Source organism: Mucilaginibacter sp. P2_A5, from assembly GCF_056404995.1.
The window spans coordinates 115344-210793 of record NZ_JBFUCY010000007.1; the positions used below are offsets into that span (position 1 = coordinate 115344).

The following is a 95450-nucleotide window of genomic DNA, read 5'->3' on the forward strand; positions in this document are numbered from 1 at the left end:
TGCTCCGGTATCTATGCGCTGCTTTAAGCCTTCGGCCTTTAGCTTTGAGCTTCCTCCCCTACCAGCTTACCCGGAAAATTTCATGATCGTCGCCGTTATCCCTATCGGCTAAAAGCGAAACCTGCGCAGGCGTGCCATACATTTTGCCCAGGCCCAGTAACAAGCCTCTTACAAATGATTTAAGGCCAATCCGTTTTGAAAAATAATGCACCGAGATGCTGTTTTCTTCAATATCTGTAACCTGGAATTCCGGTGGGGTCAGTTTAGGGTATATCAGCATAATGCGGTTATGGAACATCGGCAAATTAATTAAAAAAGCTTTCAGATGTTCGCCGCCGGCTTCCATCAAATCCCCGTATTTTTCTTTCCCGGTTTTCAGTATCCACCACTCTCCAAAGGCCTCCAGCACATCGGCAACAGGCATATCCATTTCGTCGCTCACCGCGTTAGCCAGGCTATAGGTCAGGTCATCGTCATAGGGTTCGCTGCTGATGAAAAAATCTATATCAAGCTTCGTGCGCAGTTTTACCGCTTCCCACTTATCCTCGCCAAAGTTTGCTACTACTAAGTCTTCTATCGCCTTGTTAACTATTCCGTACATGGTTAAAAGTTTAAGTTTGGGCTAAAAAAATGCCAGGCCTCGCGATATTATCCGGCCTGGTAAGAGGATTTGCATTTGTGTTACCGTTTTTCTTTAGTATTAAATAAATTATGGGCTGCCAAATGATACTTTTAACGCAAGCAACCTGCGACAAGTTACTATAGATGAACACAATAAACAAGATTAATAACATTTATATCAAATTTACTATTTCATTAATTACAGCATCCAGTTTTTTTGCGCTCTGCAACAAACGTGATAATACAGCCGGATCAACCTTATCTTCATATTTATTCATCTCCAACAAGTTTATCAGTCCTAAAATATTGGCCAGTGGTGCCCTTATCAGGTGGGTTTGGTCAAACGCAACTTTTGCCAAAACCATGCTTTTGTGCCTGTTATCGTGCTTTACCTCTTCTTTTTCGGTAACATCCCTGCCATAAACATTAATATAGTTGTGGTCGGCAACGTAACGGCAAATAAAAGAGTATATCTTGTTATCATAAGCCGCCTCAAATGGCATATCAAAAGATGTTTGAATCCTGACAATATGCTTCCAAAATTCTTCGCGGGAGTACGTATTACCCTCGAAATTAAAATAAGTGATATGATCTGCTGCAGGGTTACTCATTAAAACATGACCATCTGTTGCAATCCTAAACAAGGGATCGGGGTTTTGTAAAGCAAAAAGCGCTATATCGCGAATTTCATCTGTTGCCTTTTTCAATTCGCTTTTTTTGCGGTGAAGGGTGATAAGTAATTGCCTTAAATCGTCATTTACAATATCCTTGGTTTTAAGCACATGCAAAAGGTCAATTAACGGGTCGTGAAAGGCAAAATCGTGCAGGGTAAGCTTGTGCTGTTTTACTTCTGTCATGTTATCAAACCAGGGCGAACCGATAAAAAGTAACTGGTTTGAGTTTTGCAGAAGTTCAAATTGCCCTCTCAATATATCATTAAATGCGTTATTAACCTCAACTATTACCAGTTGCTTGCAAACCCCTCGCAACGATACAAATGTTGGCGGCACATTGGCAGGACGTTTTAAGCTAAAGTGATCATAAAATAAGCGCTGGGGAGGCTGTTCAAAAATCTTTTTTAAACTGTTACCGCATGATTGTATGGTAAGGTCCTGGTTAATGAGAATATAAAACGGGAAAAGTTGGTTGAATTGATCTTCATTAAAAGAAAATACCGTATTGACATTCATTTTATACTTGTTAAAACAGGCTAAATCTGATCTTTTTGAAGCAAGGTTGGGGTAATTATCAATGCTGTACCTTAGTACGCAAAACAGCAGCAAGCTGTTGCATTATAACTCTTTAACTTTATTATTTGGGTAGTATTTCCGTTTTTTGAATATAAATACAGGCCGTTACAGATCAACTACCGTCAAAAACATAAACCCTACCTCATTGTTCCTTAAAAAACCTGTAGCAAATGAACAATCACTCCACCCCTAACTGGCCCGTTTTAGATTATCACGATCTGAAAGAAACTATTGCCACTGCACACATGTACACCCAGGTAGTTGGCAAAATAAGGCTGCAGCAAATGCCCTGGATCAATCATTCGTGGCAGGTTACTTTGTATGTGAGCCCTACGGGGTTAACTACCGGCGGCATGCCATATGCAGGCGGTGTTTTCCAGATTGATATGGATTTCATCAGTCACCAGGTACAGATAACTACCAGCGAAGGGGCAAAGCTTGATTTTGCCATAGGCGGTAAAACGGTAGCCGAATTTTATACTGGTTTGATAAGTACCCTGCAACAAGCCGGCGTGGATGTAACCATTTACGCGGTACCCAACGAGGTTGACCCGGCCATACCTTTTGCCCAAAACCATGCTCCCTGCGGCTATGATGCCGCTGTAATGCACAACTTTTGGCAGGCGTTGGTACGCATACACAATGTATTTACCGATTTCAGGGCCGGGTTCCAGGGCAAGAACAGCCCGGTACACTTTTTCTGGGGTGGTTTTGATTTGGCTGTTACCCGTTTTTCGGGCAGGCCAGCGCCCCTGCACCAGGGCGCTATGCCTAATATGCCCAAAGCCGTAATGCAGGAGGCTTATTCGCACGAAGTAAGTTCATGCGGTTTTTGGGCAGGTTCGGATGCATTTCCGCACCCTACATTCTATTCATATTGTTACCCTACCCCGGATGACTTTGGCACACAGCAGGTAGCACCACCCGAGGCATTTTACAGCACCGAAATGGGCGAATTCCTGCTCACCTACGAATCAGTGCAACGATCGGCAAATCCCGAAGCTACTTTGCTTGAATTTATGCAATCTACCTATGATGCCGCTGCCTCAACCGGCAACTGGGACAAAAACCTGCAATGCGACTTATCAGCGCTGAAAAACCGGCTTTAACAGTTCATAAACACCTTGTATCTATAAAATTAACCGGCCCTGCTCCGTTAGGAGACAGGGCCGGTTAAAGCATGCTACACAACTGTTTTAAGCTACCAGGTCAGCTTCGGCGCCAAAGGCCTGGTCGATGATTATTTTCCAGGTACCATCGGTTTGCTGCTGCATTACTTCGATACCTTTGGCAGCCACTTTCACTTCGTCGCCATCAGTAATGCTCCACTCCGAGCGGCCAAGGGCGATACTTCCTGTTTGAAGGCAATACACCGTTTTAATCCCCATTTTTCCTTTGATGGATAAAATGGCTTTTATCGAATCTTCAAACTGTTGCCTGCCCGATACCGGCTTGTTGGGTTCGGGTACAATAATGCCGGTTACATCGTACATACTCATTACGGTGGCTACATCGCCTGTGTTAAAAGCGGCGGCCAGTGTTGCGTGGGCATCTTCGGCCCTTTTTGGTAAGTTCATGGTTTATTAAATTTATGGGTGAATTGAAATTGTTAAAGAATCGACAAAAAGTTTTTATCGCTGATGACTGCGGCTGCAAGCCTGCCAACGTTATCATAGGCCTTATTAAAAAGAAACGGCCCCATGCTAACGCGTTTTACACCCAGCGAGGCCAACGCTTCAAAATCGGGCAGTGCAGGCATGCACATGACGTTAACGGGCAAACCTGTGGCATTCACAACCGCCTTAATATCGTCGCTATTGGTAATGCAGGGCACAAAAACGCCGCTGGCTCCCGCGTTTTCATAATTTTTAACGCGTATAAGTGTTTCGGATAGCGCCGATGGCAGGCCCAGCAGGAAACCATCTGTGCGGATGTTTAAAAACAACTTTAAGTTATTCCTGCTGATGTGGTTTGCCACTGCCGACAGCGTTTTTTGAAATTCATCAACAGGCAGCAGGTACCGGCTGGCACCGGCGATGGTATCCTCCAGGTTTATGCCAACCACGCCTGCATCGTGCAGTTTATCTATGTTGGCAATAATACCCTCAATAGTGCGGCTGTAACCGCCTTCCATATCTACCGAAAAGGGGATATTAACTACCTCGACAACCCGCTTGGCCAGTTGCAGCAGCACCTCAAAGGGCAGGTTCTCGCCATCCTGGTAACCCATTGCATTTGACAGTGCCTGGCTGGAAACACCAATGGCCTGGTAGCCATTGGCCTCAAAAATTTGTGCACTCTTTACATCCCAAATGTTTCCTAAAATAAGCGGGGTTGGGTTTTGGTGCAGTTGCGAAAATGTTTCGAAATTATTCATGTTATACCTTTGTTTTAATTGTTGAAACAAAGATATAGCGGCTGCAAATGCCGAAATTGTACAAACCGGAACGGTTTAAATTATTGTTGTAAAAGCTGGTTTACCGGGGTTATATTTTGCAGGTAGGCCGAGGGTGTAAAGCCTGTAAAAGATTTAAAATCGCGGATAAAATGCGACTGGTCAAAATAGCCGCTATCATAAGCGATAGCGGTAAAAGGCTGCTCGTTTTTGGTGATAAGCTTAAGGCTATATTGAAACCGGATGATTTTGTTGAATGACGATGGCGACAAACCGGTATGCCGGTAAATTAACTTGTGCAGATAACGCGGCGTAATACCATATTTTGAGGCAATATTGCCCAGGTTATTTTCGGCGGGTTCTTTTTTTATGCTTGATAAAATATGGGCCACCCTGTCAATCCCTGGTGCTCTTTTTTCGCCGTCCATGAGTCGTTTTACCAGGAAGTTTTCTATTAGTGTTATTCTTTTTAGCTGGTCAGTTGTTTCCAGCAACCGGGCATGCAGTACTTTTGCGGGATTGCCGATAACATCAGCAAAATCAGTTATCCTGTCGTTAAAGGCCCCCATTTCGTCATTAAAGAAATAGGCCGCCGAATGCGTAAAAAACTTAATGCCCAGCATGGTATGCCGGCCCTTCGAGCGGATGGCCAGGGGTTTGGTAATTTGTCCCCATAGCTCAATGGGTGGTGTTTTCAGAAATTTATGATCAACCGACGATTCCCAGGTACCACTACCCAGGTTAAAGATAACTTCCATATCGCCGCTCGGAAATACGGTATCCTCAAATTTCGAGTCCGAATCTGATTCAAAAATATAGTAATGCCTCACATAAGGCTTTAAAATATCCGATGGAAAAAAGTGTTTAAATTCCATAATGAGCCCCCTCTATATGTCCCCGGGTAGGGGAGACTTTAACTTCGAGATAGATAAATTCAGAATCGAACATTCACTCCAATTATTTTGAAAGTTTACTAATGTGAATTTACGGTTCTTCTGTTATATCAACCCTAATTTGTTGCATTATTTGTGACGGTTGCTGCTGAACGAATCGCGAAACATCTTCCAGCCTGCGGGTGTCTTTTTCCACAATACCAGGAATTTGCCTTCGTCAAACAATTTGTTATTGGCATCATACGATTTCCAAAGCCCTACTTCGGTTACATAATGCGCACCATCGCCAAATACATCAAGGGTAATAAATTTTCCGTTCCGCAGTCCTATTTTGTCATAAGCTATTTTAAAAAACTTAAGCGGTGCATCGGCCCCCTGCATGGCCGGGGCGTTTGGCGGCATTATCCAGCAATCTTTTGCATACCGGTTGATAAATATAGCCGGATCGTTTTTAACAAAAGCCTGGAAATAAACGCGGTTACTTTCGGCTATCGCTTTTTTTGCTTCGGCCAGGTCTGGGTTTTTACTTTTTTGCTGGGCATTGCCGGTATAAAACACCGATGACAACGCTGCGGTAATAATTAGAGTGATTTTAAACATAACAACAATATTTGACACAAATCTATTGTTACTGATGGTAGCAAAATTGTACAAACCGGAACTCTTTCTTTGGATTTACTATCCTATTGGATAGCCGGCCTTATAGTTTTGGTTTTTATAAAAATATTTGGTTAAATTTGGTTAATGAACGTATTGGTAAATACGAAAAACGAGCAGGAAGAGAAAGTACTATTGGCTTTTTTGGATAGCCTGCGTTATAACTACCAGACCAATGTTCACAAAAGTGCGGATGAGCTGAACAGCGCATTTATTGATGAATACAATACCGAGATTGAACAGGCCGACGCTGCAATTGAAGCCGGGAATTTTGTTAGCCATGATGATGTGGAGCATCTTTTTAAAAACAGGAGAAAAGCGCTTTGATATTAGTTTATTGGTTCATTAGTTCATCGGTTTATTGGGGAAATGTTAGATACCTGTCAGCTGCAAACTCACAAGCAAGTCACGAAACAATTGTAATCCCGAATCCCAATCTCTAAAATTTATAAGTAATCACGCGTTTGAAGTTGACAGTTACAGAATTTCATACCGGGTACTGCCAAAAGAAATACGAATATTAAGGATCAGGCATTCGAGCCGAAGGCCGTTTACACGGTAATAGCTGCCGGCCCACAATTACCAGCAGGTTCGCGTTAGTGATAGCCGCGGATACCGGCCTGCGCCTAAGGCCGGTTGTGGGCGTAGCACCGGGCGTGCAGTATGAGCAGATAGCACGGCCACCACTTCTACCGGTGGTGGAAACGCCCAAAAATGTAATTTATCTTAAAATAGTAACATTACCGGATAGCCTGGCCCTGCTGCTATCTTTGGTATCGATGATGTAATAATATACCCCGGCAGGTAATGTTTTGCCGCCGTACCTGCCATCCCAGGCTTTGGTATAACCGGTTGATTGCATCACCTTAAGCCCGTACCTGTTAAACACACTCACCACGCAATCAGGGAAAAAGGAAAGGTTGGGAATATTCCATGTATCGTTAACGCCATCGCCATTGGGACTAAATGCGTTGACAACAGTTATAACAACAGGCGGCAAAATATTAACAACCAATAAATTACTGGTAACAGGCGGCGAGCAGGCATTAGCTGTTGCAACGGTACAGGTAACCACATCGCCATTGTTAAAAGTGTTGCCGGTAAATGTGCCTTCATTAAAGCCAACATTGACGCCGTTCACCTGCCACTGGTAGGCGGTAATGGCGGTGCTGGGCTGCGCGTTTGCGGTAAATGTAATGGCGGTACCTGCACGTACCCCATCGGCAGATGCAGCAATGGTTACCGATAGTGTAATTGGCGTTATTACATTTACACTGATGGCATTTGATTGGGCCGACACCGGCCCGGCACAGGTACTGTTATTGGTGAGTGTACAGGTAACAACATCGCCGTCGGCCAGGGTGCTGCTTGAAAATGTGGGGCTATTGGTACCGGCAGCACTACCATTTACCTGCCAGGCGTAAACAGGGCTTGTACCTGCATTGGTGGGGCTTGCCGTAAATAAAATAGCCGTACCACTGCAATTAGGATTATGCAGATCTGAACTTATAGATATAGCGGGCTGCACCACGGTATTAACTGTTAAAACCCGGGTAAGTACCTCGCCGTTACTGCTGGCAGTTATGGTTGATGTGCCTGCGGCAACCAAATGAACCTGGCCATTTACAATGGTTGCCACAGCCGGGTTACTGCTGGTGTAGCTTATCGGTTTTAAGCTGGTGGCACCAGGATCAAAATCATTGTCGCAGGCTATTTTTGGAGATAAAACACCGAATGCCAGCATCGGGCTAACGGTTAACTCCTGCGTAACCGGCGTTGCGGCAAGGTTCAAAATATCGCCTGCCTGCGATGCTGTAATAGTGGTGGTGCCTATCCCGGTAACATGAATGAGCCCATTAATAATGGTTGCTACCTGCGGATTGCTGCTGCTATACGTTATGGGGAAGGCTGTAACATTGCTTTTGGCGCCGGGAGCAAAATCGGCATCGTTGAGGTGCTTAACCGGCAGGGCGGCGAAAGTTATAATCCCCTGCTGGTATACGATAAGTTGCCGCGATACAGGGGCGGCTGCACTGTAATTGGCATTACTGGCCTGGGTAGCCGTTATTGTTGTATAACCCACGCCGGTTAGCAGTATATTGCCATCAGCAGTAATTATAGCCACCGCGGGGTCGCTACTTGTTAAAACAATAGGCGTTTCGGGGTTGGTACTGCTGACATTAGGTTTTATAACGTTTTTAACCGCAGGCGGCAACGAATTAAAGGTAATAATTGATGGCTTAAGCGGCACGTCGCTTACCTGGATATTTATAGTTGTACTGCTGTTGCCACCCGCGTTATACGCCGTAATGGTATAATCGGTTGCCGGGGTTGCGGCCGTTGGCGTGCCGCTAATAATACCGGTTTTAGGGTCAAATGCCAATCCGGATGGCAGCGGCTTATCAATAGTATAGCCGGTTAAGTTTATTTTTCTTACCAGGTAATTGCCAAAATCGGTTATAAATAAATTACCGCTGCTGTCAAAAGCCAGCCCTATGGGGTAATTAAAAGTTGCAGCAGCGCCAATGCCGTTTGCACTACCGGCGCTGCCGTCGCCGGCAACGGTTGTTACCTGGCCATCGGGTGTAATTTTCCTGATAGCATGGTTTTTATAATCGGCTACAAACAAATTACCCAATGCGTCAATTGCCAGCCCGGTGGGATAGTTAAAGGAGGCCGCGGTTTTTAAGCCATCGCTTTTGCCATTTGCCCCACTGCCCGCAAAGGTTGTGACCGAGCCGTCAGTCGCAATTTTTCTGATCATATTGTTTTTGGTATCGGCAACGTAAATATTGCCCTGCTTATCAATTGCAAGCCCATCGGGGTTGTTAAACGTGGCAGCCAGGCCCGTAGTAGCATTATTGGCACCTGCTGCACCGGTACCGGCAATTGTTTTAACTACACCTGCAGAGCTAATCATGCGGATGCTGTTATTTTGCTGATCGGCCACGTAAATATTGCCCGAAACATCAATAGCTATGCCACCCGGCGCGTTAAATGAAGCTGCATTGCCTGTACCATCAGTACTGCCGATTGCGCCGCTACCCGCAAAAACCGACGACACCCCGGTAGGGGTGATTTTAAGGATTTTGTTGATGTAAAAATCGGTAACATAAATATTGCCCTGGTTATCAAGCGCCAGCCCCGATGGCGAATTGGTGTTGGCAATGGTGTTCACATTGGCCGCAGGCGAGATTTTCCGGATGGCGCCGCTGCCAAAATCCGAAACGTAAATGTTGCCCACAGCATCGGCACCAATACCCGAAGGCAGGTTAAAGCCCGCGTCTGTTCCCTGCGAATCGTAGGTAACCGGGGCCCGCCCGCCGGCAAATGTGCTTACCTCACCGTATATTGCCGCCGGTACCGCGCCGCCTGTGTTGACAGGTGCTAACGATGTAATGACTGTATTGGTAATGCAAACCTGCGGACTTTGGTATTTAATATTGGGTGGCAATACAGGCGACGTTGCATTTACTTTAAGCAGGCTGTTACCAACTGCCGCAACCTTGCTTAACGCTGTTGAGGGTACGGCCGGCAAGCTATCCGCATAAATTTGAAATACAGGACCGCTTTTTGCCGGCGCCTGCGCATGGGTATTAATGGAAAAAAGAGTATGAATTAAAAGCCATAAAAAACCGGTAAATCTTTTATTCATACTTTGTTGAAGGCCTGCTTATTGTTATAAAATTTGGATGGTACCAAAATATGGGTTTTTACTCAATAATGGTAACGAGATTATCCCTTGTACCAACAGTAAATTTGCTAAATGCCTGTGTTATGGAGACTGGTTTACTTTCACCTGTCAATAACCTACTGTGTACACATTTTTTAGATTTTACCATTAAATAAACTGAATATCATATCGAACGAATCCGAGGTTGGTTTGAGCATTGGGGTGAGGAGGAACTATCCCTCGAGCCTAGCGAAAAATCTTTTACGCTTTGCATCGCGACAAACCATCAGAATGCAGGGAGTAAAAGATTTCTCTTTCGCGCTCCCGCTCTTTGCCCTCCCTTGCTCTATCGAAATGACTTTTTATTTTATTGAAAAGATATGTACACACAGTAGGTCAATAGCAAGGAGCTCTATTTTGTTTAATTTTTATAAACATTCGCCAATCAGCAATGTTGTTTTTTTAACCGGCGGTTACATTTCGCGCCGGGGTGGCACCATGGAAAACAAAAAGCAAAAAACCAGGGAGGATGTCCCGGCAGCCGCCGACAGGCCCGAACGTATCCGCCGTAAAGCTGCAAATGAATCGGCCAATGAAAGCAGCGTGGCGGCCGAATTGAAGAACAGGGGGCATGGCAGCGAAAAGCCGGCCGGCTAATTTGTAACCTCAATTTTAAAGCTTATGCGAATAGAAGTGAAAGACCCGCTTACCGGCGCTTTGCTGATACTTGATGCAAAGCCCGAGCAATTGAACAACCAGCATGGTTTTCGCATCCGTCATCCCAACGGATCGGGATTCTTTATTGTACACAAATCGGGCGTGTGGCGCCCCGGCGATGACCATCACGTAGATCCGGGCCTGCTCATTAACATTGGCCTGGCGCTTGAAGGCCTCGGGCTTAACCAACAGGTATCCTATGACGGTGGCATTAACCCATGATGAGCTATGATTACCAATAACAGTTTTTATGTGCAGGTTTACTTTAACGGCGGTATGAACGGCCTTGAGGTAATCCCGCAAAACAACCAATTTACCATCGCTTATGATGGCCGGATAATTGCCCAAATTGAGCATGCCGGCAACTGGCGCCAGGTATCGGGCGATAAACTACCGGATGATGTACTGACCAGCATTTACCAGGAAATTGAAAGTAAAAAATCCTGAGTTGCAGCTAAGTCCCCATTGATTAGCGGCAGGGCTTTAAAAAAAGTGAAGTTAAAATCTCATCAACCTAAGCAGCCCGGGAGTACAGACTGGTCATGCGGGAAGTTAAAACCATGTTCCAGCTATTGCCCTTCCTACCCGCTACAAATTATGTATATAGGCAAACATCAGCCCAACCACAAAACTGGCTGCGGGGCTGTTTACTGTTTCGCCGTTTAAAAAATTACTTTCATGCGGGGTATTAAAGTTACACGCCTGCAGATATTGTGTAGCCTGATATGTGTCAAAAAAAATGCGAGGTTTTTGGGACTTCGCAAGCTTGGTACATATAGTAAAAAATATGTTATACCACTTCGGCCATTACCGCCAACGCTTCTTCGGCCGGTTGACCTATCAATCCGTTAATAGAAAAATGCATTTTTAAACATTCCAAGAAATTCTGGATGGCCGGAGTTTGTTTGATAGTAGCGGCGTACCAGGTGCGTTGGGCGATGGTATGATGCAAGGGTTTTGTCACAATGTTGCGACCATTGAGGTATGGTTTCACAATCCAGTCGGCCATAACGCTGATGCCAAGGCCTGCGTTTACCATCTCGATAGTGGCATCGGTATAGTGAATGCGGTGCAGCGTTTTGGGCTTTACCTGCTGCGCCTGGATGAGGGCTTCAATCACCGGCGTATCCTGGTATGATGGATCATACAACGGTAAAATGAGTTCCTCGTCCTGGAAGTCAGATACGCTGATAATGTCCTTTTTTGCCAGCGGATGATCGGTACAAATTACTGCCACAAGCTGGTCTTCAAAGATAGGCTCATACACAATTTTGGTGTTTATCATCTGCGTACGCACTATGCCAATATCCAGTTCGCCGCGCATTAAATACTCCAGCGGACGGCGTGTTGCATCCGATAAAATGTGGATATTGATATCAGGCCAGCGGTTTTTGTAATATTTGATGATGCCCGGCAACCAGTGGTATGCCGTGTAACATTGCATACTGATGGTGAGTTTTCCGGTCTTGCCGTTCTTGTAATTCTGGATGTCTTCCTCCAGCGAATTCAGCTCGGCCAGAATCTTTTCGGCACTCCGCAGGAAGCGGTATCCCTGCTCGCTAAGATGGAGTTTTTTACCCTGCCGGTGAAAAACTTCAATGTCCATTTCGCGCTCCAATTCTTTCAATTGATGGCTCAGCGCCGACTGTGTTAAGTGCAAAGTTGCGGCTGCTTTTGTAAGCGATCCTTCTTTAGAAATTGTATCAACCAAACGGAAATGATGGAGCGCAATATTCATATATTAGTTTTTCTAATGATTATGACAAAATTAATTCATTTTTCTAATATATATGATAAATCTACATTTGCCGTGTACAAATTACACTACAATGTTACAGATACCTTCAAAACAATTACTTCTGTTTTTAGGTGTTTTTTATGTCATCCAGGCTCAGGCTCAGCAAAAGGTCCTCAATATTAAAGATGCTGAACAAATGGCGCTCGCTAATTACGGTACCATCAAGTCGAAAGCTAACCAGTTAAACGCTGCCAGGGCATATTTAAAAGAAACACGTACAGAATATTTACCAGATGTAAGCATCTCGGCACAACAAGACTACGGAACCGCCAATGGCCAAAACGGCCCGCTATATGGCTATCATGGTCTTTCGGCGGCATCATCGGGCCCTGCACTACCTAAGCAAAACTGGAATTCGGCATTTGGGTCACTTTATTTAAGTAACGTAAGCTGGGATTTTTTCAGCTTTGGCAAAGCAAAAGAAAAAGTTAAGGTGCAAAGCCAGGTGGTCAACCGCGAACAAGCCGACCTTAGCCAGGAAACTTTTCAGCACCAGGTACGCGTTGCAAGTACCTATCTTAACTTATTGGCCGCACAGCAACTGCAAAAAGCGCAGCAGGATAATCTTAACCGCGCAATCGAACTGCAAAAAGTGGTTACCGCCCGTGTAAAAAACGGACTTAATGCCGGTGTTGATTCATCGTTGGCCAATGCAGAAGTGTCAAACGCCCGCATAGCTTTAACCAATACCCGGCAAACGGTACAGGACCAAAGCAACCAGCTATCCGTTTACCTGGGTATCCCACCACAGGAATTTGAACTGGATAGCGCCTTTATTACCAAAACGCCAACAACCCTGGCCACGCAAAGCGCCGTTGCCGTTACAGATCATCCTACTTTACGCTATTTCCAAAACCGGATAGGCGTGAGCGATGAGCAGGCCAAATACCTTAAAACGTTTGCCCTGCCCACTTTTAGCCTGTTTGGTGTTTACCAGGGCCGCGGCTCGGGCTTTAACTCCGATTATGGCACCAACCAAAGCAGCTACAGCAGCAGTTACGGCGCAGGTGCCGATCCTACCCGGTATAATTACCTGTTTGGCGTAGCTATGGTATGGAATTTCACCACCATTTTCAGGACTCATTACCAGGTGCAATCGCAAAAATTCACATCGGCACAATACAAAAACGATTATGACCTGGTAGCCCAGCAGCTACAGGCCCAGCAGTCATTGGCCGAAACCCGCATCAGTAACGCGCTTAAAAACTACAACGAAGTACCCGTTGAAGTAAAAGCAGCCAGCGATGCCTATACCCAAAAATATGCCCTGTATAAAAACGGACTATCTAACATTGTTGATTTTACACAGGCGCTTTACACGCTAAACCGTGCCGAAGTTGACAAGTACATAGCATCTAACAACGTTTGGCAGGCATTGCTTTACAAAGCAGCCGCTACCGGCGATTTTGGATTATTCATTAATAATTTTTAAAGATATATTATATAAATAATGGGAATGATAAAAGGGGCGCTCCAAAAACCAATTACCATATTGGTGATAGTAGCCGGGTTGTTTTTTTTCGGGATAAATGCGGTACGTACCATCAAGATCGACATTTTTCCGGATTTGAACCTGCCGGTTATCTATGTATCTCACCCATACGGTGGTTTTACCCCAAACCAAATGGAGGCTTACTTTGGTAAGCAATATGTTAACTTACTACTATTTGTATCGGGCGTAAAGAGTATCGAAACAAAAAACATACAGGGCTTAACACTAATAAAAGTTACTTTTTACGAGGGTACCAATATGGCACAGGCCGCAGCGGAGGTCACGAGTTATACCAACAGGGCCCAATCGGCGTTTCCCCAGGGATCACAGCCGCCGTTTATCCTCAGGTTCGATGCTTCTACCCTGCCGGTTGGCCAGCTGGTATTAAGCAGCGCCACCCGTACCAATAATGAGTTGCTTGATTATGCTTCGGTTTATATCCGCTCGTCGTTTACCTCAATTCCTGGTTTGGTTGCACCTGCCCCGTTTGGCGGTAACCAGCGTACCGTATTGATTAAGATAGATCCGAATGCGTTAAGGGCCCACAATTTAACACCCGACCAGATTGTTGCCGCCCTGCGCGAAAACAACCAGAATACCCCAGCGGGTAACGTGCGCATAGGCGATTATAATTACCTGGCGCCATCAAATACCACCATTAAAAACGTGAAGGATTTTGGGGATATCCCGCTGTATAAAAACGGCATTCAAACCGTATTTATGCGCGATGTGGCGACCATTGAGGACGGGGCTGATATTACCAACGGATACGCGCTTATCAACGGCAAGCGGTCAGTTTACCTGCCTATTACCAAATCGGCCACGGCATCAACCTGGGAGGTAGTGCAGAATTTGAAGAAGGCATTGCCAAGGTTCCAGGCTTTGGTACCACCGGATGTAAAGCTATCTTTTGTATTCGATCAATCGATATATGTTATAAACGCGGTTAAAAGTTTGGCCGAGGAAGGCGCTATTGGCGCGGTGCTTACCGGCTTAATGGTATTGCTGTTCCTGGGCGACAGGCGCGGGGCGTTAATTGTAATATTAACCATCCCAACCTGCATCATTTCGGCAATATTTTTTCTGTCGCTGTTCCATCAAACCATCAATATCATGACGCTGAGCGGGCTTTCGCTGGCTATCGGGATCCTGGTGGATGAATCAACGGTGACTATCGAGAATATTCACCAGCACTTTGATATGGGCAAGCCCAAGGCATTGGCCATCTGGGATGCCTGTAAAGAGATAGCCTTCCCCAAATTATTGATCCTGTTTTGTATCCTGGCGGTTTTTGCCCCAGCCTTTACCATGACGGGGATTCCCGGCGCATTGTTTCTACCCCTGGCATTAGCCATAGGTTTCTCCATGATCATTTCTTACTTTTTGGCCCAAACCTTTGTACCCATCATGGCCAACTGGATTATGGTGAACAAGCACGAAGACCATAGCCACCCCGACGGTTTCGCGTTAGAAGATGAAGGCGAACCATGGGAGCAAAAGGAAAAAGCGATGAAGCTTGCCCTGGAACACCATGGCGAAGAAGCTACCCGGTTTGACAAGTTCAGGGAAAGCTTTATGCGCCTGATGGATAGGATGCTGCCAGCCCGCAAGCTTATTGTAACGGTATATGTATTGGGTGCGTTTGCTTTGGCTTTTTTACTATTTAACATCATTGGGCGCGATGTATTGCCCAAAGTAAACTCCGGCACATTCCAGGTGCGTTTGCGTGCACCGGATGGTACCAGGCTTGAACGTACCGAGCTTATTGCGGTTAAAGCACAACATATATTGGGCGAAATTGTGGGCAAAAACCACATTGCCATCACCTCCACATTTGTTGGCTCGCACCCATCGTCGTTTTCAACCAACCCGATATACCTGTTTATGGCCGGCCCGCAGGAGGCAGTTATGCAGATAAGTTTAACCGAGGATTACAAAGTAAACCTTGATGATTTGAAAGAAAAAATAAGATACCAGGTTGCCAAACAAATACCGGGGGTAAGACTATCTTTCGAACCGATAGAACTTACTGATAAAATTTTGAGCCAGGGCTCGCCTACGCCTATTGAGATAGCCTTATCCGGTAAAAACAAAAAGCAAAACCAGGAGTATGCCTTTAAAATTTTAGATAAACTAAAGGATATCAAATACCTGCGCGATGCACAAATAGGGCAATCATTTAATTACCCCACTATCGATATCAATATAGACAGGCAACGGGCGGCTCAATTGGGTGTGGGACTAAACGACATCTCCCGTTCGTTAGTAGCCTCTACCTCATCATCAAGGTTTACCGAAAAAAACAACTGGATTGATGAAAAGGCAGGGCTAAGCTACCTTGTACAGGTGCAGGTACCTGAGTACCAGATGAGCAGCCTGAACGATGTACGCGAGATACCAATACTGGCCAACCAGGCCCGCCCCGTGCTGGGCGATGTTGCCGACATTAAAACGGGTATCACCAATGGCGAAAACGACAATATTGGCGCTATCCCTACCCTATCGGTAACGGCCAATTTATACAATAAAGACCTGGGTACTGCAACCACCGATGTACAAAAAGCAATTGACGCTTTGGGAAAACCGCCCCGCGGTTTAACTATCGAAATGCGCGGCATGAGCCAAACGCTAACAGCTACATTAGATAGCCTGCAATCGGGATTGATAGTGGCCATCCTGGTAATATTCCTGATGCTGGCTGCTAACTTTCAGTCGTTTAAAATGTCGTTAGTGGTATTATCTACCGTTCCCGCCGTATTATTTGGATCGTTGTTTTTGGTAAAAATAATGGGATCAACGCTCAACCTGCAATCGTACATGGGTATGATCATGTCGGTAGGTGTGTCCATCTCCAACGCGGTATTGCTGATAACCAATGCCGAAGAATTGCGCAGACATAATGGCGATGCGTTAAAATCGGCCCGCGAGGCGGTTGCACTTCGTTTACGCCCTATTTTAATGACCAGTTTGGCCATGATTGTAGGTATGGTGCCCATGGCATCGGGCCTGGGCGAAGGCGGCGACCAAACATCGCCATTAGGCCGTGCCGTTATTGGCGGGCTTATAGCCTCAACCTTTGCAGCTTTGCTGGTATTGCCGCTGGTTTTTGCGTGGGTACAAGCCGATGCCACAACCCAATCCGTTTCATTAGACCCAGAAGATAAAGAAAGTAAATTTTATGTCCCTTTACACCATCATGAATAAATTTAAAAATAAACCGATACTTATCCTTGCCGCTTTTGCCATCGCTTTAAGCTCATTAAGTGCATGCCACTCTGATGATAAGGAAAAACAGGATCAACAAGCTGAAGAGCAAACGCAGGCAGCGGCCGAAACACCAACTGTTGAGCTGGTGACGGTTGCAAAAGGCAAATTAAGCAGCAGCATTAATATTCCCGGCGAACTTATCCCTTACCAGCAGGTTGACCTTTATGCAAAAGTTAACAGCTACGTTAAAAAACTTTTAGTTGATATAGGATCTGAAGTACATGCAGGCCAGTTACTGGTAGTGTTAGAGGCACCCGAAATAAACTCGCAGCTGGCAGGTGCGCAATCGCGCATTAAACAATATGAGGCTGTTTATTATGCCAGCAAAGCAACTTATGACAGGTTGGTAAGCACCAGCAAAACGCCCGGAACTATTTCGCTTAACGACCTGGAACAGGCCGAAGCTAAAAAGAACGCGGATATGGCTAATGTGGAAGCTGCCAAATCTGCATTGAAAGAAGTATCGGCGAACCTGGCTTACCTCGAGATAAGGGCTCCGTTTGATGGTGTTATCACCAGTCGCAATGTAAACCTGGGCGCTTATGTAGGCCCCGGTGGTAAAGGATCTGAGCCGTTGTTTACTTTGCAGGATCAAAACAGGCTCCGTTTAGTGGTATCGGTACCCGAAAATTACACCGGATCATTAAGCAATAAAAGCGAAGTAAATTTTACCATAAAAGCTTTGCCCAATGAAAAATTCACAGCCCAGGTAAAACGTATGGCCGGCGCGCTTGACGAAAAACTAAGGGCCGAGCGTTTGGAAATGGATGTTTACAATAAAAGCAAAAAGCTACTACCGCATATGTTTGCAGAAGTTAACGTCCCCCTGCCCGACGGCGACAGCACTTTTGTGGTAGCCAAAACGGCGGTAGCAACATCAACCGAGAAGGTTTTTGTAATTAAAGTGGTAAACAATAAAGCCCAATGGGTTGATGTAAAAAAAGGCCTTACATCGGGTGATATGATGGAGATATTCGGGGATCTTAAACCCGGAGATAAACTGGTAAAAGTTGCCAGCGATGAAATAAGGAACGGAAGCAACGTTAAGGAAAAGCAGTAGTTGGTGAGTGGTGAGTGGTGAGTGGTGAGTGGTGAGTGGTGAGTGGTGAGTGGTGAGTGGTTTAGAAGATTGTCATTTCGAAACGAGGTACGAGTGAGAAATCTTAGACAATTTGCATCACGATAAGCCTCTCGAGTGCAGGGCGTATAAGGTTTCTACTCCCGCCAACACTCAAAGCCTACCCCAACTCGTTCGAAACGACATCAGTTTTTGTATGCAACGTTTTAGCCTGCCAGTGCGTCTTATAAACAAAAAGGATGATCATGAAAAAACTTATCTTCTCTGGGATGGCATTGCTGCTTACCGCTTTCATAGCTGTTAATGCATCAGCGCAAGTGGTTACACGAAATGTATCGGGCTATACAGGTATCGCCTGCGGCGGCCCGTTCAATGTATTTATAAAAATTGATGGCACAGAAAGCATTAAGCTTGATGTAGATGCCGATGTGGTAAACGATATTAAAACCGAAGTAGAAAACGGTGTGCTAAAGGTTGAATTTAAAGACCATTGGAACAAGCACAACAATATTAAACGCGCCAATATTTATATTACGGCCAAAACGTTAAAATATTTGGCCAACAGCGGGTCGGGCAATGCAACTGTAGATGGCGTATTAACCGGCGATAATGCCAGGGTAGCGCTGAGCGGTTCGGGCAATGTTAAAACTGCGGTTAAGTCATCAACCCTTGATTTGCGTTTAAGCGGATCTGGCTCTATCGATATTAAAGGAAGCACCGGCATGGCGGATGTAAACATAGCAGGATCTGGCGAGGTAAACGGTAAAGAACTGAAAACCGAAACTGTAGAAGCCAGGATTGCCGGCTCGGGTAGTGTTAATATCATCGCCAATAAAACTGTGTCGGCCCGCATAGCAGGTTCGGGCAGTGTTTTATACTCCGGTAATGCCACAACCGGCGAAACAAAATATATGGGATCGGGCAGGGTGAGTAAAGTAGACTAATGTTAAGTCCTTAGTCTTGAGTCAAAAGTCAAATTTATTCTTTTCGACTTAGGACTAAGGACTGTCCGTCATTACTCGATTAACATAGTACTAAAAAAAGTTGTTTTATAAAAGCCGTGTGCCGGTGTTTACTCAAACTTAAACACATCGCCCAAATTGGCGTTATCACTGGTGCTTACGTTCATGTCCTTAATTTTGCCGGTGCCTATGCTGTACACCCAGCCGTGTACTGCCAGCGGCTGCCCCTGTTTCCAGGCATTTTGCACTATTGATGTTTTGCAAAGGTTATAAACGTTCTCAATCACATTTAATTCAACCAGGCGATTAGTACGCTCCTGCTCATTTTCAATCGCGTCAAGTTCCACTGCGTGCAGGCGGTAAACATCTTTAATGTGGCGCAGCCAGTTATCTATCAAACCAAATTCATGATTGCTCATGGCGGCTATAACCCCACCACAGCCGTAGTGGCCTGTTACAATAACATGTTTTACTTTCAACACATTTACCGCGTAATCCAGTACCGATAACATGTTCATATCCGAGTGTACCACCATATTGGCAATGTTACGGTGTACAAATATTTCGCCCGGCGATGTGTTGGTTATCTGGTTTGCAGGTACCCGGCTGTCGGCGCAGCCTATCCAAAGTACCGGCGGTGTTTGGCCATTGGCCAGCTTTGTAAAATATTCAGGGTCTTCGGCCAAAGTATCTGCAATAAATTGCTCGTTACCCTCTAAAAGGCTCTCGTAAGTAATATGGCTTGTGTCGTGTAATAATTTTTTGGCACACATAGTTTTTCGTAGATTATTGTTTGGTAGTTTTTATATCGATCTGCTTTTATCGGCCCAAAACAATCGGGTTATTTTGTGCAGCGCTACGGGCGATAAATCATAATATAATATCGTAAGCAAAATTAATGGAATGAAGTAAAAAATCGCAAAGTCGTACAGATTAAATAAAAATCCCCCGGCTATCGCCCCGATAAAATAAAAACCAAGCACGGTTAGGCGAACGATAATTTTATTACGGATAACTTTTGTTTTCTCAACGTTGGGGTGTACCCATTCAGATACGTCGCCCCCCAAATCGGTAAATAAACCTGTTAAGTGGGTTGATTTGATGAGGCCGCCGGATATGGTGGACACCAGGCTATTTTGCAAACCCATGCAAAAGATGATAGTGCCTATAACTATTTCGCGCTCCAGGTCAGTTTCTTTATAAAAATTATGACCGTAAATAGCTACGAATAATAACAGGACGATCTCGATAATTATTGGTGTAGAATGCGCTTTGTACCTGCTCTTATACTCCAGCGACCGTACAATAAAATTAGATAAAAAGGCGCCGGCGAAAAATAGCAGCAACCAAATTACAAATACGATAATCTCCCTGAAGTTTTGCTCAACAATATGCTGGGCCAGGTTGGCCACATGGCCGGTAATGTTAGATGTAAAGGCCAAAAAAGCAACCATACCAGCCACGTTGGTAACGCCCGATACAAAAGCTGTTGACGACGCCAGCAATAAATTTTGTTTAAGTGTGCGTTCTTCTTTTGATTGCCTTAGCATAGGTAGCCGTTGTTTATAAGCAACGGTTAAAAATAGGATAAAAAAATCAAAAGCCTCACCTAAACAGCGAAGCTTTCATGAGCACAAAAAAAATTAAACTGCGAATAATCCTCTCCAAAGGGGAGGACTTTTGATTTGCGTGTTGGAAAGCAACTCCTTCTCACCTCGATTTTTAAAGTTTATCCCCAGGAGACAACTTTGTGGGATATCAATTGGAAGGTTATCTGATTTCAAAAGTCCTCTCCTTTGGAGAGGATTTAGGTGAGGCTAAAAAACCCCGGCCATTTACATGCGCCGGGGCTAATCAAACGTAATAAACCCCAGATGCCAATCAAACAACGGGAGGCTATTTCAATCAAACAAAAAATTTAGTGTGAAGCCACAGCTTCAATGCTATCCAGCTCATACACATAACCTAAATTATGCGGACTACTGCTGCTCACTTTTATATCTTTCACCAAACCTGTGCTCAGGTCTATCACCCAGCCGTGTACTTCCAGGTCGTGGCGCTCCATCCAGGCATTTTGGATAATGGATGTTTTGCACAGGTTATATACCTGCTCACTTACATTCAGTTCCACCAGGCGGTTTTGCCTTTGAGTTTCGTCGGTAATGCGGTCAAGCTCATAACTGTGCAGGCGGTACACATCTTTAATGTGGCGCAGCCAGTTATCAATTAAACCAAATTGTTTATTGCTCATGGCAGCCGCCACGCCGCCACAACCGTAGTGGCCGGCAACTATTATGTGTTTTACTTTAAGCACGTTAACAGCATAATCCAACACACTCAGCATGTTCATATCCGAGTGTACACATACGTTGGCAATATTACGGTGTACAAATACCTCGCCTGCCTTGGTACCGGTAACCTCGTTAGCGGGTACGCGGCTGTCTGAGCAGCCTATCCACAATACCTGTGGCGACTGGCCTTTAGCCAGGTTGGTGAAAAAGTTGCTGTCTTCACTAAGCTTCCTTTCTACCCATTCGGCGTTGCCACGAATAAGCGCTTTATAACTATCGGCCTGGGCCAGTTTTATATTAGTGGTATCAATTACCGGTTTTTCGTTCTTTTTATTTTCTATAAGTGCCATGATGTTTTTCTTTTTTAATTGTTAATTGCTGGTATTGCTAAATCTGTTTAACGGCGACGTGCCATAACTCAAAACTGATAACTCAATACTCAAAACTAATTAGGGTTATACATTAATTCTTTTAAAGGAGGTACATCGTACTTGTCCTTTATTTCAAGTAATTGCACTACGATGCCCTTGGTATAGGCATTGTGCTTGTAATTGTGGATGATCTCGAGCACATCCGGATCTATGTAACGCGAGTTGGAGCCGTCGATGATCACATCTGTTCCGCTTGGCAGGCTGGTAAGCGTAATTTGAATGGCCGCTTTATTTAAAAAGGATACCTCCTCGGCCAGTTTAATCCTGATCACCTTTTTATCGCCGTTTTTAGTGATCTGGTAAAAATATGGGTTACGTAAATTGGTGCGCAGTATGTAAAAGATACCTACAAGCATACCAATGCCCACGCCTATTAACAGGTCGGTTAAAACAACGGCCACAATGGTAACCACAAACGGGATAAACTGGCTTAGGCCCTGGTGCCACATGTGTTTAAACAGGGCAATACGCGCCAGCTTATAACCAGTCATAAGCAGGATAGCAGCCAAACAGGACAACGGGATTAAATTGATTAATACCGGGATAAACAGCAGTGATATTAATAAAAGCAAGCCGTGAACCACGGCGCTTGTTTTGGTACGCGCGCCCGAATTAACGTTGGCAGACGACCGAACGATAACAGCTGTCATAGGCAAACCGCCCAAAAGGCCGCTGGTAATGTTACCTATACCCTGGGCTACAAGCTCGCGATTAGTTGGCGAGATGCGTTTAATCGGATCTATCTTATCAACGGCTTCCAAACTAAGCAAAGTTTCAAGGCTGGCAACCACGGCAATTGTAAAGGCGGTTATCCAAACCTGTTTATTACCAATGCTGCCAAAATCTGCCGTTTTAAAAAGGGCAAAAAACTCAGTACTGCTGTTTACAATAGGTATGTGTACAAATTGCTTATCAAGCAGCGCCAAATCGGTATTTTTAAATGCCAGGCTTAAGCCAATACCCGCCAATACAACCAATAAAGGTGCAGGCACCATAGCCATTTTTTTAAATCTTGGCCAATATATCATCAAAGCCAAAGAAACTACGCTGATAATTACCGCGCCGTAGTTAATCTTACTCAACGCGCCCAGCACCCCCGAAAAACTATTGTGTTCATCGGCCTGGTTAAAGCCTTCATCGCCTTCAAAATCGGCATCGTAGCCTACCGCATGCGGAAACTGTTTCATGATCAGGATGATGCCAATAGCGGCCAGCATCCCCTCAATTACCGCCGACGGAAAGTAGTTGGCTATAGTTCCTGCCTTTAAAATCCCCAGCAAAATCTGGAAAAGGCCAGCCAGTACAAGCGCTAATAAAAAGGTTTCGTATGTACCAAGGCTGGTTATGGCGTTTAGCACAATAACGGTTAAACCAGCTGCCGGGCCAGCAACACTTAGTTGCGAACCACTTAACGAGCCCACTACTATACCACCGATAATACCTGTGAGCACGCCAGCAAATAAAGGTGCGCCCGATGCTAAAGCTATACCAAGACATAATGGTAAGGCTACCAGGAATACAACAAGGCTGGCCGGAAGATCGCGTTTTAAGTTTTTGGGCAAAAAGTATTTTTTTAGGTTAAGATTGCCCATGGCAAACCCACCTTGCTTAATTGACATAAGAAATGTATTTGAATGAAAATTTAAATGAATTGTAAAGCGTTACAGTCCGGATAAAAGAAATATCCGGTTAATCATTTAAACGTTGGGTGGTGGAGTTGGTACTACCGGGTGGTAGGTTTGTATATACAGTGCATGCTCCTGGTTGTGCAGCACCTTGGTTTCTGCAATAAACGTAATGAAATCAATACTATGCAAATCGTATTCGTCAAAAATCTTCTTTTCCTTAAAGGTATCCTTGTCTGACGTATCCTTTTCGGCTTTTGATTCCTGTTCCAGTTGCATAATTACGGCGCTTACTGCCTTGCTGTCGAGATATAAAAATACCGGGGCAAGCGATATGACCATCTTTAACATAAAGACGCCCATAAACATTGCAACCACCAGTATTTTAAATTTCCTGACCTTCATTTTTACAAATATAACGAAAAAACGTACTCAAAAAGCATGCAAAAGCAGTTTTAAACACATCTTACAATTAAATTACTATTTTTAGCATATTACAAACAACCTGAATTGTGGATAAAAAGCTTGGAGTATTAAGGCAAAAACGCCAGAAGGCGTTTGAAGGCGGCGGCACGGTACGTATTGAAAGTCAGCATAAAAAAGGAAAATTAACAGCGCGTGAACGGCTCCATTTTTTAATGGACGAGGGCTCTTTCCAGGAGATTGGGATGCTGGTTTCGCACCGCTCAACCGATTTTGGGATGGAGAAAGAAAAATATCCGGGGGATGGTGTTGTAACCGGTTATGGCACTATAAATGGCCGGTTGGTTTATGTTTTCTCGCAGGATTTTACCGTTTTTGGCGGCTCACTGTCCGAAACACATGCCGAGAAGATTGTGAAGATCATGGACCTGGCTATAAAAAATGGCGCACCGGTTGTTGGCTTAAATGATTCAGGCGGCGCCCGCATCCAGGAGGGCGTTGTTTCGTTGGGCGGCTACGCCGATATATTTTATAAAAACACGATGGCATCCGGCGTGGTGCCACAAATTTCGGCTATTATGGGCCCATGCGCCGGAGGTGCCGTTTACTCCCCTGCCATTACCGATTTTATATTGATGGTAGAAAACACATCCTATATGTTTGTAACAGGGCCAAACGTAGTAAAAACCGTTACCCATGAAATTGTTACGTCCGAAGAATTAGGCGGCGCAACAACCCATGCTACCAAATCGGGCGTTACGCATTTTGCCTGTGCCAACGAGATTGAGGCTATCCAAAACATCAAAAAGCTGTTGAGTTATATGCCGCAAAATTGCGAGGACAGAACCCCTGCCTTGCCCTACGAAATTGGGAACGAACTGCGCACCGAATTAAATACCCTGCTGCCCGAAGTGGCATCAATTCCTTATGATATCCGGGAGGTTATTGATCATGTGATTGATACAGGCTCATTTTTGGAGATCCATAAAGATTTTGCCGAAAATATTGTTGTTGGCTTTGCCCGCCTTGCCGGCCGCAGCATTGGTATTGTGGCCAACCAGCCTGCGTTTTTGGCCGGGGTGCTGGATATTAACAGTTCGACTAAAGCAGCGCGCTTTGTACGCTTTTGCGATAGCTTCAATATACCGTTGCTGGTGTTTGAAGATGTACCCGGCTTTTTACCCGGTACCGACCAGGAATGGAATGCCATTATCACCAACGGCGCCAAGCTGCTTTACGCCTTTTGCGAGGCAACCGTTCCGCGTGTTACCGTAATTACCCGTAAAGCTTATGGAGGCGCCTACGATGTAATGAACTCCAAACACATCGGCGCAGATATGAACTATGCCTGGCCATCGGCCGAGATCGCCGTGATGGGCGCCAAAGGCGCTGCCGAAATTATTTTTAAGCGGGAAATCAGCACAGCCGAGGACAAGGAAGCCAAATGGAAAGAAAAGGAGCAACTATACTCCGATACCTTTGCCAACCCTTACCGTGCCGCCGAACGTGGTTTCATTGACGAAGTGATAGAACCGGCCGAAACGCGCATCAAACTGATTCACGCCTTTAAAATGCTGGAAAATAAAGTAGTAAACAACCCGAGGAAAAAACACGGGAATATTCCGTTGTGATTTCGGAATTGGGATTTTCGATTTCGGATTTATTTTTGAATTTCGAATTGCAAGTTATACAGGCATCATCACGGAGCAAATATCCAAATGTTTGTGCACCATCTCAGATAAATTTATATTGCCAATCAAAAATGAATAATTCCGAAATCGAACATCCGAAATCCGAAATATCAATCGAACAAATCCGTCCCGAACTTACCTGGCGTTTGCGGCAGCGCGTTTTATACCCTGCCCAAAAACTTTATGAAATGGAAATGGACGAGGATAATAACGGTTTCCACTTTGCAGCTTTTAACAACAATGCAGTTGTTGGTGTGGTATCGCTATTTCAAAAAGCTGATGATTTCCAGTTCCGCAAGTTTGCGGTTGACGAATCAATGCAAGGGATGGGCGTAGGCAGGCTATTGTTAAATTACATTACCGATTTTTCGGTACTAAACGGCGGTAAACGCTTGTGGTGCAATGCACGGATATCCGCAATCGCCTTTTATCTGAAGTTTGATTTTAAACATACCGGGCAGCTGTTTTCTAAAAATGGCTTTGACTACGAGATACTGGAGAAGGATTTGTAAATGTGCAGATTTCAGATTTCAAATGTGCAGATGTTTCTGAACTGGGATTAAACAGATTTGTCAGATTTCTTGGATTTTGCGCCCCGGATTGATAAAGACATTTACTAATCCAAGAAGACCGCATGCAAATCAAATCCAAAAAATCTGCTTAATCCGAGTTCAGACAAAAACAAATTGCAATTCATCTGCACATTTGAAATTTGAAATCTGCACATCCACAGTTTATCTGCATATCTAACTACTCCTTCATCAAATCCACAATTATTGCTTTCGCATAATCGTTCGGGTGTTTTTCGTTGGATAATTTGGCGGTTTTAAGGGCCTCTTCAATATCGCCCTGGGCTTCATAAACTACCGACAGGTTATAGGCCGCTTTGCTGGCCAGTTTGGCGTCGGCACCATCAATTAAGGGGTTCAAAATTTTAAATGCCTGGTCAAATTTGCCCGCCTTAATTTGCGTTACCGACGATTCAAGGGGTCCGCCATCGGCATACAAGGGCCGCTCGTTTGATATTGAGAAAGGTAAATAATCTTTTAACGCGTCCAGCGTAGCTTCACGTGTGGCTGCTGTCATAGCAGGGATGCTGCTTCTGTAGGATGGCTTATTAAATAAAGATGTAAAACCGCCGGAGTATGTTTCATCCTGGGGCACTTCGGCCATACCTGCAAGCCTTTTTGAATAAATTCCGTTGCTTTCAAATAATGCAAGGCTGGTTTTTACTTTAGTAGTATAATAGTTAGATGGAACGCCATTGTAATAAACCGTTTCCGGATAAATACCTACGCCGATATCATTTAACACCAAAACATAGTGGGCCTTGTGCGCAACGGCCAAAAATTTAACCGAGTCGGTATTTACCGAATAATTTATCGAATCGACAAGGTTGATGATATGCACCCCTTTTAAATATTTTAACTGGTTGGAAGCAGTTTGGAGCGATACAACTGCCATCTTTTTCAAAATGTTTATCCTTCTATAATCCCTGATCTTAACAGAATCGGGCCGGTAACGGTTTACCACCACAATGGTAGTACTGTCGCGGCTAAAACCCATTTTGGGACCATAATTAACCGGTACAGTAACGTATTGAGGTACGCTGCAGGATGTCAAAAAAACGATAATCAGGGTAAAAAGGGGCGCAAATCGTTTCACGATGTGGTTTATTAAGGTAATAAAGTTCAAAAATATTGTAAATAACCCAAACTTACAGATTACTGTAGGGTATACAGTTAATGACAAAAAAATAATTAAAAGGTTTAATTGCCCCTTAAATTAAAAAAAACGTTAATTATCGATGTAGAAGTATTAAATTAACAATAAAAACGTTAATTTATTTCCATTATGGCAAGTTATTTTGAAGCAATATCAATGGCTTTATTATATTTGCTTTATTGCTTATACAGGTTACTCAAACAACATGGCTAAAAAGAAATCAGATCCCACTCCGCATATTTCAGTTGTAAACGAAACTTCACTGTCTTTTTTCGAAAAATATATTAACAACCCCTCGCCTACCGGCTTTGAATGGAAAGGCCAGGAATTATGGCTGGAATACCTGAAACCATATATCGACACACATTATGTAGATAATTATGGCACAGCGGTTGGCATCATCAACCCTAAGGCCGATTATAAGGTAGTAATTGAAGCGCATGCCGATGAAATTTCATGGTTTGTAAACTACATCACCAGTGATGGATTAATATACGTAATTCGTAACGGCGGCTCCGATCACCAGATAGCGCCTTCAAAACGGGTAAACATCCATACCGATAATGGTATTGTAAAAGCCGTATTTGGCTGGCCTGCAATCCATACCCGCACGGGTGGCGATAAGGAAGAAGCCCCGACCCTTAAAAACATCTTTTTAGATTGCGGCTGCACAACAAAGGATGAGGTGGAAAAATTAGGCATTCACGTAGGTTGCGTTATTACTTACGAAGATGAGTTTATGATCCTGAACGACCGCTATTATGTTGGCCGTGCGCTGGATAACCGTGCCGGCGGATTCATGATTGCCGAGGTTGCCCGTTTGTTGAAAGAGAACAATATTAAATTACCCTTTGGCCTGTATATTGTAAACGCCGTTCAGGAAGAAATTGGTTTACGTGGCGCCGAAATGATAGCCCATAAAATAAAACCGAATGTGGCAATTGTTACCGATGTAACACATGATACCCAAACGCCAATGATTAACAAAATCACCCAGGGCGACCTGGCCTGTGGTCGCGGCCCTGTTGTATCATACGCCCCGGCTGTACAAAATAACCTGAATAAATTATTAATAGAAACAGCGCAAAAAGCCGAGATTCCTTTTCAGCGCCAGGCCTCCTCACGGTCGACTGGTACCGATACCGATGCATTTGCTTACTCGAATGATGGTGTACCATCGGCATTAATTTCTTTGCCGCTACGTTATATGCATACCACCGTAGAGATGATTCACAAACAGGATGTTGATAATGTGATCCGTTTAATTTATGAAACATTGTTAAATATTACAGCCGGCCAGGATTTCAGGTATATTAAATAATCAACCCGGTTAAAACAATTTCCATTTCAAACCATTTCCTTATTCTATTAAAAAATTAGCAATTAAGTACTCTCCATATACATCCTTATGAAACCCACATTACTTATTTTGGCCGCCGGAATGGCCAGCCGTTACGGCAGTATGAAACAAGTTGATGGCTTTGGCCCCAACGGCGAAACTATTATTGACTATTCGATATATGATGCTATAAAAGCAGGTTTTGGCAAAGTTAGCTTTATCATCCGCGAAGAATTTGCAGATAATTTTAAAGCTATTTTTGAACCCAAACTAAAAGGCCGTATTGAAACCGATTACGTTTTTCAAAGTTTCGACCTGAAACCGTTTGGCATCGATAAAGAAATTGAACGCGCAAAACCCTGGGGCACTGCCCATGCGGTACTTGCAGCGCGCAACCAGGTGAATGAGCCTTTTTGTGTTATTAACGCCGATGACTTTTACGGTTACGATTCGTTTGAAAAAATGGCCAAATTTTTAACTACCGAAGTTACCGATGATACCTACTCGTTAATAGGTTACCAGATTGACAGGACATTGTCTGACTACGGATCGGTATCGCGCGGTGTTTGTAAAGTTGATGATGCAGGCAATATGGTTGAAATTAATGAGCGTACCGAAGTTTACTTTAAAGAAGATGGCAGTGTGGCTTACAAAGATGCTACCGGCGAACATGCGTTAAGCAATGATACCCGTGTATCTATGAATTTCTGGGGCTTTACGCCGGCTGTTTTCGGCCAAAGCGAGGAGATGTTCAGAGAATTTGTTGCAGCCAATGAAAACAATCCAAAGTCGGAATTTTTCATTCCTTTGGTTGCCGACAATCTGATTAAAGAAAATATAGCATCATTTAAAGTTATCCCAACCGGCTCAAAATGGTTTGGTGTTACTTATAAAGAAGATAAACCTATTGTTCAAAAATGCATTTCGGAATTGGTTGCCAATGGCACTTACCCGGCAACGCTTTGGGATTAAAATAATAAAATCCAGCCCCTTACATCCCTGTCATGCTGAGTTGTAAAATTTCGCGAAATTCTGAAGGGGGCATGACATCGGTTAATCCCCAATGTCATGCCGAACTTGTTTCGGCACCCCACATGCTAAGTGTACTTCATGCGGGCCACTTGTCCTGTGGGATCCCGATCCGTTAGCTAACGGACGGGATGACTTCCGTTTTTAAACATGTCATGGGTAAGTACCAAGCAATCTATCAGCAAACTTTTCTATTGGCTATACATGGCGGCAAATAGGTCCTTCAATACGTTCAGGATGGCAGCTTTATAAAACGAAAAAATCCCGCTCATCGCGGGGTTTTTTCGTTTTATATTTTATCCGGATTAGTCTATAAAGAAGAATTTCTTCTTGTCATTTTCATCGTAAACGTGAACGGTTTTTGTAACTACCTCGTCGTTTGATCTGATCTCGAATTTATAATCGCCGTTATCAAGGCTGGTTAACACATAACCTTTTTCTACCTCAACTTTGCTGGGCAAAAAGTCTTGCAGCAAAATGTTGTTTGCCTGGTCAAAAATGGTAACATATGATTTGCTTGCTTCGGTTTTTGAAATCATTACCGCAACGCCACGCTCGTGTTTTAACGATGATACAGTGATAACGTCTTTAGTATCGTTGGTATGGCCTTTGGCGTTGGCAGCAGCTGACGTAAAAATGCCTGCGCTTAATAACAAGAATAATGCTGATAATTTGATTGAATTTTTCATGATCTTTTTATTTTTAAAATGTTGTTTTTAAATGTGTTTGTTATTTTCAATATCCAAAACAACAACATCTTTATCGGTTGTTAAAACGAAATAGACCACTTGTAAATAATTATAGACCAATAGCTTATACCAATCTACAAAGCACCAAAAACGAGCAAACACCATCTTTCAAAAGGCTTGATAGTTTAATAAACCCTGTTCATCGATGCTTTTTTTCGGTTCATCGGTTGTGAGGAATGTTTAACTACTTCACATTTATAAAAACCAATAAAACTTAACGGCGTTCCCTTTTAGTGGCCTTACTAAAATACTGGCGCACGCTACCGCATGGAAATTGAAATATTGGGCAACGTACAGCGTTTTAAACTACAGGATGGTATATTAATCATTAAAACTGCCGAAGCCGAGGCAAGGGTATATATTTATAGTCCAACCATCATCCGAATTAACATCAGTAAAAAGCATAGTGGTACCGATAACTCCTTTGCAGTGATCCGTGAGGCGATAGACGATTTTGAATTTGATGAATCGGCCGATGCTATCGAAATAAATACCCCGGCATTAAAACTCAGCATCAATAAATCACCTCTGAGGTTTAACTTTTTAACGGTTGATGGCAAACCGCTAAGCGAAGACGACAGTCGTTTTGGCACCAACTGGCAGGGCGGGCGGGTAATTACTTATCGTAAATTATATGCCGATGAAAAATTTATTGGCCTGGGCGAAAAAACCGGCAACCTAAACAGGCGCGGCACATCATATACCAACTGGAATACAGATGCTGTTGATTACAACAACAAAAGCGACCCTTTATACAAAACTTTCCCGTTTTTTATCGGCCTGCACAGCGGACTTACTTATGGCTTATTTTTAGATAATACGCACAAAAGCTACTTTGATTTTGGTGCTACGACTGATGATGAAATGAGCTGGTTTGGCGCCGATGGTGGCGATATGAATTATTATTTTTTTGGCGCGCAAGGGGTTGCTAAAATCATCGAAGATTACACCTGGCTTACCGGCCGTATGGAAATACCGCCTTTATGGAGCCTGGGCTACCAGCAATGCCGCTGGAGCTATATGAGCGCCAAAGAAGTATTAAAAATTGCCAAAACCTTCCGCAAAAAGAAAATTCCGGCCGATGTGATGTATTGCGACATCGATTACATGGAGGGCTTCAAAATCTTTACCTGGAACAAAAAAACCTTTGCCAATCCGCAGGCTATGATGGATGAGCTAAAAGCGATGGGCTTTCATTTGGTTACGATAGTTGATCCGGGGATTAAAATTGAAGAAGGTTACAAAGAATATGACGAGGGAATTGCCTATGATTACTTTGCCCAATATCCCGATGGCGAAAATTACACCGGCTACGTTTGGCCCGGCCGCTGCCATTTTCCCGACTTTTTTAGGGACGATGTACGCGATTGGTGGGGCGCGGCTTTTACTGCCCTTACCGATGTTGGCGTGGACGGCTTCTGGAACGACATGAACGAACCTGCGGCCTGGGGGCAAAACATCCCCTGGATGGTAAAATTTGGCGATAAATACATGCCCGAAGTACGAAACGCCTACGGCATGCAAATGGCGAGGGCTACATACGAGGGCACCAGGAAAATCATGATGAATAAACGACCATTTGTGCTAACCCGTGCTGCATATGCCGGCACGCAGCGTTATTCGGCCATATGGACGGGCGATAATACCGGCACAGATGAACATATGCTTTTAGGGCAGCGTTTGGTAAACAGCCTTGGCATTACCGGCATGTCTTTCACTGGGGTAGATATCGGAGGTTTTAGTGGCAACCCCACACCTGAGCTAATGGTGCGCTGGAATTCGCTGGGTGTATACACCCCAATGTTTCGAAACCACGCTATCCAGGGCAGCAAAATGCGCGAACCATGGGAATGGGGCAAGTCTAACGAGCAGATCATTAAAAAGGACATAGAACAACGCTATAGGCTTCTCCCTTATATTTATTCGGCCTTTTATCAATCCACGCAAACAGGCCTGCCCATTAGCCGCACGCTGGCCATTGAATATCCTTTTGACGAAAAAGTATATTTCGAACGTTTTCAAAACCAGTTTATGTTTGGCGATGCGTTATTGGTTGCGCCGGTTGAAAGCGATAAACTTACAACAGATGTTTACCTGCCCAAAGGCGATTGGTACCGCTTAAGCACCGATGAAAAACTGAAAGGCGGCAAAATTATAGCTGTGGCTTCACCTTTAACTGATTTGCCTGTATTTGTAAAAGCAGGCGCTATAATACCAATGCAAGGTATAACACAGAGTACAGCCGCTAAAGGCGATGGAATATTGCAGATCCACATCTGGAACGGCAAAGAAGCAAACGATTTTTTGTACTATGAAGATGACGGATCCTCCTACGATTATGAACGGGGGGTTTATTACAAACGTACTATAAGGTTTGATCCGAAGAAAAAGCAGGTCAGCCTTTTAAAAGTTGAAGGAACATTTCCGTCAAAGTATCATCAAATTAGTTTGGAGTTGCATGGGTTTGAGGTTAGCATAAAGAAAAGATTGTTCGACTTTGACCGAGGGGTTATGGAGATAAAGATTCGATAGGCAAACCTATGTCCTAAGCTATTGTCATTGCGAGTGGGCTCAGGTAAAACCTAAAAAAATGGGGACGACGTGTTGGCTTCAGTACATGACAACAACCATGTCATTGCGAGCGATAGCGTGGCAATCGCGGACTGTGCAGGTCCGCCATACATAGTTCGCGATTGCTTCGTTCCTCGCAATGACATAAATCACTAAAAAATATATAGCTGGAAATCAACCACTTACAAACATACCATTATAAGACACTAGGAAGGAAAAAAACCACTAATCCATCCCAATCGGCGATCCATCCGGCATATTCAACACTGGTGCTGGTTGAAACTTATCGGGATTTTTCTCAAACTCATTGATCTGCGATAAGCCGAACAGCAAATTAGCTTTACTGCTGCCTGTGGCAGCAAGCACTGCTGTTTTCATCCATTTTTTCAGGTCATCTATCTGTAGTAAAGCAATACCACGTACGCTTTCGGGGGCGTTGGTTGTGGCAGCCAGGGTTAATATCTGCCTAAGGGCAAGGTTATTTACCAGGCGTTGCAGCTCGCCTTTATAACCTGCTGATTGCGGGGCTTTCCAGGTTTGAGCTACCAGCCTGTTCAAAACGGGCAACAGACCTGGCTGGGTATTGTCGCGCGATTGATATTCAACCAGCCTGGCGGCGCGTTCGGGTTGTAGCATGAAAGACAGTGTTGCGGCAGCAGCAGATTCTGCAGCAGCCATTGGGTCGAAAGTTAAACCGGTATGCGATTTAAAAGTTTCCCTTGTACGCGGATAGCCAATAGGCCGCGGTGGTATTTTTTCAATCAATTTTTCGGGTAATGCAAGCGCATCTGGACTGATGGTACCCATCAGCGCGTTAAAAGCCTTCCATTGCCCGGCAGGGGGCACAAATTTGGTAACGGTTTGCCCATCGTTTTTTAAAGCAAAGGTATAATACAATCCTCCCAGCATTTTTGAGGCGGCCTCGGCCTGGAAACGGTGCAAAAGGTACATCGGCACTAAAACCTCTTCCAGCGTAGCCATCGGCGCATCCTGGCGGATGGCTTTTTCCGAAAAATTATCCAGCACGTGCCTGCGCAAAACCATCAGCCGGTTCAATTCATCAGCAGCATCCGTGCCGCTATCCCATAAATGGGCTTGCGGGTGGGCGCTGCCCGCAGGGCGGGCATCATCATCAGATATAAATAAAAAGCCTTGTTTAATGGTTTCGGTAATGATGCCTTTTAAAGCCTCATCTTCATTGGTTCCTTTGACAAAATCCTGGTAGCCATAAAGGATAGCTCGTTTATCATATTCACCAATTTCCGTACGATAAGCCTTGCTCAGGTCTATAGTACCATCAGCATTCAGGCTGATCACAGGTGGCGGGTAATCCATAACCGATGCCCTGCCGTTTACACTTGCGGTAAAATTGTGCTGCAGGCCCAGGGTATGACCCACTTCATGTGCGGACAGTTGGCGCAGGCGTGCAAGGGCCAGTTTCAGCATTTTATCGCTTGTGGGCTTGCCATCTTCGTATGGCTGAACCAATCCTTCAGCAATTAAAAAATCCTGCCTGTCGCGCAGGGAACCAAGGGAAACCTGGCCTTTAATGATTTCGCCTGTACGCGGATCATCAATCGACGCGCCATATGACCAGCCCCTGGTGGAGCGGTGGATCCATTGGATAATATTATACCGGATGTCCATCGGGTCGGCATCCTCGGGCAGCAGTTTAACCTGGAAAGCATTTTTATAACCGGCAGCCTCAAAAGCCTGGTTCCACCAGCTGGCTCCTTCTATCAGTGCATTGCGCACAAGTTCGGGTGCGCCACGGTCAACGTAGTATATAATGGGTTTCACGGGTTCACTTACAGCCGCTGTCGGGTCTTTTTTCTCCAACCGGTGGCGGGCAAGCACCCGTTTCATAATAGGCTCATCAATAGGCGTGGCATAATCCATATACTCTGCATCGTAATAGCCCGACCGGGGATCGAAGTTTCGTTTTTTATAATTGCTGTCGGGCAATTTTATAAACGATTGGTGCATCCTTACCGTAACGGCATTAGGGTCGGGCGTTACCGAGCTAATCTCGTAGCCCTTACCCTTACCGGCCAAAGTTATAGTGGCTTCAAATTCCGAATTATCGGGAAAGCCTTTTGTATTGGGTAAATACACCGCCGACCGGCTATCATCAAAGCTAAAACTACCCTGGTTATTATCACTCAATCTATCGGCAATTTTATGGCTATCGCGTAGCAAAAAGGGTGTAAAATCAACCAAAACCCTCTCCCCATCCCGGGCCACAACCGTAGCACCCCATATAGCCGATTGTGCAAAGGCTTCTTCTACAGATTTTCGCTCTTCTGCATTATTGCTGATTGCCCGGTAGCTGTAATTGGGCTGCATTAGCAATACCTTAGGGCCGCTTTTTATGAATTTTACGATACGGCTGCCACCAATTTGCCCTCTGTCGAGCCCCAAGTCATTTGATCCAACACCCGCAGGCATCGAGTTTACATAAAGGAATTCCTGGTTAAATTTATCTATCTCTAAAAAAATCTTGCCGGTTTTCTCGTCCCAATAAAAATTGAAGAATCCGGTATATTTGGTAAGGCCTTTTGTCTTGGCATCAATTTCATCAACCTTTTGGGCTTTTACATTTATATTGGCGAACAAAAGGAGACAAAGGACAAGGTAAACTTTTTTCATAGCGGCAAATGTGTTGTTAAGCCCTAAAATAGGCATAAAAACAGAAAAGGAGGTAAAATTACCTCCCTCCCTCGTTTATAAAATCAGCATTAATTATTTCAGGCCTTTTTTGATGCTTTCAATTTCGGCTAAATGGCCTTTTATTGTTGGCAGCGTTTTTTCGGCAAAGGCCTTCAAATCTGTATCCTTGCAGTTTTTGGCAGCGTCTTCAAACATCGATATTGTTTTTTTGTGCCCGTCAACCATAGCATCTACATAAGCTTTGTCAAAATCGCCGGCCGATTTTTTTGAAAGATCTGCCAATTCCTTTTGCTTGTCTTCGCCTGGTGCGGCAGGCAACGTAATATTTTTGGTTTTGGCTATAGCCATCAACTCGTCGTTTGCTTTGCCATGGTCGGCCACCATCATCGCAGCAAAATCTTTAACTTTTTGATTTAAAGCTTTGGTTTCGGCAACTTTAGCTACCGCAACTTCGGCCATACCACCGTTGGCAGCGTCAACAGCAAATTTTGCATCATCTTTATCAACAGCAATGCCTTTTGCGCCGGTTACGCCGGTAGTATCTGTAACCGCCATTGTTGATGTGTCTTTAACAGCATTAGTGCTGTCGGCAGCCTCTTTGCTGTCTTTACCGCCGCCGCATGATTGGAACGATAAGGCGGCAATTGCCACCATCGTTATTAAACTTAACTTTTTCATAGTAGTGATTTATTTATGTTTTTATAGGCAACATTTTTTACTCAAATAGGTTTTATTTTCCTATTTATAAAATACATTAAGTTTATATAAATAAACTCTTTTCAAAGCAATGGATTTTGATATAACGAGGTCCCACAGCTGCTGATGGTACAACCGAACCGCCCTGCCAACCTTTTTTATCAATTTTCTTTCGAAGTTTACAATTGTTTACAACATTTTTCATTATACGATGCACTATGATTTAAACCACTCAAAATTTATATATTGGCGGCAGAAATATTCATACTAAATGCTAAACAAGCTTTTTTTTACGTTGGTATGCCTGTTGGGCTGTGCCACATTATTTGCCCAGCAACACAGCCAGGAATTTGGCATCCAAACCGATAACGACTCGTACCTGGGCCAGGGGTCTGACAAATATTACACCAATGGTATTTTCTTTTATTACCGTAAGGCTTTAAAAGTTGGCGATACGGAAAAACTTCAAAACAAAATTTTAGGCATCGAATTAGGGCAAAAAATGTTTAACCCACAATCCGGCTTCGTTAGGGATGCCGGTGATGTTGACAGGCCTTTTGCAGCATACACCTATGTTGGCGGTACCCTAAATTTGTTGTATAAAAACGAAAGCACCCTGAAGCTTGGCGCACAAATTGGTTTGGTTGGCCCTGCAGCCGGCGGCGAGCCGGTTCAAAAACTTATTCATAATACTTTTGGCTTTTATACGCTGAACGGCTGGCAATACCAGATCAGGAACGATGTTGAGCTTAATCTATCTGCCGAATATAACAAACTGCTTGCCCGTGCGTCATGGGCAGATGTAAGCCTGGCCAGCTATGCCAATTTAGGCACAGGCTTTACAGGTGCGGGATTAGGGCCGCTGTTCCGCCTCGGCAACTTTAACCAGCTGTTCAGTTCAATAAGTACGCAAAGCACGGCATCGTTAACGCCTCAAAGCAATTTGCTGCACAAACACGAGCTATTTTTTTACTACAAACCGCAAATAAACGCCGTAGTTTACGATGCCACCATACAAGGCGGCCTTTTTAGCAGCCATGATCCTAACGGCCTGGAAGTTACCGGCACAAAAAAAACCTTTGTTTTTAGCCAGCAGTTTGGTGTGGCTGTTAGCTTTAACCGTTTCACGTTTGATGCAACCGCTATTTTCCATACCCGTGAAGTAAAGACGATGGTACATTCGCACCAATGGGCGGCAATAACCGGTGTTTATCGATTCAAATAAAATTAACTTTTATTTGAAAATTTGAGGATTTGAAAATTTGAGAATGATAACAATTGAAGTTTTACCATGCATTGAGTTTAACAATTTTCAAATTCTCAAATTAATCAATCGTCATGATTAGTCCGCCTGTTTTCCTTTTTCGCAGATTGTTTCTTTTTGCTATCCAGCCGGGCGGCTTTGGCGGCTTTGCTTACTTTAGTTGGTTTACGTACTTTTTGTACTTGCAGCGCGCGGCCTAAAAGGGCAATCAGCCTTTCAACCGCTTTTTCTTTATTAAGGTATTGGCTGCGCTCCTCATCGCAAATTACTTGTACCAGGCCGTCTTTATTTAAGCGGTTTTGCAATTTTTCGGCAAGCAATATTTTTTCATCATCAGTAAACAATGCCGAAGCGGCAACATCAAACAAAAGTTCAACCTTACTTGATACTTTGTTTACGTTTTGGCCCCCTTTACCCCCGCTGCGCGATGTTTTATAGGTTATTTCTTTTTGTAGGTCGGCTTTATTCAGGTTCATTTTTCAAATGTAGCTTTTTTAGGTTGATTAGGTTGATTAGGTTGATTAGGTTGATTAGGTTGATTAGGTTGATTAGGTTGATTAGGTTGATTAGGTTGATTAGGTTGATTAGGTTGATTAGGTTGATTAGGTTGATTAGGTTGATTAGGTTGATTAGGTTGATTAGGTTGATTAGGTTGGAATGCGGCAAAACCTGCATTGTTTTAAACTTTTGAACCTTTTTAAACTCAATCAACTTATTCAACCACTCAACTCAATAAACCTAATCAACCACTCACTTAATCAGCCATTCCATAACCAACAATCAACAAAAATCATTATTTTAGCGGCTCTTATGAGCAACAATATCGTAGTAGCAATTGATGGATATTCATCATGTGGTAAAAGCACTTTAGCAAAGGCTTTAGCAAAAAAACTTCATTTTATTTATGTAGACAGCGGCGCAATGTACCGGGCTGTGGCCTTGTATTTTCTGCGTAATAACATCGACCTGGCCAATCATGAACAAATTGCCGGGGCGTTGGACAACATCCATCTTAATTTCCACTCCAGGGATTACCAAACACACATCACCCTTAATGATGAGGAAGTATCTGATGAGATACGCCAGATGCATGTGGCCGACAAGGTAAGTACCATAGCGGCAATACATGAAGTGCGCGTTGCCATGGTAAAACAGCAGCAACGCATGGGCAAATCAAAAAACATCATTATGGATGGCCGCGATATTGGCACCGTTGTATTCCCGAACGCCCAGGTAAAGCTGTTTATGACAGCCGACCCGAAGATTCGCGCCGAACGCCGTTATAAAGAGTTACTGCCTACTAACCCCAATATAACTTTAGAAGAAATTTTTGACAACCTGGCACACCGCGATTACCAGGATACCACCCGCAAGGAAAGCCCGCTGACGCGTGCTGAAGATGCTATTATTTTGGATAATACCGACCTGAGCCCTGACGAACAGCTACTGTTTGCTTTAAGCCATATTGAGCCTTTCCTGGCCGATTAAGGCGGGGTTACAGTTTACGGGAAATATTGTCATTAATCCCGGCCCAAAAAACAGGCCGGCAATCTAATCTTCCGTAAACCTCACTGTAGGAACGCCAAAGCGGTTCAAAAAATCAACCCCTTCGTCGCTGCCGATGCCTTTGTATTCGGCATACGATTTATCAAAATAAACCTTGGTTATGCCTGCCGAATAGATAAGGCGCGCGCATGCTATACATGGTGATAATGTGGTATACAACGTTGCACCTTCCAGCTTTGCGCCGCTTTTTACCGCATATAAAATCGCGTTTTCTTCGGCATGCAGTGCTAACGAGCAACTCCCTTTTGAATCGCGGGCGCATCCTTGCTCCGGCCATTCCTCGTCGCAGTTATGCGTACCCGCAGGCGGGCCGTTGTAGCCTATGGATATAATACGGGTATCGCGGGTTAAAACAGCACCTACATGGGCTTTAACGCAGTGTGAGCGCTTAGCCAGATCGGTTGCCAGGTTCATGAATATCGAATCGAAACTTGGTTTCATAGTTAAGTCATTAGGTCATTAATGCCATTGGGTCATTAAATCAGTGAAAAATGACTTAATGACCCAATGGTTTATGACGGTTTTAAAAATTAGTGGCCTGCTGCAACTTCAACATGGTCAAGGTCGATGCCCTGGCTACGCAGTTCGCGGCTTACTTTCCAGGCAAAATAAGCAAGGTATGCAAAGCCTATTACAGGCACAATGTATGAGAAGTGAATGCCGCTCATACCTGGTATAACATTGCCTGCGCCATCGGCAACTTTGCCTTGTAGCGGCGGTATAATGGAACCACCTAAGATCATCATAATCAAAAATGCCGAACCCTGGCTGGTATATTTGCCCAAACCGGTAATAGCTAAAGAGAATATGGAAGGCCACATAATTGAGCAACACAAGCCTCCGCTAATAAAAGAAAACGTAGCAACTTTACCCGTAGTTGCAAGCCCTGTTAACATAAAGGCAACGCCTAATAAGCCCAAAACGGCTAATGTACGGGTAGGTTTTTGCTGCCCTATAAAAAATGCGACAATAAGGATACCAACACATGCAGCATATCCGTAAAGGTTGCTCACATTTACCCCGGTAGCCGCGTTTACCGCTAATACTATTCCAAAAGCGATAAAAGGGATAAGGATATATAAAATGTATTTAACTGTTTTTGAAAGGTTAAAAGCACCAATTGCCCCAGCAAAACGGCCAATCATTAAACTACCCCAGTAAAGGGAAATATAAGGTGCGATGTCCGATTCGTTGAAAGATCCAAATTCGGGCGTTTTTAATAACGATCCCATATTGCTTTGAATAGTTACCTCGGTACCTACATAGGTAAATATAGCCAACATACCCAAAATAAGTTGGGGGTACTGCATAGCGCCCCAGCCTTCTTTGCTTTTTTTAGCGGCAAATATAGTTCCAATGAGTGTAAAAACTATAATGGCTAAGGATGCATAAACGAAATACTGGCTTTTGATGTGATCTGATGATAGTAGCTCATTAAGGTAAGCGCTCAACGGATCTGCCGCCAAAATAAGCAGGAACGCCAAAAACATAATCAGCAGTGGCGTATTGGCTTTAGGGCTTGCCTCAATTTTTTCGTCGCTGGTTACTTTTGGCAGGTTGGAGAACCAGAAGAAGATGGCTACTGCGATAAATAAACCGGCAAGCATATAATAAAGGTTGTTTACCGATGATATCTGAACATCTTTTGCAGCTATTTTGGCCGAAGCTGAACCGAATAAGATAATGCCTACAACTACCGGGCCTAACAAACCGCCAATGTTATTTATACTCCCTGCAAAGTTTAAACGGTTGGAGCCGGTTTCTGGCGGGCCTAAAGCAACCACAAAAGGGTTGGCCGCAGTTTGCTGTAATGAAAAGCCAACGGCAATAATAAAAAACACAGTTAGTATTAAACCAAATGAACCTGATGCTATTGCTGGGATCATACCTATAGCGCCAATTGCCGAAATTATGAGGCCTAATATGATGCCATTTTTATAGCCCATTTTATTCATGATATCAACCTTGCTGATAGACGAAGCAAAATACAGGATCAATGAACCTATGAAATAACCACCATAGAATGTAAAATCTATCAATTGCGACTCAAATTGAGTTAAATGAAAGTGCTCTTTACAAAAAGGGATGAATACACCATTTGAAGCAGCTAAAAAGCCCCAGAAGAAAAATACAGTTATCAGCGTATAAAGGGCCGAACTGTAACTTTTAGCATTGTTTTGTTCCATTTTTAAATTAGGTTATGCAGAATAGATTTTGAATCGTTAAACATAATTGATTTTTTGTAAAACTGGTCACACTTTTTTAAATTAAAATAAATCACAATTTTATGTTTCGTTGTTTATGAGATAAAATTGCATATTCGCATTGTTCAAAAATGAACGAAGCCTAACTTAATGATAAAAGCCATTATTTCGGGAATTGGGTTTGGATTAGTGCTGACGGTTATTACTGGCCCGGTCTTTTTTGCTCTTATTAAAACCAGCATTGAAAAAGGTTTTCATGCAGGTGTAGCCCTTGCCCTCGGCGTTGTAACCAGCGATGTAGTATTTGTTGGCGCCTTACTTTTCGGTTCGCAATACATTGATGTATCTGATCATGCCAAACTGATTGCAGGCGTTGTTGGCGCCGTAATATTGTTTACCCTTGGTTTATACTATTTGTTTAAAAAGGCCGAAGTAAATTACGATAACAAAGTACCAACCGGCATTAACCGCGCAGGCTACTTTTTAAAGGGCTTTTTGATGTGCATCTTTAACCCTACCCTATTATTCCACTGGACAGTTGTTATCGGCGCTGCCAGTACTACTTTCCTGGTTGGCACCCCCCACCGCTCATTCCACATTGCCGTTATGTTTTTAACTATCCTTGTTGTGCAGTTTGGCATGGATACTACTAAAGCCTTTTATGCCGATAAGCTGCGCGACAAAATCTCGGTTAAACTTATCCATCGTCTTAACGAGCTGGCTGGTATTGCGCTTATCATAGCGTCGCTGGTATTGGTTGACAAGTTGGTTACTCACTTTGTATTCGCCGCACCGGCAGGCTCGTAAGCCCCCCAGCCCCCTGAAGGGGGAGTTTTTGATTAGCTAAGCGTTCCACCGGAACGCTTGGAACACCCGGAGCGCCCTGGAACGCATTAACGCTGATAATCAATCACTTACGATTTTACCAAAAGCAGACGCGGAACACCATATGCCCTCATTTTCAACATTTTAGCAAAAACATAAAATTTTCCGGCTCCTGAAAAAGGTGTCACTGAAATCCCAGACTTGCGAAGTTTTAAAAACTTCGCAAGTCTTTCAGCGGCTTCTCATTACCCCATTAGAATTCCGCGAAATCCCGCAATTCAGGATAACCGCGTTTCTCTTTTGATGCAAAAAAGTACAAAAACATTCAAAAAAAACACAAAAAAGGCGACAAGTATAAACTAATCGCCTCTATATATTTTCACTCCCCCGTTAGCTAACGGGGCCGGGGGGCTTCGCTTACATATAAGCCCTTTGGTTTTTACCTTCCATCCAGTTAACAAAGGCGCGGTTAACAACTTTGTTACCGCCCGGGGTTGGGTAATCGCCGCTGAAGTACCAGTCGCCCGTATGATCGGGGCAGGCAATATGCAGGTTATCTAATGTTTGATAAATTACCTGAACCTCGCATTTGATATCTTTAGGAGTGATGATCTGCGCTATCCGGTCAGATACCTGCTGATCGGTAAACAACTCGTATATCGCCTTTACGTGGTTCTGTACTTTTTCTTTAGGTAGTTTGATGCTGTCTTTGCATTTCTGGTAAACGTCAAGGATCACATCTTCCCTGTCCATTTCCTTTAACAGGCTAATGGCTGCCTCAAAAGCAACAAACTCGCCCATGCGCGACATATCTATGCCATAACAATCCGGGTAACGGATTTGTGGCGCCGACGATACCACTACCACCTTGGTAGGGCCAAGCCTGTCCAGAATTTTCAGGATGCTTTGTTTAAGCGTTGTACCGCGTACAATCGAATCATCCAAAACAACCAGTGTATCGGTGCCTTTTTTTATCAAACCGTAGGTAGTATCATAAACATGGGCAACCATTTCGCTGCGGTCGGCATCCTGGGTAATAAAGGTGCGCAGCTTAACATCTTTAATGGCAATTTTTTCAACCCTTGGGGCCATTGCCAGTATTTCGGTAAGCTCTTCGTCGCTAATTTTATCCTCACGGCTCAACAACTTGTCGCGCTGGTATTTTTTTACGTATTTGTGTACCCCCTCAACCATGCCATAAAAAGCAACTTCGGCAGTGTTGGGGATATAGGAAAACACGGTATTTTTGATATCGCTGTTAACTGCATCCAATATTTGCGGGCAAAGCAGCCTGCCTAATTGTTTACGCTCGCGATAAATCGATGCATCGCTGCCCCGTGAAAAGTAAATACGCTCAAATGAGCAGGCTTTCTTTTCTTTTGGCTCGCTAAACATGCTTTCGGTTATCTTACCATTCTTTTTAACAATAAGGGCATGGCCGGGTTTAATCTCCCTGATCTCTTCCATTGGCACGTTAAATGCCGTTTGGATAGCCGGGCGTTCAGACGCAGCCACAACAATCTCGTCGTTATAGTAATAAAACGCCGGACGAATACCCACCGGATCGCGCATTACAAAGGCATCGCCGTGGCCCAGTATACCGGCAATGGTATAACCACCATCCCAGTTTTTGGCCGATTTTGTTAAAATCTTGGCTAAATCCATATCGTTGGCTATCAGCTTGCTAATCTCCACGTTATCGTCTAAGCCTTCGCGTTTGTATTGGTCAAACAATCCCTGGTTTTCGGTATCAATAAAGTGGCCCATTTTTTCGAGCACTGTAATGGTATCGGCTTGTTCCTTCGGATGCTGCCCCAGGTCGTAAAGTTGCTGCAAAAGCTCATCAACATTGGTCATGTTAAAGTTACCTGCAATAACCAGATTCCTGGTTTGCCAGTTGTTTTGTCTCAAAAACGGGTGGCAGCTTTCTATAGAGTTTTTACCATGGGTACCATATCGCAGGTGCCCTAATAAAACCTCGCCGGTAAAGCTTACATGTTCTTTGAGCCAATCGGCATCCAACATTTTTTCGGGGGTTTCTTTCTGAATCTCCGCGAATTTCTTCTGGATATATTCAAAAATATCAGCAACGGCATTTGAGGCCATTGACCGGTGACGACTGATGTACCGCTTGCCCGGGGCAATATCTAATTTAATGGTAGCAACACCTGCGCCATCCTGGCCGCGGTTGTGTTGTTTCTCCATTAAAAGGTAAAGCTTGTTCAGGCCGTACAGCGCAGTTCCGTACTTTTTCTGATAAAAAGATAGTGGCTTTAATAAGCGGATAAATGCCACACCGCATTCATGTTTAATCTGATCGCTCATGATTCGGAATGAGGCTGCAAAGGTATCATTTATAATGGACTCTTTATAAAATCATTTGTCATTAAATAGTAGTTTAAACATCTAAATAATATACGCCTGCAAGTCAGTCTTTTTGAACAGGATAAAAGGATTGGGTAACTTCAATCAGCCCAACAATATGGTCATTAAAATCCTCCAATTCTTCGGCCGGCACCCATAATTCGTTATGAATAGGGCCGCCAACATTTTCAACATTATATTTCGCCAGGAACGCAGCAGGTAAACTAAATTTAGTTACAAAACCCGAACCGGATGCGGGTACATTCCAGTCCCTTGCTATCTGAATAGCGTAAACTTCATTCATTACCGGGTAAAAAATAGGCTGCTGGGCCAATCGTTTCGGAAACCTTTTAAACCCCGATTCCTCTATCAGTTTTAATTCCCTTGGCCCAACCGGCCGCCATAATGTTATAAGTTCTTCTTTTTGCACAAAGTAAATTTAGGAAAAATGTCCTTTTTTTTGATGTGCAGATTACAGATGTGCAGATTTCAAATTTCAGATGTGCAGATGCTTTTGCTTGTCAATTATTTTCTGAACAGGAATTTACCGAATTAGGAAATTAACAAAATGAGCCTCAAATTCGGGCCATTCCTAAATTCCACAAATTCTGGTTCAGACACCATCTGAAATCTGCACATCCGCACATCTGCACATCTGCACCCCTACCTCGAAAAACCTACCATCCGGTGTAAAGCTACCGGGTCATACACCCTGCCGGCTTTAATTACAACAGAAACTTTACGGATATCGCTGATGTTTTTTAAGGGATCGCCATCTACCAGTATAATATCTGCCTGTTTGCCTGCTTCAACGGAGCCTGTTTGTTTATCAATGCCCATTGCCTGGGCCGGTGTAATGGTTGCCGTTTGGATGGCCTGGGCGGGTGTTAAACCTGCCGACACATATAGCTCCAGTTCCCTGTCCAGGCTGAAGCCGGGGAAACCCATATCAGTACCTGCCACAATGATAACGCCTGCATCATATAGTTTTTTTACAGATGTAACCATGCTTTGCATCACGGGCTGAAACTTCATGGCATTAGCCGGCTCCATCCCCATATTTTTAAATAGCGTTTGCAATGGGGGTGGCAACGTGTTGTATGCCGGTTCCAGGTTGGTGATGCTATCCTTTACATTGCGAAAGGCCAGTTCAAAAACACCCAAAGTGGGGTCTATCACCACGTGATGGTCTTTAATAAATTTTATGGCCGCCACACTTACCGAATCATCAAAATCGACAGATCTATCTTTATTTCTCTTCAAAATGGCATAAACATATTGCTCGTGGTTCACCATGTTCATGCCCGAATCTACCCCTTGCTGCAGTGTCATCCCGTTGGGGATGTGGCCGGTTACCGTTAAGCCTAATTTATAGGCCTCGTCGCAAATAGCTTTTACAATTGCAGGTTTTACCGAACTGTATATTTTTATCTGCGCAAATCCGTTTTCTTTATAACGGTCAACCGCTTTTATGGCTTCTTCCCTGGTATCTGCTTGTATAATCCCCAACGACATTGGCCCCTTACCATCAATAATACCTGCTTTCAGGATGTTTGGCCCAACGCCCCTGCCGCCATCTATGGCGCTTTTTATGGCGTTAATATATTCAAATTCATTGCCGCAGTCCCTAACCGTGGTTACACCGGCCGCCAGGTAGGCCGGCCCCCATTCCGCCTGTTCAAAATGCGAGTGCATGTCCCATAAGCCGGGTAAAATAGTTTTACCATTAGCATTAATAACTTTGGCGCCGGCAGGTATTTTAACACTGCCTATCTTACCTATCACTTTAATAAGGCCATTCTCTATCAACACTACAGCATTGGGCGTACTTGTCCCGGTATTTACATCAACCAGGTTGCCCCCGGTAATGGCAATCACCCTGTTAACCACGCCTGTAGGCGCCGCTGCCCTGGCGAAGATCTGCATACCATAAACCGCCGCTTTGCTAATCAATTCAGGTAACAGGGTTTCATATTCCTTACGCATAGATTCCAGCTTGTCGCCTTCCGCATCATTAGTGATGAGGCAAATGAGCTTGCCGGCGGCATCCGTCCATATTAACTCATTGCCCCAAACCAGGCCACTTACAGTATACCTGTCAAGCAGCAATGGCTTACCGTTAAAAGTAAATTGGTCTGTACCGTCTTTTTTTATTTGTACCGAGCCAAAAGGCAGGGTTTTCATAGTCGCAGGCTGCTTGTTCATTTTCCAGTATTGCAGCATTGCCTGCTGTACCAATGTTGGCGAGTAACCGGCCACGGGGAAGCTAAGATGCTGATGCGTTTTATAGCTGGTAAGTTTTTCATCAACCTTAAATACAACACCATCATCTAAAACCCTTACCGAGTCGTCTATAGTAGAAAACCTGGATGTTTTCCCTTTTACAACAAGTTCGAGCGGGTTGCCCGAAGCAGTTAACTTTAAACGGGCCTTTAACGGCACCGGCGAACCCCTGTCGACAAATTTAAAATCGACGGTATATTTAATGGAGTCCTTGTATTTAGTTACCCAATAGGTTTCTTTACCAATATGCTGCGCAAATTTATGCAGGAAGAAAGTCCCGCTATCAGTTGGTAAAGTAGTTTGAGCCTTTACATTAAAAGCCAGCGCCAAAAGCGGGGCAAACAGAATAATTTTTTTCATATGCAGGTAGATTCAGATAAACTAAGTTATCATTTAATACCCGGTGTTGCAATGATTGAAAAGCAATGCAGATTTCAGATGTTGTCTGAACTCGAATTAAACGAATTTTTAGAATTTCTGGAATTTGCTTTTAGAATTCTGTTAATTCCTTAATTCGATAAATTCCGGTTCAGAAAAATAAACGACAGACAAGCATTTGCACATCTGAAATCTGCACATCTGAAATCTGCACATCTGCACATCTAATACTTAATATCCCTAAAAGTTATATTGATCCTTGGCCCCGGTTGCCTTGCCGTTTTGGGTACCTGGTGCAGCCAGTTATGCTGTGTAGCGCCCTGCATGATAAGCAAGCAGCCATTATTAAGGGCGATAGAAACTTTAGCGTTCTTTTGTTGCTTGTGTTTAAACTGGAAAGTACGGGTTGCACCAAACGATGCCGAGGCTATAACAGGATTGCCGCTCAATTCTTCTTCATCATCGCTGTGCCAGCCCATACTGTCGCCGCCATGGCGATAGTAATTAAGCAGGGCCGAGTTAAATTGTTTGCCGCATTGTTGCTCGGCAGCCTCCTTTATCTGCCTTAACAATGGCGTAAAGGGAATGGGAGTATTTACTACGCCGGAGTAGGTGTATTCCTGGTCACCATCGGCATACCAGGAAGTAAGTCGCGGAAAGTTGACCATTTTGCCATAGATCTTCATTTTATCCTGCTTCCAAAGGATGGAATGCTTTAACTGTTCAAAAATACCGAGCGAGCCCTCCTCTTCGTAAAAATTAGGATACAGGTAAACCTCGCCATCAAAAGGCAGGATATTTTGATGAGCCGTTGTAAACATTCCTAATTGATTATCTGAAAGCATGTTTTTAAAATAGAGTCAGGAATTAAGAATCAGGATAACGCCGGAATCTTCATTTATGGTATAGACAAAATAAGATGTGCAACGTTTAACTAATGGATATTTTTGTTGGTTTTGGGGAATGATGTATATCGTATGGCAGCGAAGACTCACCCGGCGATCCGTTGGCTAACGGACGCCACCCTCTCTTCGGCTTCGCCGGAAAGAGGGGCTTGAAATTTTATTATTTCTTTTTTTTCTATAATATATTGATATTGAATATTCAAGCCCCTCTTTCCACCGCAGGTGAAGAGAGGGTGCCGCGCGTAGCGCCGGCGGGTGAGTCTTCACCCGCGTTCAACCGGATGTTTGTGTAAATCCCAATACGTCATGCGTAGGAACCATGAATCTGCAAACTTTTCTCTCTTGATTCCTGACTCTTAATTCTTGATTCAAAAAAAATCCGGCCTTTCAGCCGGATTCGCAGGTTTATAGATTTGGTTTGAAAGTCGTAATTAAAGTTTTTCGCCGTGCTGGCTGATATCCAGCCCTACAACTTCATCCTCGGCAGATACCCGGAGAGGAGAGATCATGTCTGTTATTTTAAGCAATAACAATGATCCGAAAAACGCGAAAACAGATACCCCTACCAGTGCCAATAACTGCACTAAAAAGAGGTGTGTTTCGCCAAAGAAAAGGCCATTCCCGGTAGTGTTGGCAGCGTTTACGTGCTGATTGGCAAAAACACCGGTTAGCAGCATACCCACCATACCACCTACCCCATGGCAAGGGAATACATCAAGTGTATCATCAATGGTAGTGCGTGTACGCCACTCAACAACCAGGTTACTGATTACCGCCGATATAATACCGATGGCCAGCGAGTGAGGAACAGTTACATAACCTGCGGCAGGCGTAATGGCCACCAGGCCAACTACAGCGCCAATACAGGTGCCCATAGCCGATGGCTTGCGGCCAAGCAGCATATCAAAAAATATCCAGGTGATACCACCCGCAGCCGAAGCTGTGGTGCTGGTAGCCAAAGCGGTTACCGCCAAAGCATTTGCGCCAAAGGCCGAACCCGCATTAAAGCCAAACCAGCCAAACCATAACAGCCCGGTGCCTATCATTACATAAGTAATACGGGCCGGTGAATGGTTAGCATCGTTACGGCGTTTTAAATATAAGGCCGAGGCCAGCGCGGCCCAACCGGCCGACATGTGTACTACGGTACCGCCGGCAAAATCAAGCACGCCCAGTTTGGCCAGTATGCCATCGGGGTGCCAGGTGCAATGCGCCAATGGCGAGAATATGAAAATGGAAAATAGTACTAAAAAAATAATGTACGAGTTAAAACGGATCCGCTCGGCAAAAGCACCGGTAATCAGCGCCGGGGTAATAATGGCGAATTTTAACTGGTACATGGCAAACAGCAGCAAAGGTATAGTTGGAGCGGCTTTCCAGGTGGCGTTGCCCAGCATCCCCTTCATCATAAAAAAGGTAGCAGGATTGCCAATTATGCCATGAAAACTTTCGCCAAAGGCCAGGCTAAAACCAAAAATGCCCCAAAGCACCGTGATGATAACCATACAAACAATGCTTTGCAGCATGGTTGAGATCACGTTTTTTTTGTTCACCATGCCACCGTAAAAAAAGGCCAGGCCGGGCGTCATGATCAACACAAGGGCTGTCGACATCAGCATCCAGGCAATGTCCCCGGTATTAAAATTGGGGTTCCCGGAGTTTTTGAACTCGACTGATGGAAATAAGAAAGTAAGCGTAAGAATTATAAGTATAGTTACAAAAGGAATATACCGCTTCATTAAATTTTGGACTTGTTAAAAAACAGCCCAATTTAATACTTTTATATCAATAAAAAGAAGATAATGTTAATTTTATATTAAATAGGTAATAAAAAATTGAGTTTATAGGTATTTTAAAACGAAATCCGGAAAAACTCCCAGCAAAATCAATATAAAGCTTATAATTACAACTAAAATGAGCAGATTATAGGATTTTTTATATTCAATATCCTGATTTTCTGACCTTTTCAGGAATAAATTAAGCGGAATCTTAATATAGTAAAACAAGCTCACCACGGTCGTTAAAGCCCCGGTAGCCATCAGCAGCATCAGCCAGATACTGTGATTTTGCTGGTAAAGCCCGTATACTGCCGAAAACACAAACACCTTACCCGTAAAGCCGGCACTCACCGGCAAGCCTGTAAGCGATATCAGTATGATGGTAAAACAAACCCCGGCAACAGGGTACTTTAAACCAAGGCCTTTATAGTCGTCAAGGTTTTCGGCACCCATTACATTAGTAAAATAAGTTGCCAGTACCAATGCGCCAATATTGGCCAATGCGTAAACCAACAGGTAGTAAGTTAAAGCCGATATTCCTTGCTGATTAAGTACTACTACCGCCATCAGCGCGAAACCGGTATGGCCAATGCTGGAGTAAGCCAGCATCCGTTTAATATTACTTTGCAATACGGCGGCAAAATTCCCCGCTATCATACTGACAATACCGGCCGCTGACAATACAATAACCAGATCGAAACCGGTATTTGAACCCAATAGCACAAAAGGCGGTAAAAGGTTGACCAATAAAGCAAACGCGGCAATTTTGGGTAAAGTTGACAGGTATGCCGTAACCGGCGTTGGCGCGCCCTGGTATACATCGGGCACCCAAAAATGAACGGGAACAAATGACAGCTTAAACCCTATGCCAACCAGCACCAGCACGATAGCAAATGCAGAACTGAGGTGATTAACCTTTAAAAGTTCCATAACGGTATTATGCTGCAAAATATCCAGCGAACCGCTAAACGCATACAACAACGATATACCATATAACATAATGGCCGACGATGCTGCGCCAAACAATACATACTTTAAGCCCGCCTCGGTACTAAAAGCGTTCTCGCTCCGGTAGGCCACCATCAGGTACGATGCAATGGAAACCATCTCGATAGCCAGGTAAATAGATAGCAGGTTTACGGCCATCACCATTAAATGCAATCCGAGTATGGAAGCTATAGTAATCGTATATAAATCCGACAATCCTTTTTGGTGGCTTTTCAGCTTCTCATCCCACGTAAAATATAACAGCAGGATAAAAGCGAACAAATCTATAATTAATTTAAACCACAGGCCACTCCGGCTAAGGAGTATCATTTGGCTAAACAATAGGTGTGGCCCGTCCAATATCAACCCAAATTGCTTTAAATCGGCAAATACAACCAGCAGCAGGCCTGTAACGGCTACCATGCGGCAATAGCCGGCAGATGTTTTGCCAAACAGCAAATCGGTTATCATCACAAACACAAACAGCAAACCCAGGTATGCCTCAGGCATAAAATAGTGCAGGCTGATAATGACCTGGGTTAGCTGTTCGGATATGTTGCTGAGCAGTTGATGCATTTATATTATTGAACTATTACTGATTGATCTTTAGGGTATTTAACCTGGTACTTTAACAGCACCTTTTTATCATCCTGCGAATTTAGCACGAAATTCCATGAAAGTTTACCTGTATGCGCATCCAATTTTGCACCGGATGTTTCCTGCACATCTACCTGTATATCGGTATTTTGCGATACCGGCACCTGGTCTTCTACCAATAAACTAACCGGCTGGCTTTTGCGGTTTTTAGCTTCAATGAGCCAGTTGCGGGTTTCTTTTTTGTTCGATCCAAATACCTGCCTGCCGGCCAATTCTTTTTGCAGGGTACGGGTAACTACAATATTTTTATCGTTACCTAAGGATAAATTCAACGTATCGGTAGTGGCCTGTGTATTAATCAGCGACTTGCCGATAAACGTTCCCTCAAAAAATAAACTGGCTTCGCCCGAAAGGAAATTGTATTTATTCCAGTTGGTAAGCTGCGCGGTTAAAAACACATCGGTGCTTATTTTGGGCGCAACGTAATACTGGTAGCTGGCTTCCAAATCAAACTGGCCAATCTCTACCATGTATTGTTTGCCGTCTGTTGGCACGGTGTATGGGTTGGCGATGGCAAATTCTACATTGGTTTGGTTTTCGATTTTTTGAACTTCTATTGGTGTAGTAGCGTATGTAGCTGCGCCCCTGAGCCGTATTTTATCCTTCCCATCTGTAACACTCACTCCGGCAACGCGACCCTCAAGGTATTCCGATGCTCCGTAACCCACAACAACAACCTCATTTAAAGCCCGGGCTGATGGCTTAAGCGCTACACTTATAACTGCCGCATTAGCCTGCCGCTCCATCGTTTCATAACCAATGTAGCTATAAGTTATGGTTGGGTTACCTCCGGGTACCTGGATATTGTAATTACCATCCTTATCGCTTACAGTGCCTATGGAAGAACCTTTTACCCTGATAGATACACCGGGCAGGGGCTGCCCATCCTCCTGCCCAACAATTTTACCCGTTACTTTGGTAATGTTGCCGGCAGCGCCTGAATAATACATGCCAAAATTTAAATAATCCGGACTAAGTTCAGGCTTACTGCCGCTAACAGTTGGGTTACCTGTTGATAGGGTGATTTTTATGTTCTTCCATTCCTCGCCGCTTTGCTGCGATACATTGGCTTTATAGGTAATACTGATAGGGCTGTTTACATTTTTGGCCCTGATATCGTAAACCGGGTACCAGCTGGCGGTATGCACCACGTAGTTGATGGTAAATGTAGACTGCAGATCGGTTTTAGACGATACCGTAACCAGCACATTACTGGTGGTGCTGCGGCGGCCTTTAACAATCCCGGCTATTTGCTTATCGTATTTTTGAAGCTCCAGGTTTAACAATGCCACCTGGTCGGCCACGGCCTGCTGTTTTTGTTTGATCTCGGTAAGGCGGGCCGTTTGAAAGTCAAGCGCCTGTTTGAGTTTTACAATATCGAGGCCATTTTTTTCACCGCTGCCTACCTGGTTTTTTGATAGCATATCGGCTTCTTCCTGGTAAATAGGGAGCAGGCTGTTTTGTAAAGATATTTTATCCCTGATGAGTTTTTGCTGCGCTTGCAGGTCGGTAATTTGTTTTTGCTTTAGTTCTTCGTTTAAAAAATCAAGCTCGTGCTTAACCGAAAGGATAGTAAAGTTGCCTCCGGCGCTCACCTGCAGGCTTTGCACATCCATATCAGCCGACAGGTTGTTGAATACCAGGGTAGATGTGCCCGCGCTTATGTTTACCTGCGCGGTACGGCTTACCTGTGCCCCGCTTAAAAACACGGTAACTTTTTGAACTTTCGAGGCAATTTTTTGCCCCTCGTCGGCTTTGGCGGCAATAGCTATAAATAAAAAAATAGCGGTTGATAGTTTTTTGAACATAACGTCTTCGGTTAAATGGATACTTGCTGTTAGTTTGCTCCCATCGGCCTCAAAGGCCCTTGGGTAAACTAAAGATGCAGTGGTATGCATTTTTCCATAAAAGAATTTATGCTGATACACTATCAATTATTTGGTGTGTAAAAATTGTATAAAAGCCAGTACCGAATCGTTGATCTTATCAAAAACTAATGATGGCATTATACCCAACGCCAGGGCCATAATGGCTAATGGGGCAAGGGTAAGTTTCTCGCGCAGGTTTAAATCTGCAAGGGCAGTCTTCCAAACGGCGCCGCCTTTTAACGATTCTTTACCGAAGAACATGCGTTGCAGCGTCCATAAAAAGTAGGCCGCGCCAAACAGTATGCCCAGCGTACCGCAAACGGCCATCCAATAGGGTAGCAAACCATTTTCCGTATGCGATTTAAATACACCGGCTAATGTAAACGCCTCGGCCACAAATGCCGAAAAGCCCGGCAAGCCCAATGAGGCGAAAAACGCGATCATGACAAAAGCCGTATATTTTGGCATCAGGGTAGCCAGGCCACGGAAATGGTAAATGTCCCTGTCGTGCACCCTATTGTAGATAACCCCTACCAGGAAGAATAACATAGTTGATAAAAAGCCGTGGCTCACCATTTGCATAACCGCCCCACTTACCCCCTCGGCAGTTTGTGAGGCGATACCCAGCAGCACAAAACCCATATGCGATACCGATGAATAAGCGATCATCCGTTTCAGGTCGCGTTGGGCAAGTGCGTTAAACGCGCCGTATAAAATAGAAATAACGCCTAACAGACCCAGCCAGAAGGCATGCGCTGTAGCTACTTCGGGGAAGATGCCTATACAGATGCGGATAATACCGTAGCCGCCAATTTTTAACAGGATACCGGCCAGGATGATAGATACCGGGGTTGGAGCCTCTACGTGTGCGTCGGGTAACCATGTATGCAAGGGCACTACAGGTACTTTAATAGCGAAGGCGATGAACAATACCACAAAACCCACGGTACGCGCAGGCATGCCTAAAATGGTTTGTTGGCCTGCCAGTGAAAATACCGAACCGGCATTGAAATTGGCCGGGTTCATCATCTGAACCATGTTAAAGGTATGGTTCCCGGTTGCAGGGTCGGTAACCGACAGGTATAAACCTACCATCACCAATAACATAAACACCGAGCCGAACAGGGTATATAAAAAGAATTTGATGGAAGCATATTCGCGTCTCGCGCCGCCCCACATCCCAATCAGGAAATACAATGGCAACAGCATCAGCTCATAAAACATGTAAAACAAGAAGAAATCCAACGCGCAAAACACACCGATAACCGCCATGTCCAGCAATAAAAACAACAGGAAAAAACCTTTAAGGTTGCTCTTGATTTCCCAGCAAGCCAAAGTAGCTATTACCAATACCAGCGATGTCATGACCAGCAGGGTGATGGAAATACCATCTATCCCCACAAAATAATCAATCTGCATTTTACCAAGGCTACCCAGGTTAAGGCTTATCCAGGGCAGTTTTTGTACAAACTGAAATTGCTCTTCGTGGTTAATACCGCCAAAACCGGCGCCTGTTTTAAAGTTAAGGTACATCCAGATGCTGATGCCCAGCTGGATCAAAGTAGCGCCAAGGGTAATATATTTAAAGCTGTTGCGCATGCTTGATGGCAGCAGCATAATGATAATGCCAAACAGTACAGGTATAAATATGAGTAAGGTTAATATATTCATCAGGTTTATATCAGTATTTTTAAAATAAACAGCAGCAGCACAATGGCCAGCATGCTAAACAAATAGTATTGCACTTTACCGCCCTGGAATTTACGTGCAAAATTGCCAATACTTTGTACAATGGCAGCCACCAGGTGCAAAAATCCATCGACGATATATTTATCCGCCCAGGCTGCAAAACGCGCAACACATTCGCTCATTGTGGCAAGCAGGTGGATAAAGCCATCAATAATGTTTTTATCAAACCAGTAAAGGAACTTACCCAGCCCTAACACAGGTTTCACAAATACCCGTTTGTAAATTTTATCAAAGTACCACTGATTGTATGATAAGCGGTAAAAGAACCCGGTTTGCGGGAATGAAAAACTGCTTTGTTTTACATATATAGCATAAGCAGCGTAAATGACCAATAAGCTGAAAATGTTTACCAGCACGGGGATGACAAGGTGATAAATGCTCTCGATTTTGCTTATCGGCGAAACATTCGTTCCTTGAAATAACCAGCTTTGTTGGTAAGAAAAGGGGGTAAACGAAAACAGCGGAAAGAAGCAACAAAGGGCTAGTAGAACCAATGGCAATTTGTATTGCCAGCCGCCGTCGCCCATATGCAATTTCAGACCGGGATATATTTGGGACAGCCTGAATTCGCCAAAGAAAACTTTGAATATCAGCCGTGCCACATAAAAAGCAGTAAGCCAGCTGGTCAATAACGCCATGATGGGGATTATCTTTAGCCACGCGGCTTTACCATCGCTCCACTCAAAGGCCTGGATCAGGATACCGTCTTTTGACAGGTAACCCGATGTAAGTGGCAAGCCTACTAATGCCAACCCGCCAATAAGGGCAGCGATGAAGGTTAGCGGTAATTTTTTACGCAGGCCACCCATTAACGAAATATCCTGCGGATCGATGTCGAGGTTGTTATCATCCTTAACGTGCTGCATTTCGTGGATCACGATACCGGCCACCAGGAAAAGCAAACATTTAAAAAAAGCATGCGTAGCCAAATGAAACAGCGACGATGAGTAAGCCCCTACCCCCATACCCAAAACCATAAAACCCAATTGCGATATGGTAGAATACGCCAGCACCCGTTTCAAATCGTTTTGTGTAAGCGCGATGGTAGCCGCCATAAAAGCAGTAAAGCAGCCGATGCAGGCGAGGATACTAAGCTCTGTTTGGGTAAACATTGGATATACCCTGCCTAACAGGAACACCCCGGCGGCAACCATAGTAGCAGCGTGTATTAACGCCGATACTGATGTTGGCCCTTCCATAGCATCAGGCAACCAGGTATGCAAGGGGAATTGTGCCGATTTGGCGGCCACTGCTAAAACGATACCAGCAACGGCAATGTATTGCCAGATGGCAGGTAAAAAAGCACAGACAGTGCCATTGTATATCAGAAAAGGAGCCGACCACGAGCCATCTTTAATAACTGAACATTTAACAAGACTAAATCCACGACCAAATAGTTCCTCGATATCAAATGTCCGATACATTACAAACAAGATAATGATCGCGCTCAATAAACCAATATCCCCTATCCTGTTCATGATAAAAGCTTTTTTGTTGGCTTGCACAGCTTTATCTTTTGTAAACCAGAAACCAATTAACAGGTACGATGAAAAACCAACCAACTCCCAGAAAGCATAAAACAGCACCAGGTTATCCACGACTACCAAAGCCAGCATGCTGAAACAGAAGAAACTGAGGTAAGTAAAGTACCGGCTATACCGGTCATCATACTTCATATACGCCGTAGAGTAAATATGCACCGGCAATGCGATAACCGATACCAGCAACAGCATCAGCACCGATAAATTATTAAGCAGAATGCCTGCGTAAATTGTGGTGTGCCCAATAGTAAACCAAACCTGTTTTACGTGGATCTGCGGATTATTCCATACCCCGGCAAATACGTTGGCGGCCAAAACACAGCTTAGCAAAATAGCCAATACAGATATCCAACCCGCAACCTTGCTTTTCACCGGCAGGCAAAAGTTTATCAAAGCGGCAAGCATCGGCAATGCTACAGCTGCGAGGGTGCAGGTGATGAGGGTGAGATCGGTATGGGATATTGTGTTATTCAATGTTTTTTAGTTGTAATAAATAATGTTGCGGGCGCATTATCAGATCTTGGAGAAAATTCAACTTTTGTAATATCATCCGCTTTCAACTCGTAAAGTTCTTTTAGCCTATTAGCATATGTCTGCGAGCTTATTATGCGATTAATTGAGTAAAATACACCACTATCATCGTTATGATTCAAATCAAGGAAAGTTTTGTATTCTTTAGAGAACTGACTTAATTTTTTTTGATAACTTTTAATAGCGGCAGATTTAGTTACTATTACAACTATATCATTTTTTACATGGCTTTCAAATATCTCAGAAGCCTTATCTTTCTTTAAAATATCGATACTAAGAATTTCTTCAGGCAAAATTCCATTTAGTTTTTTATCAGACTGAACACCATCTAAAATAAATAACGCACTATCTTTTGCAAGCTGATCAAAGTTTGTTATTAATTCCGTTTGCTTTTTTTTATTCCCAAGGTCAACAGTAGTACTTTTACCAGTTTTTTTTAATGGCGATAATGCCACACGAGCTCCATTTATAGTCCTTCTTTTCTTTGTAACTATATTGATTACGCCATTTTTAGCAGACCGGCCGTATAACGCAATTGCTTCTGCACCCTTTACTACTTCACAACTATCAATTGAGGTTGGGTCCAATTTCGAAATATCGCCATGGTATGTTATTCCATTAACTAATATTAATGGATGTTTTGCTTTTCCTTTCGGATGCATGATACCAACCTTAGATTTTACGGTGCCCGCCCTATAAGTTTGGGCATATGTCGCTTCCGTTAAAAAAAAAGCTAATAAAAAACAAGAAAAAATCACTACCCACTTTCTCATCATCAATCCCTCAAATTATTAATCTTACCCGGATCAATGGTTTTATATTTCCTGTACACATTCAGGATTATCGCCAGTGCTACCGCGGTTGTTGCCGCCGCCAATACTATGGCAAACAAGGCGAATATTTGCCCGCTATTATTGGCGCTGTCGTGTTTACCAAAGGCTACCAGGTTTAATATGGCAGCATTCAGAATCAGTTCAATACCGATCAATATTTGGATAGCGTTGCGTTTGGATACGATCATGTACAAGCCGATGCAAAACAGGGCGACACTTACAATCAAAAAATCGGTTAAGGTAATCATGCGTCGGCCTCCTTACGTGACAGGTGTGCCGCGCCAACTAATGCCATCAGTAGTAAAATGGAAATAGCCTCAAAGGGCAGCAGGTAGCGGGTCATTAAATTAACGCCTATGTTGTCAATCATCACCGCATTTGGGGTAATGGTATTGCTGTTGGCAATTGAATCCTTTACCCAGCCCAGGTTATTAACATCAGCCTTTAATACAACATTGATCATCACGATAAAAAACAAGGCCGCAAGTAGTATTGCAGGCAATTTACCAATGCTGAAGAATTTACCTTTTTGTTGCTGCAAAACATCAAGCGTTTCTTTACCTGATAGCATAAAGGCAAACAGGATAAGTACCAGAATTCCCCCAACGTAAATTACTACCTGTGTAACAGCCACAAAATCGGCCAGGGCCAAAACGTACAGGCCGGCCAGGGCAAACAACGTTACAAAAAACACAAAAATGCTGCGTACCAAATTGGTGGTTGATGCGGCGTACAACGCCGAACCCACCGCTATAAAACTCATCAAATAAAACAGTACACGGACTAAACTCATGCCCCGTCCTCCTTTTTTTGCATTGCAGCCAGTTTGGCGGCTTGCTTTTCGGCCTGTTGCTTATCAAATAAAGCCCGCTTCTCAGCCGCAACTTCGAGTGTCATATCCGAGAACTCGTAAACCAGATCGCTTAATTCAAAAACGGTTTTATCGTACTGGTTGGTCATCACTATGCACTCGGTTGGGCACACAATGGTGCACAGGCCGCAGTACATGCATTTGGCCATATCAATATCAAACTTAGCTGCGTAAAGCCGTTTGGTAGTACCGTCAGATGTTTGGCCGATGGCCTCCGTAGCTTTTATGGCTTCAATATCAATACAATCTACCGGGCATACCTTGGCGCACAAATCGCATACAATGCAATCGTCCATCTCCACATCCAACTGGTACCGGCCAATTTCGGGCACCGGTAATTGCTGTTTAGGATATTGAATGGTGTTGGTACCCTTTTCCAGTTGTTTAAAGTAATTACTATCGCTTACTGTTGTAATCTTCCGCGCAGAATTATTGGCAAACAAGTGCTTCACAGTAAGGCTTAAACCTTTCCATGCCGTTGTAAAACCGTTGATTACTCTATTTATCAAATTCTAAACTCTAAATTCTAAACTCTAAAAAATTGTCTGAACCGGGATTTATCAGATTAAGGGATTTACCCGATTTTAACTTTTTCGATGTCCAAAATCGCTTTCTTCCTTTTACCTTTCGCCTTTACCCTTTCACCTCAAATTCACCTCAATCACATCAGCCACAATCTCCAAACGCCCGATATCAGCATACATAAAAATGCCAGCGGGGTGAGTACTTTCCAGCACAGGTTCATCAGTTGGTCTACCCGGAAACGGGGCAGTGTCCACCTGATCCACATTTGGATGGCTACCAGCCCTAATGTCTTTAAGGTCACCCATAAAATGCCCCACCACATACCGGTTGTCCATGTTGCCAAATGTACCGGGCCTATATTGGGCAACGGCGTATTCCAGGCGCCCAAAAACAGGATCACCCCTATCATGCTCACCAAAAACATCATCGAATATTCGGCCAAAAAAACCAGCGCAAACCGGATGCCCGTAAATTCGGTATGAAAACCTGCCACCAACTCTGATTCCGCTTCGGGAATATCAAAGGGGGCGCGGTTACTTTCGGCCAGTGATGCTATAAAGTAAATTACAAACGCGATGATCAAATGCGGGGCGCGGAATATATTCCAGCTCAGGAATCCGCCCGTAGTGGTCACATCCCAAAAGCCCGCAAATGTTATTTTTTCTGGCGATAACACGCCTTGCTGCATGGCCATAGCCTGCAGATCCAGTGTTTGGGCGATCATCACTACGGATATAATAGCAAACCCGGCAGGAATCTCATAAGATATGATTTGCGCGGCAGAGCGCATGGCCCCTAAAATAGAATACTTATTGTTTGATCCCCAGCCCGCCATCAGGATGCCCAGGGTTTCGATAGAGATTATGGCGAAGATATAATAGATGCCTAAATTTATTTTTGATGGGATAAGCCCCGGCCCCCAGGGCAGGGCGGCAAAGCCTATATAAACCGCAATAAATATTACAGCCGGAGCCAGCATAAAAAGCCATTTATCGGCAGCTGCCGGGATGATGAGTTCTTTTTGGATCATCTTCATGATATCGGCCAGGGTTTGCAGCGAGCCGAATTTACCTGTTTCGGTAGGGCCAAGCCTGTCTTGTATAAATGCAGATATCTTCCGCTCGGCATAAACACCAAACAATGCAAAAAAGGCCGAAAAACTGAACAACCCTATAGCAACAATAAAATATGTGATATAATAATTCAAGCGCTTTTTTGATGAAGCTGCAAACTTACTAAATGTTGAGTTATTTTAGACGACAAGTTTGGTATATTAAATTGGAGGGTGGTTGATTAACCCATATGTCATTGCGAGTAACTATCAGGATGATCCTGAAAAAAACGGGGATGACGTATTGGCTTAGCGCATCACAACAACTATGTCATTGCGAGCGCAGCGTGGCAATCGCGAACTGTGCAAGTCCGCCATACAAAGTTCGCGATTGCTTCGTACCTCGCAATGACATATCTAAGATCCTGATTACCAGTTAATCAACCCAATCAACCACTTACTTACATGTAACCAAATCATTGGCCGAAATGAAAGTTGATTTCACCGGAGAGGAGAAAAACAGCGAGGCGTGATGGTCAAAATCGGCTGTATCATCTGTTGTGGTATAAAACTGGTTGGTGCCGTTTTTGCTGAGCCTGGTCTCTATTTCGGGGTGGCGGTGCAGGTAGTCAACCAGGCTTTTGGCAACAATATCGCCCTGGGCTATTACTTTAATATGGGCAGGCAACAGGGCCTCAATTTTATCCTGGATAATGGGATAGTGCGTACAGGCTAATAAAATGGTATCAATGGCCGGCGATTGCGCCATTACTTCATCAAGGTATAGCTTCACAAAATAATCGGCGCCGGGCTGGTCATACTCGCCATTCTCTATCAGTGGCACCCAAAGCGGGCAGGCCTGCTGATAAACTTTCACATCCGGGAAAAAGTTTTGGATCTCGATAAGGTATGACCCCGACTGTACCGTTCCTTTGGTGCCCAGCACCGCTATTTGTTTACTTTTGGTGTAATTGCCAATAATTTCGGCAGTAGGTCTTATAACGCCTAATACGCGTTTTGTGGGGTCGGCATTTTTTAAATCCTGCTGCTGTATGGTACGCAAGGCTTTTGCCGATGCGGTATTGCAGGCCAGCACTACCAGCGGGCAACCCTGTGCAAACATCCATTGCACACACTCCCAGGTATACTCATGAATGGTTTTAAATGACCGGTTGCCGTAGGGCGCGCGGGCGTTATCGCCCAGGTAAAGGTAGTCGTAACCAGGCAGCTGGCCAATGATTGATTTAAAAACAGTAAGGCCCCCAAAGCCCGAATCAAAAATACCTATAGGTTGATTGTGCATATACAAACATAAAAAAAGCGCTCCGTAGTACGGAGCGCTTTTTCATAAATGACTAATGGTTGATATTATTTTAAACCTAATTTCAATTTTACAGCGGCCATCAAATCGTCGGCATCTGGTGATACCAACAGGCTAACCTGTGATGAATCCAATACATAAGCGTAACCTTTTTCTTTGGCAACAGCTTGTACTGCGGCAGTAGCTTTATCAAAAAGTGGTTTGCCTAATTCGTTCTTTTTGGCTTCAACTTTTTGCTGAGCGTCTGTTTGGTAATCAGACATACGTTTTTGCATATCCTGTAATTCAGCACCTTTTTGGCTACGTACGGCATCGGTCATGCTTGCCTGAGTTTTTTGAAACTCGGTGCCTTTTGTAGTGTACTCATTGTTCATGTTGGTAAGTACATCAATAAACGTTTTTTGGTAAGCCTGAATCTGGGCCGAAACGGTTTTAGTTTCGGGCATTGCATCAATAACCGCATTAAAATTAATATGGCCAATTTTGGTCTGCGCATTGGCAAAGTTGCCGGCAAATATCATTCCTACTGCAACTAAAGCAACTTTAAATAGTTTTTTCATTTTTTCTTGTCCTGTGTTTAATAATAGTTTTGTTCTGTTTATTTTACTTTAAAATTTATTTGGCTAATACACCGGGTTTAAGCCCTAATTTGGTTATCACCTCCGCACTTTTATCAAACCTTGGGTTTGCGTACAGCATAATAACCTCGCTGTTTTTATCAAAAATGATATCTAAATCATTGCTTTCGGCTACAGCCTGTACAGCCTTAGATACCCTATCCTGAATTGGTTTAACCAGCGACGTGCTTTTTTGCGAAAGTTCTCCATCGGGACCGAACTTTTGACGCTGAAAATCCTTGGCTGCTTTTTCTTTATCTACAATTTCGGCCTCGCGGCGTTTTTTCATATCAGCCGTCATCAGCACCTGGTCGGCCTGGTAGGCTTTATATAAACGGTCAATTTCCTGGAAACGGCCATCAACTTCTTTTTGCCATTGATCAGATAAAGCAGCCAGTTGCTTTTGCGACGATGCGTACTCGGGCATATGTTTTAATATATAGTCCGAATCTACATATGCAACACGTTGTGCATAAGCTCCTGCAAATGCTGTTAACGTTAAAAAGGCTACTAAAATTATCTTCTTCATATATCGCAGTGCAAATTAATTAAATCCGCCGGATAAACTCTGAGAAATTGTAAAATGGAACTGCCCTTTGTTTGCATCAGGCGCGCCCGGTATTTTATCAAATCCGTAACCATAATCTAATCCAAGCAAGCCAAATATAGGTAAAAATATTCTTGCGCCCACACCTACCGAACGTCTTACGTTAAACGGATTGAACTGGCTAAAATTGTTCCAAACGTTTCCACCTTCGGCAAATGCCAACAAAAATATGGTTGCCGACTGGCTGGCGATAACCGGATGGCGTAGCTCCATTGTATATTTATTATAGATGGTGCTGCCTGTATTGCTATTCTGATTTTCGTTTGAACCTTCGGGTACAATCGAGAAGTTTTGATAACCCCTTAAGCCGATAATCTCGCTACCCTGTAAAAACTGGTAACTCTGCATACCATCGCCACCCAACTTAAAGCGCTCAAACGGCGACGGGCCAACTTCTTTATTATACATACCCAGGAAACCAAACCTTACCTGGCTCATCAGCACAAATTTACCAACAAGTTTGTTAAACCATTGCGCATCGTATTTGAATTTATAGTACTCCACAAAGTGGTAACGCTCCTGCGGGGTAGCCACTTTATAGTTCACATTGTTAAACATTGAATACGGAGGCGTAGCCTGTACTGTAAATTTAATGTTTGACCCCTGTGTAGGGAAAATAGGCATGTCAATCGAGTTACGGGTTAACTCCTGGGTTAACTTGATGTTGAACGATGTACCGTTGCTAAACAGGTAACCGGTATAGTTATCCAGGTTATAGTGGTCAAAGTTTAATGAGTAGTTAAGCTGGAAATAGTTATCAGGCCATTTTAAACGTTTACCTAACGTGATACCCACACCGTTAATACGCAGGTTGTTGTAGTAAGGGCTTGATTTTGCATAATACTGCCCGGTTGAGCTACCTTGTGTATACGCTGATAAAGCAAAGTAAATTGGTTTTTTACCACCTAACCAAGGCTCGCTAAAGGTGAACGAGAAGTTTTGGTAAGTACGGCCACTTGATTGACCTCTTAAGCTTAGCTTTTGCCCATCGCCTTTTGGCAGCGGTTTGTAGGCTTTAAGGTTGAAAATATTACGTAACGAGAAGTTGTTGAACGTAAGCCCCAGTGTACCCACCAGCTGCCCGCCGCCAAAACCGCCCGAAAGCTCAATCTGGTCTGAAGGTTTTTCAACTACGTTGTAAACAATATCTACGGTACCATCCTGCGGATTGATGTTGGTTGGCTTGGGCTCTGTCTTCTGCTCGTCGAAGTTACCCAGCTGTCCAATTTCACGTGCGCTGCGGATCAATAACTCTTTATTGAATTTCTGGCCTGGTTTGGTCTGGATTTCGCGCAACACAACCTTATCGTTGGTTACATCATTACCTTTCAGGCTTACACGGTTAATGGTGTATTGCGGGCCTTCGTAAATACGGATATCCAGGTCTACAGTATCGTTATAAACCCTTGTTTGTACCGGGTCGGCGTTGAAAGTTAAATAACCATCATTCAGGTAAAGCGACGAAACGTCGTCATTACTTGGCGTTGGGCCGCTTAGTCGTTTGTTTAACTCATCCTCGCTAAATACATCGCCTTTTTTAACGTGCAGTATACGCTCCAATATATCGGCAGAGTATTTGGCGTTGCCGCTCCAGGTTACTTTACCAAAGTAATATTTAGGGCCTTCGTAAACTTTTATTTTTACGTTAACCGTTTGATCGTCATGTTTCCAAACAGAATCGCTTACCAGCTCGGCATCACGATAACCTTTGCCCTGCATTTTTTCGATAAGGTTTAACTTATCTTCTTCGTATTTATCCTGTTTAAATTTCTTCGATCCGAAAAGGTTATACCAATGCCTTCTGCGGGTTTTGCTTAAATAACCGCGCAAGTCACCTTGCGAAAAGGCTTTGTTCCCCTCAAAAGTAACGTCGTTTATTTTAACTTTTGTTTTCTTATCAATTTTAACATCCAATATCACACTGTTAGCATCTCCCGGGTCTTTACGCTGAGTCATGGTAACGGTACAGTTTAAAAATCCTTTTTCGTTAAAATGCTTTTTGATAATGGCCGATGTTGTGCTCAGTAAATTTTCGTTTACTATTTTACCGGTTTTATCGGTCAGCTTTTTTTGAACGTCTTCTATTTCGCCTTTACGGATACCGGTAATATGCAGGCGCGACAAACGTGGCCGCTCTACAACAACAATCTCCAGGTAAACGGTATCCATGTTAATTTTGGTAATATTTAACTGTACATCGTCAAATAAACCCTGCTCGTATAATTTCTTTATCACCTCAGCATTACGTTCGCCCGGCAGGTTAATACGATCGCCTTTGGTGAGCTTAGACAGCAATATCAAGTTGTCTTTATCAAGGTATTTTACGCCACTTACACTAATACCACCAATAATATAATCGCGCGGATTGAGGTAACTTAAACTATCGGCCGGTATCTGTTTGGTGAGCTGTGGCCTTGGCGCATTTGAAACCTGGGCCAGTGTAGCAGTACCAAAAACAGTGAAAAGAATAGCAAAAAGAAATTTATACATTCGAATATTTTAGTGGGCTAAAATTAATTTATACAGTTGTTAAAATTTGTTAAAAGAAAAAATTTAGTTAACCTGCTCACTGGTCATACCAAAACGGCGTTCGCGTTTTTGATAATCAAGTATAGCTTCGTACAAATCTTCCTTCCTGAAATCGGGCCATAGCTTGGTTGTAAAATACAATTCGGCATAGGCAATTTGCCATAATAAATAGTTGCTTATCCTATACTCGCCGCCGGTACGTATCAATAGTTCGGGGTCGGGCATATCGTTGGTAAATAAGTTGCGTGCAAAAACAACTTCATCAATATCTTCAATTTCCAGTTCGCCGCTTTTTACCTGTGCTGCTATATTTTTGGCAGCATGTAAAATTTCGCGCCTCGAGCCGTAGCTTAAAGCCAGTGTAAGAATCACTCCGGTGTTATCCTTAGTGGTTTCCATGGCGTTGTTAAGTTCCTTTAAACATTTAGCGGGCAGCAAATCCAGATCGCCAATGGCGTTAAGCTTAATGTTGTTTTTCATAAAGCCGGCTATCTCCTTATGGATGGTGCTTACCATTAACTCCATAATGGCCATAACCTCAAACTTAGGGCGGTTCCAGTTTTCTGACGAAAAGGTATATAGTGTGATATATTTTACACCCAGTTTATCGCATCCTTCAACCACATCCCTCACAGATATCACGCCGTTATGGTGACCAAATACGCGTAATTTGCCTTTTTCTTTGGCCCAGCGCCCATTGCCATCCATAATGATAGCCACGTGCTTAGGTAGTTTTAACAAATCAATCTGATCCAAATATTCCATATTGCTCATTATCAAAAGCCGGTGTTATGGCTATAAAAAAGACATGCCTGTTTTAAATGTTGTCAATGCTATGTCTAATAAATATTTGTTTTTTAGACTAATCCGCTTCATAAATCAGCCGCCAACAGCCATAGTTAAGAGCTGCGTTGCCGGTTTTTTCAGGGTACAAAGGTAAAACTTACTTTGTACTTTTTTAGTATGCGGCAATAAAAGATAATGTTATTGTAAATAATACCCGCAAATGTCATAAAAAACACATAAATGGCATTTTATGCAGCCGTTTATTTTTAATTTATAAACCAGCTAAACGCAAAAAAGGGCATCAACAACCAATTAAATAGTCGTGATGCCCGTCAAAAGTATATGTGTAAGGTTAGGTGGAATTACTTGAATATCATTTTAATAAATGCCTTTTTGTTTTAAGGCATCTATATCGGGTGCGGCAATATCAACAATAGAATATCTGTCTGTTTTGGTGATGGTCAATTCGTCCAACGTACTCACCAAACTGCTATAAACAGAATGGTCGCTGGGTTTAACTAAAACAATCATGTCTTTACCATATTTATCATGAATCATTTTATTGGTTTCGATAAGTGCTTTACGCAAACCAGTATGCCCAAAGCCAGCCACGGTGGGCGCTATTACAGGATTCTTAAGTTCGCCCAGGTAATACACAACCTTATCATTTTTTCCAAGGCAAATGGTAAGGCTGCGGCTGGCGGGTACGCCCCGCTCCTGGCTGTCTACCGGCATAACTAAATCCATAGCTCTTGATTTAGCCAGTGTAGTGGTCATAATAAAAAAGGTGATGAGCAGGAAAGCCAGGTCGACCATTGCTGTAAGATCAACCCTGATGTTTTGTTTTTTGCGCCCGTGGGCTGCGCCTGATTTTTGGGGGGAAGCAGTTAATTCGGCCATGACATTATAGATTAAGGTTAAAATTTAAAAGCAGTATTAAATACTGATTTTAATACCAAAACGAACTATAAAATCATTTATTGCGCATTTAACAAAATTTAATTTGTTAAATATTGTTAAATTAGAATTTAATTTTGAAAATAACAACGCTTGGTAACAAAGGTGTAGGAGATAGTGAGCCCAACTATAAAATAACTGTCGCGTGGCTTAAGGTCGCCGCGCTGGGTGCCGGCCGAACCGATGTAGATGCCGTTTTTTTCGCCCGACCGGTCAGATAATGCCCGGGCTACACCGGTTAATTTGCTCTTATCGGCATACATACCGCTTACATCATCAAGGTAATCGGTAAAGGTGTAGCGGTAACCCATATCTGCCGCCAGGCTAAACTTTCCGCCGATATTGTATTTTATGCCTATGCCGTACGGAATTACTATGGTATTGTCGCCATACTGGGTTTTCTGCCCCTCGGTTTTCAGTTGCCTGAGCGATCCGGCGCTGCCGTTATAAACCGTACGCGGATCATAAGCGGTAATACCTACACCTGCGTATATAAAAGGAGTAAATTTATTAGGGCCGGCATCGGGTATATATTTCAGGAAATTAAACTCGCCAATAGCGGCAAGCTCCATTACACCATCGGTAAAACTGAGGTTACGATCACGAAATTGCTGGCTGGAGGATGTACTATCGGCCGCGCCAAACCTGGCATAGCTAAAGTTTAGCTTTGCCGAAAAGTAACCGTCAAAATTGCGCTTAACATATAGGCCTGCCGATGCCCCGCTTATTTTAACCGGGTTATCGGGGTTTAAATCGCCAATGTAACCTGCCCCGCCAACAGAGCCGCCTACCTCCCAGGTTTGGGCCTGTACATGATATGAAAATATGAAGAGGAGTGCGAAAAGTACAAATTTGGGCATCAAGCAAAATTAATAATTACGGGCATCCAATCCCCATAATAGTTTGTTTCTTAACGTGGTTAAGTAACTTTCATTATTTAACCTGATTAAATTTAGCTGGAAGTTTGCTTTTTGTACCAGGAATTTCATGGTTTCGTCCATAACCGCCATCCGCGAATCGCACGATACCAGGTATTTGGAACTGCGGGTTTCAACCTCGAAACATAGCTTGCTATTATCGGGCAATATAATTGGGCGCACATTCAGGTTATGCGGCGATACCGGGGTAACCACAATACTGTTTGATTGCGGGAATATAATTGGCCCGCCGCAGCTTAGCGAATAAGCAGTTGAGCCGGTTGAAGTTGATATAATCAATCCATCGCCCCAGTAAGAGTTTAAAAACTCATCGTTCAAAAATACATGGGTGATGATCATGGCTGCGTCATCGCGCTTATGAATAGTTACATCATTAAGCGCGAAGTTATCATTACCAAACACATTGGCCTTTGATTCGATGCTGAGCAGTTCGCGGGAATCCAGCGTAAACTCCCTGTTTACCACAGCGTGTATAGCCGCGTTAATATCGCTTTTATTTACGCTGGCCAAAAAGCCCAACCTGCCAAAATTGATACCGATAACGGGGATGCCCGAATCGCGGATAACAGTTACCATATCCAGCAAGGTGCCATCGCCGCCAAGGGTTATAAAAATATCTATAAAACCCTTTAACGAGTCTGTGGCTTGCAGTACATGATATTTTACCCCGTTTATTTTATCCTTCAGGTACTCATGAAGCTGATAGTGCACATAAATATCCACATTGTGCAAGGCCAGGTTATCAAACACCTGCTGTATATAAGGTATAACCGAAGGTTCGTTAAATGGCCTGCCGTAAACTGCTATTTTCATTTGTTCATTGGTTCATTAGTTCATTGGTTCATTGGTGCAAAGTTCACTGGTTCATTAGTTCATTGAGCTTTTGCGGCGGGAATAGTGGCTCATTGGGCTGTTTTATAACTACCTGGTCTTTAATGTGCTAATGATATAAACTTTAATCTGCTTTGGTTTTTGCGTTTTTACCAATGAATTTTAAATATGAATTTAATTTGAGGTGGATGGTTTGAAGTTTTTCAAATAGTGCGTTAAACTGTTTCATTTATCAGGTTCCTGTTTTTTGATTTTATCAGCCACCCTTTTGTCTCTAAAATCGAGCCACGGCTAAAAAAACAAAAATTTCTGTTTTCTTTAAAGTGATATCTGCCATATCCCTCAGCAATATTAGCCCCTATAGAATCGGCAGATCGTACAATTTGTTTGCCCACGGTATCCTTTGCAAAATGATCCCAAGCGCTAACTATCGCCCATATTTCGTCGCTAAAACTTTCGGCCAACTGATATACCTCCAAATCCTCAAGACTATAATAACTCATATTGACAATAACTCATATTGATCTATCTAATCAGCCGACAAAGCTATCGAACTTTTCACCAATGAACTAATGAACCAGTGAACTAATGAACGATTAATATTGAACTTTTCACCAATGAACTAATGAACCAGTGAACCAATGAACGATCAAAGATTCAGGTAATTCATGAGCGAATCGTACCGGTCACGGGCGTTATCATTGTTGTCGGTATGATTAAAGGTTGCTTTGATATCATACTCATAACGGAGGAATGTGGCTACAATAGTTGATATATCCTGCTTGTTTATTTTCAACGTTACCTCCATCCGGGTTGAATCGGGGAAGGTTTGCACATAAGAACTTAGTACCTGGGCATTATCTGACTCGACAATTTGCGACATGTGCGCCAGGGAATTATTTTTATTGTTGATCTCGAGCACGATAATACCGCCTGGCTGGGATACCGAGGTGATTTTGGCAAAATATTCGGTAATGGCATTTATAGATATCATCCCGAGGTAATTATGCTTGGCATCAAGCACGGGCACTATGGTAAGCTGGCGTTCATAAAACAGGCGGATAACATCGTAAATGTGCTGATCTTCCAGCACATAAGGGTTTACCAGCGATAAGGCCAATGCGCCAACAGGCACCTGGTTATCGCTTTCGTTTACCATATCATCCTCGGCTATAAGGCCCAGAAACTGCTCCTCGTTTACAATTGGCAAATGCCGCACACGAAACTCCACCATACGGTCATACACCTTCTGTATCGGGTCGGAGGTGTGTACCGGGGGTATCGCGTTAGCTATCAACTCAACTGCAACCATATTTATTTATGCTTTTATTTTCTCTAAAAATGCGCCCAGCAACACGTTAAACTCTTCGGGCCGCTCCATCATGGGGGCATGGCCACATTTATCAAGCCAGTGCAACTCGGCATTGGGTAATAATTCGTTAAACTCCACCGCTACTTCGGGCGGGGTTATTTTATCATCCTTGCCCCATATTAAACAAACCGGCATTTGCATTTTATGAAGGTCTTTTTTCATATTGTGCCTGATAGCCGATTTTGCCATTGCCAGCAGCCTTATAACGCTATGCCTGTCGTTTACTAACTTGTATACGTCATTAACCAGCTCATCTGTTGCAATTGCAGGGTCATAAAAAGTATATTGTACTTTTTCTCTTACAAAATCAATACTCTCGCGCCGCGGAAACGAACCTCCAAAGGCGTTTTCATATAAACCCGAGCTTCCGGTTAACACCATAGCCTTTATATTGTCGGGATGGGCCAAAACATATACCAAAGCTACGTGCCCGCCAAGCGAATTACCAAGTACTGTAATATTCTCCAGCTTTTTAAACTTGATAAATTTATGCACAAATTTCGACAGGCTTTTTACACCTGTAGTAATAAGCGGCATATCATAAATAGGCAATATAGGTATTAATACGCGGTATTTTGATTTAAATTGATTAACCACGCCATCCCAATTGCTCAACGAACCCATTAAACCGTGCAGTAGTAACAGCACCTCGCCTTCGCCCTCATCGATGTAACTAAAACCGTGTTCCTCTTTAAGCACGAAATCCATATAAATAATTAGTATTAATTTTCAATTAACTATACCAAAACCCGTTTTAGTATATAAAATGTGTTAATCCGCCGTAAAATTAGTTTACCGCGAACGAGTTGCAACAATTATAGCAATAATTTATTAATGTACATGTTAACGTTATATTGATTAACCGTTACTATCCCAATAATTGCCTTACAACTTCTGATATAGTTTTGCCGTCGGCCTTGCCGGCAAGTTCCTTATTGGCCATGCCCATAACCCTGCCCAGGTCTTTGGTCGATGTTGCACCTATCCGGCCTATCAATTCTTCCAAATAGCCTTCAATTTCAAAACGGGTCATTTGTTGCGGCAAATAAGGCTCAATTACGCGCATTTCTTCCATCTCAATCTCGTAAAGGTCTTCGCGGTTTTGCGTGCGGTAAATATCAGCCGACTCCTTACGCTGTTTAATTAACTTTTGCAACACTTTTATTTCGGCTTCTTCGGTAAGCTCATCGGCCGCGCCTTTTTCTGTTTTGGCCAACAATAAAGCTGATTTTATTGCCCTGAGCCCCCTTAAACGATCTGGCTGTTTGGCCAGCATAGCCAGCTTTATATCCTGGTCTATTTGTGTGATTAGTGACATTATTTATTTAGTGAATTATTGAGTTAGTGAATTAGTGAATTTTGATGTGCAGCTTGATTAGATATGCAGATTTCAAATGTGTTTCCAGATGTGCTGATTTCAGATGTGCAGATTAATATTTTAATCGGTTAGATGATTGATTAGCGCGATAAACAGTGTGCCAAAATTTTCAAATCTTCAAATTCTCAAATTTTCAAATCAACCCCTCATCTGCACATCTGAAATCTGCATATCTGCACATTATTTCCTAAATATATTCCCCGCCGTAGCTTGCGCTGTTGGCATAATTACCAGGTCGTTGATGTTTACATGGGGCGGACGCGATGCTACAAACCAAATGGTTTCGGCAATATCCTGTGCCACCAGGGGTTCAAATCCATCGTATACTTTTTTTGCTCTTTCCTTATCGCCTTTAAAGCGCACTTCCGAAAACTCGGTCTCTACGGCGCCGGGATGTATAGCGGTTACTTTTATACCGTGAGGCAGTAAATCAATCCGCATACCTTTATTTAAGGCATCAACGGCATGTTTGGTAGCGCAATACACATTTCCATTCAGGTAAACCTCTTTGCCTGCTATCGAGCCTAAGTTAATGATATGGCCTTTACCGTTTTCAATCATCCAGTTTGATACTATACGGCTTACATATAATAAGCCTTTAACATTGGTATCAATCATGGTCTCCCAGTCATCAATATTGCCGTTTTGTATCGGGTCGAGCCCCTGGCTTAGCCCGGCATTGTTAATCAGTACATCAACATTTTTCCATTGGGCGGGTATACCGTCAAGGTTTTCCTGCACCTGGGCGCGATCGCTCACATCAAATGACGATATCGCTATCTCCGTATCATATTTTTTATTTAAATGACCGGCCAGTTTTTCCAGCCTTTCCAGCCTGCGGCCGGTAAGTACCAGGTTATATCCTTCGCGGGCAAATAAGTGCGCGCATGCCTCGCCTATGCCCGATGTTGCGCCTGTGATTAATGCAATTTTACTCATAATAGAAGTATAACTATGGCTGCGAAATTATGTTTTTTAGTTTGGATTATTGTTGTGTGTGGGTAAGGATAGTTTTGGGAGGAAAGGCGGCGAAGACTCACCCGCCAGCGCTACGCGCGGCACCCTCTCTTCGGCTTCGCCGGAAAGAGGGGCTTGAAGAGTTATTAAGAAAAACCAATAGAAAATTTTTATTGATTTTTGATTAAGCTTAAGTCTTGACAAAGTCGTAATCGTAAAATATACGTTTCAACGGTAGTTAAGTTACAAATGTGCTCTGATTTTATTTAATACAGTCCCGGTATTGTTTAATATCTGATCGTTGTCAAACCTCAAAATCGTTAGGCCCAATGTGGATAAAACTTCATCGCGATTTTGATCGTAATCCTTCTTCAATAAATGTATGGGACCATCGGCCTCTATCACCAATTTAGCTTCATGGCAATAAAAATCCGCGATGTAATAAATTGTACCTTTTGTGTTAGATTGAACGGCAATAGGATATTGTCTTAGGATTTTCTTTATAAACATCCTCCTGTTTCTCAGTCGTTGCCAAAGTAATTTCTCCGCAGGCGTTTCCCTTTGTCGCAGCTCCCGGCAAAAATCTTTGATAGATGGCATGCATAAACGTAATAAATAGTCGAAAAATTCACAACGCTTTATTTGCAATAACTGAGTTTTGATTTTTTTAAAAGAGACGAGTGTAATCCTAACTTAAAATCAGCTATTCAAGCCCCTCTTTCCTGCGCAGCAGAAGAGAGGGTGCCGCGCGTAGCGCCGGCGGGTGAGTCTTCGCCGCCATACAATAGACGCTTCCCTACTCAAAAAACAAACTAAACATCACCGTATGTAACGACAACTTGCTGATAGGTGCCGAAAACGGATGATTCTCGGGCACCAGGATGTTTCCAAAGGAGTTGGACACTTTTATTTGTGGCGATAGTTTAAAAAACTCAAAATAGATATCGCAGCCCAGGCCGGCTTCGTAGGAGCTAAAGCCGCCAACGTTTTTTACCATCTTATCTAAGGGATCAAGATTGGTTTCGTCTTTTTTGGTGCCGATGGCCTTGGTATATTTTACTCCACCCAAAATATAAGCGCGAAAATCACCCAGCCTGTCCGACTTTATTTTAAAAGACAGGGGCACTTCTACCGAAGTTGTCTGGATCTGTTTTACCTGGTTTTGATCGGGATTTGCGTAAGTATAACTCAGGTTACGGTCGGCAAAAACCAACGATGGGGTTACCCGTACCTCAAAATGCTCGGTTAAGGTATAGCGGGCTAAAAAACCAATGGCAAAACCCGGTTGGCTTTTTGAGCCGATGCTGTTTACCGAGTCGGTAATGTATTTGTTAGTGCCTGCATCAAAAAAGGGTTTACGCCAGTCGGGCTTTTTTACTATTCGCAGGTCGCTGCTTACATAACTAAAGCTAAAACCAAAGCTCAGGTCTTGCTGATCGGCCCCTCCGCCCCATGCCGGAACATATTGTGCCAGCGAAATTTTGCTGCAAAATAAGAAGCATAAAAGTAAGAGGTACCGGTTTTTGATCATTTAACGCCTGTGTATATCGAACAAATTCCAAACGCCAACGGCCTGTGTTTGGTATTTTTAAAACCTACTTTATCCATCAAAGCAACAAAATTTTTTCCATCAGGAAAGGCAGCAACAGATTCGGGCAGGTAGCTGTAAGCACGCGCATCTTTACTGAACAACTTGCCAATGCCTGGTGTTATATAATTAAAGTAAAAATTGTACAACTGTTTTACAGGGAATGCCTTTGGTTTTGAAAACTCCAATACTACTGCTTTGCCACCCGGTTTTAGTACCCGTTGAATATCGGCCAGGCCAGCCTCCAGGTTTTCAAAATTACGAACACCGTAAGCTACCGTAACCGCGTCGAATTCATTATCGGTAAAAGGTAGTTTCTCCGAGTCGCCCAGTTTTACGCCAAATTTATCGCCCAGGCCGCGTTTAGCAATTTTTTGCTCCGCAATGTCAAGCATCCCGCGTGAAATATCCACACCAATAATTTTTTCGGGCTTCAGTATCTTCAAAGCTTCAAAGGCAAAATCGCCGGTGCCCGTAGCCACATCGAGGATTAGTATGGGCTGATCTTTTTTGAGCTCGTTGATAGCCTTTTTGCGCCAGATGATATCGATGCCCAGTGACATGAAATGGTTCAGAAAATCGTAGGTTTTTGATATATTATTGAACATATCTGCTACCTGTTCTTTCTTGGTAGCCTGCTCATTATTGTACGGAGTTATGGTTTTGCTCATTTTTATAATGTGCGCAAAGATAGCGATTGTATGTTGATTGGTTTTATTTGGTTGGATTAAGTTGACGGGCTTATGTAAATGTTAAGTCAATTCGCTAATTTTAAAAACCAATTTACGTGCTAACCCCGGCATGTGTTGTTTGCCCGGTTGCGTTTTTACAAGCCTGTTTAAATAAAAATTATACACAAAGTTGAATGTCCCTTATCTATGAAAGAAAAACAAGAATCCTCGCGCCGCAATTTCATTAAAAAATTAACCACTACCACCGCCGCGGTGGCCGTTGGCAATGGCCTGTTTGCCTCGCAAAGTGCAGTTAAACCATTCGCCATATTAAAAAGGCAATTGGGTTATGAGTATAACGATCAAATTAACATTGCCCTGATAGGCGCCGGCGGTATGGGCAACAGCGATACCGACACGGCGCTAAAAGTTCCGGGTGTAAAATTGGTTGCCGTTTGCGATTTGTACGATGGCCGCCTTAAAGATGCCAAAGCCAAGTACGGAGCCGATATTTTTACCACCCGTGTTTATAAAGAGATCCTGAACCGCAAGGATATTGATGCCGTAATTATTGCCACGCCCGATCATTGGCACCAGCAAATATCTGTTGATGCTATGCACGCCGGTAAACATGTGTATTGCGAAAAACCCATGGTGCATGCCATTACCGAGGGCCCTGCAGTGATAAAAGCACAAAAGGAAACCGGTAAAATTTTCCAGGTAGGCAGCCAGGGCGTATCATCATTGGGCAATGAAAAAGCGCATGAGCTATTAAAAAGCGGCGCCATTGGTGAGCTTAACTATGCCGAGGGCTTTTGGGCCCGGCGCGAACCGCTTGAAGTTTGGCAATACCCCATCCCGGCTGATGCATCGCCGCAAACGTTGGATTGGGAAACCTACATCAGCAATACTAAAAAACGCCCGTTTGACGAGAAAAGGTTTTTCCGCTGGAGGAACTATACCGATTACGGCACCGGTATGGCCGGCGATTTATTTGTGCACCTGTTTTCGAGCCTGCACTTTATAACCGACTCGATGGGGCCAAATAAAATTTATGCATCGGGCGGGCTGCGTTTCTGGAACGATGGCCGCGAAGTACCCGATGTATTGTTAGGTACTTTTGATTATGGCAAAACCCAGGCGCACCCCGCGTTCAACCTTTCGTTACGTTGTAACTTTGTAGATGGTACCAGCGGCACTACCTACCTTAAGCTGGTCGGCAGTGAAGGATCCATGGACATCACCTGGGATAAAGTAACCCTTAAACGCAACAAAACCTTTGCATCCGACGATCCTTTTTACCTGGATAAATTGAAAAAAGCAGGCGTTGGCTATGCCGAGCGTAAAAAGATGTTACCCCCTGAAGAAATAACTTATGATGCCGACAAGGGCTATATGGGTGGCCCTTATGACCATATGGTGAACTTTTTTACTGCTATTCGCAACAACGGTAAGGTAACCGAGGATGCCGTATTTGGCTATCGCGCCGCCGCCCCTGCCCTGTTATGCAACGATAGTTATTATAACAACAGCCCGATGTTTTGGGACCCGGAGAAAATGCAGGTGGCAAAAAAGAGTTAAGAATCAAGAGTCAAGAATCAAGATAAAAAAAATGTTTCCTCAAGGTCCTCCTTTTGGAGGCCTTGAGGAAACCGGATTACAGTCGATAAGTATTTACCTATTTAAAACACTTATGAAACAACAATTAAAAAAACTGGGGTTTGTAATGGCTGCAGCTGCTTTGGTTTGTGTGCAAACATCGGCAGTCAATATAAAAGTGCCGCCGCACATGAAAAAGGCGACCGCGAAAAAAAGCCCTTGGGTAAATTTGTTTGATGGCAAAAGCCTGAAGGGCTGGCATAGCTTTAACAAAAAAGGCGAGGTTAAAAACTGGACCATTGTTGATGGCGCACTGGTTTGCCTTGGCGCGGCCGAAGGTGATACCGGCGGCGATATTGTAACCGATAAAGCTTACACCAACTTTGAGTTGGAATGGGAATGGAAAGTTGATAAAGGCAGCAACAGCGGTGTGCTTTATCACGTAATTGAAGACCCAAAATACCATGCCACCTACAATACCGGCCCCGAATACCAATTAATAGACGATGAAGGCTGGCCCGACAAACTGGAAGAATGGCAAAAAACCGGTGCCGACTATGCCATGCACCTGCCCAACACCCTTAAAAAGCTACAACCGGTAGGCAAATGGAACACCAGTAAAATAATATTTAACAACGGCCATGTAGAGCACTGGCTAAACGGATCGAAAATAGTAGTTTTTGAAGCCTGGACCGACGACTGGAACAAGAAAAAAACCGAAGGCAAATGGAAGGATTACCCCGACTACGGCACCGCCAAAACCGGATTAATAGCCTTACAGGACCATGGGCATAAAGCTTATTTTAGAAATGTAAGAATTAAGGAACTATAAACAAAACGATTTAGCACCTTGCAGGTTTTTTTTCTGAACTCGGATTAAGCAGATTTTTCGGATTATTTAGATTTTGACAAAAACCTTTGATTAAAGATTTAAAAATCCGCGTAATCTGAAAAATCTGCTTAATCCCGGTTCAGATAATTACTTAGCCAAAGCCAAAAGCCCTTCAATATCCAGCCGCCTGGTAAACATGGTCAGGTCGCCATTTTCATCCAGCGGCCATTGTTCTTTGGGTCGATCCCAGTAAAGCTCAACGCCATTCTGGTCGGGATCATTCAGGTAGATGGCTTCAGATACGCCATGATCTGATGCACCGGTGATAGGGTATTTGGCATCAATCAGCCGCTGCAAAATTGCAGCAAGATCCTTACGCTCGGGATAAAGTATAGCAGTATGGTACAAGCCCGGCGCGTATTCCGGTGCCGGCGAAGCGTCTTTACTGTGCCAAGTGTTTAAGCCAATATGGTGGTGGTAGCCACCGGCAGATATAAAAGCCGCCTGATCGCCATACATCGCCATTTTATCGAAACCAAGCAGGCCGCAATAAAAATCAAGAGATTTTTGCAGGTTACTTACCTTTAAGTGTACGTGACCTATGCGTGTTTGGGCGGGGATTTTATAATCGTTCATTATATTGAATGTTTAAACATCAAATTTAAGTATTATTGCGCTTACATTTGTTTACCCATTGTAAAACAACACAAAGCAAAGCAAGCATATACCTGCATAGGTTAGCGGGCATGTGCTTGCAGTTAAAAATAATTACCTTTGCAGCATGATTGTTAAAACGGCCGAATTTATTTGCAGCAATACCCAAATTTCGAAGCTACCGCCGCCCATTAAGGCCGAGTATGCTTTTATAGGGCGCTCAAACGTAGGCAAATCTTCGCTAATCAATATGCTCACGCAAAAAAAGGGATTAGCTAAAACATCGCAAACACCGGGTAAAACCCAGCTTATAAATCATTTTTTTATTAACGACAGCTGGTATATTGTTGATTTACCCGGCTACGGATACGCCCGGGCATCCAAAACAAACAAAGCCAACTGGAATAAATTTATCCATAACTACCTTGATAAGCGCGAAAGTCTGCAATGCGTGATGGTATTGATTGACAGCCGCCTGGAGCCACAAAAAATAGATATCGAATTTTGTAACTGGCTGGGCGAAAAAGGCTTGTCGTTTGTATTGGTTTTTACCAAGGCCGACAAACAATCGAGCGTTAAAACCGACCAGAACATTGCCAAATTTAAAAAAGCCCTGCTCGAAACTTTTGAAGAGGCGCCACAATATTTCATCACCTCGGCCGAACTACAATTAGGCCGGGACGAAATTTTGGGCTTTATAGATAATATTAATAAGAGTTTTGTGGTGCCACATTATGAACCAAGAGATTAAAAAAAACTATTTTTTTGATCCCCTCTCGAGAGGGGGCGCGAAAGAAAGTGCGGCTGCAGGGGTGTGTTCTACGCCATAAAAGCAAAGCGATAGACAATTAAAAGCGAAGTTATGCCACGCAAAATAATACCATACAACCCAAATCTGAAAGACTTAGCCCGCAAGCTAAGAAACGACAGCACATTGGGCGAGGTGTTACTTTGGAATGAAATAAAAGGAAAAAGCATCGGTTTTGATTTTCATAGGCAGAAACCCTTGTTAAATTATATCGTTGATTTTTATTGCAACGAGTTAAATTTGGTGATTGAGGTTGACGGGCATTACCACAATCACGAGGAAAAAGCTGAAACCGATAATTATAGAGATCAAGAACTTGCTAAATATGATTTAACAGTAATTCGTTTTACAGAACAGGAAGTAAGAAAAGATATTGCTAATGTTTTAAGGACAATTGAAAGCTATATTGCAGAACACACCCCTCCCCCCTCTCAAGAGGGGAATCGCACGGGGCCAACGCTTTTTTGATTTACATTCATTGTAAACGCCGTGTACATCTAAAATAAACATTGAAAATAATCCCATAAAAAGGGAAACATACAACATGAAAAAATACCTTTCATTAGTAACATTTACCCATACCATCTTCGCCATGCCGTTTGCGTTTATCGGCTTCTTTTTGGCGGTAACTACTACTCAGCACACTTTCGATTGGCGTAAGCTGGTGCTTATGGTGCTGTGCATGATTTTTGCCCGTAACTCGGCTATGGCTTTTAACCGCTATTTGGATAGGGATATCGATGCCCAAAACCCGCGCACCAAACAACGGGATATCCCGGCCGGCCGTATCAGCGCGCCTGCGGCATTAACTTTTACATTAATTAATTGCGGACTGTTTATCGCGGCTACGTTTTTTATAAATCCTTTATGCTTTTACTTGTCGCCAATTGCCCTATTTGTGGTGATGGGCTATAGTGCAACCAAACGCTTTACCGCACTTTGTCATTTAGTGTTGGGGTTAGGCTTGTCCCTTGCCCCTATTGGCGCTTACCTTGTTGTAACGGGCCAATTTGCGTTAACACCCATATTCTTCTCACTATCGGTTTTATGCTGGGTAAGTGGCTTTGATATTATTTATGCCCTGCAGGATGAAGATTTTGACCGCAGCCAAAACCTCCATTCTATCCCTGCCTATCTGGGTAAAGTAAATGCATTACGGCTGTCAACGTTTTTGCATGTGTTATCGGCTTTATTTATTATGATGCCGGTATTTTTTACCCATGTAGGTATTTTATACTATGTCGGGATAGCGTTTTTCTGCGCTATGTTAATTTACCAGCACCTGCTGGTAAAACCAACAGACTTGAGCCGGGTAAACTTTGCCTTTATGACCACCAACGGCATTGCCAGTGTTGTGTTTGCGGTGTTATTCCTGTTAGACAGAATATGGACGCGCTAACAGCCCTCAACAAATTCAGGGAGCATGTCCATTTATATGTGGTGCTTACTGATGACGAATGGAATATTCTTTCGGCATACCTGGAGGTAATCACCCTAAAAAAGAAAAAAAACTTTGCCGAGCCCGGAAAAGTATGCAATCACATCGGTTTGGTTGTAAAGGGTGCGGTAAGGTACTTTCATGTTAAAGATGGCGAAGAAATAACCGGTTATTTTAGTTTCGAGGATGAGATGCTCAGCTCCTACAAAAGTTTCCTTACCCACCAGCCAGGTTTGTTTTATATCCAGGCTTTAGAAGATTCGCAGATTGTAACCTTAAGCCATAGCGCGCTTCAGGAAGTTTGCGCTAATCCGCTGATGAGTTTTAAAATGGAGCGCTTTGGCCGGCTAATGGCAGAACATTACCTTATTTGTTATGAAGACCGTGTAGCCTCCTTTGTCACCCAAACACCCGAAGAGCGCTACCACAAACTGCTTGAAACCGGCGGAGAAGTAATGCAGCGCATCCCGCAACACTACATCGCCAATTACCTGGGCATAACCCCGGTTTCGCTTTCCCGGATCAGGCGAAGGATCATGAAGATAAGCGCGTAGAGAAAGCCTCATTTGAATGATGTGTCCACTTAAAAAGCAAAGGCGCACAAATAAAAAAGCCGGATGGCTCCGGCATTCGTTATGAACTTATTTCTTTATACTTTCAGGGAAAGTGATCTTGCTTAATGCTTTCTTAGCCTTCTCCAATTTCTCTACAAAGAAAGGATCATTAGCATGATCTTTAACGTCGTTACTTATCACAGGCTTACCAAACCCTTTTTCATAAACCGCTTTTTTTACTGTAGACATAACAACTCTTGTTTATTCTATCAAATTTACTACTTAATTTTCCTTTTTACAAGGAACGCTTCATAATTGACATTTAACTCGAAGCGATAAAGTTCGTCATCTTTAAGGCCATATACATCAAAATCTGTGGTAATCTCAGCAAAAATCCGGGATATACTCATTTGATATAATCTTGTCCGTGAAGGAGTACTACCTTCCACATAAATATAGTGGTTACCAAAATGATCGCAAAATGAGTTAACCGTGTTTGCTACGGTTGCTAAAACGATATCAGTATCCTTGTTATCTGTAATTATAACGTCGCTAACGTTGCCAGTTAAAGGGTCTTCATCACCAAAAGCCAAATTGAAAATAATTGGATCATCCTGTGCCTTCATAAACTTGACAACCTTTTTGATCCTGCCTTTCGGCCCTTCGCTAAAAAACTCGTAATCCTGGTAATCACTGGTGAAAAAGGTATACCAGTCTAAATTCATTACAATATTAATGTTCGTAAACTTAATTATAAAACGGGCAATAATTCAAGATTTGACGTAGGTTAATCTCTGGAGCCTGTTCCAAATAATCATAAAATCTACTCAATCTGTTTAACTGTTTTTCTTATCTTTTGTTAACGTTTTGATAACCATAGCCACCATACCTTTGGGTAAACAAAAACGAAAAGATTATGCACACTATATTAGGAGCCGGCGGTACTGTAGCAAATGTACTCACCCGCGAATTGATTAACGCCAACCAAACCGTTCGTTTGGTTAGCCGCAAGCCAGTAAACATAACGGGCAAAAATGTAACCTGGCAAAAAGCTGACCTGTTAAAATATGACGAGGTATTGGCAGCTACCCAGGGTTCAACAGTTATTTATATGGCAGCAGGTATTGTTTATGATGCCGCCATCTGGCAGCCGCAATGGCCTGTTATTATGCAAAATGTAATCGATGTTACCAAAGCCACCGGGACACGATTAATATTTTTTGATAACGTATACATGTATGGCCTGGTTGATGGGCCCATGACAGAGGATACCCCCTACAATCCCATCAGCAAAAAAGGACAGGTACGTGCAGGCATTGCCGGTATGCTGATGGATGAAGTTAAGGCTGGTACTATCCGCGCTTCCATTGCACGCGCCCCCGATTTTTATGGTACCGATTCATTAAACAGCTTTGTGGATATGATGGTGATAACCAAATACGCCGCTAAGCAAACCGCCCAGTGGATTGGCGATCCAAGCAAAAAACACAACTTTATTTACATCCCTGATGCCGGTAAAGCGATGTTCCTGCTTGGCCAAAACACCGATAGCGATAACCAGGTATGGCACCTGCCCACCCCGCCGGCCATAACCGGCAAAGAGTTTATGGCTATTGCCGCCCGGGTATACGGCGTAAAACCTAAATTCTTTATTTTACGCAAGTACATGCTGTGGCTGATAGGCTTGTTCCAAAAAGTGGTTATGGGCACTGTCGAGATGTACTACCAGTACGATCATGACTATATTTTTGACAGCAGCAAATTTGAAAAGGCTTTTAATTTTAAACCAACAAGCTACGAAAACGGGTTAAAAGAATTGTCTGAAACATTGTATAAGGCGAAGTAGAGAAAGTCCGAAAGTCGGAAAAGTCCGAAAGTAGCTTCTGGCTCTTTTGGACTCCCGGTGTTTCGGACATTCCAACTCCTCGACTTCCGGACTTTCCGACTCCCGGACTTTCCTGACTTTCCAACTAAATCCGCATATTTGCATATACGCATATCTGTACATCTAAAATTATGATTCACAAAAAAACAAGAAAATATATCCCGGCTACGCTTGACATTAAATGGGAAACGCTTGAACCGTTTTACAAAGAACTATTGGACCGCTCCATCAACTCGGTTCAGGAACTGGAAAAATGGCTGCATGACAGGAGCGAATTGGAAGCCGCTTTAGAAGAAGATTCCGCCTGGCGCTATATCCGCATGACCTGCGATACCACCAGCGAAGAATTACTGCAAAGCTTCCAATATTTTGCTACCGAAATTTCGCCCAAAATTGCGCCTTATGATAACGGGTTGAACAAAAAGCTGGTTGCAAGTCCTTATATCGATCAGTTGGATAGCGAAAAATATTTCGTGTTTTTACGAGCCATCAAAAAAAGCTTAGAGCTTTTCCGCGAAGAAAACATCCCGGTACAAACCGAGATCCAGGTGGAGCAGCAAAAATACCAATCGATAACGGGCGCTATGTCGGTTCATATTGATGATAAGGAATATACCCTGGAGCAGGCATCGGTATTTTTAAAAGGCACGGATCGCACCAAACGCCAGGAGGTTTGGGAAAAGATAACCAATCGCCGTTTGCAGGAAAAAGATACGTTGGATACACTTTTTGACCACCTGCGCAAGCTACGCCATAAAGTAGCGTTGAATACAGGTTTCGAAAATTTCAGGGATTATATGTTCCAGGCATTAGGCCGTTTTGATTACACGCCGCAGGATTGCTATGCATTCCATGAGGCTATCGAAAAAGAGATTGTTCCTATCCTGCGCGAACAGGCCGAAAAACGTAAGGCGGCACTTGGTTTGTCGACATTAAAACCATGGGATATGGATGTGGATGTATCGGGCAAACCTGCGTTAAAACCCTTTCAGAATGGGAATGACCTGATAGAAAAATCAATCCAGTGTTTTAGTAACATCAACCGTTACCTTGGCGAGCGTTTAGAGATCATGAAAGATAATAACCTGTTTGATGTGGAAAGCCGTAAAGGCAAAGCACCGGGCGGTTATAACTACCCGCTATCAGAAACCGGCGCGCCTTTCATTTTCATGAATTCGGCCAATACCTTCCGCGATTTAACCACCATGGTACATGAGGGCGGCCACGCGGTACATACCTTCCTTACTGCCGACCTCGAGTTAAACGATTTTAAACATTGCCCGTCTGAAGTAGCCGAGTTGGCTTCGATGTCGATGGAACTGATCTCGATGGATAACTGGAATGTGTTTTTTGATAACGAGGAAGACCTGAAACGCGCCAAACGCGATCAATTGTTCGATGTATTAAAAACGCTGCCCTGGGTGGCCGTGGTAGATCAGTTTCAGCACTGGATTTATACTAACCCCAACCATACCGATGCCGACCGCCGCACCGCCTGGATGGAAATTTATGAGCCATTTGGCGCAGGCTTTGTAGATTGGACCGAACATCCCGAAGCCGAAGCAAACCTGTGGCAAAAGCAGTTGCACATTTTTGAAGTGCCGTTTTACTATATAGAATACGGCATGGCCCAATTGGGTGCTATTGCCGTATGGAAAAACTATAAGGAGAACCCGGAGAAAGGCTTACAGCAATACATGGATGCCCTGAAACTTGGCTACACCAAAACCATCAAAGAAATTTACGAAACCGCCGGAATTAAGTTTGATTTCAGCGCCGAATATGTGAAGGAATTGGCAGAGTTTGTAAAGGGCGAGATGGATAAGATTGGATAAAAGAGTCTTATAAAAACTGCTATATATCCATTAGGTAAAACCTGAAAAAAACCGTTATGAAGCGTAACGGATATAGTTAAACGAATGTCCTAAACTACCGTCATTGCGAGGCACGAAGCAATTCTCGACATGTTAAGTTTCACATAGTCCGGGATTGCTTCATGCCTCGCAATGACGGGTATTTTATACTGATAGCCAATAACTTATAAATGCGTCATTATAAGGAGGAACGACGCAGCAATCACGGTTTTTGCAAGCCGGAGTTGCACAGCTCGCGATTGCCACGCTATCGCTCGTGACATGGTTATTGTGTGCGCCTAAAGTGCAACAGCATCTAAATACCTGTTTATATGCCGGCAGCTTGCTTAATGCATTAAACATATCCTATTTTTATGCCAATCAATTACTAACCACTTGAAATCAGCTAAATCACTGTTAGTCCGTTTAACCGCCATATGCCTTTTTATCGGCGCTTGCCAAAATATAGCCCCGTTGTATGCCCAATCGCTCCCGGTTTGGAATGACACAGCCGGGCCGGATGAACCCGGCGATTGGTTGGTTAAGCCCTCACTTGAAAAAGCTGCCATATACCAAAGTGTCGATGGCAAAAATATCATACTATACAACGGATTACTAAAACGAAGCTTCCGCATCGCGGCCAATGTTGCCTGTTACGATTTTATTAACCTCCAAAACCAGCAACAGTTGTTACGGTCGGTAAAACCCGAAGCACGCATCCAGGTAAATGGCAAAAGCTATAACGTTGGCGGCTTGTATGGTCAAAAGGAAAACGGCTACCTGGTTGCCGGTCAACTGGACGAGCTTAAAGCCAATGATAACGATTTCAAATTCAGCCACTACCAGGTAAGCTCAATAAAAACTATCATCAACTGGAAAAGTGACGGCTGGTGGGCCACCAATAAAAAACAGGCTACCGGCAAAACAATCACTTTTGTTTACCAATCGGCACTTAATGATTTAAAAGGTATTGTTGTAAACGTACATTACAGCATTTATGACGGCCTGCCGCTTATCAGTAAATGGGTTAGCGTTCAAAACCAGTCAACAGGCAGCATAACAGTTGGCCAGGTGGCCAATGAGATTTTGGGGATGGTAGAAGAAGAAACCGCCGTAGTTGGCAGCACAACCCAAATGCAGTCTCCACGAGGCATCTACTTCGAAAGCAATTACGCATTTAACAACGCCATGCGCTATATTCTTAGCGACCAAACCACCCACTGGAAAGCCGACCCCGCCTATACATCGCAGGTTAACTATGATTACCAAACACCTTGCCTGCTGGAGGTGTATCCCGAAAGGGTAATGGGCGTACAATTAAGGCCCGGCGAAGATTTTACATCGATACAAACCTATGAATTGCTGATGGACAGTTATGACCGCGAGCGACGCGGCCTGGCCATACGCAAAATGTACCGTACCATAGCGCCCTGGGTTACCGCCAATCCAATTTTCATGCACCTGGTAAGCAAAAACGACAATGAGGTACGCGCCGCTATTGATCAATGCGCCGCTACCGGGTACGAAGCTTTGATTATGAGTTTTGGCAGTCAGATAAACCAGGAAGATACCACGGTACAAAATTTAAACCGATGGAAAGTGCTGGCTGATTATGCGCATGGTAAAAATGTTAAAATTGGCGGCTATTCGTTATTCAGCTCCCGGCGCATCAGCGATTCGGATGATGTTATCGATCCTAAAACCAGCAAACCGGGTGGAGCACTTTTTGGCAACGCACCTTGCTATGGCAGCAAATGGGGATTGGACTATCGCGATAAAATTAAAAAGTTTTATGCCGCAACCGGCTTTGATATATGGGAAAACGATGGCCCATACCCCGGCGATGTTTGCGCCTCAACCACTCATCCGGGCCACAAAGGTTTAGAAGATAGCCAGTGGCAACAAATGGCTATTCAAAAAGAACTGTACCACTGGCTAAACAACCGGGGTGTTTACATTAACGCGCCCGATTGGTATTTTTTGGATGGCACCAGCAAAATTGCCATCGGCTACCGCGAAGTAAATTTTTCGCTTTCGCGCGGGCAGCAGGTGATACTGAACAGGCAAAACATATTCGATGGGCTTTGGAACGAAATTCCATCAATGGTATGGGGTTTTGTACCGCTTACCAAATACCAGGGCGGCGGGCCTGAGGCTGTACTTGAACCACTAAAAGATCATTTAAAGGATTATAAAGCCTTAATGATGCAATATTATGGCGCCGGTGTACAGGCTTGCTACCGCGGCCCGCGTTTGTACGATAGCCCGGAAACAAAGCAAACCGTAGCCGGGGTTATTAATTGGTATAAAAAGTACCGCGACATTCTTAACTCAGATATCATCCATTTAAGGCGTGCCGATGGGCGCGATTGGGACGGCATTATGCATGTTAACCCGCAGCTGCCCGTTAAAGGGCTTGTTATGCTGTATAATCCGCTAAAACAAAAAATAACGCGGACTATAAAAGTGCCGCTTTATTATGCCGGGCTTACTCATGCGGCAACATTTTTGGAGCAGGGAAAATCGAAAATAAATGTAAAACTTAACCGCGATTATAGCGCAAAATTAACTTTTACAATAGATGCAGAATGCTATACCTGGTTTTTGGTGGAGTAACTGTGCTATTAGCACAAAGCGGCGGTAAAATCAATAATATGTCTGGCCATGTGCAATTAAAGATACAGTACATTAACAGGCAATTATCATTAGCGCTTTATTGAATAGTTAATCAACCAGTTATCAACCTGTTAAAAAACAAGTAATTACCATTCTTTTATAATCGGCAAAAAACGCTCTTGCAATTCTTTTTTAAAACCGTTTGCTCTTTTTATAGTTAAACAATCTATGAAAAAGACAATTTTAAGTTTAAGCTTCATCCTGTTTGCGACTTTAGGCTTTAGTCAGGTACTTAAGCCCGTGAAGATTGATAGTTTGGTTACGGTCTCTTTACCTGCAAACTTTACCAAGAAAGATACGTTGGGCCAGCAAGTTTACCAAGGTACGGCCTCCCTTGGGTTTATAAGTGTAATACGCGCTCAAAACGCGGCAAACAATAAGCCGCTGGATAAAGAAAGAGACCTGAAAAAGGTGTTTAATACGTTTATCGATGGCATCCGGAAACAATCGCGTAATGGCAGCATCATGAACCCGCGCGATACAACCATTGGCAACCTTGAAGCACGGGTATTTACCTTAAGGGTTGATAACAGCGGATCGACCGGCGAAGCGGCCCAGTTAAGAAAGTTTATTTTGATATATACGCAGGATGTTACTTATACATTTGAATATTATTACCCCGAAGCCCGCACCGATTTGGCCAAAGCAGAATTAAACGAGTTTTCAAATTCGATTAAGGTAGCCCCCGATCTGAAACGCAACGACCAGTATATTTCAAATGCAAAAGGCTTATCAACCCCGGTTAAAATTGGGTTATATGGCGGGCTGCCACTTATTATCATTATTGTGCTGGTAACCATCCGTCGTAAAAAAAGGCTGGCTGCCGAGGGGTAATTATTTAAAAACAGTTTTTATTACCCCGGTACGCCATTTTTCTGAATGGATAAACTGTTTGTTTTCCAGCCAGGTAAGCCAAAAAACCGTAACTATTACACCAATAACCGAACCGCCTATAACATCTTCAAAAAAATGTTCGGTAAGATACATTCTTGAATAGCCAATTAAAATGGCCATTAGCAAGGCTGGGATACCCCAGCCTTTTTTTGTAGCTATATAGGTAAGCACTACGGCTGCCGAGAACGCGGTAGTAGTATGCCCGGACGGAAAACTGTTATAAGCTAATATTTCTATCCCTTTTACGGTATGTACGGGTGCCCACTGATCCTTAAAATATAAACTGGGCCTCGGAGCATCGGCAAAACGCTTAACTACCTGGGCTACCAGGCCCGTGACTGCATAGGCGGATAACAACAGCAAAGATTTCCGGTAGCTAAACAAAGCCAGGATAAATGAAAGTATGATGATAGTATAACCCTCGCCCAAATCGGTCATGTAAGGTTCTATATCATCGCCCCAGGGACTGTTCCATCCGTTTACCGCGAAAAAGATCTGCTCGCGGGTATATAGCAGTTTGATAACCAAACAGGCGCACAAAACAATAAGGTAAAGTAAAAAAAGTGGCCTTATCCTGTATAAAACGTCTCGTACCCCTATCTTCATGATGCAAAGTAAGCATATACTTATCTAATGCAAAAAAATGATTATGTTTGGGAATAGGTTGCACTTATTATTTAAATTAAATGTCGAAAAGCATATTTCGTAAAAAATCAGTCTCGAAAATATTACATGATGTTGAATGCGGTTTCAGCGATAGCGAACATCCCGGCACAGTAAACTCCCAACTAAAAAAAGAATTAAACGTAAAAGATTTAACCCTGATGGGAATAGCCGCCGTAGTTGGGGCAGGCATTTTCAGCACCATCGGCGAAGCCTCGTTTCACGGCGGACCGGCCGTTTCCCTGTTATTTATTGTTACGGCCGTTACCTGCGGATTTTCGGCATTATGCTATGCCGAATTTGCATCGCGCATTCCGGTAGCGGGCAGCGCCTATACTTACGCTTATGCTTCTTTTGGCGAACTGATAGCCTGGATAATTGGCTGGGACTTATTGATGGAATATGCCATTGGTAACATTGCCGTAGCTATATCCTGGAGTGAATATTTTGTAAACCTGCTTGAAGGTTTCAATATTCATTTACCCAAATACCTTACTATGGATTATGTTTCGGCCCTAAGAGGACACGAAGCAGTTACCAAACATGGGGCTGTGCTGGCAGATATTGCCGATAAGTTAAAGGCCGGTGCCATTGCCTGGGATAACGCACCCGGTATAGGTAATTTTAAGCTGGTAGCCAATTTACCGGCCCTGGGTATTGTTTTTATTATTACCTACCTGGTTTATATTGGTATCCGCGAAACAAAAAAGGCAACCAATGCCATGGTTATCCTAAAGATACTGATTGTTATTGCCGTTATTGTAGTGGGCTTTTTTTACGTTACTCCGGCCAACTGGCACCCATTTATGCCGAATGGCTTTGGCGGGGTTATGAAAGGTGTTTCGGGCGTATTTTTTGCTTATATCGGTTTTGATGCCATTTCGACCACGGCCGAAGAATGCGAAAAACCGCAGCGTGACCTACCCCGGGGCATGATATATTCCCTTATTATTTGTACCGTTTTATACATCCTGATAGCGCTTGTACTTACCGGCATGGTAAGTTATAAAGACTTACAGGTAGGCGATCCGCTGGCTTTTGTATTTGCCAAAGTTGGCCTGCATAAGGTAAGCTACGTAATATCCATAAGCGCGGTAATTGCAACAGCAAGCGTACTATTAATATTCCAGCTAGGCCAGCCCCGTATCTGGATGAGCATGAGCCGCGATGGTTTATTACCAAAAGCCTTTTCCCGTATTCACCCTAAATATCATACACCTGCCTTTGCTACTGTAATTACAGGTTTTGTGGTGGCGATACCTGCGTTATTTATGAACCTTACCGAGGTTACCGATTTAACAAGTATAGGTACCCTATTTGCCTTTGTGCTGGTTTGCGGTGGCGTTTTGTTACTGCCACGCGAAGAGGCGGTTAAAGGGAAATTTCATTTGCCATATGTTAATGGTAAATACATAATACCGCTGATAACCATAATTATCCTGGGTACAATAGTTTACTTTAAACCCGCCCCCCAGGTTGAAATGATGCAGTTTAAAAAACTGAGAGAAAAACCAGTCATTATTGACGCCCTTAACGCAGGCGAAATAAAGGCCATATATGCGTCTGTAGTTAAACTCAACACCGGCACCCCCACCTTGGCCGACACTGCTTCGCAAAAAAAATATTTTAAAGATCTGGAAGAAGATAAATTTAACAGCGCCTTACGGATAACACCAATCAGTGAGCTAAAAAAATACCACCTTGGTTTTGATGGCTTCCTGTACAATTTTCCTAATTACCTGTTCTTTATCCTCATTATTATAATTGCCATATATAGCTTCCTCAAAAACTTTTCGCTGATACCTGTTTTAGGGCTCATGAGCTGCTTTTACCTCATGACCGAGCTTGGCTATACCAACTGGCTCCGGTTCCTGATATGGCTGGTAATAGGCCTGGTTATTTACTTTACCTACAGCTACAAAAACAGTGTATTAGGCAGGGAGGTTAAAACTGCCTAATCAATAACGTTATGTGGATATGCCCCATTTGTAGCCGCGAATTTGGAAATACCAACCAGGTACACTCCTGTCGCGAACGTAATCTGGGCGATTTTTTGAATGGTAAATCCGCCCACACAGTTGAGTTGCTTGATCACCTGGTTGAGGAGCTTTTAGCCATGGCACCCATAAAGGTTTATCCTACCAAAAGCATGATCGCGTTTGGCCTGCGTACCAATTTTGCCTACGTTACCCAATTAGGCAAAAACTTTATTGATGTAGTTTTTCCGTTTGATGAGATTTATGCCGATAATCTCTGCTTCAGCAAAATTAAAACAGTGCCCGGTACTAACCAGCACAATCACTATTTCAGGATGTATTTGAAGGAGGATATTAATGATGAAGTGAGGGGATATATGAGAAAAAGCCTCACCCAAACCCTCTCCAAAGGAGAGGGCTTTTGATTTGCAGGGTTAATTCCGGCGCAACCTCTTCAAAACAGAGGTTCTGATTTACTTGACTAATAAACGGTTCGACTAATTTGATGAGTAAAAACGACGTAAAAATTACTGGCATTAAACCCAAGTGGCAAGGATTCGAAACCGCCGATATTATTTTATGGGAGGTGCTCAAACAGTATTCAAAAACAAGCAGGCAACATCCTACTGAAGCAGAGAACATGATGTGGCAACTTTTAAGGAATAACAAAACAGGCTATAAAATAAGACGACAACATGCCATTGATGGTTATAGTGCTGATTTTGTTTGTTTAGGAAAAGGATTTGTCATAGAAGTAGACGGCGGATATCACCTTTTAACCAAAGAGCAAGATGATTTAAGAACGTTAGTTTTGAATGAATCAGGTTTTGACGTCCTCCGATTTACCAACGACCAGGTATTAAAGTATCCTCAAAGTGTACTTCTGGAAATAAAAGAAGTATTAGACAAGCAACCCAACAGAAAAATTTAACCCTCTCTCCTTGACGAAGATTTAGACCAATATAAATTTGTTGAAAATATATTCTGCGTTTAGTAAGAACCCTCTCCTTTGGAGAGGGCAGGGTGAGGCTTCTTCCCCACAATCCATTTCTGCAACTTCCACGTAATAAAAGCCGAACCTGCTCCAACAATAGCCCCGCCCAAAACATCGCTTGGGTAATGCACGCCCAGGTACATGCGCGAGTAGCCAACCGCGCCGGCATATAAAAACGAAGGTGCAATAACATACCACTTAGGAATGGCCAAACTTAATGAGGTGGCTGTTGAAAACGCAAAAGACGTATGTCCTGATGGGAATGCCGCGTCTGTTGGGAACTCCTTTGCATATATCACATCGGGATGGGAAACAAATGGCCTTTGCCGGTCAAATATGTTTTTAATTGCATACGTTGCGGTCCCGGCGACAATAAAGGAGGCCGCTGTTTGCAGGCCGCTTATTTTAAGGTTATCATCATGGTTGATGTAGCCTGCAACCACTAAGCTTACCGGCGCGGCTACGTTCACGATAATAGCTTTATGGCTTATAAATTTCCACTTACTATCAGCTCCGGCCGGCGGCCCGTTAATACTTTTAAGCAGGTTAAGATCGGCGCCCTGGGCAAATAAGCCGGTTACAAAAAGCAGGGCTAATAAGGTTAATTGTATTTTTTTATTCACAAATGTTAAATCGGGAGCGTAAATATGCAAAAACAATCTGTAGTAATTTTGGATTATTTGCCTGTTCCCGCGTTCTTCAATGCCTTGGTAATAAAAAGACCTCCGGTAACCGGAGGTCTTTTTATTACCATATTCCTAATGGTCTTTTTTTAATTTACTCTATGGATTTCTATAGCATCAGGTATCGTTAGCATCAAGGGCACTTTCTCAACCGTAACAAAGCTCAAATCAAGGCCGAAGCCACGTTCTTCCGAAAGACTTAAATGCTTCAGATAAACATAAAAATCCATAATAAAGCGCTCATAAAACGACAGACTGTGCGAGCGGGAGAAAATCTTCTCGATCACGACAAACCTAAAATCGCCAACAATTTTGTGCTTATTCAACGATGTATAATGACTGGTTATGTCAACTTCGCCTTTTTTCACTAGGTCTTCAACCACTTTACGGAACAGCAGGTTAATTTGCTGCTCAACCCTAAAGCCGAGTTTAAAATCGATACGGATTAGTTTATTAGGGATCAAAAAGTCAACTTCGTACTCGCGTTTGTAAGGTTCGTCCACCACATCAACGTGAACCAGCCAGTATACATCTGCCCGTTTAGGCTGTTTTTGTAAAATTGAGTAAACAATTTTCGATTCAATTTCGGAGTTAAAGTTGGCGCTTGTTAAATACACCAGCTGCGATGCATATTTAGGCACGCTTTCATCGGCGCTCAATTCATTAATAATGTTGTAATAATCATCAATTCCAACAAATTTAACATAACGGTTCCTGATCTTACGGGCAGTATGCCATGTCCACATCACTGTAAACAATACAAAGCCTATCGAAAGCGTAAACCACCCGCCATGCAAAAACTTAACCAGGTTACCTGTCAGGAAAGTGCCTTCTATAACCAGGTAAACAGCCAAAAAGGTATTGATAATGTAGTTGGGTACCTTTTTACGTTTCAGGAACTTAGATACCAGTATGGTAGTCATTAACATGGCCACCGTAATACTTAAACCGTACGCCGCTTCCATTTTATCAGAGTGGCGGAATATCAATACCACTCCTAAGCAGCCGGCCCAAAGCAGCCAGTTAACGCTGGGCACATATAGCTGGCCTTTTTGTTCAGACGGATAATTTATTTTCACTTTGGGCCAAAGGTTAAGCCTTACGGCCTCTGCAATCAGCGTGAACGATCCCGATATCAGCGCCTGGCTGGCAATGATAGCAGCTACGGTAGCAATACCGATACCGAATATTAAAAACCACTCGGGCATTATTTTGTAAAAAGGGTTATTGACGTTCAGGTTTATTACCGAGCCGTTTCTTTCCAATAACCAAACTGCCTGTCCAAGATAGTTCAGTATCAAACAGGCTTTAACGTAAATCCAGCTGATGCGGATATTCGATTTACCACAATGCCCCAGGTCGGAGTATAAGGCCTCGGCACCCGTAGTACACAAAAACACGGCACCTAATATAATAAAGGCATTGTGACTACCCGCAGAGCTTAATAACTCGTAAGCATAATACGGATTTAATGCCCTGATGATACCAGGCGAGTGAACGATGTAAGAAATACCCAGCACCCCCATCATGGTAAACCAGATAAACATAATTGGCCCAAATGCCTTACCAACCAGCGATGTACCAAACTGCTGTATAATAAACAGCCCGGTAATAATGGCTATAACAATTTTTACAGTTGGCAAATTTGGATAATAAGTTTGTAAACCCTCAATAGCCGATGAAATGGTAATGGGTGGGGTAATAATACCATCAGCAAGCAACGCACAGCCGCCTATCACTGCGGGCACTATCAGCCACTTTGCTTTACGGCGTACTAATGAGAACAGTGAAAAAATACCACCTTCGCCCTTGTTATCTGCACGTAACGTTATTACCACGTACTTAAGGGTGGTTTGCAGCGTTAGCGTCCAAAAAATAAGGGAAACCCCTCCCAGTATTAATGTTTCTGAAATGTGGTTGGTACCAACAATGGCCTTGAATACGTATAATGGCGAGGTACCAATATCACCGTAAATTATTCCTAAACTGATGAGCAGGCCAGCCGCCGACAGTTTTTGCAGATCTTTATGATTTGACACTATGTGTTAGTTTGAGACGGCAAAAATATTAATTTTTTACATTTCAAAGTCAAATTATTAAGAGTTCATGAAGAATTAGGAACTTTTTTATAAATAACGTAAAATTTACAGGCAATTAGGTAATATTAATGAAGTAATTGAAAGCCAATGACATGTATTGATATAAAAAATAAAAAAGTAAGTAAACAAGCCGTTTTTTATTTAGCTTTAATAAATGTAAAAAAAACAATAATTCAATCAAACATAAATAGGCATTAAACGTATAACCAATTAATCAGTCTATACATAAAAACAGCCCTCATTGTTAAATTTTGTTAAAAACATTAACAAAAACGTCAATTTCTTAGGCCGTGAGGGCATTATTTATACTTTTGTACGGAAACTTAATAATGAGGCGAAAAATTACTTACCCTTTTACTTACACCTATGCGTGGTCCATATTAATTGCTATGGCAATTTTTATGAATTTTGCATTTGCCAAAGGGGTTGCGTCTCCAAAAAAAGGCGATCCTAATAAACTCAAAAGCGATACCGTATACCACGTAACCAAAACTAAAGGCGGTAAACCCTCCTATCTAAAAAACGGGCTTCACCTGGCGCTGCCGCCGTTAAAGCCTGCAGTAACATCAACTGTAAAAGTAAATGTATCCCGCCCTGACGATAAATTGTTAAATGATGTGCAGCTATACCCCAACCCGGTAACCGACCAACTCAACCTTAAGTATACCATCAGCCGCAATACTAATGTTACGGTTAAAATAATGGATGTTTTGGGCAACGATATCACCACCGTATTTAACCAGCGTGTTGAAGGCGGCGACCATAACATTAACTATCCCATTAACAACAAGCTCACCCGCGGCTTTTATTTTGTACGTGTAGTAGCCGGTACCGAATCGGTTATCAAACGTATTTCGGTATTGTAGTTCATTAGTTCATTAGTTCATTAGTTCATTAGTTCATTAGTGGTAATTTGCCTTGATGATATTTGTTTTAGCTATTTAACATAATCCCACCACTCACCACTCACCACTCACCACTCACCACTCACCACTCACCACTCACCACTCACCACTCACCACTCACCACTCACCACTCACCACTCACCACTCACCACTCACCACTCA

The 95450-nt window shown here is 43.4% G+C and carries 87 protein-coding genes; 31 read left to right on the forward strand and 56 right to left on the reverse strand.

What is annotated here, in order from left to right; translation table 11 throughout:
* Positions 1-58: 58 nt before the first annotated feature.
* Positions 59-601 carry a heme NO-binding domain-containing protein gene (locus AC1DXF_RS08010; RefSeq protein WP_477447784.1) on the reverse strand — a complete coding sequence of 181 codons (543 nt, stop codon included), beginning with the start codon at positions 599-601 and terminating at the stop codon, positions 59-61.
* 193 nt (positions 602-794) lie between these two features.
* Positions 795-1811 carry a hypothetical protein gene (locus tag AC1DXF_RS08015; RefSeq protein ID WP_477447785.1) on the reverse strand — a complete coding sequence of 339 codons (1017 nt, stop codon included), beginning with the start codon at positions 1809-1811 and terminating at the stop codon, positions 795-797.
* Positions 1812-2041: 230 nt separating this feature from the next.
* Between AC1DXF_RS08015 and AC1DXF_RS08020 the strand changes: the two genes are divergently transcribed.
* Positions 2042-2980, forward strand: coding sequence for a DUF5996 family protein (locus tag AC1DXF_RS08020; RefSeq protein WP_477447786.1), 939 nt, complete (start codon positions 2042-2044; stop codon positions 2978-2980).
* Positions 2981-3067: 87 nt separating this feature from the next.
* On the opposite strand, the gene AC1DXF_RS08025 is transcribed toward AC1DXF_RS08020, so the two are convergent.
* The 4 genes from AC1DXF_RS08025 to AC1DXF_RS08040 form a co-directional block, all read right to left on the reverse strand.
* Positions 3068-3448 carry a YybH family protein gene (locus AC1DXF_RS08025; RefSeq protein WP_477447787.1) on the reverse strand — a complete coding sequence of 127 codons (381 nt, stop codon included), beginning with the start codon at positions 3446-3448 and terminating at the stop codon, positions 3068-3070.
* Positions 3449-3480: 32 nt separating this feature from the next.
* The gene (locus AC1DXF_RS08030; RefSeq protein WP_477447788.1) at positions 3481-4248 is read right to left on the reverse strand and encodes an isocitrate lyase/PEP mutase family protein; all 768 of its coding nucleotides are present in this window, start codon (positions 4246-4248) and stop codon (positions 3481-3483) included.
* 80 nt (positions 4249-4328) lie between these two features.
* Positions 4329-5141 carry a DUF6597 domain-containing transcriptional factor gene (locus AC1DXF_RS08035; RefSeq protein WP_477447789.1) on the reverse strand — a complete coding sequence of 271 codons (813 nt, stop codon included), beginning with the start codon at positions 5139-5141 and terminating at the stop codon, positions 4329-4331.
* Positions 5142-5288: 147 nt separating this feature from the next.
* A complete protein-coding gene (locus AC1DXF_RS08040) occupies positions 5289-5759 on the reverse strand; it encodes a YybH family protein (RefSeq protein ID WP_477447790.1) in 471 nt (156 codons plus the stop codon).
* A 144-nt stretch (positions 5760-5903) separates the two neighbouring features.
* Here AC1DXF_RS08040 and AC1DXF_RS08045 point away from each other — a divergent pair, with 144 nt between their 5' ends.
* On the forward strand, positions 5904-6143 hold the full coding sequence (locus AC1DXF_RS08045; RefSeq protein ID WP_477447791.1) for a hypothetical protein: 240 nt from the start codon (positions 5904-5906) through the stop codon (positions 6141-6143).
* Positions 6144-6537: 394 nt separating this feature from the next.
* On the opposite strand, the gene AC1DXF_RS08050 is transcribed toward AC1DXF_RS08045, so the two are convergent.
* The gene (locus AC1DXF_RS08050; RefSeq protein WP_477447792.1) at positions 6538-9471 is read right to left on the reverse strand and encodes a T9SS type B sorting domain-containing protein; all 2934 of its coding nucleotides are present in this window, start codon (positions 9469-9471) and stop codon (positions 6538-6540) included.
* Positions 9472-9906: 435 nt separating this feature from the next.
* On the opposite strand from AC1DXF_RS08050, the gene AC1DXF_RS08055 reads away from it, so the two are divergent.
* Genes AC1DXF_RS08055 through AC1DXF_RS08065 form a run of 3 tightly spaced genes read left to right on the forward strand, consistent with a single transcriptional unit; the run spans position 9907 to position 10653 of the window.
* Positions 9907-10146 (forward strand): hypothetical protein, encoded by a 240-nt coding sequence (locus AC1DXF_RS08055; protein WP_477447793.1) that lies wholly within the window; start codon positions 9907-9909, stop codon positions 10144-10146.
* Between the two features lie 24 nt (positions 10147-10170).
* The gene (locus AC1DXF_RS08060; RefSeq protein WP_477447794.1) at positions 10171-10428 is read left to right on the forward strand and encodes a hypothetical protein; all 258 of its coding nucleotides are present in this window, start codon (positions 10171-10173) and stop codon (positions 10426-10428) included.
* 6 nt (positions 10429-10434) lie between these two features.
* Positions 10435-10653 (forward strand): hypothetical protein, encoded by a 219-nt coding sequence (locus AC1DXF_RS08065; RefSeq protein ID WP_477447795.1) that lies wholly within the window; start codon positions 10435-10437, stop codon positions 10651-10653.
* A gap of 343 nt (positions 10654-10996) precedes the next feature.
* Here the strand turns inward: AC1DXF_RS08065 and AC1DXF_RS08070 are convergent, their stop codons facing one another.
* Positions 10997-11944: a LysR family transcriptional regulator gene (locus tag AC1DXF_RS08070; RefSeq protein ID WP_477447796.1), complete on the reverse strand. Its 948-nt coding sequence runs from the start codon at positions 11942-11944 to the stop codon at positions 10997-10999.
* Between the two features lie 91 nt (positions 11945-12035).
* Between AC1DXF_RS08070 and AC1DXF_RS08075 the strand changes: the two genes are divergently transcribed.
* From AC1DXF_RS08075 to AC1DXF_RS08090, 4 genes are all read left to right on the forward strand, one after another.
* Entirely contained in the window at positions 12036-13436 is a 1401-nt protein-coding gene (locus AC1DXF_RS08075) for a TolC family protein (RefSeq protein WP_477447797.1), read from the forward strand.
* Between the two features lie 18 nt (positions 13437-13454).
* Positions 13455-16700, forward strand: a complete 3246-nt coding sequence (locus tag AC1DXF_RS08080) for an efflux RND transporter permease subunit (protein WP_477447798.1) — start codon at positions 13455-13457, stop codon at positions 16698-16700.
* Entirely contained in the window at positions 16693-17823 is a 1131-nt protein-coding gene (locus tag AC1DXF_RS08085; RefSeq protein WP_477447799.1) for an efflux RND transporter periplasmic adaptor subunit, read from the forward strand. Before AC1DXF_RS08080 ends, AC1DXF_RS08085 begins: the two co-directional genes overlap by 8 nt.
* A 263-nt stretch (positions 17824-18086) precedes the next feature.
* Positions 18087-18785, forward strand: coding sequence for a head GIN domain-containing protein (locus AC1DXF_RS08090; RefSeq protein WP_477447800.1), 699 nt, complete (start codon positions 18087-18089; stop codon positions 18783-18785).
* A gap of 128 nt (positions 18786-18913) precedes the next feature.
* On the opposite strand, the gene can is transcribed toward AC1DXF_RS08090, so the two are convergent.
* The 5 genes from can to AC1DXF_RS08115 form a co-directional block, all read right to left on the reverse strand.
* Positions 18914-19576 (reverse strand): carbonate dehydratase, encoded by a 663-nt coding sequence (gene can / locus AC1DXF_RS08095; protein ID WP_477447801.1) that lies wholly within the window; start codon positions 19574-19576, stop codon positions 18914-18916.
* A gap of 30 nt (positions 19577-19606) precedes the next feature.
* Positions 19607-20353, reverse strand: a complete 747-nt coding sequence (locus AC1DXF_RS08100) for a YoaK family protein (protein ID WP_477447802.1) — start codon at positions 20351-20353, stop codon at positions 19607-19609.
* 368 nt (positions 20354-20721) lie between these two features.
* A complete protein-coding gene (locus tag AC1DXF_RS08105; protein ID WP_477447803.1) occupies positions 20722-21444 on the reverse strand; it encodes a carbonic anhydrase in 723 nt (240 codons plus the stop codon).
* A 95-nt stretch (positions 21445-21539) separates the two neighbouring features.
* Positions 21540-23144: a SulP family inorganic anion transporter gene (locus tag AC1DXF_RS08110; protein WP_477447804.1), complete on the reverse strand. Its 1605-nt coding sequence runs from the start codon at positions 23142-23144 to the stop codon at positions 21540-21542.
* A gap of 78 nt (positions 23145-23222) precedes the next feature.
* On the reverse strand, positions 23223-23555 hold the full coding sequence (locus AC1DXF_RS08115) for a hypothetical protein (protein ID WP_477447805.1): 333 nt from the start codon (positions 23553-23555) through the stop codon (positions 23223-23225).
* 107 nt (positions 23556-23662) lie between these two features.
* Between AC1DXF_RS08115 and AC1DXF_RS08120 the strand changes: the two genes are divergently transcribed.
* Positions 23663-25204 (forward strand): acyl-CoA carboxylase subunit beta, encoded by a 1542-nt coding sequence (locus AC1DXF_RS08120; RefSeq protein ID WP_477447806.1) that lies wholly within the window; start codon positions 23663-23665, stop codon positions 25202-25204.
* Positions 25205-25335: 131 nt separating this feature from the next.
* Complete coding sequence (locus tag AC1DXF_RS08125; protein WP_477447807.1) at positions 25336-25776, forward strand: GNAT family N-acetyltransferase; 441 nt, start codon at positions 25336-25338, stop codon at positions 25774-25776.
* A gap of 238 nt (positions 25777-26014) precedes the next feature.
* Here AC1DXF_RS08125 and AC1DXF_RS08130 read toward each other — a convergent pair whose 3' ends face one another.
* Complete coding sequence (locus tag AC1DXF_RS08130) at positions 26015-26929, reverse strand: hypothetical protein (RefSeq protein ID WP_477447808.1); 915 nt, start codon at positions 26927-26929, stop codon at positions 26015-26017.
* A gap of 265 nt (positions 26930-27194) precedes the next feature.
* Between AC1DXF_RS08130 and AC1DXF_RS08135 the strand changes: the two genes are divergently transcribed.
* Positions 27195-28310: a M42 family metallopeptidase gene (locus AC1DXF_RS08135; RefSeq protein WP_477447809.1), complete on the forward strand. Its 1116-nt coding sequence runs from the start codon at positions 27195-27197 to the stop codon at positions 28308-28310.
* 87 nt (positions 28311-28397) lie between these two features.
* On the forward strand, positions 28398-29300 hold the full coding sequence (locus AC1DXF_RS08140) for a nucleotidyltransferase family protein (RefSeq protein ID WP_477447810.1): 903 nt from the start codon (positions 28398-28400) through the stop codon (positions 29298-29300).
* Between the two features lie 362 nt (positions 29301-29662).
* Here the strand turns inward: AC1DXF_RS08140 and AC1DXF_RS08145 are convergent, their stop codons facing one another.
* Positions 29663-30046, reverse strand: coding sequence for a hypothetical protein (locus tag AC1DXF_RS08145; RefSeq protein ID WP_477447811.1), 384 nt, complete (start codon positions 30044-30046; stop codon positions 29663-29665).
* A 327-nt stretch (positions 30047-30373) separates the two neighbouring features.
* On the opposite strand from AC1DXF_RS08145, the gene AC1DXF_RS08150 reads away from it, so the two are divergent.
* Positions 30374-32638, forward strand: coding sequence for a glycoside hydrolase family 31 protein (locus AC1DXF_RS08150; protein ID WP_477447812.1), 2265 nt, complete (start codon positions 30374-30376; stop codon positions 32636-32638).
* 264 nt (positions 32639-32902) lie between these two features.
* Here the strand turns inward: AC1DXF_RS08150 and AC1DXF_RS08155 are convergent, their stop codons facing one another.
* Entirely contained in the window at positions 32903-35326 is a 2424-nt protein-coding gene (locus tag AC1DXF_RS08155; RefSeq protein ID WP_477447813.1) for a zinc-dependent metalloprotease, read from the reverse strand.
* Positions 35327-35419: 93 nt separating this feature from the next.
* Complete coding sequence (locus AC1DXF_RS08160; protein WP_477447814.1) at positions 35420-36025, reverse strand: DUF4142 domain-containing protein; 606 nt, start codon at positions 36023-36025, stop codon at positions 35420-35422.
* Positions 36026-36314: 289 nt separating this feature from the next.
* On the opposite strand from AC1DXF_RS08160, the gene AC1DXF_RS08165 reads away from it, so the two are divergent.
* A complete protein-coding gene (locus AC1DXF_RS08165; protein ID WP_477447815.1) occupies positions 36315-37268 on the forward strand; it encodes a lipid A deacylase LpxR family protein in 954 nt (317 codons plus the stop codon).
* Between the two features lie 104 nt (positions 37269-37372).
* Here AC1DXF_RS08165 and arfB read toward each other — a convergent pair whose 3' ends face one another.
* Entirely contained in the window at positions 37373-37783 is a 411-nt protein-coding gene (gene arfB, locus AC1DXF_RS08170) for an alternative ribosome rescue aminoacyl-tRNA hydrolase ArfB (RefSeq protein WP_477447816.1), read from the reverse strand.
* A 334-nt stretch (positions 37784-38117) separates the two neighbouring features.
* Here arfB and cmk point away from each other — a divergent pair, with 334 nt between their 5' ends.
* Positions 38118-38795: a (d)CMP kinase gene (gene cmk, locus AC1DXF_RS08175; protein ID WP_477447817.1), complete on the forward strand. Its 678-nt coding sequence runs from the start codon at positions 38118-38120 to the stop codon at positions 38793-38795.
* Between the two features lie 63 nt (positions 38796-38858).
* Here the strand turns inward: cmk and AC1DXF_RS08180 are convergent, their stop codons facing one another.
* Together AC1DXF_RS08180 and AC1DXF_RS08185 are read right to left on the reverse strand one after the other, a co-directional pair.
* Positions 38859-39314 carry a deoxycytidylate deaminase gene (locus AC1DXF_RS08180; protein ID WP_177183861.1) on the reverse strand — a complete coding sequence of 152 codons (456 nt, stop codon included), beginning with the start codon at positions 39312-39314 and terminating at the stop codon, positions 38859-38861.
* 89 nt (positions 39315-39403) lie between these two features.
* The gene (locus tag AC1DXF_RS08185) at positions 39404-41059 is read right to left on the reverse strand and encodes an MFS transporter (RefSeq protein WP_477447818.1); all 1656 of its coding nucleotides are present in this window, start codon (positions 41057-41059) and stop codon (positions 39404-39406) included.
* 168 nt (positions 41060-41227) lie between these two features.
* Between AC1DXF_RS08185 and AC1DXF_RS08190 the strand changes: the two genes are divergently transcribed.
* Entirely contained in the window at positions 41228-41884 is a 657-nt protein-coding gene (locus AC1DXF_RS08190; protein WP_477447819.1) for a LysE family translocator, read from the forward strand.
* A gap of 435 nt (positions 41885-42319) precedes the next feature.
* On the opposite strand, the gene AC1DXF_RS08195 is transcribed toward AC1DXF_RS08190, so the two are convergent.
* The 30 genes from AC1DXF_RS08195 to ubiE all read right to left on the reverse strand — a co-directional run bounded on the left by AC1DXF_RS08195 (position 42320) and on the right by ubiE (position 74775).
* Positions 42320-44227 (reverse strand): amidophosphoribosyltransferase, encoded by a 1908-nt coding sequence (locus AC1DXF_RS08195; RefSeq protein WP_477447820.1) that lies wholly within the window; start codon positions 44225-44227, stop codon positions 42320-42322.
* A gap of 103 nt (positions 44228-44330) precedes the next feature.
* Positions 44331-44696 carry a hypothetical protein gene (locus AC1DXF_RS08200; RefSeq protein WP_477447821.1) on the reverse strand — a complete coding sequence of 122 codons (366 nt, stop codon included), beginning with the start codon at positions 44694-44696 and terminating at the stop codon, positions 44331-44333.
* A gap of 233 nt (positions 44697-44929) precedes the next feature.
* On the reverse strand, positions 44930-46909 hold the full coding sequence (locus tag AC1DXF_RS08205; RefSeq protein ID WP_477447822.1) for an amidohydrolase family protein: 1980 nt from the start codon (positions 46907-46909) through the stop codon (positions 44930-44932).
* A gap of 242 nt (positions 46910-47151) precedes the next feature.
* Positions 47152-47772, reverse strand: coding sequence for an alpha-ketoglutarate-dependent dioxygenase AlkB family protein (locus AC1DXF_RS08210; protein ID WP_477447823.1), 621 nt, complete (start codon positions 47770-47772; stop codon positions 47152-47154).
* 491 nt (positions 47773-48263) lie between these two features.
* A complete protein-coding gene (locus tag AC1DXF_RS08215; RefSeq protein ID WP_477447824.1) occupies positions 48264-49571 on the reverse strand; it encodes an ammonium transporter in 1308 nt (435 codons plus the stop codon).
* A 102-nt stretch (positions 49572-49673) separates the two neighbouring features.
* A complete protein-coding gene (locus tag AC1DXF_RS08220) occupies positions 49674-51173 on the reverse strand; it encodes an NADH-quinone oxidoreductase subunit N (RefSeq protein WP_477447825.1) in 1500 nt (499 codons plus the stop codon).
* Between the two features lie 5 nt (positions 51174-51178).
* Complete coding sequence (locus AC1DXF_RS08225) at positions 51179-53182, reverse strand: mucoidy inhibitor MuiA family protein (protein ID WP_477447826.1); 2004 nt, start codon at positions 53180-53182, stop codon at positions 51179-51181.
* 6 nt (positions 53183-53188) lie between these two features.
* A complete protein-coding gene (locus AC1DXF_RS08230) occupies positions 53189-54793 on the reverse strand; it encodes a complex I subunit 4 family protein (protein WP_477447827.1) in 1605 nt (534 codons plus the stop codon).
* A gap of 5 nt (positions 54794-54798) precedes the next feature.
* Positions 54799-56886: an NADH-quinone oxidoreductase subunit L gene (gene nuoL / locus AC1DXF_RS08235; protein WP_477447828.1), complete on the reverse strand. Its 2088-nt coding sequence runs from the start codon at positions 56884-56886 to the stop codon at positions 54799-54801.
* Complete coding sequence (locus AC1DXF_RS08240; RefSeq protein WP_477447829.1) at positions 56883-57716, reverse strand: TonB-dependent receptor; 834 nt, start codon at positions 57714-57716, stop codon at positions 56883-56885. The genes nuoL and AC1DXF_RS08240 overlap by 4 nt, the downstream gene beginning before the upstream one ends.
* Before the next feature lie 2 nt (positions 57717-57718).
* The gene (gene nuoK / locus AC1DXF_RS08245; protein ID WP_477447830.1) at positions 57719-58024 is read right to left on the reverse strand and encodes an NADH-quinone oxidoreductase subunit NuoK; all 306 of its coding nucleotides are present in this window, start codon (positions 58022-58024) and stop codon (positions 57719-57721) included.
* On the reverse strand, positions 58021-58569 hold the full coding sequence (locus AC1DXF_RS08250; RefSeq protein WP_477447831.1) for an NADH-quinone oxidoreductase subunit J family protein: 549 nt from the start codon (positions 58567-58569) through the stop codon (positions 58021-58023). The genes nuoK and AC1DXF_RS08250 overlap by 4 nt, the downstream gene beginning before the upstream one ends.
* A complete protein-coding gene (locus tag AC1DXF_RS08255; protein ID WP_477447832.1) occupies positions 58566-59156 on the reverse strand; it encodes a 4Fe-4S binding protein in 591 nt (196 codons plus the stop codon). The genes AC1DXF_RS08250 and AC1DXF_RS08255 overlap by 4 nt, the downstream gene beginning before the upstream one ends.
* Before the next feature lie 152 nt (positions 59157-59308).
* Complete coding sequence (locus AC1DXF_RS08260) at positions 59309-60379, reverse strand: complex I subunit 1/NuoH family protein (RefSeq protein ID WP_477447833.1); 1071 nt, start codon at positions 60377-60379, stop codon at positions 59309-59311.
* Positions 60380-60680: 301 nt separating this feature from the next.
* Positions 60681-61526 carry a glutamate racemase gene (murI, locus tag AC1DXF_RS08265; RefSeq protein ID WP_477447834.1) on the reverse strand — a complete coding sequence of 282 codons (846 nt, stop codon included), beginning with the start codon at positions 61524-61526 and terminating at the stop codon, positions 60681-60683.
* A 65-nt stretch (positions 61527-61591) separates the two neighbouring features.
* Positions 61592-62104 carry an OmpH/Skp family outer membrane protein gene (locus tag AC1DXF_RS08270; RefSeq protein WP_477447835.1) on the reverse strand — a complete coding sequence of 171 codons (513 nt, stop codon included), beginning with the start codon at positions 62102-62104 and terminating at the stop codon, positions 61592-61594.
* A 55-nt stretch (positions 62105-62159) separates the two neighbouring features.
* On the reverse strand, positions 62160-62690 hold the full coding sequence (locus AC1DXF_RS08275) for an OmpH/Skp family outer membrane protein (protein WP_090651269.1): 531 nt from the start codon (positions 62688-62690) through the stop codon (positions 62160-62162).
* A 15-nt stretch (positions 62691-62705) separates the two neighbouring features.
* On the reverse strand, positions 62706-65258 hold the full coding sequence (bamA, locus tag AC1DXF_RS08280; protein ID WP_477447836.1) for an outer membrane protein assembly factor BamA: 2553 nt from the start codon (positions 65256-65258) through the stop codon (positions 62706-62708).
* Between the two features lie 63 nt (positions 65259-65321).
* On the reverse strand, positions 65322-66062 hold the full coding sequence (locus tag AC1DXF_RS08285) for an isoprenyl transferase (RefSeq protein ID WP_477447837.1): 741 nt from the start codon (positions 66060-66062) through the stop codon (positions 65322-65324).
* A 399-nt stretch (positions 66063-66461) separates the two neighbouring features.
* A complete protein-coding gene (locus AC1DXF_RS08290) occupies positions 66462-66983 on the reverse strand; it encodes an ExbD/TolR family protein (protein WP_477447838.1) in 522 nt (173 codons plus the stop codon).
* Positions 66984-67111: 128 nt separating this feature from the next.
* The gene (porG, locus tag AC1DXF_RS08295; protein WP_477447839.1) at positions 67112-67900 is read right to left on the reverse strand and encodes a type IX secretion system protein PorG; all 789 of its coding nucleotides are present in this window, start codon (positions 67898-67900) and stop codon (positions 67112-67114) included.
* Positions 67901-67909: 9 nt separating this feature from the next.
* Complete coding sequence (locus AC1DXF_RS08300; protein WP_477447840.1) at positions 67910-68791, reverse strand: NAD kinase; 882 nt, start codon at positions 68789-68791, stop codon at positions 67910-67912.
* A gap of 233 nt (positions 68792-69024) precedes the next feature.
* Positions 69025-69312: a four helix bundle protein gene (locus AC1DXF_RS08305; protein WP_477447841.1), complete on the reverse strand. Its 288-nt coding sequence runs from the start codon at positions 69310-69312 to the stop codon at positions 69025-69027.
* Between the two features lie 146 nt (positions 69313-69458).
* On the reverse strand, positions 69459-70121 hold the full coding sequence (locus AC1DXF_RS08310) for a CBS domain-containing protein (protein WP_477447842.1): 663 nt from the start codon (positions 70119-70121) through the stop codon (positions 69459-69461).
* Positions 70122-70127: 6 nt separating this feature from the next.
* Positions 70128-70889, reverse strand: coding sequence for an alpha/beta fold hydrolase (locus tag AC1DXF_RS08315; RefSeq protein WP_477447843.1), 762 nt, complete (start codon positions 70887-70889; stop codon positions 70128-70130).
* Between the two features lie 160 nt (positions 70890-71049).
* On the reverse strand, positions 71050-71499 hold the full coding sequence (locus AC1DXF_RS08320) for a GatB/YqeY domain-containing protein (protein ID WP_477447844.1): 450 nt from the start codon (positions 71497-71499) through the stop codon (positions 71050-71052).
* 240 nt (positions 71500-71739) lie between these two features.
* A complete protein-coding gene (locus tag AC1DXF_RS08325; protein ID WP_477447845.1) occupies positions 71740-72498 on the reverse strand; it encodes an SDR family oxidoreductase in 759 nt (252 codons plus the stop codon).
* A gap of 261 nt (positions 72499-72759) precedes the next feature.
* Positions 72760-73116: an endonuclease domain-containing protein gene (locus AC1DXF_RS08330; protein WP_477447846.1), complete on the reverse strand. Its 357-nt coding sequence runs from the start codon at positions 73114-73116 to the stop codon at positions 72760-72762.
* A gap of 196 nt (positions 73117-73312) precedes the next feature.
* On the reverse strand, positions 73313-74047 hold the full coding sequence (gene porT, locus AC1DXF_RS08335) for a type IX secretion/gliding motility protein PorT/SprT (RefSeq protein WP_477447847.1): 735 nt from the start codon (positions 74045-74047) through the stop codon (positions 73313-73315).
* Positions 74044-74775 (reverse strand): bifunctional demethylmenaquinone methyltransferase/2-methoxy-6-polyprenyl-1,4-benzoquinol methylase UbiE, encoded by a 732-nt coding sequence (ubiE, locus tag AC1DXF_RS08340; protein WP_477447848.1) that lies wholly within the window; start codon positions 74773-74775, stop codon positions 74044-74046. Before ubiE ends, porT begins: the two co-directional genes overlap by 4 nt.
* Before the next feature lie 207 nt (positions 74776-74982).
* On the opposite strand from ubiE, the gene AC1DXF_RS08345 reads away from it, so the two are divergent.
* Both AC1DXF_RS08345 and AC1DXF_RS08350 read left to right on the forward strand, forming a co-directional pair.
* On the forward strand, positions 74983-76356 hold the full coding sequence (locus AC1DXF_RS08345; RefSeq protein WP_477447849.1) for a Gfo/Idh/MocA family protein: 1374 nt from the start codon (positions 74983-74985) through the stop codon (positions 76354-76356).
* Between the two features lie 112 nt (positions 76357-76468).
* A complete protein-coding gene (locus AC1DXF_RS08350; RefSeq protein ID WP_477447850.1) occupies positions 76469-77206 on the forward strand; it encodes a 3-keto-disaccharide hydrolase in 738 nt (245 codons plus the stop codon).
* A gap of 147 nt (positions 77207-77353) precedes the next feature.
* Here the strand turns inward: AC1DXF_RS08350 and AC1DXF_RS08355 are convergent, their stop codons facing one another.
* Positions 77354-77842, reverse strand: a complete 489-nt coding sequence (locus AC1DXF_RS08355) for a VOC family protein (RefSeq protein ID WP_477447851.1) — start codon at positions 77840-77842, stop codon at positions 77354-77356.
* Positions 77843-77987: 145 nt separating this feature from the next.
* On the opposite strand from AC1DXF_RS08355, the gene yihA reads away from it, so the two are divergent.
* The 4 genes from yihA (at position 77988) to AC1DXF_RS08375 (ending at position 80660) form a co-directional block, all read left to right on the forward strand.
* Positions 77988-78611 carry a ribosome biogenesis GTP-binding protein YihA/YsxC gene (gene yihA / locus AC1DXF_RS08360; RefSeq protein ID WP_477447852.1) on the forward strand — a complete coding sequence of 208 codons (624 nt, stop codon included), beginning with the start codon at positions 77988-77990 and terminating at the stop codon, positions 78609-78611.
* Between the two features lie 111 nt (positions 78612-78722).
* Entirely contained in the window at positions 78723-79136 is a 414-nt protein-coding gene (locus AC1DXF_RS08365; protein ID WP_477447853.1) for an endonuclease domain-containing protein, read from the forward strand.
* A gap of 76 nt (positions 79137-79212) precedes the next feature.
* Complete coding sequence (locus tag AC1DXF_RS08370; protein ID WP_477447854.1) at positions 79213-80067, forward strand: UbiA-like polyprenyltransferase; 855 nt, start codon at positions 79213-79215, stop codon at positions 80065-80067.
* Positions 80055-80660 (forward strand): Crp/Fnr family transcriptional regulator, encoded by a 606-nt coding sequence (locus tag AC1DXF_RS08375; RefSeq protein ID WP_477447855.1) that lies wholly within the window; start codon positions 80055-80057, stop codon positions 80658-80660. The genes AC1DXF_RS08370 and AC1DXF_RS08375 overlap by 13 nt, the downstream gene beginning before the upstream one ends.
* Before the next feature lie 87 nt (positions 80661-80747).
* Here the strand turns inward: AC1DXF_RS08375 and AC1DXF_RS08380 are convergent, their stop codons facing one another.
* Both AC1DXF_RS08380 and AC1DXF_RS08385 read right to left on the reverse strand, forming a co-directional pair.
* Positions 80748-80909: a hypothetical protein gene (locus AC1DXF_RS08380; RefSeq protein WP_477447856.1), complete on the reverse strand. Its 162-nt coding sequence runs from the start codon at positions 80907-80909 to the stop codon at positions 80748-80750.
* Positions 80910-80938: 29 nt separating this feature from the next.
* On the reverse strand, positions 80939-81385 hold the full coding sequence (locus AC1DXF_RS08385; RefSeq protein ID WP_477447857.1) for a DUF6934 family protein: 447 nt from the start codon (positions 81383-81385) through the stop codon (positions 80939-80941).
* Positions 81386-81576: 191 nt separating this feature from the next.
* Here AC1DXF_RS08385 and AC1DXF_RS08390 point away from each other — a divergent pair, with 191 nt between their 5' ends.
* The 4 genes from AC1DXF_RS08390 (at position 81577) to AC1DXF_RS08405 (ending at position 87908) form a co-directional block, all read left to right on the forward strand.
* Positions 81577-82506, forward strand: a complete 930-nt coding sequence (locus AC1DXF_RS08390; protein ID WP_477447858.1) for an NAD-dependent epimerase/dehydratase family protein — start codon at positions 81577-81579, stop codon at positions 82504-82506.
* Between the two features lie 170 nt (positions 82507-82676).
* Positions 82677-84380 carry a M3 family oligoendopeptidase gene (locus AC1DXF_RS08395; protein WP_477447859.1) on the forward strand — a complete coding sequence of 568 codons (1704 nt, stop codon included), beginning with the start codon at positions 82677-82679 and terminating at the stop codon, positions 84378-84380.
* A gap of 414 nt (positions 84381-84794) precedes the next feature.
* Positions 84795-87014, forward strand: a complete 2220-nt coding sequence (locus AC1DXF_RS08400) for an alpha-galactosidase (protein WP_477447860.1) — start codon at positions 84795-84797, stop codon at positions 87012-87014.
* A gap of 228 nt (positions 87015-87242) precedes the next feature.
* Positions 87243-87908, forward strand: a complete 666-nt coding sequence (locus AC1DXF_RS08405) for a hypothetical protein (protein WP_477447861.1) — start codon at positions 87243-87245, stop codon at positions 87906-87908.
* Here the strand turns inward: AC1DXF_RS08405 and AC1DXF_RS08410 are convergent, their stop codons facing one another.
* Entirely contained in the window at positions 87909-88574 is a 666-nt protein-coding gene (locus tag AC1DXF_RS08410) for a phosphatase PAP2 family protein (RefSeq protein ID WP_477447862.1), read from the reverse strand.
* 80 nt (positions 88575-88654) lie between these two features.
* Here AC1DXF_RS08410 and AC1DXF_RS08415 point away from each other — a divergent pair, with 80 nt between their 5' ends.
* The 3 genes from AC1DXF_RS08415 (at position 88655) to AC1DXF_RS08425 (ending at position 91538) form a co-directional block, all read left to right on the forward strand.
* Positions 88655-90589, forward strand: coding sequence for an amino acid permease (locus AC1DXF_RS08415; protein WP_477447863.1), 1935 nt, complete (start codon positions 88655-88657; stop codon positions 90587-90589).
* Between the two features lie 11 nt (positions 90590-90600).
* On the forward strand, positions 90601-91032 hold the full coding sequence (locus tag AC1DXF_RS08420) for a DUF5655 domain-containing protein (RefSeq protein WP_477447864.1): 432 nt from the start codon (positions 90601-90603) through the stop codon (positions 91030-91032).
* Positions 91033-91112: 80 nt separating this feature from the next.
* Entirely contained in the window at positions 91113-91538 is a 426-nt protein-coding gene (locus tag AC1DXF_RS08425; protein WP_477447865.1) for an endonuclease domain-containing protein, read from the forward strand.
* A gap of 59 nt (positions 91539-91597) precedes the next feature.
* Here AC1DXF_RS08425 and AC1DXF_RS08430 read toward each other — a convergent pair whose 3' ends face one another.
* On the reverse strand, positions 91598-92224 hold the full coding sequence (locus tag AC1DXF_RS08430; RefSeq protein WP_477447866.1) for a phosphatase PAP2 family protein: 627 nt from the start codon (positions 92222-92224) through the stop codon (positions 91598-91600).
* Positions 92225-92373: 149 nt separating this feature from the next.
* Positions 92374-94323: a KUP/HAK/KT family potassium transporter gene (locus AC1DXF_RS08435; protein ID WP_477447867.1), complete on the reverse strand. Its 1950-nt coding sequence runs from the start codon at positions 94321-94323 to the stop codon at positions 92374-92376.
* Positions 94324-94784: 461 nt separating this feature from the next.
* Between AC1DXF_RS08435 and AC1DXF_RS08440 the strand changes: the two genes are divergently transcribed.
* Positions 94785-95249, forward strand: a complete 465-nt coding sequence (locus AC1DXF_RS08440) for a T9SS type A sorting domain-containing protein (protein ID WP_477447868.1) — start codon at positions 94785-94787, stop codon at positions 95247-95249.
* Positions 95250-95450: the final 201 nt, after the last annotated feature.

Coding starts and splice junctions, on each gene's coding strand:
- ubiE (WP_477447848.1), bottom strand. CDS start 74,775: ATGAGCAAAACCATAACTCCGTACAATAATGAGCAGGCTACCAAGAAA.
- AC1DXF_RS08420 (WP_477447864.1), top strand. CDS start 90,601: ATGTGGATATGCCCCATTTGTAGCCGCGAATTTGGAAATACCAACCAG.
- AC1DXF_RS08180 (WP_177183861.1), bottom strand. CDS start 39,314: ATGAAACCAAGTTTCGATTCGATATTCATGAACCTGGCAACCGATCTG.
- AC1DXF_RS08370 (WP_477447854.1), top strand. CDS start 79,213: ATGAAAAAATACCTTTCATTAGTAACATTTACCCATACCATCTTCGCC.
- AC1DXF_RS08165 (WP_477447815.1), top strand. CDS start 36,315: ATGCTAAACAAGCTTTTTTTTACGTTGGTATGCCTGTTGGGCTGTGCC.
- AC1DXF_RS08085 (WP_477447799.1), top strand. CDS start 16,693: ATGAATAAATTTAAAAATAAACCGATACTTATCCTTGCCGCTTTTGCC.
- AC1DXF_RS08440 (WP_477447868.1), top strand. CDS start 94,785: ATGAATTTTGCATTTGCCAAAGGGGTTGCGTCTCCAAAAAAAGGCGAT.
- AC1DXF_RS08080 (WP_477447798.1), top strand. CDS start 13,455: ATGGGAATGATAAAAGGGGCGCTCCAAAAACCAATTACCATATTGGTG.
- AC1DXF_RS08350 (WP_477447850.1), top strand. CDS start 76,469: ATGAAACAACAATTAAAAAAACTGGGGTTTGTAATGGCTGCAGCTGCT.
- porG (WP_477447839.1), bottom strand. CDS start 67,900: ATGCCCAAATTTGTACTTTTCGCACTCCTCTTCATATTTTCATATCAT.
- AC1DXF_RS08155 (WP_477447813.1), bottom strand. CDS start 35,326: ATGAAAAAAGTTTACCTTGTCCTTTGTCTCCTTTTGTTCGCCAATATA.
- bamA (WP_477447836.1), bottom strand. CDS start 65,258: ATGTATAAATTTCTTTTTGCTATTCTTTTCACTGTTTTTGGTACTGCT.
- AC1DXF_RS08305 (WP_477447841.1), bottom strand. CDS start 69,312: ATGAGTTATTATAGTCTTGAGGATTTGGAGGTATATCAGTTGGCCGAA.
- AC1DXF_RS08205 (WP_477447822.1), bottom strand. CDS start 46,909: ATGAAAAAAATTATTCTGTTTGCCCCGCTTTTGGCGCTGGCTTTTAAT.
- arfB (WP_477447816.1), bottom strand. CDS start 37,783: ATGAACCTGAATAAAGCCGACCTACAAAAAGAAATAACCTATAAAACA.
- AC1DXF_RS08135 (WP_477447809.1), top strand. CDS start 27,195: ATGGCTAAAAAGAAATCAGATCCCACTCCGCATATTTCAGTTGTAAAC.
- AC1DXF_RS08050 (WP_477447792.1), bottom strand. CDS start 9,471: ATGAATAAAAGATTTACCGGTTTTTTATGGCTTTTAATTCATACTCTT.
- AC1DXF_RS08185 (WP_477447818.1), bottom strand. CDS start 41,059: ATGGAACAAAACAATGCTAAAAGTTACAGTTCGGCCCTTTATACGCTG.
- AC1DXF_RS08230 (WP_477447827.1), bottom strand. CDS start 54,793: ATGAATATATTAACCTTACTCATATTTATACCTGTACTGTTTGGCATT.
- AC1DXF_RS08395 (WP_477447859.1), top strand. CDS start 82,677: ATGATTCACAAAAAAACAAGAAAATATATCCCGGCTACGCTTGACATT.
- nuoK (WP_477447830.1), bottom strand. CDS start 58,024: ATGATTACCTTAACCGATTTTTTGATTGTAAGTGTCGCCCTGTTTTGC.
- AC1DXF_RS08380 (WP_477447856.1), bottom strand. CDS start 80,909: ATGTCTACAGTAAAAAAAGCGGTTTATGAAAAAGGGTTTGGTAAGCCT.
- AC1DXF_RS08070 (WP_477447796.1), bottom strand. CDS start 11,944: ATGAATATTGCGCTCCATCATTTCCGTTTGGTTGATACAATTTCTAAA.
- AC1DXF_RS08065 (WP_477447795.1), top strand. CDS start 10,435: ATGATTACCAATAACAGTTTTTATGTGCAGGTTTACTTTAACGGCGGT.
- AC1DXF_RS08010 (WP_477447784.1), bottom strand. CDS start 601: ATGTACGGAATAGTTAACAAGGCGATAGAAGACTTAGTAGTAGCAAAC.
- AC1DXF_RS08250 (WP_477447831.1), bottom strand. CDS start 58,569: ATGAGTTTAGTCCGTGTACTGTTTTATTTGATGAGTTTTATAGCGGTG.
- cmk (WP_477447817.1), top strand. CDS start 38,118: ATGAGCAACAATATCGTAGTAGCAATTGATGGATATTCATCATGTGGT.
- AC1DXF_RS08105 (WP_477447803.1), bottom strand. CDS start 21,444: ATGGCACTTATAGAAAATAAAAAGAACGAAAAACCGGTAATTGATACC.
- AC1DXF_RS08415 (WP_477447863.1), top strand. CDS start 88,655: ATGTCGAAAAGCATATTTCGTAAAAAATCAGTCTCGAAAATATTACAT.
- AC1DXF_RS08025 (WP_477447787.1), bottom strand. CDS start 3,448: ATGAACTTACCAAAAAGGGCCGAAGATGCCCACGCAACACTGGCCGCC.
- AC1DXF_RS08330 (WP_477447846.1), bottom strand. CDS start 73,116: ATGCCATCTATCAAAGATTTTTGCCGGGAGCTGCGACAAAGGGAAACG.
- AC1DXF_RS08405 (WP_477447861.1), top strand. CDS start 87,243: ATGAAAAAGACAATTTTAAGTTTAAGCTTCATCCTGTTTGCGACTTTA.
- porT (WP_477447847.1), bottom strand. CDS start 74,047: ATGATCAAAAACCGGTACCTCTTACTTTTATGCTTCTTATTTTGCAGC.
- AC1DXF_RS08385 (WP_477447857.1), bottom strand. CDS start 81,385: ATGAATTTAGACTGGTATACCTTTTTCACCAGTGATTACCAGGATTAC.
- AC1DXF_RS08075 (WP_477447797.1), top strand. CDS start 12,036: ATGTTACAGATACCTTCAAAACAATTACTTCTGTTTTTAGGTGTTTTT.
- AC1DXF_RS08375 (WP_477447855.1), top strand. CDS start 80,055: ATGGACGCGCTAACAGCCCTCAACAAATTCAGGGAGCATGTCCATTTA.
- AC1DXF_RS08150 (WP_477447812.1), top strand. CDS start 30,374: ATGGAAATTGAAATATTGGGCAACGTACAGCGTTTTAAACTACAGGAT.
- AC1DXF_RS08195 (WP_477447820.1), bottom strand. CDS start 44,227: ATGAGCGATCAGATTAAACATGAATGCGGTGTGGCATTTATCCGCTTA.
- AC1DXF_RS08410 (WP_477447862.1), bottom strand. CDS start 88,574: ATGAAGATAGGGGTACGAGACGTTTTATACAGGATAAGGCCACTTTTT.
- AC1DXF_RS08425 (WP_477447865.1), top strand. CDS start 91,113: ATGAGTAAAAACGACGTAAAAATTACTGGCATTAAACCCAAGTGGCAA.
- AC1DXF_RS08100 (WP_477447802.1), bottom strand. CDS start 20,353: ATGCTAAGGCAATCAAAAGAAGAACGCACACTTAAACAAAATTTATTG.
- AC1DXF_RS08060 (WP_477447794.1), top strand. CDS start 10,171: ATGCGAATAGAAGTGAAAGACCCGCTTACCGGCGCTTTGCTGATACTT.
- AC1DXF_RS08020 (WP_477447786.1), top strand. CDS start 2,042: ATGAACAATCACTCCACCCCTAACTGGCCCGTTTTAGATTATCACGAT.
- yihA (WP_477447852.1), top strand. CDS start 77,988: ATGATTGTTAAAACGGCCGAATTTATTTGCAGCAATACCCAAATTTCG.
- AC1DXF_RS08115 (WP_477447805.1), bottom strand. CDS start 23,555: ATGAAGGTCAGGAAATTTAAAATACTGGTGGTTGCAATGTTTATGGGC.
- AC1DXF_RS08015 (WP_477447785.1), bottom strand. CDS start 1,811: ATGAATGTCAATACGGTATTTTCTTTTAATGAAGATCAATTCAACCAA.
- AC1DXF_RS08215 (WP_477447824.1), bottom strand. CDS start 49,571: ATGAAGCGGTATATTCCTTTTGTAACTATACTTATAATTCTTACGCTT.
- AC1DXF_RS08345 (WP_477447849.1), top strand. CDS start 74,983: ATGAAAGAAAAACAAGAATCCTCGCGCCGCAATTTCATTAAAAAATTA.
- AC1DXF_RS08045 (WP_477447791.1), top strand. CDS start 5,904: ATGAACGTATTGGTAAATACGAAAAACGAGCAGGAAGAGAAAGTACTA.
- AC1DXF_RS08320 (WP_477447844.1), bottom strand. CDS start 71,499: ATGTCACTAATCACACAAATAGACCAGGATATAAAGCTGGCTATGCTG.
- AC1DXF_RS08210 (WP_477447823.1), bottom strand. CDS start 47,772: ATGCTTTCAGATAATCAATTAGGAATGTTTACAACGGCTCATCAAAAT.
- AC1DXF_RS08190 (WP_477447819.1), top strand. CDS start 41,228: ATGATAAAAGCCATTATTTCGGGAATTGGGTTTGGATTAGTGCTGACG.
- murI (WP_477447834.1), bottom strand. CDS start 61,526: ATGCACAATCAACCTATAGGTATTTTTGATTCGGGCTTTGGGGGCCTT.
- AC1DXF_RS08325 (WP_477447845.1), bottom strand. CDS start 72,498: ATGAGTAAAATTGCATTAATCACAGGCGCAACATCGGGCATAGGCGAG.
- AC1DXF_RS08315 (WP_477447843.1), bottom strand. CDS start 70,889: ATGGATTTCGTGCTTAAAGAGGAACACGGTTTTAGTTACATCGATGAG.
- AC1DXF_RS08355 (WP_477447851.1), bottom strand. CDS start 77,842: ATGAACGATTATAAAATCCCCGCCCAAACACGCATAGGTCACGTACAC.
- AC1DXF_RS08030 (WP_477447788.1), bottom strand. CDS start 4,248: ATGAATAATTTCGAAACATTTTCGCAACTGCACCAAAACCCAACCCCG.
- AC1DXF_RS08240 (WP_477447829.1), bottom strand. CDS start 57,716: ATGAGAAAGTGGGTAGTGATTTTTTCTTGTTTTTTATTAGCTTTTTTT.
- AC1DXF_RS08125 (WP_477447807.1), top strand. CDS start 25,336: ATGAATAATTCCGAAATCGAACATCCGAAATCCGAAATATCAATCGAA.
- AC1DXF_RS08365 (WP_477447853.1), top strand. CDS start 78,723: ATGCCACGCAAAATAATACCATACAACCCAAATCTGAAAGACTTAGCC.
- AC1DXF_RS08110 (WP_477447804.1), bottom strand. CDS start 23,144: ATGTCAATTAAGCAAGGTGGGTTTGCCATGGGCAATCTTAACCTAAAA.
- AC1DXF_RS08300 (WP_477447840.1), bottom strand. CDS start 68,791: ATGAAAATAGCAGTTTACGGCAGGCCATTTAACGAACCTTCGGTTATA.
- AC1DXF_RS08270 (WP_477447835.1), bottom strand. CDS start 62,104: ATGAAAAAACTATTTAAAGTTGCTTTAGTTGCAGTAGGAATGATATTT.
- AC1DXF_RS08040 (WP_477447790.1), bottom strand. CDS start 5,759: ATGTTTAAAATCACTCTAATTATTACCGCAGCGTTGTCATCGGTGTTT.
- AC1DXF_RS08290 (WP_477447838.1), bottom strand. CDS start 66,983: ATGGCCGAATTAACTGCTTCCCCCCAAAAATCAGGCGCAGCCCACGGG.
- AC1DXF_RS08390 (WP_477447858.1), top strand. CDS start 81,577: ATGCACACTATATTAGGAGCCGGCGGTACTGTAGCAAATGTACTCACC.
- AC1DXF_RS08285 (WP_477447837.1), bottom strand. CDS start 66,062: ATGGAATATTTGGATCAGATTGATTTGTTAAAACTACCTAAGCACGTG.
- AC1DXF_RS08035 (WP_477447789.1), bottom strand. CDS start 5,141: ATGGAATTTAAACACTTTTTTCCATCGGATATTTTAAAGCCTTATGTG.
- AC1DXF_RS08140 (WP_477447810.1), top strand. CDS start 28,398: ATGAAACCCACATTACTTATTTTGGCCGCCGGAATGGCCAGCCGTTAC.
- AC1DXF_RS08220 (WP_477447825.1), bottom strand. CDS start 51,173: ATGCATCAACTGCTCAGCAACATATCCGAACAGCTAACCCAGGTCATT.
- AC1DXF_RS08310 (WP_477447842.1), bottom strand. CDS start 70,121: ATGGTTGCAGTTGAGTTGATAGCTAACGCGATACCCCCGGTACACACC.
- can (WP_477447801.1), bottom strand. CDS start 19,576: ATGTGTGCCAAAAAATTATTACACGACACAAGCCATATTACTTACGAG.
- AC1DXF_RS08160 (WP_477447814.1), bottom strand. CDS start 36,025: ATGAAAAAGTTAAGTTTAATAACGATGGTGGCAATTGCCGCCTTATCG.
- AC1DXF_RS08090 (WP_477447800.1), top strand. CDS start 18,087: ATGAAAAAACTTATCTTCTCTGGGATGGCATTGCTGCTTACCGCTTTC.
- AC1DXF_RS08275 (WP_090651269.1), bottom strand. CDS start 62,690: ATGAAGAAGATAATTTTAGTAGCCTTTTTAACGTTAACAGCATTTGCA.
- AC1DXF_RS08145 (WP_477447811.1), bottom strand. CDS start 30,046: ATGAAAAATTCAATCAAATTATCAGCATTATTCTTGTTATTAAGCGCA.